This is a genomic window from Delftia sp. K82, from assembly GCF_002193035.1.
GTDB lineage: Bacteria > Pseudomonadota > Gammaproteobacteria > Burkholderiales > Burkholderiaceae_C > Comamonas > Comamonas acidovorans.
In genome coordinates, this window is the sequence record NZ_MYFL01000005.1 from 111,397 (window position 1) to 222,164 (window position 110,768).

103 protein-coding genes, 1 tRNA gene, 2 pseudogenes and 1 riboswitch (2 of these 107 only partly in view) are annotated in these 110,768 nt (G+C 67.4%); of the genes and pseudogenes, 50 read left to right on the forward strand and 56 right to left on the reverse strand.

Annotated elements, in window-relative coordinates:
* The 8 genes in view from trbE to KDK82_RS27395 are tightly spaced (at most 18 nt apart) and all read left to right on the forward strand, a layout consistent with a single transcriptional unit that may run on beyond the window.
* Positions 1-1,499, forward strand: the 3' portion of a protein-coding gene (gene trbE / locus KDK82_RS27360; RefSeq protein ID WP_009517040.1) for a conjugal transfer protein TrbE. Its footprint begins 955 nt before the window's first position; only the last 1,499 of its 2,454 coding nucleotides appear in the window; the start codon falls outside the window, past its left edge; it ends in the stop codon at positions 1,497-1,499.
* Positions 1,496-2,221: a P-type conjugative transfer protein TrbJ gene (trbJ, locus tag KDK82_RS27365; RefSeq protein ID WP_009517041.1), complete on the forward strand. Its 726-nt coding sequence runs from the start codon at positions 1,496-1,498 to the stop codon at positions 2,219-2,221. The genes trbE and trbJ overlap by 4 nt, the downstream gene beginning before the upstream one ends.
* A gap of 12 nt (positions 2,222-2,233) precedes the next feature.
* Positions 2,234-2,533 (forward strand): hypothetical protein, encoded by a 300-nt coding sequence (locus tag KDK82_RS27370; RefSeq protein ID WP_009517042.1) that lies wholly within the window; start codon positions 2,234-2,236, stop codon positions 2,531-2,533.
* Positions 2,530-3,903, forward strand: a complete 1,374-nt coding sequence (gene trbL, locus KDK82_RS27375) for a P-type conjugative transfer protein TrbL (protein ID WP_009517043.1) — start codon at positions 2,530-2,532, stop codon at positions 3,901-3,903. Before KDK82_RS27370 ends, trbL begins: the two co-directional genes overlap by 4 nt.
* Positions 3,904-3,921: 18 nt before the next feature.
* Entirely contained in the window at positions 3,922-4,626 is a 705-nt protein-coding gene (gene trbF, locus KDK82_RS27380; RefSeq protein WP_009517044.1) for a conjugal transfer protein TrbF, read from the forward strand.
* Positions 4,623-5,612 carry a P-type conjugative transfer protein TrbG gene (trbG, locus tag KDK82_RS27385; RefSeq protein ID WP_009517045.1) on the forward strand — a complete coding sequence of 330 codons (990 nt, stop codon included), beginning with the start codon at positions 4,623-4,625 and terminating at the stop codon, positions 5,610-5,612. The genes trbF and trbG overlap by 4 nt, the downstream gene beginning before the upstream one ends.
* Before the next feature lie 2 nt (positions 5,613-5,614).
* Complete coding sequence (locus KDK82_RS27390) at positions 5,615-6,883, forward strand: TrbI/VirB10 family protein (protein WP_009517046.1); 1,269 nt, start codon at positions 5,615-5,617, stop codon at positions 6,881-6,883.
* Positions 6,880-7,125 (forward strand): DUF2274 domain-containing protein, encoded by a 246-nt coding sequence (locus KDK82_RS27395; protein WP_009517047.1) that lies wholly within the window; start codon positions 6,880-6,882, stop codon positions 7,123-7,125. Before KDK82_RS27390 ends, KDK82_RS27395 begins: the two co-directional genes overlap by 4 nt.
* Positions 7,126-7,659: 534 nt before the next feature.
* Here KDK82_RS27395 and nadB read toward each other — a convergent pair.
* From nadB to KDK82_RS27415, 4 genes are all read right to left on the reverse strand, one after another.
* Entirely contained in the window at positions 7,660-9,162 is a 1,503-nt protein-coding gene (nadB, locus tag KDK82_RS27400; RefSeq protein WP_088166733.1) for an L-aspartate oxidase, read from the reverse strand.
* Between the two features lie 10 nt (positions 9,163-9,172).
* Positions 9,173-10,306 carry a quinolinate synthase NadA gene (gene nadA / locus KDK82_RS27405; protein ID WP_043824025.1) on the reverse strand — a complete coding sequence of 378 codons (1,134 nt, stop codon included), beginning with the start codon at positions 10,304-10,306 and terminating at the stop codon, positions 9,173-9,175.
* Positions 10,307-10,449: 143 nt separating this feature from the next.
* Positions 10,450-12,201, reverse strand: coding sequence for a sensor domain-containing diguanylate cyclase (locus KDK82_RS27410; protein ID WP_088166734.1), 1,752 nt, complete (start codon positions 12,199-12,201; stop codon positions 10,450-10,452).
* 15 nt (positions 12,202-12,216) lie between these two features.
* The gene (locus KDK82_RS27415; protein ID WP_088166735.1) at positions 12,217-13,164 is read right to left on the reverse strand and encodes a delta(1)-pyrroline-2-carboxylate reductase family protein; all 948 of its coding nucleotides are present in this window, start codon (positions 13,162-13,164) and stop codon (positions 12,217-12,219) included.
* A 101-nt stretch (positions 13,165-13,265) separates the two neighbouring features.
* Between KDK82_RS27415 and KDK82_RS27420 the strand changes: the two genes are divergently transcribed.
* From KDK82_RS27420 to KDK82_RS27430, 3 genes are all read left to right on the forward strand, one after another.
* Positions 13,266-13,622: a hypothetical protein gene (locus tag KDK82_RS27420; RefSeq protein ID WP_224986416.1), complete on the forward strand. Its 357-nt coding sequence runs from the start codon at positions 13,266-13,268 to the stop codon at positions 13,620-13,622.
* A gap of 108 nt (positions 13,623-13,730) precedes the next feature.
* A complete protein-coding gene (locus KDK82_RS27425; RefSeq protein WP_012204077.1) occupies positions 13,731-14,609 on the forward strand; it encodes a neutral zinc metallopeptidase in 879 nt (292 codons plus the stop codon).
* Between the two features lie 219 nt (positions 14,610-14,828).
* The gene (locus KDK82_RS27430) at positions 14,829-16,334 is read left to right on the forward strand and encodes a DEAD/DEAH box helicase (protein WP_088166736.1); all 1,506 of its coding nucleotides are present in this window, start codon (positions 14,829-14,831) and stop codon (positions 16,332-16,334) included.
* Between the two features lie 85 nt (positions 16,335-16,419).
* Here the strand turns inward: KDK82_RS27430 and KDK82_RS27435 are convergent, their stop codons facing one another.
* Positions 16,420-17,265 carry a symmetrical bis(5'-nucleosyl)-tetraphosphatase gene (locus KDK82_RS27435; RefSeq protein WP_088166737.1) on the reverse strand — a complete coding sequence of 282 codons (846 nt, stop codon included), beginning with the start codon at positions 17,263-17,265 and terminating at the stop codon, positions 16,420-16,422.
* A gap of 24 nt (positions 17,266-17,289) precedes the next feature.
* Between KDK82_RS27435 and KDK82_RS27440 the strand changes: the two genes are divergently transcribed.
* The 3 genes from KDK82_RS27440 to KDK82_RS27450 all read left to right on the forward strand — a co-directional run bounded on the left by KDK82_RS27440 (position 17,290) and on the right by KDK82_RS27450 (position 20,579).
* On the forward strand, positions 17,290-18,603 hold the full coding sequence (locus tag KDK82_RS27440) for a hemolysin family protein (RefSeq protein ID WP_012204080.1): 1,314 nt from the start codon (positions 17,290-17,292) through the stop codon (positions 18,601-18,603).
* Between the two features lie 100 nt (positions 18,604-18,703).
* Positions 18,704-18,994, forward strand: a complete 291-nt coding sequence (locus KDK82_RS27445; RefSeq protein WP_012204081.1) for an H-NS family nucleoid-associated regulatory protein — start codon at positions 18,704-18,706, stop codon at positions 18,992-18,994.
* A gap of 376 nt (positions 18,995-19,370) precedes the next feature.
* Positions 19,371-20,579 (forward strand): FAD-dependent monooxygenase, encoded by a 1,209-nt coding sequence (locus tag KDK82_RS27450; protein ID WP_088166738.1) that lies wholly within the window; start codon positions 19,371-19,373, stop codon positions 20,577-20,579.
* 18 nt (positions 20,580-20,597) lie between these two features.
* On the opposite strand, the gene KDK82_RS27455 is transcribed toward KDK82_RS27450, so the two are convergent.
* Together KDK82_RS27455 and kynA (KDK82_RS27460) are read right to left on the reverse strand one after the other, a co-directional pair.
* Positions 20,598-21,899 carry a nitrate/nitrite transporter gene (locus tag KDK82_RS27455; protein ID WP_088166739.1) on the reverse strand — a complete coding sequence of 434 codons (1,302 nt, stop codon included), beginning with the start codon at positions 21,897-21,899 and terminating at the stop codon, positions 20,598-20,600.
* Between the two features lie 91 nt (positions 21,900-21,990).
* Entirely contained in the window at positions 21,991-22,866 is an 876-nt protein-coding gene (gene kynA / locus KDK82_RS27460; protein ID WP_034391164.1) for a tryptophan 2,3-dioxygenase, read from the reverse strand.
* 163 nt (positions 22,867-23,029) lie between these two features.
* Here kynA (KDK82_RS27460) and KDK82_RS27465 point away from each other — a divergent pair, with 163 nt between their 5' ends.
* A complete protein-coding gene (locus tag KDK82_RS27465; protein WP_088166740.1) occupies positions 23,030-23,938 on the forward strand; it encodes a methylated-DNA--[protein]-cysteine S-methyltransferase in 909 nt (302 codons plus the stop codon).
* Positions 23,935-24,933 (forward strand): DNA-3-methyladenine glycosylase, encoded by a 999-nt coding sequence (locus KDK82_RS27470; RefSeq protein ID WP_088166741.1) that lies wholly within the window; start codon positions 23,935-23,937, stop codon positions 24,931-24,933. The genes KDK82_RS27465 and KDK82_RS27470 overlap by 4 nt, the downstream gene beginning before the upstream one ends.
* Positions 24,934-24,950: 17 nt before the next feature.
* On the opposite strand, the gene kynU is transcribed toward KDK82_RS27470, so the two are convergent.
* The 9 genes and pseudogenes from kynU to KDK82_RS27515 all read right to left on the reverse strand — a co-directional run bounded on the left by kynU (position 24,951) and on the right by KDK82_RS27515 (position 34,138).
* The gene (kynU, locus tag KDK82_RS27475; RefSeq protein ID WP_088166742.1) at positions 24,951-26,255 is read right to left on the reverse strand and encodes a kynureninase; all 1,305 of its coding nucleotides are present in this window, start codon (positions 26,253-26,255) and stop codon (positions 24,951-24,953) included.
* Positions 26,256-26,330: 75 nt separating this feature from the next.
* A complete protein-coding gene (gene kynB / locus KDK82_RS27480) occupies positions 26,331-26,960 on the reverse strand; it encodes an arylformamidase (RefSeq protein WP_088166743.1) in 630 nt (209 codons plus the stop codon).
* A 4-nt stretch (positions 26,961-26,964) separates the two neighbouring features.
* Complete coding sequence (locus tag KDK82_RS27485) at positions 26,965-28,362, reverse strand: amino acid permease (RefSeq protein WP_088166744.1); 1,398 nt, start codon at positions 28,360-28,362, stop codon at positions 26,965-26,967.
* A gap of 141 nt (positions 28,363-28,503) precedes the next feature.
* Positions 28,504-29,289 (reverse strand): AraC family transcriptional regulator, encoded by a 786-nt coding sequence (locus KDK82_RS27490; protein WP_088166745.1) that lies wholly within the window; start codon positions 29,287-29,289, stop codon positions 28,504-28,506.
* Positions 29,290-29,301: 12 nt separating this feature from the next.
* Positions 29,302-29,922: a LysE family translocator gene (locus KDK82_RS27495; RefSeq protein ID WP_088166746.1), complete on the reverse strand. Its 621-nt coding sequence runs from the start codon at positions 29,920-29,922 to the stop codon at positions 29,302-29,304.
* 105 nt (positions 29,923-30,027) lie between these two features.
* Positions 30,028-30,405: a RidA family protein gene (locus KDK82_RS27500; RefSeq protein WP_088166747.1), complete on the reverse strand. Its 378-nt coding sequence runs from the start codon at positions 30,403-30,405 to the stop codon at positions 30,028-30,030.
* Positions 30,406-30,566: 161 nt separating this feature from the next.
* Positions 30,567-31,427, reverse strand: a pseudogene (gene kynA, locus KDK82_RS27505) (tryptophan 2,3-dioxygenase).
* Complete coding sequence (locus tag KDK82_RS27510; RefSeq protein ID WP_179217990.1) at positions 31,424-32,629, reverse strand: amino acid aminotransferase; 1,206 nt, start codon at positions 32,627-32,629, stop codon at positions 31,424-31,426. The pseudogene kynA (KDK82_RS27505) and the gene KDK82_RS27510 overlap by 4 nt, the downstream one beginning before the upstream one ends.
* 75 nt (positions 32,630-32,704) lie before the next feature.
* The gene (locus tag KDK82_RS27515) at positions 32,705-34,138 is read right to left on the reverse strand and encodes an amino acid permease (RefSeq protein ID WP_088166749.1); all 1,434 of its coding nucleotides are present in this window, start codon (positions 34,136-34,138) and stop codon (positions 32,705-32,707) included.
* A 138-nt stretch (positions 34,139-34,276) separates the two neighbouring features.
* On the opposite strand from KDK82_RS27515, the gene KDK82_RS27520 reads away from it, so the two are divergent.
* Positions 34,277-34,747: an Lrp/AsnC family transcriptional regulator gene (locus KDK82_RS27520; RefSeq protein ID WP_012204096.1), complete on the forward strand. Its 471-nt coding sequence runs from the start codon at positions 34,277-34,279 to the stop codon at positions 34,745-34,747.
* Between the two features lie 47 nt (positions 34,748-34,794).
* Here the strand turns inward: KDK82_RS27520 and KDK82_RS27525 are convergent, their stop codons facing one another.
* Positions 34,795-35,115, reverse strand: a complete 321-nt coding sequence (locus KDK82_RS27525; RefSeq protein ID WP_013803664.1) for a YkgJ family cysteine cluster protein — start codon at positions 35,113-35,115, stop codon at positions 34,795-34,797.
* A 199-nt stretch (positions 35,116-35,314) separates the two neighbouring features.
* Between KDK82_RS27525 and KDK82_RS27530 the strand changes: the two genes are divergently transcribed.
* The 3 genes from KDK82_RS27530 to KDK82_RS27540 are packed head-to-tail and all read left to right on the forward strand — an operon-like array spanning position 35,315 to position 37,805.
* The gene (locus KDK82_RS27530; protein WP_012204098.1) at positions 35,315-35,656 is read left to right on the forward strand and encodes a FeoA domain-containing protein; all 342 of its coding nucleotides are present in this window, start codon (positions 35,315-35,317) and stop codon (positions 35,654-35,656) included.
* Positions 35,653-37,596: a ferrous iron transporter B gene (locus tag KDK82_RS27535; protein WP_088166750.1), complete on the forward strand. Its 1,944-nt coding sequence runs from the start codon at positions 35,653-35,655 to the stop codon at positions 37,594-37,596. The genes KDK82_RS27530 and KDK82_RS27535 overlap by 4 nt, the downstream gene beginning before the upstream one ends.
* Before the next feature lie 14 nt (positions 37,597-37,610).
* Complete coding sequence (locus tag KDK82_RS27540) at positions 37,611-37,805, forward strand: hypothetical protein (RefSeq protein ID WP_034391191.1); 195 nt, start codon at positions 37,611-37,613, stop codon at positions 37,803-37,805.
* A gap of 85 nt (positions 37,806-37,890) precedes the next feature.
* On the opposite strand, the gene argF is transcribed toward KDK82_RS27540, so the two are convergent.
* Both argF and KDK82_RS27550 read right to left on the reverse strand, forming a co-directional pair.
* Positions 37,891-38,823, reverse strand: a complete 933-nt coding sequence (gene argF / locus KDK82_RS27545; protein WP_012204101.1) for an ornithine carbamoyltransferase — start codon at positions 38,821-38,823, stop codon at positions 37,891-37,893.
* A gap of 10 nt (positions 38,824-38,833) precedes the next feature.
* A complete protein-coding gene (locus KDK82_RS27550; RefSeq protein WP_088166751.1) occupies positions 38,834-40,030 on the reverse strand; it encodes an aspartate aminotransferase family protein in 1,197 nt (398 codons plus the stop codon).
* A 350-nt stretch (positions 40,031-40,380) separates the two neighbouring features.
* On the opposite strand from KDK82_RS27550, the gene KDK82_RS27555 reads away from it, so the two are divergent.
* Positions 40,381-40,698, forward strand: coding sequence for a DUF3579 domain-containing protein (locus KDK82_RS27555; RefSeq protein ID WP_012204103.1), 318 nt, complete (start codon positions 40,381-40,383; stop codon positions 40,696-40,698).
* A gap of 230 nt (positions 40,699-40,928) precedes the next feature.
* On the opposite strand, the gene rpsT is transcribed toward KDK82_RS27555, so the two are convergent.
* Complete coding sequence (rpsT, locus tag KDK82_RS27560) at positions 40,929-41,225, reverse strand: 30S ribosomal protein S20 (protein WP_034398277.1); 297 nt, start codon at positions 41,223-41,225, stop codon at positions 40,929-40,931.
* A 177-nt stretch (positions 41,226-41,402) separates the two neighbouring features.
* Here rpsT and murJ point away from each other — a divergent pair, with 177 nt between their 5' ends.
* On the forward strand, positions 41,403-42,968 hold the full coding sequence (gene murJ / locus KDK82_RS27565) for a murein biosynthesis integral membrane protein MurJ (protein ID WP_034391199.1): 1,566 nt from the start codon (positions 41,403-41,405) through the stop codon (positions 42,966-42,968).
* Between the two features lie 58 nt (positions 42,969-43,026).
* The gene (locus KDK82_RS27570; RefSeq protein ID WP_013803659.1) at positions 43,027-43,872 is read left to right on the forward strand and encodes a SirB1 family protein; all 846 of its coding nucleotides are present in this window, start codon (positions 43,027-43,029) and stop codon (positions 43,870-43,872) included.
* A gap of 30 nt (positions 43,873-43,902) precedes the next feature.
* Here the strand turns inward: KDK82_RS27570 and KDK82_RS27575 are convergent, their stop codons facing one another.
* Together KDK82_RS27575 and purM are read right to left on the reverse strand one after the other, a co-directional pair.
* Positions 43,903-44,961: an AI-2E family transporter gene (locus tag KDK82_RS27575; protein WP_012204107.1), complete on the reverse strand. Its 1,059-nt coding sequence runs from the start codon at positions 44,959-44,961 to the stop codon at positions 43,903-43,905.
* Between the two features lie 17 nt (positions 44,962-44,978).
* Positions 44,979-46,031: a phosphoribosylformylglycinamidine cyclo-ligase gene (purM, locus tag KDK82_RS27580; protein WP_013803658.1), complete on the reverse strand. Its 1,053-nt coding sequence runs from the start codon at positions 46,029-46,031 to the stop codon at positions 44,979-44,981.
* A 328-nt stretch (positions 46,032-46,359) separates the two neighbouring features.
* Here purM and hda point away from each other — a divergent pair, with 328 nt between their 5' ends.
* The 4 genes from hda to folK all read left to right on the forward strand — a co-directional run bounded on the left by hda (position 46,360) and on the right by folK (position 49,924).
* Entirely contained in the window at positions 46,360-47,058 is a 699-nt protein-coding gene (gene hda, locus KDK82_RS27585) for a DnaA regulatory inactivator Hda (RefSeq protein ID WP_026062235.1), read from the forward strand.
* A gap of 88 nt (positions 47,059-47,146) precedes the next feature.
* Entirely contained in the window at positions 47,147-47,848 is a 702-nt protein-coding gene (locus tag KDK82_RS27590; protein ID WP_013803657.1) for an HAD family phosphatase, read from the forward strand.
* On the forward strand, positions 47,845-49,434 hold the full coding sequence (pcnB, locus tag KDK82_RS27595; protein ID WP_088166752.1) for a polynucleotide adenylyltransferase PcnB: 1,590 nt from the start codon (positions 47,845-47,847) through the stop codon (positions 49,432-49,434). The genes KDK82_RS27590 and pcnB overlap by 4 nt, the downstream gene beginning before the upstream one ends.
* Positions 49,409-49,924 (forward strand): 2-amino-4-hydroxy-6-hydroxymethyldihydropteridine diphosphokinase, encoded by a 516-nt coding sequence (gene folK, locus KDK82_RS27600; RefSeq protein WP_088166753.1) that lies wholly within the window; start codon positions 49,409-49,411, stop codon positions 49,922-49,924. The genes pcnB and folK overlap by 26 nt, the downstream gene beginning before the upstream one ends.
* Positions 49,925-50,008: 84 nt before the next feature.
* Here the strand turns inward: folK and KDK82_RS27605 are convergent, their stop codons facing one another.
* Positions 50,009-50,977, reverse strand: a complete 969-nt coding sequence (locus KDK82_RS27605; protein WP_043781175.1) for a tripartite tricarboxylate transporter substrate binding protein — start codon at positions 50,975-50,977, stop codon at positions 50,009-50,011.
* Positions 50,978-51,068: 91 nt separating this feature from the next.
* On the reverse strand, positions 51,069-52,121 hold the full coding sequence (locus KDK82_RS27610; RefSeq protein WP_012204115.1) for a CDP-6-deoxy-delta-3,4-glucoseen reductase: 1,053 nt from the start codon (positions 52,119-52,121) through the stop codon (positions 51,069-51,071).
* 69 nt (positions 52,122-52,190) lie between these two features.
* On the opposite strand from KDK82_RS27610, the gene KDK82_RS27615 reads away from it, so the two are divergent.
* Complete coding sequence (locus KDK82_RS27615; protein ID WP_179217984.1) at positions 52,191-53,210, forward strand: SDR family oxidoreductase; 1,020 nt, start codon at positions 52,191-52,193, stop codon at positions 53,208-53,210.
* Position 53,211: 1 nt separating this feature from the next.
* On the opposite strand, the gene KDK82_RS27620 is transcribed toward KDK82_RS27615, so the two are convergent.
* Together KDK82_RS27620 and KDK82_RS27625 are read right to left on the reverse strand one after the other, a co-directional pair.
* The gene (locus KDK82_RS27620) at positions 53,212-53,919 is read right to left on the reverse strand and encodes a DUF4124 domain-containing protein (protein ID WP_088166880.1); all 708 of its coding nucleotides are present in this window, start codon (positions 53,917-53,919) and stop codon (positions 53,212-53,214) included.
* 97 nt (positions 53,920-54,016) lie between these two features.
* The gene (locus KDK82_RS27625) at positions 54,017-54,661 is read right to left on the reverse strand and encodes a hypothetical protein (RefSeq protein WP_088166755.1); all 645 of its coding nucleotides are present in this window, start codon (positions 54,659-54,661) and stop codon (positions 54,017-54,019) included.
* 278 nt (positions 54,662-54,939) lie between these two features.
* A riboswitch (FMN riboswitch) is annotated at positions 54,940-55,108 on the forward strand.
* A 109-nt stretch (positions 55,109-55,217) separates the two neighbouring features.
* On the opposite strand from KDK82_RS27625, the gene KDK82_RS27630 reads away from it, so the two are divergent.
* Both KDK82_RS27630 and KDK82_RS27635 read left to right on the forward strand, forming a co-directional pair.
* The gene (locus KDK82_RS27630; RefSeq protein WP_012204119.1) at positions 55,218-55,760 is read left to right on the forward strand and encodes a 6,7-dimethyl-8-ribityllumazine synthase; all 543 of its coding nucleotides are present in this window, start codon (positions 55,218-55,220) and stop codon (positions 55,758-55,760) included.
* A 175-nt stretch (positions 55,761-55,935) separates the two neighbouring features.
* Positions 55,936-57,066 (forward strand): branched-chain amino acid ABC transporter substrate-binding protein, encoded by a 1,131-nt coding sequence (locus KDK82_RS27635; protein ID WP_013803650.1) that lies wholly within the window; start codon positions 55,936-55,938, stop codon positions 57,064-57,066.
* Between the two features lie 68 nt (positions 57,067-57,134).
* Here KDK82_RS27635 and KDK82_RS27640 read toward each other — a convergent pair whose 3' ends face one another.
* On the reverse strand, positions 57,135-58,070 hold the full coding sequence (locus tag KDK82_RS27640) for a LysR family transcriptional regulator (RefSeq protein WP_088166756.1): 936 nt from the start codon (positions 58,068-58,070) through the stop codon (positions 57,135-57,137).
* Between the two features lie 123 nt (positions 58,071-58,193).
* Here KDK82_RS27640 and KDK82_RS27645 point away from each other — a divergent pair, with 123 nt between their 5' ends.
* The 3 genes from KDK82_RS27645 to KDK82_RS27655 all read left to right on the forward strand — a co-directional run bounded on the left by KDK82_RS27645 (position 58,194) and on the right by KDK82_RS27655 (position 60,640).
* Positions 58,194-58,847 (forward strand): NAD(P)-dependent oxidoreductase, encoded by a 654-nt coding sequence (locus KDK82_RS27645; protein WP_012204122.1) that lies wholly within the window; start codon positions 58,194-58,196, stop codon positions 58,845-58,847.
* Between the two features lie 79 nt (positions 58,848-58,926).
* Positions 58,927-59,316: a VOC family protein gene (locus KDK82_RS27650; RefSeq protein ID WP_012204123.1), complete on the forward strand. Its 390-nt coding sequence runs from the start codon at positions 58,927-58,929 to the stop codon at positions 59,314-59,316.
* Between the two features lie 100 nt (positions 59,317-59,416).
* On the forward strand, positions 59,417-60,640 hold the full coding sequence (locus KDK82_RS27655) for a sugar transporter (RefSeq protein ID WP_088166757.1): 1,224 nt from the start codon (positions 59,417-59,419) through the stop codon (positions 60,638-60,640).
* A gap of 6 nt (positions 60,641-60,646) precedes the next feature.
* Here KDK82_RS27655 and KDK82_RS27660 read toward each other — a convergent pair whose 3' ends face one another.
* Both KDK82_RS27660 and KDK82_RS27665 read right to left on the reverse strand, forming a co-directional pair.
* Positions 60,647-61,882 (reverse strand): cyanate transporter, encoded by a 1,236-nt coding sequence (locus KDK82_RS27660; RefSeq protein WP_088166758.1) that lies wholly within the window; start codon positions 61,880-61,882, stop codon positions 60,647-60,649.
* 4 nt (positions 61,883-61,886) lie between these two features.
* Positions 61,887-62,348, reverse strand: coding sequence for a nucleoside deaminase (locus KDK82_RS27665; protein WP_012204126.1), 462 nt, complete (start codon positions 62,346-62,348; stop codon positions 61,887-61,889).
* A gap of 117 nt (positions 62,349-62,465) precedes the next feature.
* Between KDK82_RS27665 and KDK82_RS27670 the strand changes: the two genes are divergently transcribed.
* On the forward strand, positions 62,466-63,344 hold the full coding sequence (locus KDK82_RS27670) for a LysR family transcriptional regulator (protein WP_088166881.1): 879 nt from the start codon (positions 62,466-62,468) through the stop codon (positions 63,342-63,344).
* Positions 63,345-63,391: 47 nt separating this feature from the next.
* Here the strand turns inward: KDK82_RS27670 and KDK82_RS27675 are convergent, their stop codons facing one another.
* From KDK82_RS27675 to KDK82_RS27685, 3 genes are all read right to left on the reverse strand, one after another.
* Positions 63,392-64,366, reverse strand: a complete 975-nt coding sequence (locus KDK82_RS27675; RefSeq protein ID WP_012204128.1) for a tripartite tricarboxylate transporter substrate binding protein BugE — start codon at positions 64,364-64,366, stop codon at positions 63,392-63,394.
* Between the two features lie 137 nt (positions 64,367-64,503).
* A complete protein-coding gene (locus KDK82_RS27680; protein ID WP_013803646.1) occupies positions 64,504-65,751 on the reverse strand; it encodes a CaiB/BaiF CoA-transferase family protein in 1,248 nt (415 codons plus the stop codon).
* A 172-nt stretch (positions 65,752-65,923) separates the two neighbouring features.
* Positions 65,924-67,120, reverse strand: coding sequence for an acyl-CoA dehydrogenase (locus KDK82_RS27685; RefSeq protein WP_013803645.1), 1,197 nt, complete (start codon positions 67,118-67,120; stop codon positions 65,924-65,926).
* Between the two features lie 229 nt (positions 67,121-67,349).
* Between KDK82_RS27685 and KDK82_RS27690 the strand changes: the two genes are divergently transcribed.
* Positions 67,350-68,297 (forward strand): LysR substrate-binding domain-containing protein, encoded by a 948-nt coding sequence (locus tag KDK82_RS27690; RefSeq protein WP_088166759.1) that lies wholly within the window; start codon positions 67,350-67,352, stop codon positions 68,295-68,297.
* A 120-nt stretch (positions 68,298-68,417) separates the two neighbouring features.
* On the opposite strand, the gene KDK82_RS27695 is transcribed toward KDK82_RS27690, so the two are convergent.
* A complete protein-coding gene (locus KDK82_RS27695; protein ID WP_034391232.1) occupies positions 68,418-69,164 on the reverse strand; it encodes an LrgB family protein in 747 nt (248 codons plus the stop codon).
* Positions 69,161-69,538 (reverse strand): CidA/LrgA family protein, encoded by a 378-nt coding sequence (locus tag KDK82_RS27700; RefSeq protein ID WP_016448957.1) that lies wholly within the window; start codon positions 69,536-69,538, stop codon positions 69,161-69,163. The genes KDK82_RS27695 and KDK82_RS27700 overlap by 4 nt, the downstream gene beginning before the upstream one ends.
* 256 nt (positions 69,539-69,794) lie before the next feature.
* Between KDK82_RS27700 and KDK82_RS27705 the strand changes: the two genes are divergently transcribed.
* Positions 69,795-70,016 carry a hypothetical protein gene (locus KDK82_RS27705; protein ID WP_012204134.1) on the forward strand — a complete coding sequence of 74 codons (222 nt, stop codon included), beginning with the start codon at positions 69,795-69,797 and terminating at the stop codon, positions 70,014-70,016.
* A 644-nt stretch (positions 70,017-70,660) separates the two neighbouring features.
* Here the strand turns inward: KDK82_RS27705 and KDK82_RS27710 are convergent.
* A tRNA-Leu gene (locus KDK82_RS27710) sits at positions 70,661-70,745 on the reverse strand.
* A 39-nt stretch (positions 70,746-70,784) separates the two neighbouring features.
* Between KDK82_RS27710 and cysM the strand changes: the two genes are divergently transcribed.
* From cysM to KDK82_RS27725, 3 genes are all read left to right on the forward strand, one after another.
* Positions 70,785-71,690, forward strand: coding sequence for a cysteine synthase CysM (gene cysM, locus KDK82_RS27715; RefSeq protein ID WP_017407070.1), 906 nt, complete (start codon positions 70,785-70,787; stop codon positions 71,688-71,690).
* Between the two features lie 77 nt (positions 71,691-71,767).
* Positions 71,768-72,370, forward strand: coding sequence for an NUDIX domain-containing protein (locus KDK82_RS27720; protein WP_088166760.1), 603 nt, complete (start codon positions 71,768-71,770; stop codon positions 72,368-72,370).
* 26 nt (positions 72,371-72,396) lie between these two features.
* Positions 72,397-72,624 carry a sulfurtransferase TusA family protein gene (locus tag KDK82_RS27725; RefSeq protein WP_012204137.1) on the forward strand — a complete coding sequence of 76 codons (228 nt, stop codon included), beginning with the start codon at positions 72,397-72,399 and terminating at the stop codon, positions 72,622-72,624.
* A gap of 85 nt (positions 72,625-72,709) precedes the next feature.
* On the opposite strand, the gene galU is transcribed toward KDK82_RS27725, so the two are convergent.
* From galU to KDK82_RS27745, 3 genes are all read right to left on the reverse strand, one after another.
* Positions 72,710-73,597, reverse strand: a complete 888-nt coding sequence (gene galU / locus KDK82_RS27730; protein ID WP_012204138.1) for a UTP--glucose-1-phosphate uridylyltransferase GalU — start codon at positions 73,595-73,597, stop codon at positions 72,710-72,712.
* A 223-nt stretch (positions 73,598-73,820) separates the two neighbouring features.
* Positions 73,821-76,733 carry a valine--tRNA ligase gene (locus KDK82_RS27740; protein ID WP_088166761.1) on the reverse strand — a complete coding sequence of 971 codons (2,913 nt, stop codon included), beginning with the start codon at positions 76,731-76,733 and terminating at the stop codon, positions 73,821-73,823.
* Positions 76,734-76,879: 146 nt separating this feature from the next.
* Positions 76,880-77,509 carry a VOC family protein gene (locus KDK82_RS27745; protein ID WP_012204140.1) on the reverse strand — a complete coding sequence of 210 codons (630 nt, stop codon included), beginning with the start codon at positions 77,507-77,509 and terminating at the stop codon, positions 76,880-76,882.
* A gap of 246 nt (positions 77,510-77,755) precedes the next feature.
* On the opposite strand from KDK82_RS27745, the gene KDK82_RS27750 reads away from it, so the two are divergent.
* From KDK82_RS27750 to KDK82_RS27760, 3 genes are read left to right on the forward strand one after another with little or no spacing between them, the layout of a single operon-like run.
* The gene (locus KDK82_RS27750; RefSeq protein ID WP_088166762.1) at positions 77,756-78,649 is read left to right on the forward strand and encodes a cation diffusion facilitator family transporter; all 894 of its coding nucleotides are present in this window, start codon (positions 77,756-77,758) and stop codon (positions 78,647-78,649) included.
* Positions 78,650-78,687: 38 nt separating this feature from the next.
* Positions 78,688-78,936, forward strand: coding sequence for a DUF1272 domain-containing protein (locus KDK82_RS27755; protein ID WP_071957066.1), 249 nt, complete (start codon positions 78,688-78,690; stop codon positions 78,934-78,936).
* Between the two features lie 19 nt (positions 78,937-78,955).
* A complete protein-coding gene (locus tag KDK82_RS27760; RefSeq protein WP_088166763.1) occupies positions 78,956-79,309 on the forward strand; it encodes a hypothetical protein in 354 nt (117 codons plus the stop codon).
* A gap of 15 nt (positions 79,310-79,324) precedes the next feature.
* Here the strand turns inward: KDK82_RS27760 and KDK82_RS27765 are convergent, their stop codons facing one another.
* From KDK82_RS27765 to KDK82_RS27775, 3 genes are read right to left on the reverse strand one after another with little or no spacing between them, the layout of a single operon-like run.
* A complete protein-coding gene (locus tag KDK82_RS27765) occupies positions 79,325-79,732 on the reverse strand; it encodes a DUF2809 domain-containing protein (RefSeq protein WP_088166764.1) in 408 nt (135 codons plus the stop codon).
* Positions 79,733-79,752: 20 nt separating this feature from the next.
* Entirely contained in the window at positions 79,753-80,100 is a 348-nt protein-coding gene (locus KDK82_RS27770) for an antibiotic biosynthesis monooxygenase (RefSeq protein ID WP_088166765.1), read from the reverse strand.
* Positions 80,101-80,134: 34 nt separating this feature from the next.
* Entirely contained in the window at positions 80,135-80,764 is a 630-nt protein-coding gene (locus KDK82_RS27775) for an FMN-binding negative transcriptional regulator (protein ID WP_088166766.1), read from the reverse strand.
* Between the two features lie 100 nt (positions 80,765-80,864).
* On the opposite strand from KDK82_RS27775, the gene KDK82_RS27780 reads away from it, so the two are divergent.
* Complete coding sequence (locus KDK82_RS27780) at positions 80,865-82,385, forward strand: PLP-dependent aminotransferase family protein (RefSeq protein WP_088166882.1); 1,521 nt, start codon at positions 80,865-80,867, stop codon at positions 82,383-82,385.
* Positions 82,386-82,415: 30 nt separating this feature from the next.
* Here KDK82_RS27780 and KDK82_RS27785 read toward each other — a convergent pair whose 3' ends face one another.
* The 9 genes and pseudogenes from KDK82_RS27785 to hemC form a co-directional block, all read right to left on the reverse strand.
* Positions 82,416-86,045, reverse strand: a complete 3,630-nt coding sequence (locus KDK82_RS27785; RefSeq protein ID WP_256974562.1) for a hypothetical protein — start codon at positions 86,043-86,045, stop codon at positions 82,416-82,418.
* Positions 86,046-86,102: 57 nt separating this feature from the next.
* A pseudogene (locus KDK82_RS33495) lies at positions 86,103-86,606 on the reverse strand (midcut-by-XrtH protein); the annotation flags it as partial.
* Positions 86,607-86,918: 312 nt separating this feature from the next.
* On the reverse strand, positions 86,919-87,497 hold the full coding sequence (locus KDK82_RS27790; protein WP_012204149.1) for a YceI family protein: 579 nt from the start codon (positions 87,495-87,497) through the stop codon (positions 86,919-86,921).
* Positions 87,498-87,566: 69 nt separating this feature from the next.
* Positions 87,567-88,139, reverse strand: a complete 573-nt coding sequence (locus KDK82_RS27795; RefSeq protein ID WP_034391259.1) for a YceI family protein — start codon at positions 88,137-88,139, stop codon at positions 87,567-87,569.
* A 92-nt stretch (positions 88,140-88,231) separates the two neighbouring features.
* On the reverse strand, positions 88,232-88,825 hold the full coding sequence (locus tag KDK82_RS27800; protein ID WP_088166768.1) for a cytochrome b: 594 nt from the start codon (positions 88,823-88,825) through the stop codon (positions 88,232-88,234).
* 210 nt (positions 88,826-89,035) lie between these two features.
* On the reverse strand, positions 89,036-90,343 hold the full coding sequence (locus KDK82_RS27805; RefSeq protein ID WP_012204152.1) for a heme biosynthesis HemY N-terminal domain-containing protein: 1,308 nt from the start codon (positions 90,341-90,343) through the stop codon (positions 89,036-89,038).
* A gap of 19 nt (positions 90,344-90,362) precedes the next feature.
* Entirely contained in the window at positions 90,363-91,505 is a 1,143-nt protein-coding gene (locus KDK82_RS27810) for a uroporphyrinogen-III C-methyltransferase (RefSeq protein WP_012204153.1), read from the reverse strand.
* Positions 91,502-92,311 carry a uroporphyrinogen-III synthase gene (locus KDK82_RS27815; RefSeq protein ID WP_088166769.1) on the reverse strand — a complete coding sequence of 270 codons (810 nt, stop codon included), beginning with the start codon at positions 92,309-92,311 and terminating at the stop codon, positions 91,502-91,504. Before KDK82_RS27815 ends, KDK82_RS27810 begins: the two co-directional genes overlap by 4 nt.
* Positions 92,312-92,324: 13 nt before the next feature.
* Positions 92,325-93,263 (reverse strand): hydroxymethylbilane synthase, encoded by a 939-nt coding sequence (hemC, locus tag KDK82_RS27820; RefSeq protein ID WP_013803628.1) that lies wholly within the window; start codon positions 93,261-93,263, stop codon positions 92,325-92,327.
* Positions 93,264-93,375: 112 nt separating this feature from the next.
* Between hemC and ppc the strand changes: the two genes are divergently transcribed.
* Entirely contained in the window at positions 93,376-96,225 is a 2,850-nt protein-coding gene (gene ppc, locus KDK82_RS27825; protein WP_088166770.1) for a phosphoenolpyruvate carboxylase, read from the forward strand.
* 102 nt (positions 96,226-96,327) lie between these two features.
* The gene (locus tag KDK82_RS27830; protein ID WP_088166771.1) at positions 96,328-98,436 is read left to right on the forward strand and encodes a PTS sugar transporter subunit IIC/EAL domain-containing protein; all 2,109 of its coding nucleotides are present in this window, start codon (positions 96,328-96,330) and stop codon (positions 98,434-98,436) included.
* Positions 98,437-98,487: 51 nt separating this feature from the next.
* Here the strand turns inward: KDK82_RS27830 and flhC are convergent, their stop codons facing one another.
* The 5 genes from flhC to KDK82_RS27855 all read right to left on the reverse strand — a co-directional run bounded on the left by flhC (position 98,488) and on the right by KDK82_RS27855 (position 103,073).
* On the reverse strand, positions 98,488-99,030 hold the full coding sequence (gene flhC, locus KDK82_RS27835) for a flagellar transcriptional regulator FlhC (RefSeq protein WP_012204158.1): 543 nt from the start codon (positions 99,028-99,030) through the stop codon (positions 98,488-98,490).
* A 27-nt stretch (positions 99,031-99,057) separates the two neighbouring features.
* The gene (flhD, locus tag KDK82_RS27840) at positions 99,058-99,384 is read right to left on the reverse strand and encodes a flagellar transcriptional regulator FlhD (RefSeq protein ID WP_012204159.1); all 327 of its coding nucleotides are present in this window, start codon (positions 99,382-99,384) and stop codon (positions 99,058-99,060) included.
* Between the two features lie 320 nt (positions 99,385-99,704).
* On the reverse strand, positions 99,705-100,610 hold the full coding sequence (locus KDK82_RS27845) for a sulfurtransferase (RefSeq protein ID WP_088166772.1): 906 nt from the start codon (positions 100,608-100,610) through the stop codon (positions 99,705-99,707).
* A 94-nt stretch (positions 100,611-100,704) separates the two neighbouring features.
* Positions 100,705-101,610, reverse strand: coding sequence for a DMT family transporter (locus KDK82_RS27850; protein WP_063326876.1), 906 nt, complete (start codon positions 101,608-101,610; stop codon positions 100,705-100,707).
* Between the two features lie 323 nt (positions 101,611-101,933).
* Positions 101,934-103,073: an aromatic ring-hydroxylating dioxygenase subunit alpha gene (locus KDK82_RS27855; RefSeq protein WP_012204162.1), complete on the reverse strand. Its 1,140-nt coding sequence runs from the start codon at positions 103,071-103,073 to the stop codon at positions 101,934-101,936.
* A 340-nt stretch (positions 103,074-103,413) separates the two neighbouring features.
* Here KDK82_RS27855 and xseB point away from each other — a divergent pair, with 340 nt between their 5' ends.
* From xseB to KDK82_RS27880, 5 genes are all read left to right on the forward strand, one after another.
* A complete protein-coding gene (xseB, locus tag KDK82_RS27860; RefSeq protein ID WP_012204163.1) occupies positions 103,414-103,650 on the forward strand; it encodes an exodeoxyribonuclease VII small subunit in 237 nt (78 codons plus the stop codon).
* An 8-nt stretch (positions 103,651-103,658) separates the two neighbouring features.
* Positions 103,659-104,609 carry a polyprenyl synthetase family protein gene (locus KDK82_RS27865; RefSeq protein ID WP_088166883.1) on the forward strand — a complete coding sequence of 317 codons (951 nt, stop codon included), beginning with the start codon at positions 103,659-103,661 and terminating at the stop codon, positions 104,607-104,609.
* A gap of 39 nt (positions 104,610-104,648) precedes the next feature.
* Positions 104,649-106,529 (forward strand): 1-deoxy-D-xylulose-5-phosphate synthase, encoded by a 1,881-nt coding sequence (gene dxs / locus KDK82_RS27870; protein ID WP_043783320.1) that lies wholly within the window; start codon positions 104,649-104,651, stop codon positions 106,527-106,529.
* Between the two features lie 248 nt (positions 106,530-106,777).
* Positions 106,778-107,860 (forward strand): TRAP transporter substrate-binding protein, encoded by a 1,083-nt coding sequence (locus KDK82_RS27875; RefSeq protein WP_012204166.1) that lies wholly within the window; start codon positions 106,778-106,780, stop codon positions 107,858-107,860.
* A gap of 204 nt (positions 107,861-108,064) precedes the next feature.
* Positions 108,065-109,144, forward strand: coding sequence for a TRAP transporter substrate-binding protein (locus KDK82_RS27880; protein WP_034391287.1), 1,080 nt, complete (start codon positions 108,065-108,067; stop codon positions 109,142-109,144).
* Between the two features lie 146 nt (positions 109,145-109,290).
* Here KDK82_RS27880 and KDK82_RS27885 read toward each other — a convergent pair whose 3' ends face one another.
* On the reverse strand, positions 109,291-110,768 hold the 3' portion of the coding sequence (locus KDK82_RS27885; RefSeq protein ID WP_088166773.1) for a TRAP transporter large permease subunit. 352 nt of this gene lie beyond the right edge of the window; only the last 1,478 of its 1,830 coding nucleotides appear in the window; its start codon lies off the right edge, out of view; it ends in the stop codon at positions 109,291-109,293.

Here is a 110,768-nt window from a genome sequence, read left to right on the forward strand (position 1 = left end):
TGCAGGAACTGGGCAGCGATCAAGTCGCCTTCGGCTATCTCACCGCCACGGTGACGGTGCTCGATGCCGACCCGGCCGTAGCCGACGAGAAGCTGCGCATGGTGGAGCGGGTCATCCAAGGGCGCGGCTTCGTCACCATCCCGGAAACGCTCAACGCCGTGGATGCGTGGCTGTCATCCATTCCAGGCAACGCTTACGCCAACGTGCGCCAGCCCATCGTCTCGACGCTGAACCTGGCGCACATGATGCCGGTGTCGGCGGTATGGGCCGGGCCGGAGAAGAACGACCACCTCGATGGCCCGCCGCTGATCGTCACGCGCACCGATGGCGCGACGCCGTTCCGGCTGGTGACGCACATCGGCGACGTGGGCCACACGCTGGTCGCGGGGCCGACTGGCATGGGCAAGTCGGTCTTGCTCGCCACGTTGGCGATGCAATTTCGCCGCTATCGCGGCTCGCGCATCTTCGCCTTCGACATGGGCCGCTCCATGCGGGCCACCATCCTCGGCCTGGGCGGCGAACACTACGACCTGGGCACGGATGGCGAAATCGCCTTCCAGCCACTGGCACGTATCGACCGCGAGGGCTACCGCACCTGGGCCGCCGAATGGATCGAAGGCCGCTTGCTGCACGAAGGGGTGCCGGTCGGCCCTGACGAGAAGGCCGCCATCTGGTCGGCGCTGGGAAGCCTTGCCGGTGCGCCGATGGGGCAGCGCACGATGACCGGGCTTTCCGTCCTCTTGCAGTCCAACGCGCTGCGCCAGGCGCTCGCGCCGTATGTGCTCGGCGGCGCGCACGGCAAGCTACTGGATGCCGACCATGACCGTCTCGGCATGGCCGACGTGCAGTGCTTCGAGATGGAGGAGCTGATGCACAGCAAGGCCGCCGTCATGGCCGTGCTGCATTACCTCTTTGCGCGTTTCGACGAACGCTTCGACGGTGCGCCCACGCTGCTAATCCTCGACGAAGCGTGGCTGTTCCTCGACGACCCGGTGTTTGCCGCGCGTATCCGCCAGTGGCTCAAGACGCTTCGCAAGAAGAACGTCAGCGTCATCTTCGCCACGCAGAGCCTCGCCGACATCAAGGATTCGAGCATCGCGCCCGCGATCATCGAGAGCTGCGCGAGTCGGATTTTCTTGCCCAACCCGCAGGCCACCGAGCCGCAGATTCGCACGATCTACGAAGGCTTCGGCCTCAACAGGCGGCAGATCGAAATCGTCGCCACCGCACAGCCCAAGCGCGACTACTACTACCAATCCCGCCTCGGCAACCGCCTGTTCGACCTCGACCTGGGGCCGGCGGCGCTGGCGTTTGCGGGCGCATCTACGCCACAAGACCAGCGCGACATAGACCGCGTGCTGCTGGACGCCGGCGTGCCCGGCTTCGCGGGCGCGTGGCTGCGCCATCGCGGCCTTGATTGGGCGGCCGATCTGTTGCCCTCGTTCCCCGGCCTCGCGCCGGGTTCCCTTGCTGACCAACCCCTGGAGAACCTGCCATGAAGAAGCGTCTTATTGCCGCCGCCATCGCGGCCATGCTTTGCACCGCCACCGCCCATGCGCAATGGGTCGTGGTCGATCCCACGAACCTCGTGCAGAACACGCTGACCGCGATCCGCACGCTGGAGCAGATCAACAACCAGATCCAGCAGCTCCAGAACGAAGCGCAGATGCTGATGAACCAGGCGCGCAACCTGGCCAGCCTGCCGTCCAGCGTGGTCGGCCAGTTGCGCGCCAATCTGGCGACCACGCAGCGGCTGATCGACCAGGCGCGCGGCCTGGCCTACGACGTGACCAATCTGGATCGGGAGTTTCAGCGCCTGTACCCCGAGCAGTACGCCGCCACGGTGAGCGGCGACCAGATGTACCGCGACACGCAGGAGCGGTGGAAGAACACGCTCAACGGCTTGCAGACCACGATGCAGATGCAGGCCCAGGTGTCGCAGAACCTGGGCGAAGACGAAAGCGCGCTGGCCGACCTCGTGGGCAAGAGCCAGTCGGCCCAAGGTGCGCTGCAAGCGATGCAAGCCATGAACCAGTTGCTGGCCTTGCAGGCCAAGCAATCCATCCAGTCGCAGCGGCTCCAGATCACGCAGGATCGCGCTGCCGCGCTGGAACTGGCGCGGCAGGCGGCAGCCACGGAGCGCGGACGCGAGGTGACGCGCCGCTTCCTGGGGAGTGGCACGCCGTACACGCCGCAATCCGTCGATTTCTACAACCACTGACGAGGTGCGGCCATGAAGTACGCGCCTGTCGTGTTCGCTCTCGCGTTCCTGCTGTCCGGCTGCTTTCAGCCGCTGTCGGTGGCTTCACTGGCCACCGATCCATCCCGGTTGCACACGCTGCGCGCGCAGTGCCGCGCGGGCGCGCACGAAGGCGCGTTTTGCGCGCAGGTGGCCCAGGCCGACCTGCGGCGCTTTCTCTCCGGCCAGGCCGGGCCGGGCGAGTACCAGACGCTGGCCGACCTGCCGCCGATTCCGCCCAGCTTCGATGAACCCGCCGATGCCAAAGAACCTGGGCAGGAGGACTCGCCATGAATGACGTGACGGTGATTGACCGCTTCCTCGATACCTTCTCGCGCTACATCGACTCGGGCTTCGGGCTGCTGCATGGCGAGGTGGCGTTTCTGACCGCCACGCTGATCATCATCGACATGACGATCGCCGGGCTGTTCTGGGCGATGGGCCATGCGGTCGGCCAGGGCGAAGACGTGTTCGCCAAGCTGATCCGCAAGGTGCTCTATGTCGGTGCCTTCGCCTACATCATCGGCAACTTCAACACGCTGGCCGGCATCCTGTTTCGCTCCTTCGCCGGGCTCGGCCTGACGGCCAGCGGCTCGACCTTGAGCATGGAGAACTTCCTGCACCCTGGGCGGCTGGCCAAGGTCGGCATCGACGCCGGGGCGCCGATCCTTGAGCAGATCGGCAATATGGCGGGCTTCCCCGAGGTGTTCGTGAACATCACGCCGATCGTCGTGATGTTCCTCGCGTGGCTGATCGTCATCCTGTGCTTCTTCGTGCTGGCGATCCAGCTTTTCATCACGCTGATCGAGTTCAAGCTGACCACGCTCGCGGGCTTCGTGCTCGTGCCGTTCGCACTCTGGAACAAGACCGCGTTCCTCGCCGAAAAGGTACTGGGCAACGTGGTGTCGTCCGGCATCAAGGTGTTGGTGCTCGCGGTCATCGTGGGCATCGGCTCGGGGCTGTTCGCCGAGTTTCAGGTACATCCCGCCGAGCCATCCATCGACCACTCCTTGGTCGTGATGCTGGCCTCGCTGACCCTGCTGGCCTTGGGCATCTTCGGGCCAGGCATTGCAACTGGGCTGGTGTCTGGCGGGCCGCAGCTTGGCGCTGGTGCGATGGCCGGTGCTGCGCTGGGCGCTGCGGGCGCTGCCGTTGCCGTCGGCGCCGCAGCCACGGGCGTTGGCGGCGCGGTAGCCGCTGGAGCGCGCATGGCGCCCGCAGCCGCAAGGCTGGCCGGCAGCGGCGCGCGGGCTGCTGCTGGAGCCGCCAGCAGCGCGCGGTCGGCGTTCCAGGCCGGTTCTGCTTCGGCAGGCGGTGGCCTCAAGGGTGCCGCTGCGGGCTTCGGCAATGTCGCCAAGACAGGCGCTCAGGCAGCCGGGCAGAAGGTGGCCGATGGCGCGCGTTCGATGAAGGAACGTACCGCCGCAGCTTTCCGCCAGGAAGGCACGACTTCGGCGGGAGGCGGTACAGCCGCCGCATCGGGCGGCCCAGCGTCTGGTGGTGATACGCCCTCCACCGCGCCGCAAGAGCAACCCGCCTGGGCCAAACGCCTGCATCGCCGCCAGCAACTCACCCATGCCGCAACCACCGCCGCCCACGCGCTGCGCGGGGGCGACGGCGGCAGCTCCAGCCAGGGGCCGAGTCTGCGCGATTCCGATTCCTGATCTTCAAGGAGAACAACCATGCGATTCAAACGACCGCAGGTGCGCTACGCCGATACGCCGCAGCCTGCGACCCCTTACCAGTCCGCCGCGCAGGTGTGGGACGAACGTATCGGTTCGTCCCGCGTGCAGGCCAGGAGCTGGCGCCTGATGGCTTTTGGCTGCCTGACGCTGGCGGTGCTGATGGCCGGCGGCCTCGTGTGGCGTTCCGCGCAGTCCATCGTGACGCCCTACGTGGTGGAGGTGGACAACGCGGGCCAGGTGCGCGCCGTGGGCGAGGCCGCCACGCCGTACAAGCCCAGCGATGCCCAGGTGGCCTACCACCTGGGCCGCTTCATTGGCCTGGTGCGCTCGCTGTCCATCGACCCCATCGTGGTGCGGCAGAACTGGCTGGACGCCTACGACTACACCACCGACAAAGGCGCCGTGGTGCTCAACGAGTACGCCCGCGTGAACGATCCGTTCGCGCGCATCGGCAAGGAGTCGGTGACGGTGCAGATCACCAGCGTGACCCGCGCGAGCGATGCCTCGTTCAACGTGCGCTGGACGGAACAACGCTTCGTCAATGGCGCTCCTGCCGGCACCGAACGCTGGAACGCGGTGATTTCCATCGTGCAGCAGACCCCGCGCACCGAACAGCGCCTGCGCAAGAACCCCCTAGGCATCTACGTCAACGGCCTGTCGTGGAGCCGCGAACTGGATTCTTCCGAAGGAGCAAAACCATGAATGATCTTTTCCGTAAATCAGTTTTGCCGGTGATCCTGCTTGCCCTGGCGGGCTGCGCCACGCAGGGCAAGCCGCCGCCGACCATCTCGCTCGATGAGCCGGTGCAGGCGCAGAAGCTGCCGGAGCCGCCCGCACCTGTGGAGGCGGTCGCCGTGCCCGAGGTGCTGCCAATGCCGGCGCAATTGAAGCCGGCGCCCGAGGGCGAAGAAGCCAAGCCGGTGCCGGAGCCGGCCGACGAGAAGGTGCGCGTCTCACGGGCCAATACCGAGGCGCGAGTCGCGCCCACGCGCGAGGGCTACGTCAATGCGATTCAGGTCTGGCCCTTCACGGATGGCGCGCTGTATCAGGTCTATGCGGCCGTGGGCCGCGTGACCGTGATCGCGCTCCAGCCGGGCGAGGAGCTGGTGACGGTGGCCGCTGGCGACACGGTGCGCTGGATCGTCGGGGACACATCGAGCGGCAGCGGCGAAGCGCTGCGCGTCAACGTGATGGTCAAACCGATCCGCTCGGGCCTCAAGACCAATCTGGTCATCACCACCAGCCGCAGGACGTACCTGATGGAGCTGACTTCGACCGAAAAGACATGGATGGCGTCGGTGTCCTGGGAGTATCCGAAGGACAAGATGCTGGCCTTGCAGCGTCAGGCACAGGCGGCCAGCGCCGTCGCGCCGGTCGATACCGGGCTCTCGCTGGAGAAGATCCGTTTCCGCTACACGGTCAGCGGCAGCAATCCGCCGTGGAAGCCGCTGCGCGCCTTCGACGACGGGGAGAAGGTCTATATCCAGTTCCCGCCCGGCATCGCCCAGGGCGAGTTGCCGCCGCTGTTCGTCATTGGCGCACAGGGCGATGGGCAACTGGTGAACTACCGCTTTCGGCCGCCGTACTACATCGTGGATCGCCTGTTCGGCGCGGCCGAACTGCGCCTGGGAGGCGACAAGGGCGACGTGGTGCGCATCGAACGCACGGACGGCACGCGGAGGAACTGACCATGAGCCAGGACGACACTCCCGACCTCGCCACGCCACAGGCGGGCAAGGTAGCGCCCGAGGCAGTGGCGCTGCGCGCACAGCCGCGCCCGGTCACGCGCCTGAACCGGCGCACGCTGGCCATCCTCGTCGGCGGCCTGTCGGTCGCCGTGCTCGGGGCCACGATCTGGTCATTGCAGCCGCACCGGCGCGACGCGGGCGAACAGACCGAGCTTTACAACGTCGATCGCGTATCGAAGTCCGAGGGGCTGGATGGCCTGCCTTCCGACTACTCGAAGCTGCGGAAGGTGCCCGAGTTGGGGCCGCCGCTGCCGGGCGATCTCGGCCCGGCCATCGTGAACTCGCAGCAGCCGGCCATGGCCGCTTACACGGCCCCCGGCCATGATCCGAATGACGCCTTGCGCAAGGAAGCGGAGGCCGCTGCGGCTTCGTCGGTGTTCTTCCGCTCGGGCGGCCAAGGCCAGGCGGCCGCCACGGTGGCGCAGGCGGCGCCGGGTGCGAGCGGTGCCAGCACACTCGCGGCTTTCGACCCGCTCGCTGCCGGGCCTGCCTCGACGGCGGCCCAGCCTGCCGACCCGACCGCCGTGCAGAACCGGCAAGAGCAGAAAGAGGCGTTCCTGAAAGCCGGTTCTACGGAAACCCGCAATTCCGGCAATTTGGCGCTGCCGGCGTCGCCGTATCAGGTGATGGCCGGTACGGTGATCGCAGGCGCGCTGGTGACGGGCATCAAGTCCGATCTTCCGGGCGATGTGATCGCCACCGTCACGGAGCCGGTCTATGACACGGCCACGGGCAAGTTCCTGCTGATCCCGCAGGGATCGCGCATCCTCGGCAGATACAACAGCCAGGTCAGCTACGGGCAGAGCCGCGTGCAGGTGGTGTGGAACCGCGTCATCCTGCCGGACACGTCCTCGCTGACACTCGACAATCTCGTGGGCACCGACCCGGCCGGCTACGCGGGCCTGGAAGACGACGTGGACTGGCACTGGAAGCGCATCTTTGCCGGTGCGGTGCTGACGACGCTGCTGGGCGTCGGCGCCGAGCTGGCCGCGCCGGAGAACCGGCAGGACGGCAACCGCATCGTGATCGCCGGGCGCGACAGCGCGCAGGACAGCATCAATCAGGTCGGGCAGGAGATCACCCGGCGCAACATGAACATCCAGCCGACGCTGACGGCACGGCCGGGCTTGCCGGTTCGGGTGATCGTGGCGCGCGACCTCGTGTTGCGTCCTTACCAACCCATGTTCTATCAGCTTGAAGGTGCGCGATGAGTACCGCCCGAAAACTCCGCCTCGGCCCGTTGCCGTCCAGCGGTAGCACGAAGCTGACGTTCACCTGCCCGGCCAGCCTGAAAGCCGACCTCGACCGTTACGCCGCGCTGCACGCACAGGCGTATGGCGAGGCGGTCGATGCGGTGACGCTGATCCCGCACATGCTGGAGGCGTTCATGGCGGGGGATCGGGGATTCAGGAAGGGAAGTGGGAACAAGGCCGCACCGCCGAAGCCGGGTTGACGATGCGGGCGCATCCACCATCCGCTCACGATGAAAGCGCAGCCTCGGGCTGCGCTTCCGTTTTTGGGAATGGATTGCGACCAGCCGGGGCATAGATGGCTATGCGATCTTGCCCGCTGCGGCGCCCCTGCGTTTGCCACCGCGAAGCACCCATGTGGCACCTAGCTAGAAATGCAGCAAGAGCGCGCCGCAGCCTGAATCTAGGCTAACCTATTGCCCCATAAGCCCTTTCGCACCGCTGCATGTCTGCAAGAAAGACTTGACAGCGGACATTTTTCATCGCCGGGCCGCCCCAAGATGAAAAGCAGCCCCCTCGGGGGGCAGCGGACCTTACGCAGCAAGGGTAGCGTGGGGGCCATTTTTCATCGCCGGGCCGCCCCAAGATGAAAAGCAGCCCCCTCGGGGGGCAGCGGACCTTGCGCAGCAAGGGGAGCGTGGGGGCCATTTTTCATCGCCGGGCCGCCCCAAGATGAAAAGCAGCCTCCTCGGGGGGCAGCGGACCTTGCGCAGCAAGGGGAGCGTGGGGGCCATTTTTCATTCCACCAGCGCCAGGGCGGCGCCGATGCGCGAATGCGCACCGCAGCTCTCGCGCCGCGCAGCGGCAGCCGTGGCCATGAGCCAGCAGACATCGAGCTGATTGCGCAGCGCATGGCCTGCGGCAGGTGCCAGCCTTTCACGCCAAGCCGCAATGCGCTGCACGGCCTGCGCCAGGCCCTGGTCGCTGCGCTGTATGCCCACGCAGTCCTGCATGAGCTGGCGCAACTCCTGCGCGACGGCTGCCGTGTCCTGCTCCTGTGCGCCGGCCTGCAGGGTTTCGGTCGGTCGGGCCGGCGCCGGGGCGGCAGCCGGCTGCTGCGCGATGGCCCGGGCGGCGGCGCGCCCCATCACCACGCATTCGAGCAGCGAATTGCTGGCCAGCCGGTTGGCGCCGTGCAGGCCGGTGCGCGCCACCTCGCCAATGGCGCGCAGGCCATCGACATCCGTGCGCCCGTCGATGCCGGCCAGCACGCCGCCGCAGGCGTAGTGGGCGCAGGGGGCGACAGGAATCGGCTGCGTGGCAATGTCGATGCCATGGCTGGCGCACAGAGCCATCACACCGGGGAAATGCGACTGCAGCCAGGCACGTGGCCGGTGGGTGATGTCCAGGTGCACGAAGGCCAGGCCATGGCGGTCCATCTCGTGCCGGATGGCCCGGGCCACGATGTCGCGCGGCGCCAGTTCGGCCCGCTCGTCATGGGCAGGCATGAAGCGCGTGCCGTCCGGCAGGCGCAGCAGGGCGCCTTCGCCGCGCAATGCCTCGGAGACCAGGCCGGCCGCGCGGCCGCCCACCTGCAGGGCCGTGGGATGGAACTGCATGAACTCCAGGTCGCCCACGCGGCAGCCTGCGCGCCAGGCCATGGCCACGCCGTCGCCCGTGGCGGTGGCCGGGTTGGTGGTGGCGGGATAGACCTGCCCCAGCCCGCCCGTGGCCAGCACGGTATGCGCGGCATGCCAGCGCTGCTGGCGGCCATCGGGCAGGCGCACCAGCGCGCCTGTGCAGTGCGCAGGCTGTCCTTCGGTCAGCAGGTCCAGCGCGCTGGTGTGCTCATGCAAATCGATGTTCGCGCGCTCCCGGCAGGCGCGCAGCAGGGCGGCGTGCACCGCCTGTCCGGTGCAGTCGGCGGCATGCACGATGCGGCGGCGGCCGTGGCCGCCCTCGCGCGTGAGGTGCAGGCCACCGCTGTCGTCACGCGTGAAAGGCACGCCGTGGGCCACCAGCCAATCGATGGCGTCGGGCGCCTGCTCAAGGATGGCGCGCACGGCCTGTGCATCGCACTGGCCTGCGCCCGCGACCAGGGTGTCTGCCACGTGTTCATCGATGCTGTCTTGTGCATCCAGCACGGCGGCAATGCCGCCCTGGGCCCAGGCGCTGGCGCATTCCTCGGCCGCGCCCTTGCTGAGCAGGGCCACGCGCAGATGCGGCGGAAGTGACAGGGCGGCGGCCATGCCGGCCAGGCCAGCGCCGATGATGAGTACGTCCATGGAGGGCTGGGTCATGGCGTGCTCCTCAGGCGGGACCGAAATGCTGGAAGAGCGCCGCATCGCGTGCGAGGTCTCCGCTGGCGCGCACGGGCTGGCGATGGCCTGCGGCAAAGGCCAGCATGCGTTCGATGGGGCGGCGCGCGGCCTGGGCGATGGCGGGGTCCACCTCGATGGCGCACAGGCCTTGCTCCAGCGCCAGTTCCACGCCCTGCAGGCTGTTCATCGCCATCCAGGGGCACATGGCGCAGCTCTTGCAGGTGGCGCCCTGGCCGGCCGTGGGCGCCGGCAGGAAGGTCTTGCCCGGGTAGCGCATGCGCATGTCGTGCAGGATGCCCTGGTCGGTGGCGACGATGAAGGTGTCTGTGGGCAGCCGGCCTGCCGCGTTGATGAGCTGAGTGGTGGAGCCCACCACATCGGCCTGGGCTGCCACGGCGGCCGGCGACTCGGGGTGAACGAGGATGGCGGCCTGCGGGTGCTCCAGTGCCATGGCGGCCAGTTCGTCGGCCTTGAACTCGTCATGGACCAGGCAGGAGCCATGCCACAGCAGCATGTCGGCGCCGGTCTGGCGCTGGATGTGGGCGCCCAGGTGGCGGTCGGGAGCCCAGAGGATTTTCTCGCCGCAGGCGTGCAGGTGGGCCACGATGTCCTGTCCCACCGACGATGTGACCACCCAGTCGGCGCGCGCCTTCACCGCCGCACTGGTGTTGGCGTAGACCACGACCGTGCGGTCCGGGTGGGCGTCGCAAAAGGCGCTGAACTCGTCTGCCGGGCAGCCCAGGTCCAGCGAGCAGCTGGCGTCGTCGTCGGGCATGAGCACCCGCTTTTCCGGGCTGAGGATCTTGGCGGTCTCTCCCATGAAGCGCACGCCGGCCACGACCAGGGTGCTGGCCTGGTGCTGGGCGCCGAAGCGCGCCATCTCCAGCGAATCGCCCACGCAGCCGCCGGTCTCGCGCGCCAGGTCCTGCAGTTCGCCGTCCACGTAGTAATGGGCCACGAGCACGGCATCGCGCTCGTGCAGCAGGGCGCGTATGCGCTCGGCGGTCCGAAGGCGCTGGGCGCGGTCAAGTTCGGGAGGAATGCGGGCCCAGGCCTCGCCGATGCCGCACTGGCCGGCGAGGGAGAAATGGGGCTTGTCGTACTGCACGGATTTGAGCTGCATGGTGGCCGTCCGGGACTGTGGAAAGGGCTGGTAATGGCTGCGAATAATATGCTCAATTTGAGTATTAGTGTGATGTTTTTTGCTGCACAGGTGTTTTGCGGCAGTCAGGAAATCGAGGGCGGGAAAAGCGGCGCGGGGCCGTCTCAGCGCTGCAGCTGCACGTTGTTGCGGCCCGCGCCCTTGGCTTCGTACAGCGCCTCATCGCCACGGCGCAGCATGGCGGCGGCCGTGTCCGTGACGCTGCGCAGCGTGGCCACGCCCACGCTGGCGGTGACGGGCTCGCCATGCGCCATGGGCGTGGCGGCCAGCAGTTCGCGCAGTTGCTCGGCAATGACCACGGCGGCATCGGCCGTGGTGTCGGGCAGCAGTGCCAGGAATTCCTCGCCCCCCATGCGGGCCAGCACGTCGGACTCGCGCAGCCGCATGCGGAAGGCGCGCGCCAGGGTGCGCAGCACGGCGTCGCCCATGTCATGGCCGTGCTGGTCGTTGATGCGCTTGAAGTAGTCCACGTCGATGACGAGCACGCTCAAGGGGCGGCCGCTGCGGCGCGCCAGCGCCATGGCAAAGTCCAGCTGGAAGTCGAAGCCCCGGCGGTTGAGCAGGCCCGTGAGCGGGTCGCTGCGCGCCTGGTGCTCCAGTTCGGCATTGGCCTGCTGCAGCTGCAGCGTGCGCTCGCGCACCTGGCGCTCCATGGCCTCGTTGGCCGAGCGCAACTGGGCAATGCTGCCGCGCAGCGCCTGCGAAAGGCGATGCACTTCGCGGCTGCTGTGCAGCTGCGGGATGTCGGAGGCCGCACCGCTGCCGTCGATGCCATTGGCGGCACGGGCCAGGCGCTTGAGATCCTGGCTCAGCCTGCGCGCCACCAGCCAGGCGATGACGGCGGCCACCAGCGCGGCTGCCAGGCCGCCGGCCAGCACCTGGTGCATGGCCTGGCGCGCGGGCGCATAGGCGCTGTCATGCGGCTGCCGGGCCACGATGTGCCAGCCCATGGCCGTTGCCCGGTTGTGGGCCTGCAGCGGCACGGTGGCCGTCAGAAAGCTCTGCGGGCTGTCCTGCCAGCGCGCCACCTGTACGGGCTGCAGCGTGGCATCGGCCGTATCGGCAGACACGGTATGGGCCACCGGCAGGCGCTGGTCCAGGGCCAGCAACGGCTCAAGGCTGTCGCCCGGCGCGTGGATGAGCCGTCCACGCCGGTCGAAGATGAACAGGCCGATCTGCCGGTCGGCGCTGTCGGCCTGCTGCAGGGTCTGCATGGTTTCGCGCACCCATTCCCAACTGCTGTGCATGCACAGCACGCCCTGGGTGAGATCGCCCACGCGAATGGGCGCCGCGAAGTCCATGAACCGGCGCGGCGCGCCGTCGGCCGCAGGCGGCAGCAAGGCGGACATCACAGGCGAGGAGGCGCGCACATCGCCCACATGGACGCGCTGCAGGCCCGGCTCGAACCAGGGCCGGTCGCTGACATCGAGGCCCACCAGCACCTGGTCGGTCGCGCTGCGCACCGTGCCCTCGGCGTCGGCCACGCCGATCCAGAGGCTGGTGGGCGTCAGTGAACGGGCGCGGTTGAGCAGTGCGCCCACGCCCGGGGCCTCCAGCCCCTGGATCCAGAGCTCCGGCGAGGCGGCCAGCACTTCCACGGTATGGGCGCGGCTGAACAGGCCATCGGACAGCTGCCGCGCGGCGTTGGAGGCCATGGCATGCAACGAGGCGCTGACCTCGCGCTCCATGCGCCAGCGCAGCAGCTCGCCGAATGCCAGCGACATCAGCACCGTCACGCCCACCAGCAGCGAGCCGAAGACCAGTGCCAGTTGCGTGCGCAGGCCCAGGCGCTGCCAGCGACTGGGCGCGGTGCTGGAAGCCGGGGCGGGGGAATCCGGGGGGAAAAGCTCGTTCAACGCAGAAATCCGCTTTCAACTGTTCTGGAGTGCGGCCCGGCGCATGGCCAGGCGGGTGGCTGCAAGATCCCAGCCACCCCAGCCGCAGCATTTGAACAGCACGGGCGAATCCGAGCGCGGCCATTGCTCGCGCACCACCTGCTCCAGCGTGGGCAGGGCGGCGACATCGATGCCGGCCTGCAGCAGGTCACCGGCCTCATGCAGCGCATCCCCGGTATCGACCACCACGCGGCCCGACTGCAGCAAGCCCTGGCACAGGCCGGGCGCCAGCTCCACCATCTGCGGCGTGAAGGCGCCCACGGCCGAGATGAAGGCATCGCTGCGCGGCGCCTCGCGCAGCACCACGGCCCGGGCGGGCGTGCATGTCACGATCAGCGGGCAGTGGCGCGCCGCCGCCTCCACATCCTGCACGGCGGTGGCCTGCAGTCCCATGGCCCGGGCCTGGTTGACCAGCGCCTGGGCGCTCTGCGCGCTGCGCGATGCCACCTGAACCTCGCGCACGCCCAGGCCTGCGGCAAAGGCCTGCAAATGGGCCAGGCCCTGCACGCCGGCGCCCACGATCAGCAACGGACCCTGCGGATTCGGCGCCAGCCTTTGCGCGGCCAGCAGCGATACGGCGGCCGTGCGCCGCGCCGTGACCGTGGGGCCGTCCAGGATCAGGCGGCGCTCGCCCGTGGCCACGTCGAAGACCACCACATCCCCCTGGATGGTGGCGCGCGGCGTGCCGGCGTTGCCGGGGGTGAAGCTGATCAGCTTGGTCATGGCCACCTGGCCGTCGGTGGCGGGCATGCAAAACAGGCTGCCACCGGCCGGCAGGGGCATCACGATGCGCGCCGGCACCTGCGCTGCCTGGGGCTGAAGCAGCAGGGCGGCGATCTCTTCGGCCAGTTCGTTCCAGGGCAACAGCCCGGCCGTGGCCTGGGCGTCAAGGGCGGTGGAGGAGGGCATGCTGGAATGGCTCATGGCCGCGACTGTACACAGTAGGCTTGGATCGACCAATTCGTGATGTGTCCAGTGCTGCGCACAGGCCCGTGAGGGCCTGCGCAGGCACTACGATGTCGCCTATGTCACAAAAGCCTTCTTATCCGCGCGAAGAGCCCCGCTGGGACGGTTCGGCGCGGCCCGAAGCTCCGCGCAAGGAATCGGCCCCGCGCTATGAGCAGCAGCGGCGCGGACCCGCGCCCGAGCCGTGGCAGCGCGAGCAGCCGCCCAGCGAGCAGGCTCCCGCGCCCCGCCGGCCCGGCGAGCCTGCACGCGAGCGGCGCAGGCGCGGCGGATGGGGGCTGGGCCTGGCGGTCGTCATCGGCCTGGGCATCGTCGCCGCGCTGCTGGCCGCCATGGTGCTGGTGGCCCGCGAGCAGGTCCTGCGCAGCCAGGCGCCACCCGCCACCGCCCCCATGGCAGTGCAGCCCGTGCGCTGATACACGCCGTATCATTGCCGCAGCTGCGGTCGCTGCAGTCCCGCAGGTTCCGACGTAATATCGCCGCCCGATGCTGCAGGCTGCAGCACAGATCCAGGAGTGAACACCATGAGATGGGATGGCAACCGCGAGTCGGACAATGTGGAAGACCGCCGTGACGAGGGTGGCGGTGGAGGCGGCCCCGTCTTCGGCGGACGCAGCATAGGCATTGGCACCATCGTCATCGCCCTGGTCGGCGGCTGGGTGCTGGGCATCAACCCGCTGACCATCCTGGGTGCGCTCAGCGGCGGCTCGCCGGTGCAGGTGCAGCAGCCTCAGGGACCGGCCCACAAGCCGCCGGCTGATGACAAGCTCGCCCGCTTTGTCTCCACCGTGCTGGCCGATACCGAAGATGTCTGGCGCGATGTGTTCCGCCAGGGCGGCGCCCAATATACCGATCCCAAGCTCGTGCTGTTCCGTGGCGCAACGCCTACGGCCTGCGGCACGGGGCAGTCGGCCATGGGGCCCTTCTACTGCCCTGCCGACCAGAAGGTGTATATCGATCTGGGCTTCTACGAAACGCTCAAGAACCAGCTGGGCGCGCCCGGCGATTTCGCCCAGGCCTATGTGATTGCCCACGAGGTGGGCCACCACGTGCAGAACCTGCTGGGCATCAGCGCCCAGGTGGACCGCGCCCGTGGCCGCGTCAGCAAGGTGGAGTACAACCATCTGTCGGTCAAGCTGGAACTGCAGGCCGATTGCCTGGCCGGCGTCTGGGCGAACCGCGCGCAAAGCGCCCGCCAGATCCTGGAGCAGGGCGATGTGGAGTCGGCCATGAATGCGGCATCCAAGATCGGCGACGACGCCCTGCAGCGCGCAGGCGGCGGCGCCGTGGTGCCGGACAGCTTCACGCATGGCACCAGCGCCCAGCGCCAGCGCTGGTTCAGCACCGGCCTGCGTACCGGCAGCGTCAAGTCCTGCGACACTTTTTCGGCCGCCTCCCTCTGAGAAGTACCCCCACGCTCGCCTTACTGTTCAAGGTTCGCCGGCCCCTCCGAGGGGCCGCTTTTTCATCTGGAGGCTGCCCGGCGACGAAAAAATGCCCGCATTGCGGGCACTCATACCGGGTTTTTGCGGGTTGCGCTCACACAACGCCATGCTTGTCCAGGTGCCAATTGGCGTTATTGCAACGCACAAATCGCGCTAGGTGCGACAATAGCGCTCTCAATGACAAGCTCTTTCTCCAATCTCCAGCTGGCTGAGTCCCTGGCGCGCGCAGTGGCCGACATGGGCTACGAGTCCATGACGCCCATCCAGGCACAGGCCATTCCGGTCGTTCTGACCGGCAAGGATGTCATGGGCGCCGCCCAGACCGGCACAGGCAAGACGGCGGCGTTCTCGCTGCCGTTGCTGCAGCGGCTGATGCGCCACGAAAATACCTCCGCTTCGCCTGCACGCCACCCCGTGCGGGCGTTGGTGCTTTTGCCCACACGCGAACTGGCGGACCAGGTGGCCCAGCAGATCGCCCAGTATGCGAAGTACACCAAGCTGCGCAGCACCGTGGTGTTCGGCGGCATGGACATGAAGCCGCAGACGCTGGAGCTCAAGAAGGGCGTCGAGGTGCTGGTGGCCACGCCGGGTCGTCTGCTTGACCACATCGAAGCCAAGAACGCCGTGCTCAACCAGGTCGAGTACGTGGTGCTGGACGAGGCGGACCGCATGCTGGACATCGGCTTTTTGCCCGATCTGCAGCGCATCCTGTCCCACCTGCCCAAGACGCGCACCACCTTGCTGTTCAGCGCCACCTTCTCGCCCGAGATCAAGCGCCTGGCCAGCAGCTACCTGCAGGACCCCGTCACCATCGAAGTGGCCCGCCCCAACGAGACGGCGTCCACGGTGGAGCAGCGCTTCTACAGCGTCAGCGACGACGACAAGCGCTATGCGCTGCGCTCCCTGCTCAAGCAGCGCGACATCCGCCAGGCCTTCGTCTTCTCCAACAGCAAGCTGGGCTGTGCGCGCCTGACGCGTGCCCTGGAGCGTGATGGCCTGCGCGCAACGGCGCTGCACGGCGACAAGAGCCAGGACGAGCGCCTGAAGGCGCTTGAAGCCTTCAAGCGCGGCGAGGTGGATCTGCTGGTGTGTACCGATGTCGCGGCCCGTGGCCTGGACATCAAGGACGTGCCGGCCGTCTTCAACTACGACGTGCCCTTCAACGCCGAAGACTATGTGCACCGCATCGGCCGCACGGGCCGCGCAGGCGCCTCCGGCGTTGCCGTGACCCTGGTGACCAACCACGATGCGCGCCTGGTGGGCGAGATCGAGAAGCTCATCAAGAAGAAGATCAACGTCGAGGCCTGCCCCATGGAAGATTTCCGTGGCAGCGCACCGCGTGGTCACCGTTTTGACGAGCTGCCGCGCCAAAGCAGCGGCGGCTACGGTCGTGAACGGGATCGCGGCGCCGAGCGTGGCGATCGCGGCGGTGATGCGTCGCGGGGCAGTTCCGGTTTTGGCCATCGCGGCTCGCGCATGGCCCAGCGCCCGGCGCACTCGGACCCGTTCTTCGACAAGCCCTACGAGGCATCCGCCAGCGTCGATGCGAGCTGGGACAGTCAGGGTGCTGCCGCGCCCAAGGCGGGCAGCGGCATCAAGCCCAAGCGCAAGCTGGCCGCGCTGTTCAAGGCGCCTGTCGCGCCGGTCCCGCCTGTGGCACCCGTCGCCACTTCCGAGGTCTGAGCGCCGCGCAAGCCGCCTGCCTCACGAAAAACGCCTGCCTTGCAGGCGTTTTTTCATGGGCGCTCGCTCACGGGCGGCGTCCAGGTCAGCCCGGAGCCTGCGCCTGCGGGCAGTCCACCTGGATCAGTTCCCGGTCCGCCAGGTGATCGCCGAAACGCATCATGCTCAGGCAGCCGCCCCAGACGCAGCCGGTGTCCAGCGCCACCAGGTCGGGCCGGTTGATGTGGCCCAGCGTCGACCAGTGGCCAAACGCAATCGTTGCGCTCGCCGTGGCGCGGCCCGGCACATCGAACCAGGGCATGAGGCCGGGCGCCGCCTGCTCGGCCGACTCGGTGCTGTCGAAATCCATGACCCCCTGTGCGGTGCAAAAGCGCAGCCGGGTCAAGGCGTTGACGATGACCCGCAGGCGCTCCCAACCCTGCAGGTCGGGTGACCAGCGATCGGGCTGGTTGCCGTACATGGCCTGCAAGAAATCGGGCAACTGCTTGCTGCGCAGTACCGCATGCACCTCGCCCGCCAGCGCCATCACTTCCTGGCTGCTCCACTGCGGCAGCACGCCGGCATGGACCATCAGCAGTTCCTCGCCATGCGCCATGCGGTGGCTGCGCGCTAGCGGCTGGTGGCGCAGCCAGTCCAGCAGCTGATCGCGATCGGGCGCATCCAGCACCCGGGCCAGCGTGTCGCGCCGGCTGCTGCGTCGCACGCCCTGGGCGGCGGCCAGCAGGTGCAGGTCATGGTTGCCCAGCAGGGCGCGCATGGAGTCGCCGGCGGCCATGCAGGTGCGCAGCACCTTGTCCGATTCCGGGCCGCGGTTCACAAGGTCGCCCAGGATGTACAAGGTATCGCGGCTGGCGGAGAAGTCCACGCGGTGCAGCAGGCGCTCAAAGGCGTCGTGGCATCCCTGGATATCGCCGATACAGTAAAGTGCCATGGTCTTCTTTCTGATATACGAACCATGGATTTTCTGCTGATCGCGTTGCTTACGCTGCTCAATGGGGTGTTTGCAATGTCCGAATTGGCACTGGCCTCCAGCCGCAAGGCTCGGTTGGTGGCACTGGCTGAAACAGGCGACAAGGGTGCGGTGGCAGCACTGGCCTTGCTCGAAAACCCCACGCAATTTCTTTCTTCGGTGCAGGTGGGCATCACCTCCATCGGCCTGCTCAACGGCATTTTGGGCGAGGCGGCCTTCAGTGACGGGCTGGCCGCATGGCTGCTGGGCCTGGGAATTCCGGAACGCGCGGCCAGCATTTCTGCCACGGCGCTCGTCGTGACCGTGATCACCTTCGTCACCATCGTCTTCGGCGAGCTGGTGCCAAAGCGCATAGGCCAGCTTTATCCCGAAACCGTGGCCACGGTGGTTTCCCGGCCCATGACCTGGGTGGCGTCGGCTGCAAAGCCCTTTGTGCGGCTGCTGGCCTTTTCCACGCGCGCCATGCTGACTCTGCTGCGCATCAATGAATCCGCAGCGCGCGCCGTGACCGAAGAGGAAATCGTGGCAAGCCTCGCCGAAGGGCGGGATGCCGGCGTGATCGAGGCCAACGAGCACCAGATGGTGCAAAACGTCTTTCACCTCGATGACCGCTCACTGACGTCGATCATGGTCCCGCGCGGCGACGTGCAATGGCTGGATGCCGACATGACCGTCACCGAGGCATTGCAGGCCTCGGCCGACGACCACTCGAAGGGCGGGCATTCCTGGTACCCGGTGTGCCGCAATTCGCTGGATGACGTGGTCGGCATCATCAGCGTGGCGCGCCTGCTGGCATTGGGCTCGGATGCCGCCGGCACCACGCTGTACGAACATGTGCTGCCGGCTTCTTTCCTGCCCGAGACGCTCAGCGCCATGGAGCTGCTGGAGCAATTGCGTGCCCGATCCGGGCGCATGGTGTTTGTGGTGGATGAATATGGCGTGGTGCAGGGCATCATGACGCCCCGGGATTTGCTCGAGGCGATTACCGGCGAGTTACAGCCTGTGACCGAGGCAGAAGCCTGGGCCATGCAGCGCGAGGATGGCTCCTGGCTATTGGACGGTCTGATGCCCATATCGGAGCTGAAGGCGCGCCTCGATATTCGTGATCTTCCCGATGAACACCGCGGCCGATACAACACCGTGGCGGGCCTTCTCATGGCAGAAAGCGGTCATTTGCCCATTCTGGGGGAACGGGTCAGCTGTGCGGGCTGGATCTTCGAGGTCATCGATCTCGATGGCAAACGCATTGACAAGGTGCTGGCCATATCGGATTTATCCGAGAACTACTCTTCGCAATAGGCAGCAGCGATATTGTGGGTTTTGCTTACATGCGTCTTGCGCCATGGGCTGATTATGTTTTTATAATGAAAGCTCTTAAACTACTTTCAAGGCGCATACCATGAGCTCTTACAAGGAACTGCTGAAGCAGCGACAGGAACTGGAGCAACAGATCCAGGAAGCACGCAAGCGCGAGCTTGCCGACGCCGTGGGACAGGTTCGCAACTTGATTGCCGAATATGGTCTGACTGCCGATGACGTGTTTCCTGCAGCTCGTGGTCGTACCGCTGGCACAACCGGCGCCAAAGTGGCTCCCAAGTACCGCGATCCCGCAACCGGCCAAACCTGGACCGGACGCGGCAAGCCGCCAAAGTGGATTCAGAATCAGGACCGTGAGAAGTTTGTCATCTGATTTTCCCGTCGCGCATGAAAGAGCCCGCCCAGTGCGGGCTTTTTTCATTGTCACGGCCATTTGTCAAAAGATTGACTCAGTTGAGAATCTCTATCATCTGAGGCGTAAAGTGTGGATCCGTGTATGGACATTTCCAGAGCGGCGATGCAAAGGCCGTTTTTGGCCGCGCCGCACAGGTGATGGTGGGGCGATGTCCTTTATGGCAGTTTGGTGCGTGGCGGGATGCCCGTTTTTGGGATCTTGATGCGCCTCAATGCCTGGGGGATGCGCGCATGTTTCAGAAGATTCCGAGCATTCTTTGATTTTCTTCAGCGGTGTCCGACTTGAATAATCAGGCCCCGGCCGCCATGGGTGGCGGCAGGGGCACAATACGCACATGAACAAGCAGGTGTTGATTGCCGGCGGCGGCATTGGTGGCCTGGCCGCCGCCATCGGTGCGTCGCGGGCGGGTTGGGAAGTGCGTCTTTTCGAGCAGGCGCCCGCGCTCAGTGAAGTGGGCGCCGGAATCCAGATCGGTCCGAATGTCGTGCGGCGGCTTCAGGCCTGGGGCCTGCAAAAACCGCTGCAGCAGGTGGTGGCATTGCCGGGCAGCCTGCGCGTGCGCAGCGCAGTCACCGGGCAGGAATTGGCGCATATGCCCTTGGGCAGCGAGTCCGTGCAACGCTATGGCGCGGCCTACGCCACCATCCACCGGGCCGATCTGCAGCAATTGCTGCGGGAAGCCGCTCAGACTTATCCGGGCATGCACCTGAACCTGGGCCAGCCCATCGAGAGCTTTTCCGAGACCGACGGCGTGGTCACCGTGCGAACCCGGGCCGGCAAGCTGATCGAAGGAGATGCCCTGGTCGCCGCCGATGGCGTGCGCAGCGTTCTGCGCCAGCAGTTGCTGGGCGACGGCCCGCCGCGTGTCACCGGGCACCTGGCCTACCGCGCCCTGGTGCACCAGGCCCAGTTGCCCAAGCGCCTGCGGGCCACCGATGTCACGGCCTGGCTGGGCTCGCGCATGCATGCCATCCAGTACCCCGTGCGCCGGGGCGAGCTGCAGAACCTGGTGATCATCATCCAGGGCCCGGCGCCCGAGGATCTGGCGAACTGGGACCATGCGGGCAATCTCGACGATCTGGTGCGGGTGCTGCAGGGCAGTTGCCCCCAGCTGCTGGACCTGGTCCAGCATGTGCCACCGGCCGGTGGCGACTGGCGGCTGTGGCCGGTGGGGGACCGTCCGCCCGTGCAATCGGCCGCGCAGATGGCGCGCGGCGTGGTGGCCTTGTTGGGCGATGCGGCCCATCCCATGCGCCCCTACCTGGCCCAGGGCGCCGGCATGGCGATTGAAGATGCAGCGGAGCTGCAGCGCGCCCTGTCCATGCATGACCTGGATGTGAACATGCGCCTGCGCCGCTATGCGCTCAACCGCTGGCAGCGCAATGCGCGCGTGCAGGCACGCTCGCAGCGCAACGGCCGCATCTTCCATGCCACGGGTCCCGTGCGCTGGGGGCGTGACCTGTCGCTGCGCCTGCTGGGCTCCAGGTTGATGGATCTGCCCTGGCTGTACCGTGGCGATGGCTCGGCCGCCAACGCCTTGTAGAGACAGAGACTCCGGCCGCTAGGCGGCCGGGGCCTGGCGCAGCAGCGGCGAGGAGGGCAGGAAACGGAACGCGGTTGACGCGCCCACCAGCGTGGCTGCAATCGAGATCATCACCGCCTTGTAGGGCTCCACGCCCCAGGCTTCGGCCCAGGCGGCGACCCAGCCCGTGAACCATTGCACCAGGGCCACGCCCAGGAACATGGCCATGGTGAACAGCGACAGCGCGCGGCCGGTCATCTCGGGCGGGTAGGAAGCGCGCACGTCGGCGTACTGCAGCACCGAATAGCCCGACAGCAGGCCCATGGCGAAGATCAGCGCCACATTGGTCCAGCCATGGTGCAAAAAGGCCATGAGCATGAACAGGCTGCCCATGAGCAGCGAGTAATTGGTGAGCCAGCGCCGGCGCCGTCCTGGGCCGGGGTCCATGCGCCCGAAAATCGCGGGGCTGAACAGCGAGATCATCGATACGACCAGCGCCACATTGCCGCTTTCCACCAGCGAAAAGCCATAGCGATGGATGAGCAGCGGCCCCAGCCACAGGCCGCGCAGCGCCAGAAACGATGCATAGCAGGCCATGGCCAGCAGGACGATGCCCAGCGTGTGCGGCAGCGTGAACAGCTCGGCCATGCGGCGTGCCGCCACGCCCCAGCTTTCCCGTGCGGCGGTCTGTGCTCCGCTGCGGGCGGGCTCGTGCACGCGCCACCAGATCAGCAGCCACGACAGGGCCGACATCACGGCCAGCAGCGCAAAGCCCGAGCGCCAGCCGAAATGCTGGACCAGCCAGGCCAGTGGCGTGCCTGTGAACAGCAGCCCCAGTCCACCGACACCCATGCCCACGCCCGACAGAAAGGCAAAGCGGTCCATGGGAAAGTGGCGCGAGATGAACATGGTGCAGGCCAGAAAGGCGGGCGAGCAGCCCACGCCGATCAGCAACTGGCCCACCATCAGCCAGCCGTAGTTGGGTGCGGCGGCGGACAGTGCCGACCCCGCAATCGCCAGCGGAAACGACAGCAGCACCGTGCGCCGCAGGCCGTAGAGGTCCATGCCGATGCCCATCAGCAACTGGGCCACGCCGAAGGACAGGCCGAACAGGCCGGCGAAGGCGCCCAGCGACTGGGCCGTGAGCCCGAAATCCTGCTGCAGGCCCGTGGCCATGACCGAGGTGGTGGTGCGAAAGGCCTGGCTCAGCGCAAAGGCCGAGAGCAGGGACAGCAGCATGGCCCAAAGCAGTTGGCTGCGCGGCGGCGGTGCTGCGGGGGAGGTCTGCGAAGCCTCTGTGTGTGTGTTGTTGTGTGGGGGCTGTTGTGGCGCTGCGGACACGGTATTTCTCCTGGCGCCGCAGCTTACCCGTTTGCGCGCCTGCGCGCTGTCGCCACCGCAGCGGTCTGCCGTCGGTGGCGCCCGCCAGTCCTTACAGCTCGGTGCGCAGCGCCCAGATTTCGGGGAACAGCACCACGTCCAGCATCTTGCGCAGATAGCTGACGCCGCCGGTCCCACCCGTGCCGCGCTTGAAGCCGATGACGCGCTCCACCGTGGTCAGGTGGCGGAAGCGCCACAGGCGGAAGGCGTCCTCGATGTCGGCCAGCTTTTCGCCGAGCTGATACAGGTCCCAGTGCTTGTGGGGATCGCGGTAGACGGTGATCCAGGCCTGCTTGACGCCCTCGCTGGCCTCGTAGGGCTGGGTCCAGTCGCGCTCCAGCCGGTCGGCGGGCACGTCGATGCCCTCGCGCGCCAGCAGCTGCAGGGACACGTCGTAGAGCGAGGGCGAGCGCCATGCCGCCTCCACCTGGGCCAGCAGGTCGGGCCGGTGGGCATGGGGCTGGAGCATGGCGGCGTTCTTGTTGCCCAGCGAGAACTCGATGCAGCGGTACTGGTAGCTTTGGAAGCCGCTGGAGTTGGCCAGGTAGGGGCGCATGGCCGTGTACTCGGGCGGGGTCATGGTGGACAGCACGGTCCAGGCGCTGACCAGTTGCTCCATGATGCGGCTCACGCGGGCCAGCATCTTGAAGGCGTCGGCACGCGTGCCGCCTGCGATGGCGGCCGTGGCGGCTCGGACCTCATGCAGCATCAGCTTCATCCACAGCTCGCTGGTCTGGTGCTGGATGATGAACAGCATCTCGTCATGCGCGGGCGACAGCGGATGCTGTGCCGTGAGGATCTGGTCCAGGTGCAGGTAGTCGCCATAGCTCATGGACTGGCTGAAGTCCAACTGGGCGCGCTCCTCTTTGACGATGGATTCGGTGCGGCCGGGGCTGTTCATGGGGCAGCCGGAGTGTTCGGTGGTCATGTGGGAGTCTCGCAAGTCTCGACGCGGAAAATGCAGGGCGCAGCGTAACCGAATCCCGCGCTGAAATCCTGCGGGTTGCAAGAAGCGGGATGCGCGGGTGCTCCGGGCTGCGTAGAGTAGGGCATCCGATGACCCAGAAAGACATGCCGTGTCCAACCAAGCCATGAATCAAGCCAGCGATGCCACTGCCAACCCCACGGCCCTGGTGGCCCGATGCTGCCGCTGGCTGGAGACCGAGGAGCCCCCGCCCGCCCTGGGCCAGCTGGCCGAACGCTCGGGCCTGAGCCCCTGGCAACTGCACCGATTGTTCAAGCAGGCCACGGGCCTCACGCCCAAGGCCTATGCCAAGGCCCATCGCGCGCATGCCCTGCGCGCGGCGCTGCAGCCGGGCCAGAGCGACTCGGTGACCGATGCGGCCTACTCCAGCGGCTATGCGGCCAGCAGCAGTTTCTACCGCGACGCAGGCGCCATGCTGGGCATGGCACCCGGCGACTACCGGCGCGGCGGCATGCGCCAGACCATCCGCTTTGCCGTGGCCGAATGCACGCTGGGCAGCATCCTCGTGGCCAGCACCGAGCGCGGCGTGTGCTGCGTGCTGCTGGGCGACGACGCCGAGGCCCTGGTGCAGGACCTGCAAAAGCGCTTTCCGCTGGCCGAGCTGGTGGGCGGCGATGCGGGCTTCGAGCACACCGTGGCCCAGGTCGTGGCCCTGGTCGAGCAGCCGCGCCGCGGCCTGGCGCTGCCGCTGGACGTGCAGGGCACGGTCTTCCAGCAGCGCGTGTGGCAGGCGCTGTGCGCCATTCCGGCCGGCCAGACCCTGAGCTATTCGGAACTGGCCCTGCGCTTGGGCATGCCCACGGGCGCCCGCGCCGTGGCCAGCGCCGTCGCTGCCAACCCGATTGCGGTGGCCGTGCCCTGCCACCGCGTGGTGCGCAACGACGGCAGCATCTCCGGCTACCGCTGGGGCGTGGAGCGCAAGCGCGCCCTGCTGCTGCGCGAGGCGCGCCAGGCGCAGGAGGCGGCTGGCAAGGACGCTTGGCACGCACCGCTGCGCCAAGCAGGAAGCGCATGAGCGGGCAAGGGCGAGGGCGTGGCACCGGCCAGATCCATCAGGCGCAGCAGCAACTGACGCTGCCGGCCGGCTACCGCATGAACGAGTTCTGGGGCTTTCACCGGCGCGATGCCCAGCGCCTGTCCGAATGCGATCTGCAGGATGGCGACACCATCCGCATGCACAAGGGCCTGATGTGGAAAGGCCGTCCCACGCTGCTGACCCTGGAGCTGACGCAGCAGTGCGAAGAGGCGGCCGTGGTGCAGGCCCGATGGCGCCTGCCCGCCGATGCAGGCGCCATCACCGGCATGGACGATGTGTTGGCCGCCATGCTGCGGCGCATGTTCGGACTGTCCCAGGATGTGGGCGAATTCGAGCGCTGTTTTGGCCGCCATGCGCGGCTGGGGCCGCTGCTGGCGCGCCAGCGTGGCCTGCATGTGCCGGCGGCCTGCACGCCCTGGGAGGCGCTGAGCTGGGCCGTCACCGGGCAGCAGATCAGCGTGGCGGCAGCCGTGTCGCTGCGCCGCCGCCTGATCGCCGCAGCCGGCCAGCCGGTGGCGCTGCACGATGGCCATGCCGACGCGCCGCAGCAGCTGTGGTGCATGCCGGAGGCCGCCCAGCTGGCACAGCTCGGTGAGGAGGATTTGCGCGCAGCCGGCTTTTCGCGGAGCAAGACGCACACGCTGCGCCTGCTGGCGCAGGCCATGCAGTCGGGTGAATTGCCGCTGGACGACTGGGCGGCCCTGCCTGAACTGCCGGTGGCCGAGATCCGCGAGCGGCTGCTGGCCCTCAAGGGCATAGGCCCGTGGACCGTGAACTACATGCTGCTGCGCGGCTATGGCCACCTGGACGGCCCGCTGCACGGCGATGTGGCCGTGCGCCGGGCCCTGGCCCTGCTGCTGAAGACGGACGCCATGGACGCGGTGCAGACCGAGTTGTGGCTGCGGGACTTCGCACCCTGGCGCGCCCTGGTCGCGGCCCATCTCTGGGCCTCGCTGTCGTCCACGGCGTTCTGAGCGCCGGGCTCCAGGCTTCAGGTCACCGCATTGACGCGGTTGAACTCCGGCTTGCGCCATTCGCCCGATTCCAGCACCTGTCGCAGGTGCTCCACGGAATGCCAGACATCTTCGAATCCCACGTACAGCGGCGTGAAGCCGAAGCGCAGGATGTCCTTGTGCAGGCCCGTGCCGTCGCCCTTGCGGAAGTCGCCGATCACGCCGCGCGCGATCAGCGCCTGCACGATGGCATAGGCGCCGCTGTCCTTGCCGTCCACGCCCAGCCCTTCCTCGCGCGTGAGGCAGACCTGGGAGCCGCGCCGGCCGTGCTCGCGCGGCGTGGCCAGGCCCAGGCCGTGGCCCTGGCAGCGTTCCTCGACCAGGGCGATGAACAGGTCGGTCAGCGCCAGCGACTTGTTGCGCAGCGCGTCCATGCCGCCCAGCGGCTCCACGGCCGTGAACACATCCAGGCCGCACTGCAGCACGCTCAGGCTGACCATGGGCTGGGTGCCGCACAGGTAGCGCTGTATGCCCTGGGCCGGGTGGTAGTCCGGCACGAACTTGAAAGGCTCGGCATGGCCGAACCAGCCCGACAGCGGCTGCCAGAAGCGGTTGATCAGGCGCGGGTTGGCCCAGACAAAGGCCGGCGCGCCCGGGCCGCCGTTGAGGTACTTGTAGCTGCAGCCAATGGCGAAGTCAGCATTCGCGCCCTTGAGATCGACAGGCACGGCACCCGCGCTGTGGCACAGGTCCCAGACGCAGAGAATGCCCTTGCCCTGCGCGGCAACCGTCACGGCAGCCATGTCGTGCATGGCGCCCGTGCGGTAGTTCACATGGGTGAGCATGCAGATGGCCACCTCGTCGGTCAGCGCGCCGGCAATTTCCTCGGGTTCGAGCAGCACCAGCTCCAGGCCGTATTCCTGGCAGACCGACTGGGCGATATAGAGGTCGGTGGGGAAGTTGCTGCGCTCGCTGATCAGGCGCTTGCGCTGCGGCGCGTCCTCGCGCGCGATGCGGGCCGCCGCTGTCAGCACCTTGTAGAGGTTGATGGAGGCCGTGTCGGTGAATACCAGCTCACCCGCGCCCACGCCCAGCCAGGGGGCGAACTGGTCGCCCAGGCGCTGGGGCAGGCTGATCCATCCGGCATCGTTCCACGAGCGGATCAGGCCCTGCGCCCATTCCTGCTGCACCACCTCGGCCACGCGCGCGGCGGCGGCGCGGGGGCTGGCGCCCAGCGAATTGCCGTCAAGGTAGATCACGCCTTCGGGCAGCGTGAATTGGTCGCGCAGGGCGCGCAGCGGGTCTTGCGCATCGAGGGTGAGGCAGTCTTGCAGGCTCGTCACGGGGTCTCCTTGGGTATCGAAAAGGCGAAAAGGCGAAAAGCGCGGGCAGGGCCGGCGCCGCAATGCGGGCAGGGATCAGGCCAGGGCGCGCAGCACGGCGCGCACGGGCGAGGCATCGGCCTCGACCAGCTTGAGCGGCAGGGCGATGAGCTCGTAGTCGCCCTCGGGCACCTCGTCGAGCACCAGGTTCTCCAGCACGCGCAGGCCGCGCCGGCGGATCACCTGGTGGCTGTCCAGGCTCTTGCTGCTGGCCGGATCGATGCTGGCCGTGTCAATGCCGATGAGCTTCACGCCCAGGTCGGCCAGCCGCTCGACCGTGGCCGGTGCATAGGCTGCCAGTTCCTGGTCCCAGGTGGTGGGCGCGCGCTTGTAGGTGCGCACCAGCACGCGTGCCGGAAGATGCTCCACGGCGTGGGCGATGTGCTCCCATTCGACCAGCGGCCCCTTGCCGATGGCGTGGATCACGCGGCAGGGGCCGAGGAAGGCGTCGAGATCCACGTTGCCGATGGATGCCCCGTCGGCGTCATAGTGCAGCGGTGCATCGGCATGCGCTCCCACATGGGGCGACAGCGTGATGGCGCTGACATTGACCGGGCAGCCCGGCCCGATGGTGGCGCACCATTGCTGGCTGTAGGCCGTGTCGCCGGGAAAGACGGGGCTGGCGGCCTGCACGGCCGGGGAGATGTCCCAGAGTCTGCGAGTCATGGTTTCACTCCTTCGGGGCGGTTCGGGCGGCCTGTGCGCGCGGCCGGTACCACAGCGCGTACACCAGGGCCAGCAGGCCCAGGAAGGGCAGGCCCGTGAGCAGCGTCATGTGGAAGACCTCGGTGAAATAGGTGGTGACGATCACGCCCAGCATCAGCGCGGCGCCGGCCAGCGTGAACAGCGGAAAGCCCCACATGCGGAACTGCAGGCGCTGGCCCGGATGCTCGCGCGACCAGCGCGCGCGGAAGAACAGATGGGTCACGAAGATCATGAACCAGGTGAACATGGCGCCGAACATGGACACGGACATCATCCACAGCAGCGAGCCCTCGGGCTTCCACAGGTTCACGGCCACGGCCACGGCAATGCCCAGGCAGGAGATGGCAATCGCCGCCACGGGCACGCCCCGGCTGTTCAGCCGTCCGAACACCGAGGGCGCATAGCCGCCGCGCGACAGGCTGAACATCATGCGCGAGGTCACATACAGCTGGCTGTTCATGGCCGACAGCGCGGCCACCAGCACCACGAAGTTGATGATGCTGGCAGCGCCCGGGATGCCGATGATCTCCATCACCTTCACGAAGGGGCTCTTGTCCGTGCCGGCCTGCTGCCAGGGCACGATGGCCAGCATCAGCGCGATCGTGGCCAGGTAGAAGATCACCAGGCGCGCCATGGTGGTGCGAAAGGCCCGGGTGATGGCGCGCTTGGGGTCCTCGGCCTCGCCGGCCGCGACGGCCACGGCCTCCAGGCTCAGGTAGCTGAAGATGGCGATGATCACGGCCACCCAGGTGCCCCACAGGCCCTTGGGGAAGAAGCCGCCATCGGCCGTGTAGTTGAAAAAGCCGATGCCCTGGGGCTGCGAGCCGAACACCACCCAGGCGCCGATCAGGATGAAGGCCACGATGGCGATGATCTTGACCATGGAAAAGCCGTACTCCACCTGGCCGAAGGCCTTGACGCTGCTGGCGTTGACGGCCACCAGCGCGCCCGAGAACACCAGCACCCAGATCCAGCGCGGCACGTCCGGGAACCAGTAGCCCATGTAGATGCCGATGGCCGTCACCTCCATGCCCACGGCCAGCACCACGGCGGCCCAGTAGGCATAGCGGACCATGAAGCCGGCCATCGGGCTGATGTAGTGCTCGGCATAGGCGCCGAACGAGCCCGAGGTCGGGTGGGCCACCGTCATCTCGGCCAGGCAGCCCATGAGCAGCAGCGAGATCAGCGCGCCGATGGCATAGCTGACCAGCACGCTGGGCCCGGCGAAGCCGATGGCGAAGGCGCTGCCCATGAACAGGCCGGTGCCGATGGCGCCGCCAATGGCGATCATCACCATCTGGGCGGCGGACAGCTGCTGGCGCAGGCCGGTTTCTCGTTGCTGAATGTCTTGGAAGGCGGCCATGGTGCGCGGCAGGTGGGGGCTGAAAGCGGAAGGCGTAAGTATCTGCGCTTTCACCGCCGGCCCCGGGCTGGCCGCTGCAAAACCATGGGAGGGTCCGGCCCAGATGCGGCCGGCTCAGGTGCGGCCGGCCCAGGTACCGGCCTAGGCGCCGCGTGCGTAGCAGCCCGGTGTCAGCGCATGGTGTGCCTTGAAGGCGCGCTGCAGGTGGGCCTGGTCGGCAAAGCCCATGGCATAGGCGGCCTCGGAAAGCGCTGCGCCCGTGGCCAGCAGGCGGCGCGCGCCGTTGATGCGCAGGTTCAGGCGGTAGCTGCCAGGCGTCATGCCCGTGGCCGCCTTGAAGCGGCGGATGAAGCGCGTGGCGCTCATGCCGCATTCCTGGGCCAGGGACTGCACGGTCAGGCCCGCATCGGGTCCTGCATGCAGGCGTTGCAGTGCAGGCGCCAGGGCGGCCGCATCGCCCGGGAGGGGGGCGGCTGCGGGCTGGGCGCAATGGTCCAGCAAGCGCTCCAGGCCCAGGGCCAGGCGGTCGGCGGCCGCCGTGCCATCGACGGGGCGGCACAGACCATCCACCAGGCGGGCGATGTCCGCATCCGTGAGCGTGCGCCGGGGAAAGCGCAGCGCGGCCACGCCCAGCCGCGCGTGCAGCCAGTCGGCATCGACAAACAGCATGCGGTAGGACCACGGCGCGCCGGGGTCGGGATTGCAGGCATGCCAGGCGCCGGGCTCGATCAGCACCACGCCGCCCGCCTCCACAGGCTGCGGGCCGTGGGCATGGTGGAACACGGTGCGGCCCGCGTCCACGATGCCTATCGAATACTCGGCATGCATGTGCAGCCGAAAGCAATGCGGCGAGCGCGCGCTGTCGCGCAGCTCGGCCCAGGGGGCGGCCGGATGGCGGTGGAATCGGTGGGGAGAGGTTGAAGTCATGGCGGCCAGCCATCATGCCAGCATGGCCGCCACGCTGGCGACCAGCAGCAGGGCCAGCAGGCGGTGGAACAGTCGCTGGCGGCGTTCGGTGCGCAGCCAGCCCGAAAGCAGCTGCCCCAGCAGCGCCCAGCTGCCGACCCCCACCAGGCAGGCCAGCAGCGAAATGGCGCAAAACTGCAGCAGCGCCCACGGGGCATTCGCGTGGGGCAGCACGAACAGGCCCACGCCGGCCAGCGCCACCAGCCAGGCCTTGGGGTTGAGCGTCTGCACGGCCGTGCCCTGCAACAGCGCTTGCAGCAGGGCCTGCAGCGGGCGCTGCGATCCGGCCTGCTGCTGCGCACCGGCTTGGCCCACAGGCGCGTTGGCCAGCCGCCAGGCCAGCCACAGCAGATAGGCAGCGCCCAGCCACTGTGCGGCCGTGGACAGTTGCGGCAGCGTCTGCAGCAGCCACTGTGCGCCCTGGCCCATGACCCAGACCACGGCCGCATAGCTGGCGCTGGCGCCCAGCACATAGGCGGCAGAGACCAGGCGCGAGCGCGCTGCGCCGTGGCGCAGGGCCAGCACATTGACGGGGCCGGGCGTGATGGCGCCGACGAGGGTGAAGACGCCCATGGCGAGCAGCGAGGAGGACATGAGATTTCGCGCGGACGCAGGACTGCACAAGGCCCGCAGTCTCCCCCCGCACGCCGCCCCTGTATTGAACGCAATTGCGGGGCGCCGGCATGTCCGTCACATCCTCTAGGGGAGCATGGCGTAGGCCACGATCTCCAGCTTCATGCCCGGCACCACCAGCGCCGAAATCCCCATGCTGGAGCGGTTGGGGTAGGGCGCCTCGAAGAGCTCGCGGTACACGGCGTCGATGGCCGGCATGTCGGCCACGTCGGTCATGTAGATCAGCACCTGGGTCACATGCGCCAGCGTGCCGCCTGCGGCCTGCAGCGCGTTGCGCAGGTTGGTGAAGGTCAGGCGCGCCTGCTGTTCGATGGGGCCGGTGTCGATGCTGCCGTCGGGCCGCACGGGGCCGTGGGCCGTGAACAGCATCTGGCCGCTGGCCTTGACGGCCCAGGAGAAGGGCTGCTTGAGCGGCGGCAGTCCCACGTCGATGATTTGCTTCATGGATTTCCTTGTGTTTTGACTACATGCGAAGGCATGGTGTTCTTGCGTCGGAAACTTGGCGCGGCCCATCGGCGGACGCCGAGCAAGGGCCGTCCCGCAGCGATGGTGTCGTCCCGCGCCCGCGCAGCGAGAGCGGGGGAAGCGGCAAAGCCGCTCAGGGGTCACAGTTTCGTTCTCACGGACCAGATTTCGGGGAACAGCACCACGTCCAGCATCTTGCGCAGGTAGCTAACGCCGCCGGTGCCGCCCGTGCCGCGCTTGAAGCCGATGACGCGCTCCACCGTGGTCACATGGCGAAAGCGCCACAGGCGGAAGGCGTCCTCGATGTCGGCGAGCTTTTCGCCGAGCTGGTACAGGTCCCAGTGCGACTGCGGGTCGCGGTAGACCTGGGCCCAGGCGGCCTCGACCTCGGGGCTGGCCGTGTAGGGCAGGGTTCAGTCGCGCTCCAGGTGCCCGGCAGGAATGGCCAGCCCCTGGCGTGCCAGCAGGCGCAGGGCCTCGTCATAGAGCGAGGGCGCTCGCCATGCGGCCTCCACCCGCGCCAGCAGGTCCGGGCGGTGGGCATGGGGCTGGAGCATGGCGGCATTCTTGTTGCCCAGCGCGAACTCGATGCAGCGGTACTGGTAGCTCTGGAAGCCGCTGGAGCTGGCGAGATACGGGCGCATGGCCGTGTACTCGGTAGGCGTCATGGTGGCCAGCACGGACCAGGCGCCCACCAACTGCTCCATGATGCGGCTCACGCGGGCCAGCATCTTGAAGGCATCGGCATGGCGGTCGGCCGCCACGGCGGCCGTGGCCGCGCCCAGCTCGTGCAGCATCAGCTTCATCCACAGCTCGCTGGTCTGGTGCTGGATGATGAACAGCAACTCGTCATGCGTGGGCGACAGCAGTTGCTGTGCGCCCAGGATGGCGTCCAGTTGCAGATAGTCGCCATAGCTCATGGACTGGCTGAAATCCAGCTGTGCCCTTTCCTCGGCGACGATGCGCTCGGTCAGGCCGCCATGGACGGGGCAGCCGCTCATTGCGGTGCCTCCAGCACCGTGGCAATGGCGTCGGCCACGTACTGCACGTTGGCGCCGGACAGGCCCGACATGCACATGCGGCCCGAGCGGATCAGGTACACGCCGTGCTCGTCGCGCAGGCGGTGGACCTGGGGCTCGCTGATGCCGGTGTAGCTGAACATGCCGCGCTGGGTCAGCAGGAAGCCGAAGTCGCGCCGCTCGCCAAAGCGTTCATGCAGCGCGCCGTGCAGCTGGGCGCGCATGTCCTTGATGCGGCCGCGCATCTGCGCCAGCTCCTGCGCCCATTGGGCGCTCAGCTCGGGCGACGCCAGCACCTGCTGCACCAGGCGCGCGCCACGGGTGGGGGGCGAGGAATAGTTGCTGCGCACTGTGGCCTTGAGCTGGCCCAGCACATTGCCGGCCGTGGCCGCGTCGCTGCAGACCACGCTGAGGCCGCCCACGCGTTCGCCATACAGCGAGAAATTCTTGGAAAACGAGTTGGCCACAAAGGCCTGGGCGCCCGCATCGGCCAGCGCGCGCACGGACCAGGCGTCTTCATCGAGCCCATCGCCAAAGCCCTGGTAGGCCATGTCCACGAAGGGGATCAGGCCGCGCTCCACGATCACCGGGATGAGTTGCTGCCACTGCTCGCGCGACAGGTCCACGCCCGTGGGGTTGTGGCAGCTGGCATGCAGCAGCACCACGCTGCCCGAGGACAGTTCGCGCAGGGTCTGCAGCATGGCGTCGAAGCGCAGGCTGCCCGTGGCCGCGTCGTAGTAGGGGTAGCTGTGGGTGCGCAGGCCCGCGCCCTGGAAGATGGCCAGATGGTTGTCCCAGGTGGGATCGCTGAGCCAGACCTCGGCGTCGGGGAAATAGTGCTTGATGAAGTCCGCGCCCAGCTTGAGCGCGCCCGAGCCGCCCAGGGTCTGCACGGTGGCGATGCGCTGCGCGCGCACGGCCTGGTGCTCAGCGCCGAACACCAGGTTCTGCACCAACTGGCGGTAGGGGGCTATGCCTTCGATGGGCAGGTAGCCGCTGGGGCTTTGCTTGCGGGCCAGGGCATCGCCAGCCTGTCGCACGGAGTCCAGCACGGGCAGGCGGCCGGCCTCGTCGAAATACAGGCCGATGCTCAGGCTGACCTTGTCGGTGCGCGGGTCCTGCTGAAAGGCTTCCATCAGCGACAGGATGGGATCTCCGGGGTAGGGCGGGACGTGGCTGAACATCGAGGCGCGGGCGGTATCGAGGGGGGCAAGAGTCGTCATGTTTCTAAGGGAGGGAGAAAAACGGGAGGCCGGATGTCACCGGGCGGGAACCTGGGCTTGCGCTTGGGCTTGGGCTGAGGTTTGGGTCTGAGGGGCGGGCTGGCCGGCCGGCTTGCGGTACCAGATGGCGTAGATGGCGCCCAGCAGCAGCAGGAAGGGCAGGCCGGTGAGCACGGTCAGGCGGAACACGTCGGTGAACAGCGTGGACACCAGGGCGGCCAGCATCAGAGCCGCGCCCAGCAGCGTCAGCACCGGGAAGCCCCACATGCGAAAGGCCAGCGGCTTGTTGCCCTGGCGCACCCAGTGGATGCGGAAGAACAGGTGGGTCACGAAAATCATGAACCACGTGAACATGGCTCCGAACATGGCCACGGCCATCATCAGCATGAAGGACTGCTCGGGGTTGACGATGTTGAACAGCGTGGCCACGGCAATGCCCAGGCAGGACAGCAGCAGCGCCGGCAGCGGCACGCCGCGCGAGTTCACGCGGCCCAGCACGGCGGGCGCATGGCCGGCGCGCGAGAGGCTGAACATCATGCGGGTGGTGATGTACAGCTGGCTGTTCATGGCCGACAGGGCCGCCACCAGCACCACGAAATTGACCACGCTGGCCGCACCGGGCAGGCCGATGATCTCCATCACCTTGACGAAGGGGCTGCCGTCCTTGCCGGCGGCCGACCACGGCACGATGGCCAGCATCAGCGCGATCGTGGCCAGGTAGAACACCACCAGGCGCACCATGGTGGAGCGAAAGGCGCTGGTGACGGCGCGCTGCGGGTCCTTGGCCTCGCCGGCGGCCACGGCGATCATCTCGATGCTCAGGTAGCTGAAGATGGCGATGATCACGCCCACCCAGGTGCCCCACAGGCCGTTGGGGAAGAAGCCGCCGTTGTTGACGTAGTTGGCAAAGCCCACGCCGGCCGGCCGGGTGCCGAACACCACCCAGGCGCCGACCACGATGAAGGCCACGATGGCGATGATCTTGATCATGGAGAAGCTGTACTCCACGGCACCGAAGGCCTTGACGCTCATCATGTTCACGCCGATCAGCGCGCCCGAGAAGATCACCACCCAGGCCCAGCGCGGCACCTCGGGGAACCAGTAGCCCATGTACAGGCCCACGGCCGTCACCTCGGTGCCCACGGCCAGCACCACGCAGGCCCAGTAGGCATAGCGCACCACGAAGCCGGCCCAGGGGGCGATGTAGTGCTCGGCATAGGCGCCGAACGAGCCCGAGGTCGGGTGGGCCACCGTCATCTCGGCCAGGCAGCCCATGAGCAGCAGCGAGATCACCGCGCCGATGGCATAGCTGATCAGCACGCTGGGCCCGGCGAAGCCGATGGCAAAGCCGCTGCCCAGGAACAGGCCGGTGCCGACGGCACCGCCGATGGCGATCATGGTCATCTGTCCGGCGGACAGCTGCTGTTGGAGTCCGGCTTCGCGCTGGACGATGTCTTCGAAGGCTGGCATGGGTTGTTGTCTCCGTTGCTGTGGGGGGCTTCGGAGGCGGATGCTAGTTACGGCCTTCGCAGGGCGTTTAGTAGTTATCCCTAAATGCGCTTGATCTTGGATAAGTTATTCTGTGAAACATGAATTCATAGGTGGTTTATGTCAATCGAGATCGACAGAACGGACCGGCTGCTGATCCGCGCCTTGCAGGACAACGCGCGGCTGACCTCGGGCGAATTGGCGCAACGCGTGCACTTGTCGCAATCGCCGTCGTGGCGGCGCATCAAGCGGCTGGAGGATGAGGGCGTGATCACCGGCTACCACGCCGCGCTGAGCCGGCGCGCCATCGGCTTTGGCGTGCTGGCCTTCGTGATGGTGGGCATAGACCATCAGAACGAGGAGTCATCGCGCCACTTCCAGGAAGCGGTCTGCGCCATCCCCGAGGTCGTGATGTTCCACGGCATCTCGGGGCCGGAGGACTTCCTGCTGGTCGTCGTGGCGCGCGATCTCGATGCCTATTCGGACCTGCTGCTCACCCGCCTGCACCGGCTGCCCGGCGTGCGTCAGGTGCACACGCATTTCTCGCTGCAGGAGTTCAAGGGGCAGTTGGCGGGGCTGCCCGTGGAATAACGGCTGGTGGTGGCGGCTGTTGGCGACCGGCTGCGCCTGGCTGGTTGCTACAGCAGGCCGCTGTCCAGCGCCTGCATGCCATGGCGCACGCGCACGCGGTTGCAGGCATCGCTGCCGGCCGCAAATTCGCGGCAAGGAGAGGGCCGCCACTCGTAGATGCCGCAATGGGCCTTCTCGCCCACCTTGCCCACCAGCGCTGCGCAGCGCGGGCGCGACCAGTCCGTGCCGCGCATGCGGCAGGTGTGGTCGGTGACTTCCTCGATCAGCCCGGCCGGCACGCGGCCGCCATGCTCCTGCGACTCATGCACGGAAAAGTCCACGCGAAACGAAGCGCAGCAGGCGCCGCAGCTCAGGCAGGGATGGGTCATGGCGTGGGCAAGCAGGTGCAGGTGCGGATCGTGGGAGCGCGATTGTCGCGCGCACGCGTGCGGGGCGCCTGGAACCGGCCAAAAACCATGACGGCCATTTGGCAAGACCCTGCCTCTTACTCCGATACCATGCGCGGGCTTCCCACGGGGATTCGATCAAAATCAAAATGAGAATAAAAATCAGTTGATACAACACGCCATGCATTCGATGAACCCCGGGACGGACGCCACGGCTCCGTCCGCGCTGTCCGCGCCTCCCCATTCCCCCAGCCCGGCCACCGCTGCGGCCATCACCCTGGATGCGCTGCCGCGCCAGGTTCCGGCGCGCGTGGTCGAACTCCATGCGGCGCGCGACACGGCCGAGCAGGAACTGCTGCTGCGCCTCATGGAAATCGGTTTCCTGCCGGGCGAGCCCGTTCGCATCCTGGCCGCAGGCTTTCCGGGCGACGACCCGCTGGCCGTGCGTGTGGGCCAGGCTACGTTCGCGCTGCGCCGCCATGAGGCGGCCCTGGTGCGCGTGGCGCCGGAGGCGGTGGCATGAGCGCGTCGTCCTCTCCCAAACTCATCCAGCCGCTGCAGCCTGCCCAGGGTGGCGGCGGCAGCGGTGATTCCGCATTGCGCCTGGCCTTGCTGGGCAACCCCAACTGCGGCAAGACAGCCTTGTTCAACCTGCTGACCGGCGCACGCCAGAAGGTGGCCAACTACGCGGGCGTGACCGTGGAGCGCAAGGAAGGCTGGCTGAGCACGGCCAGCGGCCGGCGTGTGCGCGTGCTGGACCTGCCGGGCACCTACAGCCTGCACGCCCACAGCGAGGATGAACGCATCACGCGCGACATCGTCTCGGGCCGCCACGCGCGCGAGGCGCCGCCCGAACTGCTGGTCTGCGTCACCGACGCCACCCATCTGCGCCTGAACCTGCGCCTGGTGCTGGAAGCCCAGCGCCTGGGCCTGCCCATGCTGCTGGTGCTGAACATGAGCGACATGGCCAGGCGCCAGGGCATCGATATCGACCGCGAGGCGCTGTCACGCGCCCTGGGCATGCCCGTGCTGTCCACCGTGGGCGTGCGCCAGGACGGCGCGCGCGAACTGCTGCAATGGCTGGACGGCCCCGAAGCCCGCGCCCTGGCAGCGCCGCAGCTGCAGGCCCCGGCCCGCCCGGGCGATGCGCGCGAGCAGGTGCTGGCCCTGCACCAGCAGGTGGCCCGCATCATGGCCGACTGCGTCAAGGAACCCGTGGTGGACACCCGGCGCGACGACCGCATCGACTCCGTGGTGCTGCACCCGCTGTGGGGCATGCTGCTGCTGGCAGCCACGCTGTTCCTGATGTTCCAGGCCGTGTTCAGCTGGGCACAGCCGCTGATGGACGGCATCGAAGGCGGCGTCTCGGCCGTCTCGGCCCTGGTCAACGAGCACATGCCCGAAGGCGCGCTGCGCAGCCTGCTGGCCGATGGCGTGATCGCGGGCACCGGCGCCGTGCTGGTCTTCCTGCCGCAGATCCTGATCCTGTTCCTGTTCATCCTTGCACTCGAGGATTCGGGCTACCTGCCGCGTGCCGCCTTCATGCTGGACCGCATCATGGGCAAGGTCGGCCTGTCGGGCCGCTCCTTCATTCCGCTGCTGTCCAGCTTCGCCTGCGCCGTGCCCGGCATCATGGCCACGCGCTCCATCACCAGCTGGCGCGACCGCCTGGTGACCATCATGATCGCGCCGCTGATGACCTGCTCGGCGCGCCTGCCGGTCTATGCGCTGCTGATCAGCGCCTTCATTCCCGAGCGCACCGTGGGCGGCATCTTCAACCTGCAGGGCCTGGTGCTGTTCGCGCTGTACGTGGCCGGCATCGTCAGCGCCATGGCCGTGGCCGGCGTGGCCAAGTTGGCCGGCCGCAGCGCCGGACCCACGCCGCTGCTGATGGAGCTGCCCTCCTACCGCTGGCCCAGCCCGCGCAGCCTGGCCCTGGGCCTGTACGAGCGCGCCATGATCTTCCTGCGCCGCGTCGGCGGCATCATCCTGACCGTCAGCATCGTGCTGTGGTTCCTGGCCAGCTACCCGGCGCCGCCCGATGGCTTCACCGAGGCGGCCATCCGCTACAGCTTTGCGGGCCGCATCGGCGGCTGGCTGGAGGTGGTGCTGGCGCCGATCGGCTTCAACTGGCAGATCGCCATCGCCCTGGTGCCGGGCATGGCCGCACGCGAGGTGGCCGTCAGCGCCATGGGCACGGTCTATGCCCTGTCTGCCGCCAGCGACGAGGCCATGGCCGAGCAACTGGGCCCGCTGATCGCCCACACCTGGTCTATGGCCACGGCGCTGTCGCTGCTGGCCTGGTTCGTGTTCGCGCCCCAGTGCATCTCCACGCTGGCCGCCGTGCGGCGCGAGACCAACGGCTGGCGCTATCCGCTGCTGATGACCGGCTATCTGTTCGCGCTGGCCTACCTTGCCAGCTTCATCACCTACCGCGTGGCCATCGCATTGGGCGCGGGCTGAAAGGAACAAGCACCATGTGGCAGAACATCATCGTAGGGCTGATCGTGGCCCTGGCCGGCATGTCTCTGGTCTGGCGCTATCTGCCCGCGCGCTGGCGCCAGAAGGCCGGGCAGATGCATCCGGCACTGGCGCCCAAGGATGGGGGCGGCTGTGGCGGCTGCAGTGCATGCGGCGGGGACAGTTGCGCACCGGACAAGCGGGGACCGTAAGGCCACAGCCCGAACTTCCGCCGGGAAAAAAGAATGCCTGCAGGCGCAAAGCTTGCAGGCATTCTTTTTTGAGCGGACTGCGTTATCAGTTCGGCTGGCGGCCCAGCAGCAGGTACTCCATCAGAGCTTTCTGCACATGCATCCGGTTCTCCGCCTCATCCCAGACCACGGACTGCGGCCCGTCGATGACCTCGGCCTCCACTTCCTCGCCGCGGTGGGCTGGCAGGCAGTGCATGAACAGGGCATCGCCACGTGCGGCGGCCATCATTTCGGCGTCCACGCACCAGTCGGCAAAGGCCTTCTTGCGGGCTTCGTTCTCGGCCTCGTAGCCCATGCTGGTCCACACGTCGGTGGTCACCAGGTCGGCGCCCTTGCAGGCGTCCAGCGGGTCCTTGAAGACCTTGTAGCAGCCCTCGCGCGGGGTCTTGCCGCCAAAGGCCAGCTTCTCGTCCACCTCGTAGCCGCCCGGCGTGCTGACGTGGACGGTGAAGCCCAGCAGGTCGGCCGCCTGCAGCCAGGTGTTGGCCATGTTGTTGCCGTCGCCGACCCAGGCGACGGTCTTGCCCTGGATCGAGCCGCGGTGCTCGATGAAGGTGAAGATGTCGGCCAGGATCTGGCAGGGGTGGAACTCGTTGGTCAGGCCGTTGATGACGGGAACGCGCGAGTATTCGGCAAAGCGCACGATCTTGTCCTGGCCATAGGTGCGGATCATCACCAGGTCGGTCATGCGGCTGATGACGCGTGCGCTGTCCTCGATGGGCTCGGCGCGGCCCAGCTGGCTGTCGCCCGTGGTCAGGTGGACCACCGAGCCGCCGAGCTGGTACATGCCCGCCTCGAAGCTCACGCGGGTGCGCGTGCTGGCCTTCTCGAAGATCATGGCCAGCGTGCGGTCGCTGAGCGTGTGGTGCTTTTCGTAGCCCTTGAACTTCTTCTTGATCAGGGCCGCGCGTTCGAGCACATAGGCGTACTCGTCGGCCGTGAAGTCGGAAAACTGCAGATAGTGCTTGATGGCAGTCATAGGCAGGTACTCATTCGGACAGGAATTGCACGATCAGGGGCTTGAGCTTGGCGACCACTTCGTCGGCTTCGGCCTCGGTCATGATCAGCGGCGGCACCAGGCGCACCACGGTGTCGGCGGTCACGCTGAACAGCAGGCCGGCTTCGGCGCCACGGCCCAGCAGGGCGCCGCAGGGCTTGTTCAGCTCGATGCCGATGATCAGGCCCTGGCCGCGCACATCGACCACGCCCTTGACCTCGGCCAGTTCCTTTTGCAGCGTGGCCTTCAGGTGGTCGCCCACCTTGGTGGTGTGGGCCAGCAGGCCGTCCTCTTCCATGATGCGGATGGTTTCGATGCCCGCACGCATGGCCAGCGGATTGCCGCCGAAGGTGGAGCCGTGGTTGCCCGGCTGCAGCACGGTGGCCGCCTTGCCATGGGCCACGACGGCGCCGATGGGCACGCCCGAGCCCAGGCCCTTGGCCAGGGTCATCACGTCGGGGATGATGCCGGCCCACTGGTGGGCGAACCACTTGCCCGTGCGGCCCATGCCGGCCTGGACTTCGTCGAACATCATCAGCCAGCCGTTGGCATCGCACAGTGCGCGCACCTGCTGCATGTACTCGATGCGCATGGGGTGCAGGCCGCCTTCACCCTGGATGGGCTCCATCATCACGGCAACCACGTCGGGGTTGCCGGCCGTGGCCTGCTGGAGCGCCTCGTAGTCGTTCACCGGCACGCGCAGGAAACCGTCGAGCAGGGGGCCGAAGCCGTCGCGCACCTTGGGGTTGCCCGTTGCCGTCATGGTGGCGATGGAGCGGCCGTGGAAGGCATGCTCGTAGACCACGATCACCGGCTTGGCGATGCCCTTGTCCACGCCGTACTTGCGCGCGATCTTGATGGCGGCCTCGTTGGCCTCCAGGCCCGTGCTGCAGAAGAAGACATTGGTCATCTTCGAGCGCTCGGTCAGCAGCTTGGCCAGCGTTTCCTGGCCGGGCACGTGGTAGTAGTTGGAGGTGTGGATGAGCTTGGCCACCTGGTCCTGCAGCGCAGGCACCAGCTTGGGGTGGTTGTGGCCCAGCGTGTTCACTGCAATGCCGCCCAGCGCATCGAGGTACTGCTTGCCGTTGACGTCCCACACGCGGCAGCCCTGGCCTCGCTCCAGAGCGATCGGTACGCGGCCATAGGTGTTCATCACGTGGGGCGAGGCAGCCTCAATGAAAGCGGTCATTGCAAAAATCTCCTGAGCTGGAAAGTAAACGGCATCCGGGCGTTGCCGCCGCAGATGCCTGAAAAACAGCGAAGCCCGATTCTAGGGGCCGCGCGATGGCCTACCGTTGCGGTTTGCGCATCACAGCCATGCAATGAGCCTACGCCACACTTGGGTAGTGCGCTGCAACAAGGCCTCAGCTCTTATATAAGAGATAAAATGCCGGCTTGGCCTGCTGGCAGCGATCCTGCCTGTGGGCTCTGACTTTTTTGAAGGACTTGCGCAAACAGGACGTGGCAGGGCGCCGTGCCCCTTGGCAGGTCGCCTGTGTTGTTCCTTGTTGCGCAAGTCGTATTTTGGCGTGCATCCTGATGGTCTCTCCCTCCAGCAAAGAACTGTTCATCCAGGGCATCACCCACGAAGGCAAGACTTTCCGGCCCAGCGACTGGGCTGAGCGGCTGGCAGGCGTCATGAGCCAGTTTCGCCCCGGTGGTGCCCAGCGCGGCAGCCACCTGAGCTACTCGCCCTGGTGTGTTCCCACAACGCTCAATGGCGTCAAGTGCGTGGTTGTGCACCGCGACCTGCGCGACTACGAGCCCATGGCCTGGGATTTCTGCCTGAACTTCGCCAAGGACAACAACCTGCAGGTTGCCGAGGCCTGCCTGATACCGGACGAGCCGGCCCGCTGAGGCCGGCTTCTTTTTTTGCGGGTCGTTCCCGTCCGATGTGAAGCGCGCCTGGGGTGCGTTTTTTTTTCGCCTGTGCTCCGGAGGGTGGGGCTTTTTTGGTGAATCCTGCGGATGCAGGAGCATCGTTCAGGCACAAAAAAACCGCCCGAAGGCGGTTTTCTCGTTCGCTGACAGCGCACCCGTTACAAACGGCAGATGGCCGGAGCCATCCGTGCGGTTGCCTAATTGGATTAGGCGGCGGCCAGGGCCTTGACCTTGGCGGACAGGCGGCTCTTGTCGCGAGCGGCCTTGTTCTTGTGGAAGATGCCCTTGTCGGCGATCGTGTCCAGAACGGATTGGGCTGCGGCAAACAGTTCGGTTGCCTTGGCCTTGTCGCCAGTCAGAACGGCCTTTTCGACCTTCTTGACGGCGGTGCGGTACTTGGAGCGCAGCGAGGTGTTGGCTGCGTTGAGCTTGGTGTCCTGACGGACGCGCTTGCGGCCGGAGGCGAGACGGGGGTTCTTCTTTGCGGGCTTGGATGCCATGATATGTATTCCTAGTGTCTGAGGATGTTGTCGGCGAAGCGCGGGATTATAGCACGCAGCCCGGACACGGCCTTGAGGGCCCAGGCCGCACGGGCCGGCCTGTTGCAACGGAGTGCAAGAGCGGCCAGGCCCGCCTGGAGCGCCGGCCGGCGGGGCATGCCAGCGCATACACTCCCCACGGTGTCACTGTTCAAAGCCGCCTCCACCGTTTCCCTGCTGACGCTGGCCTCCCGTATCACCGGGCTGGTGCGCGATCTGCTCATGGCCTCCATGTTCGGAGCCAATGCGCTGACCGATGCGTTCAATGTCGCCTTCAGGATTCCCAATCTCTTTCGGCGGCTGTTCGCCGAGGGGGCCTTCAGCCAGGCCTTCGTGCCGGTGCTGGCCGCCAGCAAGGCCAAGGAGGGGGACGAGGCCACGCGCACGCTGATCTCGCACGTGGCCACGCTGCTGTTCTGGGTGCTGCTGGTGACCTGCGTGCTGGGCGTGGTGGGCGCGCCGCTGCTGGTCTGGCTGCTGGCCAGCGGCCTGCGCCAGTCGCCCGAGGGCTATGACGCCGCCGTGCTGATGACACGCTGGATGTTCCCCTACATCGGCTTCATGTCGCTGGTGGCGCTGTCTGCCGGCGTGCTCAATACCTGGCGGCGCTTTGCCGTCTCGGCCGCCACGCCGGTGCTGCTGAACCTGGCCATGATCGCCGCCGCCTTCTGGGGCGCGCCCTGGCTGCAGGCGCGCGGCATCGAGCCCATCTATGCCATGGCCGGTGGCGTGATGCTGGGCGGCGTGCTGCAGCTGGCAGTGCAACTGCCTGCGCTGGCGCGCCTGGGCCTGCTGCCGCGCATCGGCTTTTCGCCAGCTGCGCTGCGCGAAGCCTGGGCCGAGGCCGGCGTGCGCCGCATCCTCAAGCTGATGGCGCCGGCCCTGCTGGGTGTGGGCGTGGCCCAGGTCTCGCTGATGATCAACACCCAGATCGCCTCCTATCTGCAACCGGGCAGCGTGACCTGGCTGTTCTATGCCGACCGGCTCATGGAGTTTCCGACGGCGCTGCTGGGCGTGGCGCTGGGCGTGGTGCTCACCCCCCAGCTGGCCGCTGCCAAGGCGGCCGACGACTCGGAGCGCTACTCGGCCATGCTGGACTGGGGGCTGCGCCTGGTGGTGCTGCTGTCCGTGCCGTGCGCCGTGGGCCTGCTCACTTTTGCCGAGCCGCTGGTGGCCACGCTGTTCCACCGTGGTGCGCTGCAGGACAGCGACGTGGGCCAGATCGCTCTGGCGCTGGTCGGCTACGGCGCAGGCCTGGTGGGCCTGGTGGCCATCAAGGTGCTGGCGCCGGGCTACTACGCCAGCCAAGACATCCGCACGCCCGTCAAGATCGCCATCGTGGTGCTGGTCATCACCCAACTGCTCAACCTGGTCCTGGTGCCCTTCATGGCCCATACCGGCCTGGCGTTGTCCATCGGCCTGGCGGCCCTGGTCAATGCGGGCTGGCTGCTTTGGGGTCTGCTGCGCCGGGGCGTCTACCGTCCCAAGCCGGGCTGGGGCCGGCTGGGCTTGCAGGTGGTCGCGGCCAGCAGCCTGCTGGCCGTGCTGCTGACCTGGGGCAGCCAGCATTTCGACTGGATCGCGCTGCGCGCCAACGGCTGGCAGCGTGTGGGCCTGCTCGCCGCGCTGATGGCTGCCTCGGTGCTGCTGTACTTCGGTGCGCTGTGGGCGGCGGGGCTCAAGCTGCGCGCACTGCTGCGGCGCTGAGAGGCATCGCCCAAACCCGCATAATTGCAGGCTTGGGCGCTGCAATATACAAAGCATCATGAGCTGGAGTTACGAAGACACGCCAACGGCCCTGCAATACTTTGCAGCGCTGGTGCAAAGCGATGACCACCTGCCGTTGATGGAGGCGGCAATCAGCATCGCTCAGGATGCCGTGCCCGATCTCGACCTGCAGGCGGCCAGCGCCGAGCTGGACCGGCTGCAGGTGCGCCTGCTCCAGCGCCTGGCCGGCGAAACCGATTCCCTGCAGCGCCTGCGCGTGCTCAACCAGTTCTTCTATGGCGAGCTGGGCTTTGGCGGCAATCTCAACGATTACTACGACCCGTCCAACAGCTACATCCACCATGTGCTGCAGACGCGGCGTGGCATTCCCATCAGTGTGGCGCTGATCTGGCTGGAGCTGGCTGCGGCCATCGATCTGCCGGCACAGGGCGTGAGCTTTCCCGGGCATTTCCTGGTCAAGCTGCGCCTGCCCCAGGGGCAGGTGGTGATGGACCCGCTGAGCGGTGAATCCTTCTCGGCCAACAGCCTGGCCGAGCGGCTGGAGCCCTTCTGGCAGAACGCCGGCCTGTCCGCCGAGGAGGCGGCTCCGCTGGGCATGTACCTGCAGGGCGCATCGCCGCGCGACATTCTGGAGCGCATGCTGCGCAATCTGCAGGAGATCCACCATGCGCGGCGCGACTGGCCGCTGCTGGTGGCCGTGCTCAACCGGCTGGCCGTGCTGCGGCCCGACATGCCGGAGATCTTCCGGGACCGGGGGCTGGCCTATGCGCAGTGGGGAGTGACCGAGCGTGCGCTCGAAGACCTGGAGCGCTTCCTGCATTCCCAGCAGGGCGCGCAGGCCGTGGCCGTGCGCGAGGTGATCCGGCGGCTCAGGGGGCTGTAGCGGCGGCAGCCCCCAGGGTCGGAGCGCTGCTCAGACCAGCCGGACGGCTTCCAGCTCTTTCTTGAGATAGGCGTAGAACAGCGGCGCCGCCACCAGGCCTGCGGGGCCGAACACCGACTCGGCCACGAACATCACGGCCAGCAGCTCCCACACGCCCATGTGCGTGCGCTGGCCCACCACCTTGGCGTTGATCACGTACTCGGCCTTGTGGATCAGGATCAGAAAGCCCAGGCAGGCCGCGGCGGCCACCGGGGAGACCGACAGCCCCACGATGGTGATCACCGCATTGCACAGCAGGTTGCCCACGATGGGCACCAGGCCCGCGATGAAGGTCAGCGTGATCAGGGCTGGCGTGTAGGGCAGGGTCAGGTTCCAGTGCGGCAGCACGCCCAGCAGGAAGATGGCCGTCAGGAATGTGTTGAAGGCCGCAATCCAGAACTGCGCCGCCACGATCTGGCGGAAGGCCAGCCCCATGAGCCGGATGCGTTCGCGCAGCGCAGCCACCAGGGGCGGGCGGCGCGTGGTGATGGGGCGCACGGCGGCCAGCGCGCCGATGATCAGGCCCACGTAGGCATACAGCAGGCCGGTAAGCCAGGCGCGGCCCGCATGGGCCAGGGCGCCGGCCTTGGCCGCCAGGTAGCTGGCCAGCAGGTGCTGGATTTCCTGCGCGCCGTCCGGCAACTGGTCGGCCATGTCGGCGGGCAGCTTGTCACGCAGCTCCAGCACCGTGTGGGCCAGATAGTCGAGCAGCTCGCGGTACTGCTGCGGCGCGTCGGTGATGTAGGTGCGTGTATGCGAGAGCGCGCCGCTCAGCAGGGCCAGCGGCGCAAGAATGACGATGGTGGCTGCCACCAATTGGGTCCAGCGCGGCAGCGAGCCGCGTCGGGCCTTGGGCTGGGCCCGTGCCAGCAGCCCGGCAAGGGCGCGCGTGACCAGAAAGCCCACGCAGACACAAAGCATGCCCGGCAACAGGCCCTGCCACATGATCAGCAGCAGGGCGCCTGCCATCAGCACATAGCTGGAAAGCGTCACGCCGCGCGTGGGCGCGGGCTGCGGGGAGATGATGGGCGAGGGCAGGTGCTGGGTCATGCGCTGCGGGCCCGTGGTCAGCGGACCTCGACAGGCTCGCCCTCGCCGCGTGCGGCGATGCGTCCGATGGTGTAGACCGTCTCGCCCAGCTGCTTGAGCGTGGCGGCCGTGGCTTGGGCAGCTTCGGCGGGCACGACAACGACCATGCCGATGCCGTTGTTGAAGGTGCGGTTCATTTCCACGGCGTCGATGCCCGCCGTCTTCTGCAGCCAGGCGAACAGCTCGGTCTGGGGCCAGCTGCCGGCATCCAGGTGGGCGGCCAGGCCTTCGGGCAGCACGCGGGGGATGTTCTCCAGCAGGCCGCCGCCGGTGATGTGGGCCAGCGCCTTGATGGGGTGCTGCTCCAGTGCGGCCAGCACGTTCTTCACGTACAGGCGCGTGGGTTCCATGATGGCCTGCTTGAACGGCTTGCCGTCCAGCGATTCGGGCAGGCTGCCCTGGGCTTCGGCGCGCTCGATGCACTTGCGCACCAGGGAGAAGCCATTGGAGTGCACGCCGGCCGAGGCTAGGCCCAGCACCACGTCGCCTGCGGCCACGCTCTGGCCCGTGAGGATCTTGGACTTTTCGACGGCGCCCACGGCAAAGCCCGCCAGGTCGTATTCACCGGCCGGGTACATGCCGGGCATTTCGGCGGTTTCGCCGCCGATCAGTGCGCAGCCCGACAGCTCGCAGCCGCGTGCAATGCCGCCGACCACGGCAGCGGCCGTGTCCACGTCCAGCTTGCCGCAGGCGAAATAGTCGAGGAAGAACAGAGGCTCGGCGCCCTGGACCAGCACGTCGTTGACGCTCATGGCCACCAGGTCGATGCCCACGGTGTCGTGCATGTTCCACTCGAAGGCCAGCTTGAGCTTGGTGCCCACGCCATCGGTGCCCGAGACCAGCACGGGTTCCTTGTAGCGCTTGGGCACCTCGAACAGCGCACCGAAGCCTCCGATGCCGGCCATCACGCCTTCGCGCATGGTCTTCTTGGCCAGCGGCTTGATGCGCTCGACCAGCGCATCGCCAGCGACGATGTCGACGCCGGCGTCTTTGTAGGAAATCGGGGTAGAGGAGGGGGCAGAAGAGCTCATGGATGGGTACGGTGCGGTAGGCCCGATGCCGGGCTGGAACCCCGGGATTCTACGGCGCCGGCCGCCGGCAGGCGCGCGCGCCAGTGGGCTTCGAGGGGGCTTTCGTTGCACATGCGGGCCGGCTGCCGCCGTGTCGGGCGCCGCGCAGACTAAAATCCCTCGTCCGCCCGGGAGCTCCCGGGCGTTGTCCGCCTTGCCGCAGCGCTGCGCTGCGCCGAGGCGGGCCTGTCTTTGCTCTCAACCCAATGCCGTTGCCGATTCCTCTGCCTGCTTTTGCCGCATGGACCCGCCTGGACACAGGAAAGGGGGCGCTGCGCGTATGTCGCAGATGAAGCAGCTGGCTCTGGATATCAGCATGGCGTCGAGTCCGACGCTGTCGCGCTTTTTCGTCGGTCCCAATGCCGCAGTGATCGATCATCTGCGCCACTGGGTGGGCGACGGCCGCATGCAGACCGCCCGCACGCCGGTGCCCACCTATCTTTGGGGCGAGTCGGGCTCGGGCAAGACCCACCTGCTCAAGGCCGTGCGCGAGGCGCTGCGCGAGCAGGGCGCCATGGTGGGCTGGATGGATGCATCCACCCTGTTCCCGCCGCCGTTCGACGAGCGCTGGGCGGCGGTGCTGATGGACGACGTGGACATCTACACTCCGCTGCAGCAGGCGCGGGCCTTCAACTGGTTCGTGAATGCGACGAGCCCGGCCACGGGCTCGCCGCGCTGGGTGCTGGGAGCCGGCCCCCTGCCGCCGGCCGACCTCAAGCTGCGCGAGGATCTGCGCACGCGGCTGGGCTGGGGCCATGTGTTCCAGCTGCAACTGCTCGATGAAACCGCGCGCCGCGCGGTGCTGCGCCAGGAGGCCGATGCCCGTGGCGTTTTTCTGGGCGACGATGTGATGGACTACATGCTCAAGCGCTTCTCACGCGACCTGGGCAGCCTGATGCAGCTGCTCGACATGCTCGACGGCTTTGCGCTTCGCAACAAGCGCGCCATCACCATCCCGTTGCTCAAGACGATGCTGGAAACCGAATGAGCCCACATTCTCGTGTGGGCAGGGACTGCGGGAGCCGGCGGAGCCTGCGTTGCAAGGGCAGCGCGGGACCCATTTTTTTAGGATATGCATGACCTCTGATCAGAAGCAACTCCGGCCCCGGCTGGCGTTGTTCGACCTGGACCATACGCTGCTGCCGCTCGATTCGGACTACGAGTGGGGCGAGTTCACGACGCGCATCGGCTGGACCGATCCGGCCGAGTTCGGCCGCCGCAACGCCGAGTTCTTCGCGCACTACCAGGCCGGCACGCTCGACGTGCACGACTATGTGCGCTTTGCCACCGAGGCCTTCTGCGGCCGTGGCGCGCAACAGGCCGACGAGGCGCATGAGCGCTTCATGCGCGAGGTGATCACCCCCGCGATCCGTCCCCAGGCACTGGAGCTGCTGCGCACGCACCAGCAGGCGGGCGACCAGATCATCATCGTCACGGCCACCAACGAGTTCGTGACGCGCCCCATTGCCGCCGCACTGGGCGTGCAGGAGCTGATTGCCGTGGAACTGGAGCGCGACGCCCAGGGCTGGTTCACGGGCGAGATCCGTGGAACGCCCAGCATGCGCGACGGCAAGGTCCAGCGCATGCAGCAGTGGCTGGATGCGCGTGGCCTGGACTGGGGCGGCGTGGAGAGCTTCTTCTACAGCGACTCCTGGAACGACGTGCCCCTGCTCGAACGCGTGGACCACCCCGTGGCCACCAACCCCGACGCACGGCTGCGCGCCCTGGCCCAGGAACGTGGCTGGCGCATTCTGGACCTGTTTGGCGAAGCACCATGATCAAGAACATCATCGACAAGCTGCTGGGCAAGACCTCGGCTGCCCCCCGCGCCCGCAAGTCCCCCTTCGGCAAGCGCCAGGAAGTGCCCGTGCAGGTGCACGGCATCGATCCCAACCTGGTGGACCGGCGTGCCATCGACGTGGTCGAGACGCTGCAGGACGCCGGCTACGAGGCCTACATCGTCGGCGGCGCCGTGCGCGACCTGCTGCTGGGCCTGCGCCCCAAGGACTTCGACGTGGCCACCAATGCCACGCCCGAGCAGGTCAAGGGCCTGTTCCGCCGCGCCTTCATCATCGGCAAGCGCTTTCGCATCGTGCACGTGGTCTATGGCCGCGGGCGCGAGAACGAGGTCATCGAAGTCTCCACCTTCCGCGCCTTCCTGGACAACAGCGCGGCCGAGGCCGTGAGCGGCAACGAGCGCACCAGCAAGGCCCAGCTCGCCGGCATGCACCATGCGGTGGACGCCAGCGGCCGCGTGCTGCGCGACAACGTCTGGGGCCCGCAGGACCAGGACGCCACGCGCCGCGACTTCACCATCAACGCCATGTACTACGACCCGCGCACGCAGATCGTGGTGGACTATCACAAGGGCATCGACGACGCCAAGAAGCGCATGCTGCGCATGATCGGCGACCCGGCCACGCGCTACCGCGAAGACCCGGTGCGCATCATCCGCGCCGTGCGCTTCGCGGCCAAGCTGGCGGGCAAGGGCTTCAAGATCGAGCCCAAGACCGCCAAGCCGCTGGTGGAGTGCGAGCCGCTGCTGGCCGATGTGCCGCAAAGCCGCCTGTTCGATGAAATGCTCAAGCTGCTGCAGACCGGCCACGCGCTGGCCTCGGTGGAGCAGTTGCGCGGCCTGGGCCTGGCGCGCGGCATCTACTCGCTGCTGGATGTGGTGGTCGAGCGCGCGGAGCAGCCCTTTGTGCGCGCCGCGCTGACCGACACCGACCGCCGTGTCGAGGAAGGCAAGCCCGTGGCGCCCAGCTTCCTGCTGGCCTGCGTGCTGTGGCATGACGTCAAGACCGGCTGGGAGCGCCGCCTGAACCAGCGCCAGCACCCCTTCCCCGCGCTGCAGGAATCCATCGACGAAGTGTTCGACCAGCGCATTGGCGATGTCTCGGGCCGCGGCAAGCTGGCCGCCGACATGCGCGAGATCTGGGTCATGCAGCCGCGCTTTGACAAGCGCACGGGCGCCACGCCGTTCAGCCTGGTGGCCCAGCCGCGCTTTCGCGCGGGCTTCGACTTCATGCGCCTGCGCGCCGACATCGGCGAGGTCGATGAAAGCCTGGCCAGCTGGTGGCAGGAGTTCCAGAACGCCGACGACGCGCGCCGCGACGACCTGATCGCCCAGGCCCGCGACGAGCAGCGCGCCCGCCAGCGCAGCGCCGAGCCCAAGGTGCACCGCGTGGCCAAGGCCCGCCCCGCGCGTGAGGACGCCGGCGCTGGCGAAGCGCAGCAGGCCGACGCACCTGCCGCCGCCTTGCCCCAGGTGGAGGGTGAGGAAGGGGCAGCGCCCAAGAAGCGCCGCCGCCGTCGCCGCAAGCCACAGGGCGGTGGTGATGGCGCCGTGGGCGGGGATGACTGAGCCGGGGCACTGGGTCGCCATTGGCCTGGGCGCCAATCTGGGCGACCGGGGCCAGGCGCTGGCCCAGGCGCTGCAGGCCATTGGCGGCCTGCCGGGCACGCGCCTTGTGGCCGTGTCCTCCCTCTACAGCACGGCGCCCGTCGACTCCAGCGGCCCGGACTACCTGAACGCCGTGGCCGCCGTGCACACCACGCTGCAGCCGCTGGCGCTACTCGATGCGCTGCAGGCCATCGAACTGGCGGCCGGCCGTGAGCGCCCCTACCGCAACGCGCCGCGCACACTGGACCTGGATATCGAACTGTGGGACGACGAGCGCATCGCGCTGCCGCGCCTGAGCGTGCCGCACCCGCGCATGCACGAGCGCGCCTTCGTGCTGGTGCCGCTGGCCGAGATCGCGCCTGAGCGCGTCACGCCAGGGCAATTGCAGGCCGTGGCGGGGCAGGGCATCCGCCTGGCGCACAAGCCTGGCTGGCATCTCAGACAAGCCTGAATCCCGACAGTGGCCTGAATGAAAAAGCCGCAGCGCCCTGAGGGCGGCTGCGGCTTTTTGCCAGCCGGGACGCGGTGGATCGGCTCAGTCCACCTTCGCTCCGGAGGCCTTGACGATGGGCTGGTACTTGGCACGCTCGGCGGCCATGAACCTGTCGAATTCGGCGGGTGTGGAGGACACGGGCTCGGCCATCAGGGTCTCGAAGCGGGTCTTGGTCTCGGGCGCGGCCAGTGCATCGCCAAAGGCCTTGCTCAGCTTGTCCAGCACGGGCTTGGGCGTGCCGGCCGGGGCCACCAGGCCCCACCAGGTGTCGATGGAAAAGCCGGGGAATGTCTTGGACAGTGCGGGCACGCCGGGCAGCAGCGTGGTGGGGTTCAGCGTGGTCACGGCCAGCGCCTTGAGCTTGCCCGAGCGGATGTTGGGTGCAGCGGCGGCCAGGTTGTCGATGTTGAAGTCCACCTCGCCCGACAGCAGGGCCAGCTGGGCCGGGTTGGCGCCGCGATAGGGCACGTGAAGGGCGAAGATGCCGGCCTTTTGCTTGAGCATTTCGCCGGCCAGGTGGCCCGCGCTGCCGTTGCCGCCGCTGCCGTAGTTGAGCTTGCCGGGGTTGGCCTTGGCGTAGGCGATCAGGTCGGCCACGCTGTGGATCTTGAGCTGCTCGGCACGGGCCGCGTTCATCACCAGCACATTGGGCACGCGCACCATCTGGGTGATGCCGGCGAAGTCCTTGCCCGCGTCATAGGGCATCTTGGCGTACAGCCAGGGATTGACGGCATGGGTGGCCGTGGCGGCCAGGCCGATGGTCATGCCGTCCGGCGTGGCGCGGGCAATGGCGTCGGCGCCGATGTTGCCGCCGGCGCCTGCCTTGTTGTCGATGATCACCACTCCCAGGGAATCACGCACCCGCTCGGCCAGCGCGCGCGAGGTGATGTCCAGCGGACCGCCGGGCGCATAGGGCACGATCAGGCGGATGGGCTCTTGCGCCAGGGCAAGCGGGGAGGCCAGGGCAGCAGCGGCCGCCATGACCGAGAGAAGGCTGTTTCTACGGTTCATAGGGGCGCTATTGTGCAAAAAAATTGCGACACCTGGCTGTGCGCAGGTATGCAGAGCAGTTTTTCTGCGTATTGATTGATCTGCCCTGGCTTCAGGCTGCCTTGTCGGCTTCCGTGGTGAATGCGTCGGCGTAGAACTCTTCGTCGGGCAGGCCACGCTGGTGCACATAGGCCTGGTGCGCGGAATCGACCACGATGGGCGCGCCGCAGGCATAGACCTGGTGGCCCGAGAGGTCGGCAAAGTCGTCCAGCACGGCCTGGTGCACGAAGCCCGTGCGGCCGGTCCAGGCGTCTTCGGGCAGGGCATCCGAGACCACGGGCACGTAGCACAGCTGCGGCATGGCTTCGGCCTGTTCGCGCACCCAGGCATCCATGTAGAGGTCTTCGGGGCGGCGGCCGCCCCAATACAGGGTGACGGAGCGGTGGATGTCCTTGTGGCGGATGTGCTCCAGCAGCGCCTTGATGGGCGCGAAGCCCGTGCCCGAGGCCAGCAGGATGACGGGCTTGTCGCTGTCCTCGCGCAGGAAGAAGCTGCCGAACGGGCCTTCCACGCGCAGGATTTCCTTTTCCTTCATGGCGCCGAACACATGGTCGGTGAACTTGCCGCCCGGCATGTGGCGGATGTGCAGCTCCAGCCCCGGCGCCGTGTCCTGCACGTGGGGGGCCGTGGCCATGGAGTAGGCGCGGCGGGCGCCGTCGCGCAGGATGAACTCCACGTACTGGCCTGCGTGGTAGCGGAACTTGTCTGCGGCGGGCAGTTGCAGGCGCACCTGCATCACGTCGTGCGACTTCTTCTCCAGCGTGGCCACGCGCACGGGCATTTTCTTGATGGGAAAGGCGCTGGCATCGGTGACCTGGCGGGACTCCAGCACCACCGAGGTGGCTGGCCTGGCGCAGCAGGTGAGCACATAGCCGTCGGCCTCTTCCTGGGCGGTCAGCGCCTTGTCGGCATGCGGGCCATGGGTGACATCGCCACTGAGCTTCTTGCACTTGCAGGAACCGCAGGCACCGTCCTTGCAGCCATAGGGCAGGCCCACGCCGGAGCGGATGGCTGCGGCCAGGATGGTCTCGCTGCCCTGCGTGGCGAAGGCGCGGCCGCTGGGCTGTACGGTGATTTCGTGGGAAGCGTTGGCTATCTCGGTCATGTTCTCGGTATCCTCGGGGGCGCTGGCGGGCGCGTGGAGCGCGCCGGCGATCTTCTTTCCCGGACGGACATGCCGCTGCCGCGACCGGCGGCGCGCGGCTGGCCGCCCTCGCAACAGGCCAGGATTTTGCCCTCAAACCAAAACCCATTGGGCGCGCTGCCGGCGCGCTTTCGACGCGAACGCGTGCTCATCGTCGGCTGCGGCGACGTGGGGCTGCGCGTGGCTGGTGCATTGGCGGGCGCGCCCGGCGCACGCTCCGGCGTCGCACGACGGGGCCCGCGCGTGCTGGCCCTGACGCGTGGTGCCGAGCGCCTGCAGGATCTGCGCGGGCGCGGCATCACGCCGCTGCTGGGCGATCTGGACGCACCAGCCACGCTGCGCCGTCTGGCCGGCCTGGCCACGCGCGTCGTCCACCTGGCGCCGCCACCCAATCCGCCCACTGGCGAAGAGGGCTGGTGGCTGGACCCGCGCACCACGGCCCTGCTGCGCGTGCTGCGCCGTCGCGGCCGGCCGGCGAGCCTGGTCTATGGCTCGACCTCCGGTGTCTACGGCAACTGCGAGGGCGCCTGGATCGACGAAAGCCGCCCGCCTGCACCGGCCACGGCGCGTGCCCAGCGCCGCGTGAACGCCGAGCGTGCCGTGCGCTTTGCCGGGCGCGGCGGGCTGCGCGCCAGCATTTTGCGCATCCCGGGCATCTATGCGCCGGACCGGGAAAACGGCACGCCGCGCGGGCGCCTGCTGCGCGGCACGCCCCTGCTGTGCGCGGCAGAGGATGTCTACACCAACCACATCCATGCCGACGACCTGGCCCGCGCCTGCGTGCGGGCACTGTGGCGCGGCCGGCCGCAGCGCATCTACCACGCCAGCGACGATACGCAGCTGCGCATGGGGGACTATTTCGACTTTGCGGCCGATCTCTACGGCCTGCCGCGCCCCGCACGCATCACGCGCGAGCAGGCACAGCGCGAGCTGCCGGCCAGCCTGCTGAGCTTCATGGGGGAGTCTCGCCGCCTGCGCAACCAGCGCCTGAAGGCCGAGCTGGGCCTGCGCCTGCGCTACCCCACCGTGGAGCAGGGCCTGCGCGCGTGAATCAGCGCGGATGGATGCCGCCGTTGGTGTCGTAGCAACGGAATACGTTGCAGTGCGAGATGGGTGCCGAAGGCGGCAGCGGCTGCGGCGGCACGGGGCGCCCGACGATCCACGGCCGGTTGATGGCATTGGGCTGCAATGCGCGCGATTGCTGCAGCTGCTCATAGGCCTTGGGGCCCAGGCAGGCCATTTCCATTTGCTGCTGGGCGGCCTGGCTGCGCGGGCCCCAGGTGGCGGGATCGGGATTGGACTCGGCCAGGATGGTGTCCAGACGGCGGCGCGCCTGCTGGCAGGCAGGGGAGTCGCCGCTGTCGCGCTGGGCCGAGTTCTCGCGCTCGCGCCGGCTGCGCGCCTCGCGCTCCTGCTGCTGGGCGCGCGCGCGGCGCTCGGCCTCTTCGCGGGTCAGTTGCTGGTTCTTGCGCTCTATGGCGGCGGCAGACTGCGCGCGCTCGCGTTCCAGCTCTTCGGGGCTGGGGGCTTCCTGCACCTGCACGCGGTTTTCGCCGTCCTTGCAACTGCTGTTGGTGTAGGTGACGCGGCCGGTCTTGGCGTCCGTGCAGCGGATGACCTGGGCCGAGGCCGGGCCTGCGGTGAGCGCCACCACCAGCGTTACAAGCATCGGTACAAGCGCCGCCAGCGCCCAACGCACGGCCGCCGATGAACGGCGACCGTGCGCCGGGGGCTGGCAAAGGTCTTGGATGCGGTGCATGGCGGTTTCCTTTCCCATCACAAGCGGCACAGGGATATGGTGCATTGCCGATTATGGTGCGGAGCGCAGGGGGCTGGACATGCCGCTGGTCAGCCGTTCAACGCCAGTGGCGCGGATCCTGCGTGGGGTAGGGGTTGCCGCCGCCCTGGCTTTCGCGCTGCATGCGCTCGATGGCGCGTTGCTGCTGCTCGCGGTCACGCTGCTGCTGTTCCCGGTCGCGTTGCTGGCGTTCACGATCGCGTTGCTGCTGGCCCTGGTCGCGCTCGCGGTCCCGCTGCTGGCGCTCGGCTTCGCGGCGCTGCTGCTCCTGCATGCGTTCGCGCAACTGGCGGTCGCGGTCCTGTGCCTGGCGGTCACGGTCCCGGTCGCGCTCGCGCATTTCACGCTCGCGCTCCTGGCGGTCGCGCCAGGCGTCGCGGTTGCGCTCCTGCTGAATGCGCTCGCGCTCGTACTGCAGGCGATCGCGCTCACGCTGCAGTCGCTGGCGCTCGTACCAGCCGTTGTCGGGATAGGCGGGCTGCGTGGGATAGGAGGGGTAGATGACGCCGCCGCCAGAGGGGTAGCTGGGGTAGGTCGGATAGCTGGGGTAGCCAGAGCCCATGTCCGAGTAGCCATCGGGCGGCACGGCGCAGGCGGAGACCAGGGCGGCGAGGCCAAGGCCGGCCAGCAGGCGCAGCATGCGCAGGGGGCGCAGGTCACGCTGCTGGTGTGACTGCGCGGTGGGGGCGTTGGAACGGGGCATGGTATGGGGTCCGGGCAAAGGCGTGTTTCCTGTCTGGATCTCTTCCTATGACGTTTGACAGGCCGTATTGGTTGACCTGGGTCGTCCTTGCAAGGCAACAAGGGCGACAGCGGAGCTTCTATTTTGATAGCAATTCGCCCATATTCTGTAGGTGTCGCCAGATGAATTGCGCAGGCGTGGTGCGCAAGGGCGCCTGCCGCCCCGATCGCGGCAATGGCTTGCGGGCGCGGCTAGAATGGCCTCTGTCTTTGGCGGTGCGCAGTCCGTGCGCCGCAAAGCAGCGTTCTCAGGGCGGGGCGAAATTCCCCACCGGCGGTATCTGGATCTGTCTTTCGGCATGTGTCCAGGAGCCCGCGAGCGCCCGGCAAGCCGCAAGGCCGGCCGGGGTCAGCAGATCTGGTGAGATGCCAGAGCCGACGGTCACAGTCCGGATGAAAGAGATCGCGCAGCACCTGCATGGCAGGCGCCATGCCCATGGTTTTCCCATGGGCTGCGCCGCGCCATGCGGCGCCATGGCGCGCGCCCTGATTCATTTGTCTCATCTTGAAAGAGCACCATGAATCAGACTCCTGTCTCCTTGAATTTCTCCGCACACGGCACGGCCTCGGGCACGCCGTGGAGGGCCGTCGCGGGCCGCAGCCGCGTGGCCGTCATCTGCGCGAGCTGGCATACCGATGTCGTGCACCAGGCGCGCGACTCCATGGCGGCCGAGCTGCAGGCCCAGGGCGTGGCCGCGCAGAACATCAGCCACTTCAATGTGCCCGGCGCCTTCGAGATCCCGCTGCTGGCCAAGAAGCTGGCCGACACTGGCCGCTTCGACGCCATCATCGCCTGCGCTCTGGTGGTCAATGGCGGCATCTACCGCCATGAGTTCGTGTCCTCGGCCGTGATCGACGGGCTGATGCGCGTGCAGCTCGACACCGAGGTGCCCGTGTTCTCCGCCGTGCTCACGCCGCGCGACTTCCACGAGCACGGCGACCATGTGGAGTTCTTCCGCGCCCACTTCGTGAAGAAGGGCGTGGAGGTGGCCCATGCCTGCCTGGCGGCCCTGGACCAGCTGGCCCAGGTGCAGGCGCTGGGCCAGGCCCGCGCGGCCTGAGTTGCAAGGGTCGCCTGCGTCGCCGGTTGCGGCGCACCACCCAGCACAGCTTTGGGTGGGGACGGATGCTCGTAAACACTGAGTTGGTGCCGAGTGTCGCGGCACCGTCACGCGGCATTGCCAAGCCGCGATGACGGGAATAACGTGACGGCCTGTTTCAACTGAGGAGTGCGCGATGAAGATGTCCCGGAAGTTGTGTATTGCGGCCGTCGTGGCCGGCATGGGTGGCGTGGCCATGGCCCAGGAGCAGGTGATCCGCATCGGCCACATCGGCCCGGTGTCCGGTCCCCAGGCCAATTTCGGCAAGGACAACGAAAACGGCGTGCGCATGGCCATCGACGAGCTCAATGCCAAGGGCATGGAGATCGCCGGCAAGAAGGTCAAGTTCCAGCTGGTGGCCGAGGACGATGTGGCCGATCCCAAGCAGGGCACGGCCGCCTCGCAGAAGCTGTGCGACGACAAGGTCGCCGGCGCCGTGGCCTTCCTCAACTCGGGCGTGGCCATTCCCTCGTCCAAGGTCTTCCAGGACTGCGGGATTCCCATGATCACGGGCGCGGCCACCAACCCCGACCTGACCAAGCCCGGCTGGAACACCACCTACCGCGTGATCGCCAATGACAACGCGCTGGGCGCGGCACTGGCCAAGTACGCGGCGCAGACGCTCAAGCTCAAGACCGTGGCCATCATCGATGACCGCACGGCCTACGGCCAGGGCCTGGCCAATGTGTTCAAGAAGGATGCGGAAAAGCTGGGCGTGAAGGTCGTGGCCTCGGAGTTCACGAACGACAAGGCCACGGACTTCATGGCCATCCTGACCTCGATCAAGGCCAAGAAGCCCGATGGCATCTTCTACGGCGGCATGTACGGCCAGGCCGGCCCCATGCTGCGCCAGATGGCCCAGCTGGGCCTGAACGATGCCAAGTACTTCGGCGGCGACGGCCTGTGCGTGCCCGAGCTGGCCAAGGTGGCAGCCGGTGCCAAGCCGCTGGACAACGTGATCTGCGCCGATGGCGGCGCCTCGCTGGCCAAGATGCCCGGCGGCACGGAGTGGAAAAAGCGCTACGACGCCAAGTACCCCGGACAGTTCCAGGTCTACAGCCCGTACTTCTACGACGCCACCATGATGCTGGCCGACGCCATGAAGCGCGCCAACTCCTGGGACCCCAAGGTCTACATCCCCTTCCTGCAAAAGGCCGACTACTCGGGCGTGACCTCGAAGATCGCCTTCGAGAAGAACGGCGAGATGAAGAACCCCTCGTACACGCTGAGCGTGTTCAAGAACGGCCAGAAGACAGCCCTCGACTGAGCGAGCGTCCTTCCTTCGTTTTCATGCCCGCCCCGTGCGGGCTTTTTTTCGTGCGCTGTCCATGATCCTCAGGCCGGGGCCGGCGCATCGACCACGCCCGGCAACCGGGCCAGATAGGCCTGCAAGGCAGCGATGGCCTGGCGCACCTTGGCGGGCTGGGCCTGGCGCTGCGGGGTGACGGCCCAGATGTCGAGGCCGCCGAAGTCCCAGTCGGGCAGCAGGCGCACCAGGCGGCCTTCGGCCACAGTGTCGGCCACGTCCATGCTGCCCAGCAGGGCCAGTCCCAGGCCCGCCTCGCACATCTGCTGGATGGACAGCTGGTTGTTGCTGGCCACATGCGGCAGCACCTGCAGGCTGTAGGTCTCGCCCGTGTCAGGGTGGCGCGCCTCGGCACGCAGGGCCTGGCCCTGGCCCTCGCGCGCCAGGCCCAGCCAGCGCATGCTGGCCAGTGGTGCCGGGTGGCGCCAGGCCGCGCCGCCCCCCTGGGCCTGTAACCATGCGGGCGAGGCGCACAGCCAATTGCGCATGGCGCCCAGGCGCCGGGCGGCCCAGCCGGAATCGGCCAGCCGGCCGAAGCGCAAGGCCAGGTCGATGCGGCTTTGTATGAGGTCGATGGGCGCGTCGTCCACATCCAGGTGCAGGCGCAGTGCGGGATGCCGGGCCAGCCAGTGGCCCAGGGCCGGCGCGATGTGGCGGGCAAAGCCCACGGTGGCTGACAGGCGCAGCTCGCCGCCGGGCTCGTCGCGCGCGGCCGCCAGCTCGGCCCGCGCCTGGCTGGCGGCCTGGGCCATGGCGGCGCACTGCTGGTAGTAGCGCTCGCCCGTGTCGGTCAGCGCGATCTGCCGGGTGGAGCGGTGCAGCAGGGTGACGCCGCCATCGCGTTCGAGCTGGCGCACCTGCTGGCTCACGGCCGAGGGGCTCATGCCCAGGGCACGCGCGGCGGCGCTCATGGAGCCGTGCTGCACCACGGCGGCGAAAACGGCCATGCGTTTGTAGTCATCCATGGGTTGTATTGTGAAGCTGCACTTCAAGGTCTTGGTAAAAATTGCCGTCTACCGCATGCATTGTGAACGGCGTAATCTCAATGCCATCGTGAACAGGCGCCCTGGCGCCATAAAGGACCGAAGATGAAAGTGGCATTGATTGGCGCAACCGGCTTTGTGGGTTCGGCGGTATTGAAGGAGCTGCTGCAGCGCGGCCATGAGGTCGTGGCCCTGGTGCGCGACCCCGCCAAGCTGGCGGCCCAGCCGCGGCTGCAGGCCGTGCAGGCCGATGTACTGGACGCCGCCGCCGTGCAGCGCGCCGTGGCGGGCGCGGACGCCGTGGTCAGCGCCTACAACGCGGGCTGGGGCAATCCCGACATCTATGAGGACTTCATGCGCGGCTCGCGCGCCATCGTGGCGGGCACCAAGGCGGCCGGCATCAAGCGCTACCTGGTGGTCGGCGGCGCGGGCAGCCTCTACATCGCACCCGGCAAGCAACTGGTGGACACGCCCGAGTTCCCGGCCGCCATCAAGCCCGGCGCCTCGGCTGCCCGCGATGCCCTCAACGATCTGCAAAAGGAGCAGGGCCTGGACTGGACGATGCTGAGCCCGCCCATTGCCCTGCACCTGGGCGACCATGGCGAACGCACAGGCCAATACCGCACGGGCAAGGATGAGCCGCTGATGCAGGCCGATGGCCAGCCCGGCACGATTTCGGCGGCGGACCTGGCCGTGGCCCTGGTCGACGCGCTGGACAAGGGCCTGCACCTGCGCCAGCGTTTCACCGTCGCTTACTGAACACCTGCGCCAGTCCACTGGTGCCGCAGCGGTCTCCATGGCATGCTGGTGTCCGTCATGAACAGGCAGGAGCACAGCCATGATCGACCACACGGGAATCCTCGTATCGGACTTCGAGCGCAGCAAGGATTTCTATGCACGCGCCCTGGCGCCGCTGGGCTATGAAATCCTCATGGAGCTTTCTGCCGAAGTCACGGGCCATACGGACACTGCGGGCTTCGGCGAGCCGCCCAAGCCCGATTTCTGGATCAGCGGGGGCACGCCCAACCAGCCGCCCATCCATGTGGCCTTCCGCGTGGACAACCGCCACATGGTCGATGACTTCCATGCTGCGGCCCTGGCGGCAGGCGGGCGCTGCAACGGCGAGCCCGGCCTGCGACCGCACTACCACGACGACTATTACGCGGCCTTCGTGCTCGACCCCGACGGCCACAACATCGAGGCCGTCTGCCACCTGCCTCCAGCCTGAGTCCCCCTGGCGGCACTGGGGCCTGCGCGGCAGCTGACATCAGGCGGTCGCATGGCGCAGCACAATATTGCGCTGCAACAAAAAAGGCCCCACGTTCCCCATGCCCCCTTCCGTTTCCGCTGCGGCCGGCTCCGTTTCCGCGTCATCCACACCCACGGCCGCCCAGGCCTGGCTCAGCGTGATCGCACTGGCGCTGGGCGCCTTCGTCTTCAATACCACCGAGTTCGTGCCGGTGGGCCTGCTCAGCAGCATTGGCGCGAGCTTTGGCATGCCCACCGAGCAGGTCGGGCTGATGCTGACCATCTATGCCTGGATCGTGGCCCTGGCCTCGCTGCCCTTCATGCTGCTCACGCGCAATGTGGAGCGGCGCAAGCTGCTGATGGGCGTGTTCGCGCTGTTCGTGGCCAGCCATGTGCTGTCGGGCGTGGCCTGGAGCTTTGCCTCGCTCATGGTCAGCCGCATCGGCATTGCGCTGTCGCACGCGGTGTTCTGGTCCATCACCGCCTCGCTGGCCGTGCGCGTGGCGCCGCCCGGCAGGAAGGCCGTGGCGCTGAGCCTGCTGGCCACCGGCACCTCCATGGCCATGGTGCTGGGCATTCCGCTGGGCCGCATCGTGGGCGAATGGCTGGGCTGGCGCACGACGTTCCTGGCCGTGGGCGGGGTGGCCGCCATCGTCATGGTGGCCCTGGCCCGGCTGCTGCCGCGCCTGCCCAGCGAGAACGCGGGCAACCTGGCCAGCGTGCCCATGCTGCTGCGCCGCCCGGCGCTGCTGTCCATCTACATCCTGCTGGTGGTCGTGATCACCGGGCAGTTCACGGCCTACAGCTATATCGAGCCCTTCGTGCAGGACATCGCGGGCTTCGAGGGCAAGGTGACCACGGCCGTGCTGCTGCTGTACGGCGGCATGGGCATCGTGGGCAGCGTGATGTTCAGCTGGTGGGGCCTGCGCCATCCGCGCGGCTTTCTGTTGGCCGCCATTGGCGTGCTGTCGGCCAGTCTGCTGATGCTGGTGCCGGCCTCGGGCCATGAGGCATCGCTCTACTTGATGAGCTCGGTCTGGGGTGTCGCCATGATCTGCTTCGCCCTGGCCATGCAGTCCCAGGTGCTCAAGCTGGCGGCCGACGCCACCGACGTGGGCATGTCCATGTTCTCGGGCATCTTCAACATCGGCATTGGCGGCGGTGCGCTGCTGGGCAGTCAGGTCAGCATGCATGCGGGCATGCAGAACATCGGCTGGATCGGCGGCGGCCTGGTGGCGCTGGGCCTGGCCTGGTGCATCTGGGCCTTCGTGCGCTGGTCGGCCGGCTTCCAGGCCGCGCACTGAAGCGGGTCAGTCGCCGGGTGCCCGCATGGCCTGGGCGTAGCGTTGCGGCGCCAGGCGTGACACCAGCACGCAGACCACGAGCACGGCGGCCATCTGGGCCAGCCAGCCGGCGCCGAATCCGCCCGTGAACTGGTGCAGCCGGGCGATCACATAGGGCGCCAGCGCCGCAATCAGAAAGCCGCCGCCCTGCATCAGTGCGTTGAGCGCACCGGCCTGCGTGGGGTGGGGAAGATGGTCCAGCGCCACCACCATCATCAAGGCGAAGCACCCACCCAGGCCGATGCCGAGGATGACGATGTTGAGCAGCGGCGCCGCATCAGGCCACCAGGCCAGCGCGGCCAGGCCGATGATCTGGCACAGCAGCGTGAACCCCAGCCATGGCCGGCGGTCGGCATGGCGCGCGGCCAGCACGGGCAGGCCCAGCGCGGCGCTGGCCTGGGCCACCGACAGCAGGGCGACCAGGCCGCCGCTTTGCGCGGGGCTCCAGCCGTGCGTCTGGTAGAAGGGCGCAAGCCAGGCCACCATGGCCGCATAGCCGCCATTGATGAGGCCGAAGCAGGCCATCAGCAGCCAGGTGCGCGGGCGCTGGCGCAGCCAGCCGGTGTCTTGCGAGGCATGGGCTGCCATGGGCGCCGGGCCTGGCAACGCGCGCAGCGCATGCCGCGCCAGCGCCAATGCCAGCAGGGCGGGCGCAGTCCAGAGCGCCAGTGCAAAGCGCCAGTCCAGCCCCCATTGCACGGCCAGCGGCGAAATCTGGGCTCCGAGCGCCCCGCCGCCCATGAGCGCGGCCGAGTACAACCCCATCATCTGGGCCATGCGTGCGGGCGACTGGCGCTTGATCAGGCCCGGCAGCACGCCTTGCACCAGGGCCACGCCAGCGCCGCACAGCGCGGCCGTGGCCAGCAGGGTGGCAGCACTGGAGCCCGCCACGCGCAGCGCGCAGCCCAGCGCAATCACCGCCAAGGACCCGACCACGGCGCGGCGCGGACCCAGGCGCCGCAGCGCGGCCGGGGCCAGCCAGGCGCCCACGCCCATCAACGCCATGGGCAGCAGCGTCAGCCAGGACAGCGTGGACAGATCCATGCCCGTGGCGGACTGTATCTGCGGGCCCAGCGGGCCGATGGCCGTGAGAAACGGGCGCAGGTTCAGCGTGACCAGGACCACGGTGGCCAGCCACAGCGCCGTTGGAATGGCGTGCGCTGCGGCAGGCGCCTCGGTGCGTGCAGGCGCAATGGACGACATGGCTTCAGGCCCAGGGGGCGTTGCCATACAGCTGGGCCGCCGTGATGCCCGTGTCCAGCCGCGTCAGGGGCAGCGGTGGCGGCTGCAGCGGCATGCGCAGCCGCTGGTAGGCGCCTTCGCTGGACAGGCCGTAGGGCTGGGCATCCGCGTTGTCGAAGGCGAAGAAGACCTGCTCGGCCCCGGCCATCACCAGCGCCGCCAGGCACATGGGGCAGGGGTGGCCGCTGGCGTAGATGGTGCAGCCAGCCAGGCTGGGGTTGGCCTGGGCGCGCGTGCCTGCGCGCAGCGCCTGCATTTCGGCATGGGCACTGGGGTCATGGCTTTGCACGATCTCGTTGACGCCCGTGGACAGGATCTGCCCCTCGCGAGCGAGCAGGGCGCCGAAGGGCCGGCCGCCCCGCAGGCGGTTGTCGTGCGCCAGCTGCACGGCATGGCGCAGCAGGCGGATGTGTTCTTGTTCTTGCATGGGGATGGCTGGGCAATCGGGAGCTGAGGCCGCAGTCTAGGACGGGGGCCATCAATTGGAAAATTAAATGATCAAATGCTGGGCAGTGACAAAGCCACTGAAACCCGCCCAAGCCCCATGCAACCCTCTTCCATAGATCCCACCCTGTTGCGCAGCTTCTGCGCCGTGGCCGAAACCGGCAGCTTCACGCGCGCGGCGCAGGGCGTGCACCTGACCCAGTCCACGGTCAGCCAGCAGATCCGCAGGCTGGAGGAGCAAATGGGCTGCACGCTGCTGGACCGCAGCGGGCGCCATGTGGAATGCACGCTGGAAGGAGAGCGCCTGCTGGCCTATGCGCAGCGCATCCTTGCCCTCATGGACGAGGCCGTGGAGCAGTTGGCTGGCGCCACCGAGGCCGTGCTGCGCATCGGCGTACCAGAGGACTTTGCCGGCCATGCCTTGATGCCCGCCTTGGGCGCGCTGGCGCGCAGCCAGCCGCAGTTGCGCCTGGAGCTGACCAGTGGGTTGTCGCAGGCGATATGGCAGCAACTGCAGGCCCGCGAGCTGGACCTGGCCATCGTCAAGCAGCGCAGCGGCAGCACGCCCGGCATGGCGCGCTGGCCCGAACCGCTGGCCTGGATAGACAGTGCGCGGCATCCCTGCCACGGGATGGATCCCTTGCCCCTGGTGGTATTTCCGCAGGGCGGCCTGTACCGCAGCGAGATGACGCATGCGCTGGATGCCGCCGGCCGGCGCTGGCGCCTGGCCTATGTGAGCGCCAGCCTGGTGAGCCTGGAAGCCGCCGTGGAGCAGGGCTTGGGCATCAGCCTGCTGCCGCGCAGGCTGGTCAGGCCCGGCCACCGCCTGCTCGACGGCATGGCCGGCTTCGTCTCCGTGCCTGATGTGGAGGTGGCACTGCATGTGCGCGCCCAGTTGTCGGCGCCGGGCCGGCGTCTGGCCGAGCGCCTGTGCGAGGTGTGCGAGGCGTTGCTGTCGCCTGCCGCTGGCGAAGCCTGAAAAAAATCCCCGCCGTGGCGGGGATGGTCGGTGGGTGACGCGCAGGCTCAATCCATCGTCAGGTTCTGCTTTTGCACCACGTCCTTGTAGACCGCCAGTTCGGCCTTGATCTCTTCAAAGAAATGCTCGGGCGTGTCGGCCACGATCAGCGAGCCGGTTTCCTCGATGCGCTTCTTGATGGCGGGGTCCTGCAGCACCTTGCGCGTGGCGGCGTTGACCTTGTCCACGATGTCGCGCGGCAGGTTCTTGGGGCCGACGATGCCGTAGTAGGCCATGCGGTTGACGGGGGCCAGGCCCACTTCCTTGAAGGTGGGCACATCGGGCAGGGCGGCAAGGCGCTGGGGCGCGGCCACCACGATGGGCACCAGGCGCTTTTCCTTGACGAAGCCCAGGGCCGAGGGCAGGTTGTCGAAGATCAGCGGAACCTGGCCGGCCACGGCGTCGTTCAGCGCGGGGCCGCTGCCACGGTAGGGCACGTGGGTGATGTCGGTGCCCGTGGACAGCTTGAACATCTCCATCATCAGATGGGTGATGCTGCCGTTGCCGGGCGAGGCGTAGGAGTACTTGCCGGGGTTCTTCTTCACCTCGGCCAGGAACTCCTGGTAGTTCTTGCCCGCGAACTTGGGGTTGGCCGCAATGATGTTGGGCGTGGCCGCGATGTTCACGATGGGCGTGAAGTCGGTCAGCACGTTGTACGGGATCTTGGGGTTGATCGCCGGGTTGGTGGCCGTGGTGGACACGGTGGCGATGCCCAGGCTGTAGCCATCGGGCTGGGAGCGCGCCGTCTCGGCCGCGCCGATGCTGCCGCCGCCGCCGCCCTTGTTCTCGACCACCACGGGCTGGCCCAGGGCACGGCCCAGCGGCTCGGCGACGATGCGCGCGATCAGGTCGGTGGTGCCGCCGGCCGCGAAGGGCACGAGCAGCTTGATGGGCTTGGTGGGGTAGCCCTGGGCATGGGCTGCGCCCGAAAGCGCGAGGGCGCCGAGGATGCCGGCGAGCGCGATGCGGGAGGTGTGAGTCATGGTGTTGTCTCCTTGAATGGATGTTGTGGACGTTTGTTGTGAGGCACCGACGGGTGGGAGGGCGTGATTCTTTAGGACATTCGTATGGCGGTGCTTGGGCTGAGAAATGTGGAGGCGGTGCTGCGCGGCGCTGGCGATCAGACCACGCCGCGCGAGCGCAGCGCCTGGATGGCCATGGGCGCAATGCCCAGCTCGCCCAGCACTTCATCGGTGTGCTGGCCCAGGGATGGCGGTGCGCTGCGCAGCACGGGCGGGGTATCGCTCAGCCGCATGGGGCTGGCCACGCCGGCGATGCGCGAGATGCCGTCGCCGGCCTCGCGCGGCAGCTCGACGCGTATGCCGCGTGCGCGCACCTGCGGGTCGTCGAAGGCCTGGGCAATGGTGTTGATGGGGCCGCAGGGCACGGCCTTGTCTTCCAGCAGCGCAATCCATTCGGCCGTGCCGCGTGTCTTCATGAGGGGCACCATCCGCTCCAGCAGCGCCTGGCGATTGCGCACGCGCGCGGTGTTGGTGGCAAAGCGCTCGTCCTGCGCCCAGCCGGCTTCGCCGACGGCGGCGCAAAAGCGCGCGAACTGCCCGTCATTGCCAATGGCCAGCAGCACGTTGCCGTTGGCCGTGGCGAAGTCCTGGTAGGGCGCCAGGCTGGGGTGGATGTTGCCGGCGCGGCCCGGCGATTCGCCCGTGGCCAGAAAGCCGGCGGCCTGGTTGGCCAGCACGGCCATGCCCACGTCGAGCAGGGCCATGTCGATGTGCTGGCCCCGGCCCGAGGCCTGGCGTGCATGCAGCGCAGCCAGGATGGCATTGCTGGCATACAGGCCCGTGAACACGTCGATCACGGCCACGCCCACCTTGAGCGGGCCGCCTCCGGGCGCCTCGTCGGCATGGCCGGTGATGCTCATCAGCCCGCACATGGCCTGCACCATGAGGTCGTAGCCCGCGCGCTCGGCATACGGGCCGGTCTGGCCGAAACCCGTGACCGAGCAATAGATCAGGCGCGGGTTGAGCGCCTTGAGGCTTTCGTAGTCCAGCCCGTACTGCGCCAGGCCACCAACCTTGAAGTTCTCCACCAGCACATCGGCCCCGGCCGCCATCTGGCGAATCAGCTGCTGCCCATCGGGGGTGGACATGTCGATGGTGACCGAGCGCTTGTTCCGGTTGCAGGCCGTGAAATAGCTGGCCTCCTGCGTGGCCTGCCCATCGTCGCGCGGCAGGAACGGAGGACCCCAGTGGCGCGTGTCATCGCCGGCCACGGGCCGCTCGACCTTGATCACATCGGCACCCAGGTCGGCCAGCGTCTGCGTGCACCAGGGCCCGGCCAGCACGCGGGAAAGATCAAGCACCTTGATGCCAGCCAATGCGGCCGGCGCGGAGGATGTGGAGGACATGGAAAGACAGAAGTGCGGTCGTGCCGTCGTCGGCTGACCCTTGGTCATGCATCACCCGCTTCGCATGAAACGGGCGCGGCCCAAAGCGAGGGTGTCGTCCCCCTCCCTCGCGCAGCGAGTAGAGAGGCGCCGTGCAACGAGGGGGAAGCCGCGCAGCGGCTCAGGGGGAGCTTCAGTTCGAGAACGCTGCGATGCCGGTCTGAGCCCGGCCCAGGATCAGCGCATGCACATCGTGCGTGCCCTCGTAGGTGTTGACCACTTCCAGGTTGACCAGGTGGCGGGCCACGCCGAACTCGTCGCTGATGCCGTTGCCGCCCATCATGTCGCGCGCCATGCGGGCAATGTCCAGCGACTTGCCGCAGTTGTTGCGCTTGATCAGCGAGGTGATCTCGATCACGTTCTGGTGCTCGTCCTTCATGCGGCCCACGCGCAGCGCGGCCTGCAGGCCCAGGGTGATCTCGGTCTGCATGTCGGCCAGCTTCTTCTGGATCAGCTGGTTGGCAGCCAGGGGGCGGCCGAACTGCTTGCGGTCCAGCGTGTACTGGCGCGCCGTGTGCCAGCAGAACTCGGCTGCGCCCAGGGCGCCCCAGGCAATGCCGAAACGTGCGCTGTTCAGGCAGGTGAAGGGACCCTTGAGGCCGCGCACCTCAGGGAAGGCGTTTTCCTCGGGAACGAAGACGTCGTCCATCACGATCTCGCCCGTGATGGAGGCGCGCAGGCCCACCTTGCCGTGGATGGCCGGGGCCGACAGGCCCTTCATGCCCTTGTCCAGGATGAAGCCGCGGATCTCGCCCACATGGCCGTCCTCGGTCACTTCCTTGGCCCAGACCACGAACACGTCGGCCACGGGGCTGTTGGTGATCCACATCTTGTTGCCCTTGAGGCGGTAGCCGCCGTCCACCTTGTAGGCGCGGCTGGACATGCTGCCGGGGTCGGAGCCGTGGTCGGGTTCGGTCAGGCCGAAGCAGCCGATGAACTCGCCGCTGGCCAGCTTGGGCAGGTACCTGTTCTTCTGGTCTTCGGTGCCGAATTCATTGATGGGCACCATCACCAGCGAGCTTTGCACGCTGGCCATGGAGCGGTAGCCCGAGTCCACGCGCTCGATCTCGCGCGCCACCAGGCCGTAGCTGACGTAGTTCAGGCCCGCGCCGCCGTACTGCGTGGGGATGGTGGGGCCCAGCAGGCCCAGCTCGCCCATCTCGCGGAAGATGCTCACGTCGGACTTTTCGTGGCGGAACATCTCCAGCACGCGGGGGGCCAGCTTCTCCTGGCAGTAGGCATGGGCCGCGTCGCGGATCATGCGCTCGTCTTCGCTCAGTTGCTGGTCGAGCTGGAAGGGGTCATCCCATTGGAAGCTGTTGCGGGCCATGGCGTGGTTTCTCCAAAAAACAAAGAGGTCAAGGGCGGGGCGCTGCCATATGCCAAAGCCGGGCAGGCTGTGGCCATGGAGCGTTGTTGCGACGCATCTTAGAAGCGGGCCTGCGCGTGGCGCAAACGATGTTTGTTCATCCATGAATGCGTAAAACGCATGTATGAATGGGTTGTTGCGGGTTATTCCCTATGATGTGAGGCTCTGAAGTGCATTGAATTCATGAGATATGCGTAGAGCCCTGCCATCCACCCAAGCCCTTGCCTGCTTCGAGTCGGCCGCCCGCCACATCAGCTACACGCGTGCGGCGCAGGAGCTGTCGCTCACGCAAAGCGCGGTATCGCGCCAGATCATTGCGCTGGAGGAGTTCCTGGGCGTGCAGCTGTTCCGGCGCACGCGCCACGGCGTGCTGCTGACGGAGGCGGGCACGCAGTACGCCCAGCAGGTCTCGCGCTGGCTGCACGGCCTGGAGCGCGACACGCTGGACATCATGGCCCACCAGGGCGAAGGCGGCCCGCTCAACCTGGCGGCCGTGCCCACCTTCGCCACGCGCTGGCTGCTGCCGCGCCTGCCGCAGCTGGCGCGTGAGCATCCCGAGGTCACGGTGCATATCGACGTGCAGACGCGGCCCTTCCTGTTTGCCGATACCGTGTTCGACGCCGCGCTCTATGCAGGCACGCCCGAGCAGGTGGCGCGCTGGCCCGGTGTGCAGGCGCAATGGCTGATGGACGAAGAGGTGGTGCCCGTGTGCAGCCCGCAACTGCTGGCCACGGCCCAGGCACGCGAGCCGGGCCGCGCCTGGCTGCCCGTGGGGGCGGACATCGTGGCCCGGATGCCGCTGCTGCAGCAAAGCACGCGGCCCTACGGCTGGCAGCAGTGGTTCGATGCCATGGGCGTGGCCGCGCCGCGCGCGCTGGACGGCATGCGGCTGGAGCTGTTCTCCATGCTGGCCGTGGCGGCCAGCCAGGGCCTGGGCGTGGCGCTGATGCCGCCCATGCTGATCGAGCAGGAACTGGCGCGCGGCGACCTCATCGTTGCCTGCCCGCAGCCGCTGCGCGGCAACCGTGCCTACTACCTGGTCACGCCGGCCCTGGCTCCCGATGCGCAGCCCGCGCCCGCCCTGCGCGTGTTCTCTTCATGGCTGCAGCAGCGCGCCAGGGAGCACCGGCCTGCCTGAAAATTAAGCAGGCTTTGGATTGTTCAACGATGACAGTCACTTAACCGACTTATCCTTGCTGCTGGCGGCGCTTGTCCACAGGCTTGTGGGGGTGTCTCTGGGGAAAACCCGCAATCGCGCTCAAAACCAGGGCAGCACGGCCAGGCACAGCGGCATGACCACGGCCGTGGCCACGCCGTTCAGGCCCATGGCCAGAGCCGAGAAGGCGCCCATGGTCGGATTCACCTGCAGCGCGCGTGCCGTGCCAATGGCGTGGGCTGTAAGTCCCAGGGCAAAGCCCTGCACGGCCGGGTCATCGCTGCGCACCAGGCGGATCAGCAGCGGCGCCATCATCGTGCCCGCAATGCCGGTGATGGCCACGGCCACTGCCGCCAGCGAGGCCGGCCCGCCAAAGCGCTCGGCCATGGGCAGGGCGATGGGAATGGTGGCCGACTTGGGCGCCAGCGCCACCAGCGTCTGCACCGTGGCACCCAGGCTCCAGCCGATCAGCAGTGCCGACAGCAACGCCACCACGCAGCCCACGGCCAGCGCCACGCTGATGGGCAGCCACAGCGCGCGGATGCGCTCGCGCTGGGCGTACAGCGGAATTGCCAGCGCGACGGTGGCCGGGCCGATCAGCAGCCCCAGCAGCGAGACGCCGCTGCGGTAGCTGGCATAGGAGGTGCCCGTGGCCAGCAGCACGCCCACGATGACGACCACGGCCGTGAACACGGGAATCAGAAGCGGATGGTTGCCGCTTCTGCGGTACAGCGCCATGGCCGCCAGGTAGACGGCCATGGTCAGCACCAGCCAGGGCAGATGGGCGGTGGAGGCATTGCCGGACAGCGACTGCCAGGCGCTTTGCCAGTGGGTGGTGAGCGCGCTCATGCCTTGTCTCCCTGGCTGGCAGCCGCTTCGCGGGCGCGCTGGCGCTCCAGGCACCAGCGGAAGGTGAAGGCCGTGGCCAGGAAGGTAATGGCCGCACCCGCCACGCAGGCGATCACAAAGGGCTGCCATTCGCGCGACAGCCGGTCGAACTCCAGCATCACGCCTGCAATGACGGGAATGAACAGCAGCATCATGTTCTGCAGCAGCACGCCGGCTGCCTTCTCCAGCGACTCGGGCAGGCGGCCGTGCAGCAGCAGCGCCGCCAGCAGCAGCAGCGTGCCCACGAGCGCGCCCGGAAGCGGCAGCCCCGTGAGCTGGACGATGGCCTCCCCCAGCAACTGGAAGGCGAACAAGGCGGTGATGGCGTACAGCATGAAAACCTGAATTCCTGGGTCAGATGGGTGAGGGAGCGGCCAATGGGGCGGGTGCGGCAAGAATGTGGATCGCCCGATGTCAGGCCGGGGCCTGGCCCTGGCGCCTGTGGGACGCCGCCGCAAAGCGTGCAATCATCGCCCACAACTCGAAAAAAGGTGCGGCCACCGATTGCGCGGCTCCCGGGCCAAGGCTATGTTTGCATCCGTGCCCCCTGGAGTCCTGGGGCATGAGACTTTGAATAGCGAAGGAGTAGCGATGGCCGAAACCACATATCACGCACCCGTGTACGAGCCGACGGTGGATGAACTCGAAGTGCTCAAGAAGCTGGAGATGGGCGAGCCCGTGTCGCTGGAAAGCGCGGCGCGCGAGCATCTGTCCAAGAGGCTGCGCGAGCGTGGACTGGTCGAAGTGGACAGCAGCCATCAATGGCACATCACGGCGGCAGGGCGCGCGCAGATCCGCCGCACGGATGCCTGAGGCGAGGTGTGTCAGGCGCCTTCCGAATCGAGGGTTTTCCCTTGGATCTGGAGGTTGCCTGATTTGCAGGCAGCTTAGCCTGCGGCCAGTGAATGCAAGCACTTGGACGCCTCGTTCACTTGCTGTTCACTGATTATCCACAGGGTTGTTCAATGGATCTGTGGAGAAAGGAAGCCACCTCAGGGTGGCTTTTTTCATGGGCTTTTGCAGGCCCGAGCCGTGGGCGCACCGGGCTGGTGCCCGCGCTGGGCAAGGGCTGCATGACGGTGGTGCAAGTGGCAGTTTTCAGAGGGAAGGTGCTGAATTTGATGCAGGGCTGCAGCCCTGCCTGCGGGCTGGGATGGTGCTGCTTCAAGGAGGCTTCAGCATGGGCCAAGGTCCAGGCCTGGCAGGCCTTGAGAGGCGGTTGATGCCAAAGTTGTACACAGGTTGGGCCCTGTGCGGCGAAAAGCGCGCAGGCGTCATCCCGCCCAAGGCATGAGGACGCAGGATCGGTGCAGGCTGGAGGGCCTTGAAATGCAGTGCAGCCGTTGAACACGGCTGGATGCAAAGGGGCTTGAGGTTTGTGCGGACGCTGTGAAGACAGCGGCCGGAAAAGAAATAGCCGAAAAAGCAGGGGACTGCTTTTTCGGCTACGTAATCTCTGGTGCCCGGGGCCGGAATCGAACCGGCACGCCTTGCGGCGGGGGATTTTGAGTCCCCTGCGTCTACCAATTTCACCACCCGGGCTACTTAGCGCAGGGGCGAATTATGGCACAGTGTGAGGCTATGAAAATTTATCCGACCATCGAAGACGCCATCGGCCGCACGCCCCTGGTGGCATTGCAGCGCATCGGTGCGCAGTCTCGCCAGGAACGTGGCAACGTGGTGCTGGGCAAGCTGGAAGGCAACAACCCGGCCGGTTCGGTCAAGGACAGGCCGGCCCTGTCGATGATCCGCCGCGCCGAAGAGCGCGGCGACATCAAGCCCGGCGACACGCTGATCGAGGCCACCTCGGGCAATACCGGCATTGCGCTGGCCATGGCCGCCACGATCAAGGGCTACCGGATGGTGCTGATCATGCCCGAGGACCTGTCCATCGAGCGTGCCCAGACGATGAAGGCCTATGGCGCCGAGCTGATCCTCACGCCCAAGAGCGGCGGCATGGAATACGCGCGCGACCTGGCCGACCAGATGGTGGCCCAGGGCAAGGGCGTGGTGCTCGACCAGTTCGGCAACCCCGACAACCCGCGCATCCACTACGAGACCACAGGTCCCGAGCTGTGGGAGCAGACCGGCGGCGAGATCACGCATTTCGTGAGCGCCATGGGCACCACGGGCACGATCACCGGCGTGGCGAAGTTCCTCAAGGAAAAGAACCCGGCCATCCGCATCGTGGGCGCCCAGCCGGCCGAAGGATCGCGCATCCCCGGCATCCGCAAGTGGCCCGAGGAGTACATGCCCAAGATCTATGACGCCTCGCTGATCGACGAGACCGTGCTCGTCGGGCAAGACGATGCCGAGGACATGGCGCGCCGCCTGGCGCGCGAGGAAGGCATCTTTGCCGGCATCTCTGCGGCGGGCGCCTGCTGGGTGGCCCAGCAGATTGCCGAGCGCGAGAACAACGCCACCATCGTCTTCGTGGTCTGCGACCGCGGCGACCGCTATCTGTCCACGGGCGTCTTCCCCGCCTGACACAGCGACAGGCCCGCCACCCGGCGGGCCTTCCTGTTTGCATAGAGCCAGGACAGCAAAAAACCAGGAACAGCCCCATGCACTATGAAACCCGCTATTGCACGCACTGCGCAACGCCCCTGCAGTGGGTGATCCAGGCCGAGGACGGCGGCGATGTATCGCGCCTGCGCTGCCCCGAGTGCGGCTGGACGCACTGGAACAATCCCACGCCCGTGCTGGCCGCCATCGTGGAGCTGGACGGCAAGGTGCTGCTGGCGCGCAATGCGGCCTGGCCCGAGAAGGTCTTCGGCCTGATCACGGGCTTCATGGAAGCCGGCGAGTCGCCCGAGGAGGGCGTGGCACGCGAGGTGGCGGAGGAAACCGGCCTGCAGGCCGAGTCGCTGGAGCTGATCAGCGTGCACGAGTTCCTGCGCATGAACCAGGTGATCATCGCCTTCCATGTGCGCGCTAGCGGCCAGGTGCGGCTGTCGCCCGAGCTGCTCGAGTACCGCCTGCTGGAGCCCGAGAAAGTCCAGGCCTGGCCTTCGGGCACCGGCATGGCGCTGGCCAAGTGGCTGCGCAGCCGGGGGCATGATCCTGTGATCCGTGACTTCTGGAAGCGTGCCGAGCAGGCCCAGGAGGCTGAAGCGAGTCGCTCCGATGAAGACACTGCTGCCGGCCTCAGCCGCGATGCCGCCTAGAATCCCAGGCTCAAGAGGTGCATCCGATGGAAATTCACAAGGAAATCGACACGCGCGGGCTCAACTGCCCGCTGCCCATTCTCAAGGCCAAGAAGGCGCTGGCCGAACTGGACAGCGGCCAGCTGCTCAAGGTGGTGGCCACCGACACGGGCTCGCTGCGCGACTTCCAGGCCTTTGCCAAGCAGACCGGCAATGAACTGGTGGAGCAGCAGACCGTGGGTGCGGAGTTCATCCATATCCTGCGCCGGCGCTGAGCGGCTGCACGCGGTTCGCTCCAAAGAAAAAGGCCTGCTTTCGCAGGCCTTTTGCATGGGGCAGGGGCGGCTCTGAGGCCCGGCCTCAGATGCTCAGGCCCTGCAGATATTCGCGGAAGCTCGCGCCCACATCCTCGTGCTGCAGCGCCAGTTCCACCGTGGCCTGCAAAAAGCCTTCCTTGCTGCCGCAGTCGTAGCGCTTGCCCTGGTACTGGAAGGCGTAGACGGCTTCATGGGCCATCAGGCGTTCAATGGCGTCCGTCAGCTGGATCTCGCCGCCCACGCCCTTGGGCTGGTTGCGGATCTCCTCGAAGATGGCCGGTGTCAGCACGTAGCGGCCAGCCACGCCCATGCGCGAGGGGGCCTTCTCGGGCGCAGGCTTTTCCACGATCTTCTCGATGCGCATCAGCGAACCGCCGGCCGGCTCGCCAGCCACGATGCCATAGCGCTTGGTCTGCTCCAGCGGCACTTCCTGCACGGCCAGCAGGGAGCGGCCCTGCTTGTGGAAGGCCGATGTCATCTGCGCCATCACGCCGGGGCCGCCGGGCTCGCCCACCATCAGGTCGTCGGCCAGCAGCACGGCAAAGGGCTCGTTGCCCACCAGCGGCTCGGCGCACAGCACGGCATGGCCCAGGCCCAGCGAGCGCGGCTGGCGCACGAACAGGCAGTTCATGTCGGCGGGGCTGATGCTGCGCACCAGCTCCAGCATGGCCTGCTTGCCGGCGTTCTCCAGCTCGTTTTCCAGCTCGTAGGCGGTGTCGAAATGGTCCTCGATGGCGCGCTTGCTGCGGCCGGTGACGAAGATCATGTCGCGGATGCCGGCCTCGTAGGCCTCTTCCACGGCGTACTGGATCAGCGGCTTGTCCACCACGGGCAGCATCTCCTTGGGAGAGGCCTTGGTGGCGGGCAGAAAGCGCGTGCCGAGCCCGGCAACGGGAAACACGGCTTTGCGGACACGGGTCTGATTACTCATGAAAATCTTGGGATTCAGGTGATGGAAAAAGCGTGCGGCTTTGCGTCTTCTTCGCTAAGTGTCTCAGCTTTCATTGTGCGACTTGATGCCCTCGGACGATGAAACTGGCGCAGCCCAAGATCAGGGACACCGAGGAAGGGCCGCCCCGCGCCGAGGGTGTCGTCCCCCTCCCGCGAAGCGAGAGAGGGGGAAGCGGCACAGCCGCTCAGGGGGAGATTCCATGTCAACCCAGGCGGGCGAGTTGTTCCTGGATGCGGATCAGCGTGGCGCCGAAATCGGCCACGCGCTTCTTTTCCTGGTCGATGACGGCCGGGGGCGCCTTGGCCACGAAGGCCTCGTTGCCCAGCTTGGCATTGGCCTTGGTGATCTCGCCTTCCAGGCGTGCGGCTTCCTTGGACAGGCGGGCCTTTTCGGCGGCCACGTCGATCTCCACGAACAGCGCCAGGCGCGCCTCGCCCACCACGCAGACCGGCGCGGCCTGGGCGGCCTCGGCCCAGGCGGCTTCGTCGTCGAACACCTTGACCTCGCTGAGCTTGGCCAGGTTTTGCAGCACGGCGGCATTGGTGCGCAGGAACTGTGCCTCGTCGGCCGAGCTGGCCACGGCCAGCAGCGGCAGGCGCTGTGCGGGCGACACGCCCATCTCGCCGCGCAGCGTGCGGCAGGCGTCGATCATCTGCTTGATGCGGCCCACGTAGGCGATGGCGGCCTCGTCGATCTTCTCGGGCTGGGCCTCGGGGTAGCGGGCCACGGCCACGGACTCGCCGGGCAGGCCGGCGACCGGGGCGACCTTCTGCCACAGGGCTTCGGTCACGAACGGGATGATGGGGTGGGCCAGGCGCAGGATGGCCTCCAGCGTGCGGATCAGCGTGCGGCGCGTGGCGCGCTGCTGGGCCTCGTTGCCGGTCTGGATCTGCACCTTGGCGATTTCCAGGTACCAGTCGCAGAACTCGTTCCAGACGAAGTCATACAGCGCGTTGGCCACGTTGTCCAGGCGGAATTCGGCAAAGCCCTTGGCCACTTCGGCCTCGACCTTCTGCAGCTGCGAGGCGATCCAGCGGTCGGGCTGGCTGAACTGCATGTAGCCCGCGAACTCGCCGCCGGCCTGGCATTGCTCCTTGGTGTGGGGCAGCAGGCCGCAGTCATGGCCTTCGCAGTTCATCAGCACGAAGCGGCTGGCATTCCACAGCTTGTTGCAGAAGTTGCGGTAGCCCTCGCAGCGCTTGCTGTCGAAGTTGATGGAGCGGCCCAGCGAGGCCAGGGCCGCGAAGGTGAAGCGCAGCGCGTCGGCACCGTAGGCGGGAATGCCCTCGGGGAATTCCTTTTGCGTGTTCTTGCGTACCTGGGGCGCGGTCTCGGGGCGGCGCAGGCCCTGCGTGCGCTTGTTCAGCAGGGTGTCCAGGTCAATGCCGTCGATCAGGTCCACGGGGTCGAGCACGTTGCCCTCGGACTTGCTCATCTTCTTGCCCTGGGCGTCACGCACCAGGCCATGCATGTAGACATGGCGGAAGGGCACGCGGCCCGTGAAGTGCGTGGTCATCATGATCATCCGGGCGACCCAGAAGAAGATGATGTCGTAGCCCGTGACCAGCACCGAGCTGGGCAGGTAGAGGTTGTAGTCATCGTCGGCCGCCTCGGTCTGGTTCGGCCAGCCCATGGTGGAGAACGGCACCAGGGCCGAGGAGTACCAGGTGTCCAGCACGTCCTCGTCGCGGGTGAGCGTCTTGCCGGGGGCCTGGGCGCGGGCTTCTTCCTCGGTGCGGGCCACGTAGACCTTGCCGTCCTCGTCGTACCAGGCGGGAATCTGGTGGCCCCACCACAGCTGGCGCGAGATGCACCAGTCCTGGATGTTGTTCATCCACTGGTTGTAGGTGTTGACCCAGTTCTCGGGCACGAACTGCACCTGGCCGCTGGAGACGGCATCGATGGCCTTCTGCGCGATGGACTTGCCCGTGGCATCGCCTTCGCCGACCTTGTTCATGGCCACGAACCACTGGTCGGTCAGCATGGGCTCGATCACCTGGCCCGTGCGCGTGCAGATGGGCACCATGAGCTTGTGCTTCTTGGTCTCGACCAGCAGGCCGGCCGCGTCCAGGTCGGCCACGATGGCCTTGCGCGCCACGAAGCGGTCCATGCCGCGGTACTTCTCGGGCGCCTCGTCGTTGATGGTGGCCGTCAGCGTCAGCACGCAGATCATCGGCAGGCCGTGGCGCTGGCCCACGGCGTAGTCGTTGTTGTCATGCGCAGGCGTGACCTTGACCACGCCCGTGCCGAACTCGCGGTCCACGTAGTCGTCGGCAATGATGGGGATCTCGCGGCCCACCAGGGGCAGGATCACGGTCTTGCCGATCAGCGTCTGATAGCGCTCGTCCTCGGGATGCACCATCAGGGCTGCGTCGCCCAGCATGGTTTCCGGGCGCGTGGTGGCCACCACGAGCTGGCCCGAGCCGTCGGCCAGCGGGTAGGCGATGTGCCACAGCGAGCCGTCCTTTTCCTCGTTCTCGACCTCGAGGTCGGAGACGGCGGACATCAGCTTGGGGTCCCAGTTCACCAGGCGCTTGCCGCGGTAGATCAGGCCCTGCTGGTACAGGCGCACGAAGGTCTCGTTGACGATGGACGACAGCTTGTCGTCCATGGTGAAGTACTCGCGGCTCCAGTCCACGCTGTCGCCCATGCGGCGCATCTGGCCGGTGATGGTGTTGCCGCTCTGGTTCTTCCACTCCCAGACCTTGCTCACGAAGTTCTTGCGCGCCTCGGGAGGCGTCGCGCCCATGTCGTGGCGGCTGGCGATGCCCTGTTCCTGCAGCTGGCGCTCCACCACGATCTGGGTGGCGATGCCCGCGTGGTCGGTGCCGGGCACCCAGACCGTGTTGTGGCCCTTCATGCGGTGGTAGCGCGTGAGGCTGTCCATGATGGTCTGGTTGAACGCATGGCCCATGTGCAGCGTGCCCGTCACATTGGGTGGCGGCAGCTGGACGGAGAACGATGGCTGGGATGCATCTGCCTGGCCCGTGCCGCGCACGCCGGCTGCGCCGTAGCCGCGCTTTTCCCATTCAGGGCCCCATTGGGCCTCGATGGCGGCGGGTTCAAACGATTTGGACAGGCTGTCGAGGCCTGGCTGGGCAATGGTGTCGCTCATGGCTTGCTTGCGGGGAATTGTGCGAATGGCGTTTGGCAAATGAAAACGGCATCCGTTGAAGGGATGCCGTCTGCATATGCGAAATGGATGACGGTTTGACGGGGATTCTACCGACCCCGTCCGCCTGCCTGTTCGCCGGGTTTTATTCAGGCCGCTGCGTCGGGGACGAACTCGGGCCGGTCGTTGCTCTGGGGCTTGAGCGGCTGGGCGGCCTTGCCTTCGGCGCGTTCCTTGCGCCATTGCTCCTTGCGTGCCGTCCACTCGTTCAGGCGGGCGTGGGCGGTGGTGCTTTCGCGCGCCATCTGCACTTCGTCGGCCAGCTGGGCCGACAGCTCCAGGCGGATGCCGTTGGGATCGAAGAAATAGATGCTCTTGAAGATGTGGTGGTCGGTCACGCCCAGCACCTCGATGCCGTGCGCCACCAAGCGGGCCTTGGTGTTCTCCAGTTCCTCGACGGTGTCCACGCGGAAGGCGATGTGGTTGATCCACAGCGGCGTGTTGGGCGAGGGCAGGGCCTTTTCGTCATCGCCGATGTCGAAGAAGGCGATGAACGACCCATCCTTCAGGCGAAAGAAGAAGTGCGTGTAGGGGCAGTACTCGCCCGTGCTGGGCACGTAGTCGCTCTGGATGATGTGATAGAGCGGCAGGCCCAGGATGTCCTCGTAGAAGTGGCGGGTCTCCTCGGCATCGCGGGCCTTGTAGGCGTAGTGGTGCAGCTGCTGCACGGCGGCGGGCGGTGGCAGCGTGGACAGGTCAGGACGGGCGCTTGTGTTCATCGAATGTCTCCTTGGTGGATGTTTTGATTCTACTATTCGTAATCAATTTACCTAAATGAAATGTTGCGATGGATGCAGGGATATGCGCGCTACGGTGTTTGGTTCACCTGCGGTGCCGAGTTGCCGGCAGCACTTGACCTTCAAGTAACTTCACGCTTTCTCATGGAGGTCCGTGCCCCTGCCTGCCATGGACGCCATCGGTGCAGCGGCCCTCTGTTCACAACCGTTTTCAAGTCAAGGAATCTCATGAGCGACAGCCATCAGCACGGCGACGTGCGTGCCCTGCCGGAATCCCGCCTCTGGTTTGCCTTCGGATTGACCGGCACCTTCATGGTGGTGGAAATCATCGGCGGCATGGTCACGGGCAGCCTGGCCCTGATCTCCGACGCCATGCACATGCTGACCGATGCGATGGCGCTGCTGCTGGCACTGGTGGCCATACGCGCCGGCCGCAAGGCAGCCGACCTGCTGCGCACCTACGGCTATGCGCGCTTCGAGATCCTGGCCGCCGCCGTCAACGCGCTGGTGCTGCTGGGCGTGGCCTTCTACATCCTGTATGAGGCCTACCGCCGGCTGTCGGCGCCTGCAGAAATCCAGTCCCTGGGCATGATGGCGGTGGCGGCCGTGGGGCTGGTGATCAACCTGCTCTCGATGCGCCTGCTGTCGGGTGGCAAGGATGAGAGCCTGAACGTGAAGGGCGCGTACCTGGAGGTATGGGCGGACATGCTGGGCTCGGTCGGCGTGCTCGCCGGTGCCGCGCTGATCTGGCTGACGGGCTGGCGGTGGATCGACTCGGCGGTGGCCGTGGGCATCGGCTTCATGGTGTTTCCGCGGACCTGGACCCTGCTGCGCGAGTGCATCAACATCCTGCTGGAAGGCGTGCCCTCGGGGATGAGCCTGCAGGCGGTGCGCGAGACGATTTCGGGCACGGCGGGCGTGGCAGCGATCCACGATGTCCACCTGTGGGCGGTCACGCAGAGCAAGCCCATGCTGACCGGCCATGTGGTGCTGCTGCCCGGCGCGGACGGCGAGCAGGTGCGCCGCGATATCGAAGACAGGCTGCAGGCCGGCTTCGACCTGCACCATACGACGCTGCAGATGGAGAGCGAGGACCGCTCCCCTGCAGAGCACATCCACTAGGATGCCCAGTCTTCATGGACCACACCCGGAGTGCACCGATGCTTGAGCTTCGACCCAACTGCGAATGCTGCGACAAGGACCTGCCGCCAGAGTCTGCCGAGGCTCGCATCTGCACCTTCGAGTGCACGTTCTGTGCCGGCTGTGCGGATCATGTGCTGCACGGCGCCTGCCCCAACTGCGGTGGCGAGCTGGTGGCCAGGCCGCGCCGGCCGGCGGACAGGCTGGAGCGGTATCCGGCCTCTACGAAGCGGGTGCTCAAGGCCGGCGGCTGCGCTGTACGGGCCTGATCCGGCGCGGAGCCATCGATTGCAGTACCAGTACCACGATGGACTGCTGGAGCAGGTGCGCCTGGATGTGGCGGCCCGGAGCGTGGAACTGTGCTTCTTTCTCTATGCCGTGTTCGACAGGCCGCAGGCCAGGGTAGCCATCCGCCTTGAACGGATCGTCAACTTTCCTGCCGTGCAGGCGTACTTTGCCGACGTCCAGCGCGACGCAGCCGCAGAGATGGATGACTGCCTGGACCGCTGCGAAGTGCTGCAGCGGGATACGAAGAGGCCTTCGTCAGCAATGGCGCAGCATCTGTTCTTGCAGCTGTCCCACTATGGGCGGCTGAAAATCCACTGCGAATCCGTTGTCGAGGAGTTTGTTCCAGAGCCGTAGCGGACCGCTGCGGGTTTATGCCGTGAAGACGGGACGCCTGCGGCCACGGAACGCAGCCTCCACTACCAGCACGGCTGCAAAACCCATCACATAGGCCAGCACATCCCACCAGTCGGCCGTGCTGCCCAGCACGATGCGCAAAGCGCGGTTGGGAATGTGCAACTGGAAGGTCGATGCCAGGAACTGGCCCAGCTCCACCAGCAGGCCCACGCACAGTGCGGCCGATGCCAGCGGCAGCACGCGCGCGGCGATCACGGTCTTGAACACGGCATAGACCCAGGCCACGGCCATCACGTCGCCGAAGAAGCTGCGCAACCAGCCCCAGCGTGCGCCGACGGTGGCCAGCAGCACGAGCAAGACAAACAGGGCCACCGCCCACGCCAGGGAAACAGGATCAAAACGCCATCGCATGGCCGCCATCATCGGGCCAAAAGCGGGTCCGGTCAGCGAGCCGGGTGCGCAGTGCCTTGCGCAGCGGTGGCCAGCGGGTGCGCTATGCCGCCGTCGCCGTAGCTGCCCACCACCTGGGCGATCACCACCTGGTAGCCCTTGAGCCAGCGCGCCTGCTGCTGCTTGGCTTCGAGGTGCGCAGGGTGGCGCATCAGTTGCTGCAGCGCCTCCCAGGTCTGCCAGTAGTAGACGTTGGATACCAGGCCTGTGGCGGGGTTCTCCCAGGCCTCTTCGCCCAGGTAGCCGGGGATGGCGCGGGCGATCTCGGCGATCCGGCCGTCAAGGGCATGGAACTGCGCGTCGTATTCGCCCGGCGCGAAGGTGAAGGTGGATGTGTACATCGGTGGTTGGCAATCTGTGTGAGGGCGGCTGGCGCTAGAGGCGCGGCGCCGCATCCATGGCACCGGCCAGCGGCTCCTGTCCGCGCTCGCGCAGCGCGCCGATGGCGCCTTCCAGGTCGCGGGCCTGCCGGTTCTGGCTGAGCTTGGCCTTGCCCTCCAGGCGGGTGATGCGGATCTGCAGGCCGACGATGGCCTGCAGCATGCCGTCGATGAATTCACGCGGCGAGTCGGACATCTTCCAGGGCTGGGCCTGCGATGCCTCATGGACCCGCGTGAGCCGCCCGACCAGGCCGCGCACGAATTTCTCGTCGTCATGGATGCTTATTTGCCCGTGCACATGCACGGCCTCGTAGTTCCAGGTGGGCACCAGGCGGTGCGTCTCGTGCTTGCTTGGATACCAGCTGGGCGAGATATAGCCTTCGGCACCACGGAAGACGACCAGCACCTCGGCGCCGTCGCGGCACTGCTGCCAGATGGGATTGGCGCGGGCCACATGGGCGCTCAGCGTGCCCATCTCCCCTGGGTCCGCATCCAGCAGGAACGGCAGATGGTTGGCGTCCAGCACGCCGTTGGCCTGGGTGACGAGCGTGCCCAGGGGGTGGCTGCGGATCAGGCCGTGCAGGCTGTCGGAATCGGTGAGGGAGAAATGGGCGGGCGTGTACATGGAGCTTGGTGCAACGGTGGACCGGCATCGGGGGAAACAGGACTATCCACCATCCCTGGCACAATGAAAAATCCAGTTTCGTGATTTTTTGGAAGACCAGTTGAAGTCCCATTTCGCCGCCGATACCGGGGCTGCGCCCAGCGCCCGCCGCATCCACGAATGGCTGAAATCACAGGTGGCCGACGGCAGCCTGGCCGTGGGCGCACGCCTGCCCTCCACCCGCGCCCTGGCGCTGGACCTGGGCGTGTCGCGCACCACCGTCACGGCCGCCTACGAGCAGCTTGCGGCCGAAGGCTATCTGGAGACTGCTCCAGGCAGCAGGGCGCGCGTGGCGGCTGGCGCGGCGCAGCGCAGCCGTGCGCGCAGCATGCCGGCAGCGGCCCTGCAGCATGGCCGTCCCCGGCTGTCTTCCTATGGGCAGCGGGTGGATGCGCTGGCGTCAGCCCTGCCACCGGCAGCAGGCGATGGTGGGCCGGCCCCGATCGACTTTCTCTACGGCGCCCTGGCCTTTGACGACTTTCCCACGCTGGCCTGGCGGCGCGCCTACAACCGCGCCATCGTGCAGCGCCAGTCTTCCCTGTCCTACGACGCGCCCGAAGGCGAGCTGGCGCTGCGCATGGCGCTGCAAGGCTATCTGCGCCGGGCGCGGGGGCTTGCCTGTTCGGCCGATCAGATCGTGGTGGTGCAGGGTTCGCAGCAGGCCATCGACCTGTGCGCGCGCGTGCTGGTCGATCCGGGCGAGACCGTGCTGATGGAAGAGCCCTGCTACCTGATGGCGCGCCGCGTGTTCGAGGCCCAGGGCGCATGCCTGCAGGAAATGGCCGTCGATGAACAGGGCCTGGATACCTCGGCGCTGGCCGGGCGCCAGGCGCGGCTGGCCTATGTCACGCCCTCGCACCAGTTTCCGCTGGGCGGCGTGCTGCCCATAGGCCGCAGGCAGCAACTGCTGGCCTGGGCGCGCGCCACGGGTGCCTGGATTCTGGAGGACGACTACGACGGCGAATTCCGCTACGGGCTGCGCCCCATCGACGCCCTGCAGTCCATTGACGAGGTGGGCTGCGTCATCCATGTCGGCACTTTCTCCAAGGCCTTGTCGCCGCAGATGCGCATGGGCTACCTGGTGCTGCCGCCGTCCCTGGTGCCCGTGTTCCGGGAAGCCCGGCGGCTGGCCGACCGGCATGCACCGCGCCTGGACCAGCTGGTGCTGGCCGCGCTGATCGACGACGGCAGCTACGAGCGCCATGTGCGCGCTGCCCGCCGTCGCAACGAAGGCCGGCGGGCGGCATTGCTGCAGGCGCTGGAGCGGCACCTGCCGGGCGCGGTGCAGGTCGAAGGCTCGGCCTCCGGCCTGCATGTGGTGGCCTGGGTGCCTGCCGTGCATCAGCGCGATGAGATTGCCCTGGTGCGGCTGGCGCGAGAGCGTGGCGTGGGCGTTCGCCCCATCTCGCCGCTCTATGCGGCCGGTGATGCCCATCGCCGCCAGTCCTGCGCCGGGCTGGTCCTGGGTTATTCGAGCCTGCAGCCGCAGGCCATCGAGCAAGGGGTGCGCAGGCTGGCAGGTGTTGTGCGGGATGGACAGAAAAAAGGCGGGGCCTTCGAGGCCCCGCCTTGCCGACGCTGAGGTTTCCGGGTGTTGCCGCAGCGCCTGCAATCAGGTGGCGCTGCAGAGAATGAGCGTGGAACTCACGCTGCCAGCGGGCTTCCCGCCTGTGCCCGCATAGCCGTTGGGCAGCGTCGTCGAGCCATTCAGCGTGAAGGCGACGCTGATGGACAGCGTGGTTCTGAACGCGATCGTGGCCCCTGCCGGCAGTGCCGAGGTCAGGGTGACCTGGCGGGAGGTTGCGGAAAGTACCGACACGCTGGCTGTGCCTCCCGTCACACTGAACACACCGATGTTGGCAACTCCCGAACCGGTGATGGTCACCGTGGTGCCGACGGGAAGCGGCGCAGAGCCTGCCGTGAGGGTGAAGCCGGGGCCAAGGACGCCAAGCACACCACAGCTGCCATCGAGGTGGTAGGCGCCAATGTCGATGGAACCCGAGACCGTGATCGACAAGGCTGCGGTGTCGGTGTTGCTGCCCTGGATGGTGACATTGGTCGGCCCCTCGTCCGCACCTGCGGTGAAGGTCACCGTGCAGGTCCCCCCGGCCGGCAGCGACAGCCCGCAGGTGTTGCCGGAAACGGACAGCCCACTGCCGCCGGGGATGGTGGCGCCGATGCCGGTGGCGGCATTCGATCCCGTGTTGGTGATGGTCACGGAGCCTGTGCCGCCAGAAGCAATCGTCAGAGTTGGTGCAGAGATCCCCAGCGTGGTCGTGGTGCTGGGCGCCGTCACGGTGAACTGCACGGACGTTGCCGGGGTATTGCTGCCAGCGAAGCTGATGGCCGTCGGACCTTCCGGCGTGGCTCCAGTCAGCGTGATCGTGCAATTGGCCCCCGCTGCCAGCGATGAACCACAGGTGTTGGCCGACACCGTGATGCCGCTGCCTGCCGGAATCGTGGCCTGAACGTCGAGCGCAGGGGCCCCACCGTTGTTGGTGATGGTCACCCAGCCCGTTGCCCCTGTGTTGAACGACACGGGCGTGGTGGACATACCCAGCGTGGTCGGCGTGACGGGCGCCGTCACCGTGACCGGCACGGTCGTGGCCAGCGTATTGCTGCCGCCGAAGCTGATGGCCGTGGGGCCTTCGGCGGCGGCCGCAGTCAGGGTGATGCCGCAGCTGGCCAAAGAGGCGAGTGCGGCACCGCACGTGTTCGACTGCACGGTGATTCCGCTACCGGCCGGCGCCGTGGCGGTCACGTTGAAGGCCGCAGAAGCGCCGGTGTTGCTGATAAGGACCGTTGTCGAACCGCCCGCAGCGAACGACAGCGGAGCGCCGGGTATCGAGAGCGTGGCGGTGGGAACGGGCACCGTCACCGTGACCTGCACGGTCGTGGTGGGCGTGTTGCTGCCGCCAAAGCTGACCGCGGTCGGGCCTTCTGCGGCCGCAGCCGTCAGCGTGATCGTGCAGTCGGCCCCGGGGGGCAGGGAGATAGGGCAGGTGCTGGACGCCACCGTGATGCCGCTGCCGACCGGAATGGTGGCTTGCACGTTGAACGCCGGTGCGGACCCGTTGTTGGTGATGGTCACCGTGCCCGCTCCGCTGGTGCCAAACGACACGGGTGCGGCGGGAATGTCCAGCGTGGTCGGCGTGACGGGGGCCGTCACCGTGACCTGCACCGTCGTCGCCGGTGTGTTGGTGCCGCCGAAGCTGATGGCGGTCGGACCTTCGGCCGCAGTGGCCGTCAGCGTGATCGTGCAGCTGGCAGCGGGGGCCAGGATGGCGGGGCAGGTGGTGTTGGACACCGCGATGCCGCTGCCGGCCGGAATGGTGGCCTGCACATTGAACGCGGGTGCAGTTCCGTTGTTGACGATGGTGATCGCGCCTGCGCCGCTGGTGCCGAACGACAGGGGGGTCGTGGGAATGTTCAGCGTGGTGGGTGCGACGGGGGCTGTCACCGTGATCGGCACGGTCGTGGCCGGCGTGTTGCTGCCGCCGAAGCTGATGGCGGTCGGACCTTCGGCCGCAGCGGCCGTCAGCGTGATCGTGCAGCTGGCAGCGGGGGCCAGGATGGCGGCGCAGGTGGAGTTGGACACCGTGATGCCGCTGCCGGCCGGAATGTTGGCCTGTACGTTGAACGCGGGTGCGCTTCCACCGTTGTTGATGGTCACCGAGCCTGCACCGCCAGTGCCGAAGGAGACGGGGGTGGTGGGAATGTTCAGCGTAGTCGGCGTGACGGGGACAGTCACTGTCACAGGCACGGCCGTGGCCGGCGTGTTGCTGCCGCCAACGCTGATGTTCGTGGGGCCTTCCGGTCCTGCCGCCGTCAGTGTGATGGTGCAGCTTGCGCCCACCGGCAGTGACGCCGGGCAGGTGGAGGAGGCCACCATGATGCCGCTGCCGACCGGAATGATGGCCCGCAGGTTGAACGCGGGCGCCGTTCCGTTGTTGGTGATGGTCACCGAGCCTGCGCCGTAGGCGCCGAACAGCACGGGTGCAGGGGGAACGGTAGGCGCGGTTGGCGCGACGGGTGCGGTGACCGTGACCTGTGCGGTAGCGGCGGGCGCATTGCTGCCGCCGAAGCCGATGTTGGTCGGGCCCTCGGCCGAAGGGGCAGTCAACGTGATCGTGCAATTGGCCGAGGGAGCCAAGATGGCGGCGCAGGTGGTGTTGGACACCGTGATGCCACTGCCCGCCGGAATGCTGGCCTGCACATTGAACGCAGGTGCGCTGCCGCTGTTGGTGATGGTCACCGAGCCAGCACCGTTCGCTCCGAAGGACAGGGACGCCGAGGGAATGGTCAGCGTGGCGGGCAGGACGGCAGTCGTCACCGTGACGGGCACGGACGTGGAAGCCGTGTTGCTGCCGCCGAAGCCGATGGGGGTCGGGCCTTCCGCCGAGGGGGCTGTCAGCGTGATCGTGCAGCTGGCCGAGGGAGCCAGGATGGCGGAGCAGGTGGTGTTGGACACCGTGATGCCACTGCCCCCTGGAATGCCGGCCTGCACATTGAGCGCAGGTGCGCTGCCGCTGTTGGTGATGGTCACCGAGCCGGCGCCGCCCGCTCCGAAGGACACGGACGTCGCAGGAATGTTCAGCGTGGTGGGCGTGCCGGTTGCCGACACCGTGACCGGCACGGAAGTGGACGCCGTATTGCTGCCGCCGAAGCCGATGGCGGTCGGACCTTCCGCCGAGGGCGCGGTCAACGTGATCGTGCAGTTGGCAGAGGGTGCCAGGGCGGCAGGGCAGGTGGTGTTGGACACCGTGATGCCACTGCCCGCAGGAATGCTGGCCTGCACATTGAGCGCATTTGCGCCGCCGCTGTTGGTGATGGTCGCCGATCCCGTGCTGCCCGCCGCAAACGACAGCGGCGTGGCGGGAATGCTCAGCGTGGTTGTGGGGGCCGGGCCACCTGTCACGGTGACCGGGGTGGTGGTGGCTGCGGCGTTGCTGCTGGCAATGCTGACCGTGGTCGGGCCTTCCGCCGCGGGTGCCGTCAGGGTGATGGCGCAGCTGGAGCCCGCAGGCAGCGTTGCCGCGCAGCTGTTGGAGGAGATGGTGATGCCGCTGCCTGCGGGAATGGTGGCCTGCACATTGAGCGCTGCCGAGCCGCCGCTGTTGCTGACGTTCACCGTGCCGGTGCTGCCTGCGGCAAATGACAGGCCGGCGCCGGGAACGCTGAGCGTGGTGGGGCTGGCGCCGGCCGTGGCCTGGGCTGCCTCGGCGCGGCAAATGGTTTCCACATTCACCCGGCATGTGCCATTGGGCGCAATGGTGTTGCCCACGGCGCAAAGAGGCGGGGGCGATGCGGGCGGTGCCCCTGGCGGCATGAGATGGGTGAAGCCCGAGGGAAAACACTGATTCAAATTCGGTGGCTGAATGGCGGTGATTTTGAGTGCCACACCGGAATCATTGGTGAAATCTTCTGCAGAAAATCCATTGATATTGCCGCCATTGACAATTTGCGCAACGAGCAATGGCCGTGTCTCACCCGCCGGGTTGGTAAAGCTGCCCGTCAATTGGGCACGCAGATCGGGGCTGTGCCACAGCGTGGCGCACACGATGGCGCTGGTGCACAGCGCCATGAAGAGCGCCCGGTGCTGCCGGTTGCGCAGCACCAGCCAGGCGGCCATGGCCAGCCCTATGGCAAGGGCCAACAGACTCCAAGGGTTGTCCACCGGAATCGCGGTTGCCGCGACGGCGGCAGCCGGAGCGACCGTGATGCTTTGGGCATTGGCGGCCATTGGGAATGAATGGGCGGCAATGGCGGCGACAACGGCGGGGGCAATGGAGATCTGCTTCATGGGTGAATGCCAGGGAGTGATCGGAAAATGAAATTTAAAGTAAGTTTTTTGGAGTATGTCTATTTGTATCTATCGATATCGAGGAATCGTTATGCTGCGGCTTCTCAATGACCGTGAAATCGCTATCAATTTGATGCATTTGCAAAGGCCGCCAATGTGCTCGCTGTGCCTCTGTGGAGCAGGTGCGAATGGAGAGCATTGGCAAGGTCTTTTCCGGGAATTCAGAAAAGGCAAAAAAAAAGCCCGTGACCGGCTTGCGGATCACGGGCTTTGGGCGGCAGCGCCCTGAAAGGCACTGCGGCGAATGCGGTTTTACTGCTGCTTGACCGCTTCGATGGACATCACCAGGCGCACTTGCTTGGGGAAGCCATAGTCCACGCCGTAGTTCACACCGAAGGCGGTGCGGTCGATCACGGCTTCGAAGTCGCCGCCGCAGGTCTCACGCTTTTGCAGCATGGCGTTGGGGTAGCAGGTGAACTTGTTGGCCTTGATGGTCACGGGCTGGGTCTTGTCCAGGATGGTCAGGTGGCCGGTGACTTCCTTGAGCTTGTCGCCGTCGAAGACGAACTTGTCGGAGACGAACTTGGCCTGGGGGAACTTGGCCACGTTGAAGATGTCGGCGCTCTTGAGGTGCTTGTCGAAGGCGGCGGTGCCCGAGCTCAGCGATTCCATTTCCAGCACGACTTCGACCTTGCCGGCCTTGGCGTCACGGTCGAATTCCACGGTGCCGCTCTTCTTGTCGAAGCGCACGCGGTTGGTCGAGGCGCCGTTGTGGTCGATCTCGAACGTGGCGAAGGTGTGCGTCGGGTCGATGGCGTAGGTTGCGGGAGCAGCCTGGACAGCGGTGGCAAACAGGCCGGCAATGGCCAGGGCAAACACGGAAGTGCGCATGAAAGAACTCCTAGGTTGGGGTTGCACGAAACGGGAAAGAAAATGGCCGATCTTGGGCAGGGACGCGGCTTACAGCTTGCCCACGCCGGTCAGTGCCAGCTTGAACTGCACCTGCACCTCGTCGGCCACCATGGAGGTATCGCCCCACTCGCCTTCGCCGATCTTGAATTGCAGGCGCTTGAGCGGCAGCGTGCCGGTGGCCGTGGTCGTGGTGCCGGACTGGGCCAGTTGCACGGGAATGCTCACGTTCTGGACCTGGCCCTTGATGCTGAGCTTGCCGTCCACCTGGTACTTGCCGCCGCCCAGCGCCTTGACGGCGGTGGAGTCGAACACGGCCTGCGGGAATTTGGCGACGTTGAACCAGTCCGCCTTGGGCAGTTCGGCGTCGGTTTCCTTGGCGCCCATGGTGGCGCTGCCGGTGTCCACGGTGAAGCGGATCTTGCTGGTGTCGGGCTTGGCCGTGTCGAACTGGACCTGGGCATCAAACTTCTTGAAGTGGCCCTGCAGGGGCACGCCCATCTGCTTGGCCGTGAAGTTCACGGCGCTCTGGGCGGGGACGAGCTTTTGCTCGGCCAGTGCCGCTTGGGAAGCCAGGGCCGCAGCGGCCAGGGCGATGGTGGTCAGCGTGGAGGAAAAGCGCATGGCGAAACTCCTAGGGGTCGGGAAAATCCGGTCAGGGGGTGGCTGGGGCCGGATGGACACCGACCCTGGCTGGCGAGAGGTTGGCGAAAGGTTTAGGCGCGGCCCGGCAGCATGCGGGAGATCAGGCCGTCGCGGTCGATGAACTGGTGCTTGAGGGCGGCGCCCACATGCATGGCAATCAGCACGACCAGGGCCCAGGCCGCCCAGCCGTGCAGGGGCTTGAGGGTTTCCGCCAGTTCGGGGCTGGCGCTCACGAAGTCAGGCAGGGGCAGCATGCCGAGGAAGACGATGGGAAAGCCGGCCGCCGAGCTGTAGGCCCAGCCCAGCAGGGGCACGGCGAAGAACAGCAGGTACATGGCGTGGTGGGTGCCGTTGTGGGCCCAGTGCTGCCATTGCGGCATGGCTCGGGCCACGGCGGGCGGCAGCTCGGGCGGGCGGTGGGTGACGCGCCAGAGCAGGCGCAGCAGGCTCAGCGACAAAAGCGTGACGCCCAGCCACTTGTGCCAGTTGTACAGCTTCAGGCGCGAAGGGGAGAACGGCAGGCCGGTCATGTACCAGCCCAGGCCCAGGGCGGCGATCAGGCCCAGGGCCAGCACCCAGTGGGCGGCCATGGCCACGCCGGTATAGCGCGTGGCTTTGGAGGAGGATTTTGCTGGCGCGTTGGCGCGGGCTGAGGACTCTGTCATGGATGGCGGCAGGCTTTGGAACCGTTCAGGGCCCCTGTGAAGGGGCCCTGGATGGCAAAAAGGGTGCGGTGCGCTCTGCGAGAACTTCGTGCACTGCGGACAACGTGCAGTGTAGGAAGCGGCAAATCCAAAAGAGTTCAGCGGTATTGACGGCTCAATTCAAAAAAGATGAAGGCCGCAGCACCCGTGGTACCCCCGGGCTGCAGGAGTTCAGGGCCGGGCGGGATCGGCGGGCAGCATGACCACGGCCTGCGCCGCTTGCTTCCAGGCGGCGGCGGCGGCGTCGGCATCGCCCCGGTGCTCGGCCATCAGGGCCAGGCGCTGCCAGGCACGGGTGCGCAGTGCGCTTTCCTGCAGATGGGGCGCAGCGCGCAGCAGCAGTTGCTGGGCCTTGCCCCAGAGCTGGCGCTGCACGCAGGCCATGCCGGCCAGGTATTGCAGGCGGGGTTCGCGCGGATGGCTGTTGGTGGCCGCCTCGATGCGTGCCAGCCAGGTACCGTCCAGGCCGTCCAGGCAGGGCTCCAGCACCTGGACCAGGCGCGGCAGATGCGATTCGCTGCGCGGGCCGGCATGGGACAGCAGGCGTTCCCACACGGGCAGCAGCCAGGCACGGGCCTGCGCGGCCTCGCCGCCCAGGGCCATGAGGCGCGATGCGGCCGGCAGCGCGATCTCGGGCATGGCACGTTCCTCACCGTCCAGCGACAGCCAGAAGTGCTGCAGCTGCGTGGTGTCGCGTGCCTCGTTGATGCTCTCCAGCACCAGGCCGCGCACCACGCTGGCGGCGGCCGCTGGCGAGAAGGCGCGGTGCTTGGCCAGCAGGCGCGCCGTGTCCAGTGCCGTCGATGTCTGGCCTGCCAGGCGCGAGGCCTTCAGGCGGATGCGCAGCGCGATCGTGCGGCGTGCCGCGCCCTGCGGCAGTTCGGCCAGGCGGCGCAGCGCATCAGCTGCGTCGCGGTCGTCCAGGGCCCAGCGCGCGGCGCGCATCTGGGCGCCTTCGCGCATTTCCTGCTCCTGGGCATTGCCCTGGGCCGGTGCATTGGCCAGGACTTCGCGCCAGTGGTGGTCGCGCTGCGGGCTGTCCTGCAGGGCGTGGGAGGCATCGGCGGCCACCATGTGGGCGGCCGCACGCAGCCGCGTGCCGTGTGGCACGGCGGCATGGGCCTCGGCCAGGGACTCCTCCATCGCCAGGGCGGCCAGTGCCGACTTGCGTGCGCGCAGGAAGCGGCCGGCCTGCTGGTGCGACAGGGCTTCCAGCAGGCTGTGGTGCATGGCGCGCTCTTTTTGCTGGCTGCGCCAGCGCCGCGCCTGGTGCGGCATCTGCAGCAGCGCGGCCAGGGCGCGCAGCGCGGCATACAGCAGCACGAAGGCCAGCACGATGATGGCAATGGCCAGGTTCAGGGACAGGTCCAGCCGGTAGGGCGCCCAGAACAGGGTCACCGTGCCCTGGTTGGAGCCCGCGAACAAGGCGGCCGCAACGGCCATGCCGAACAAACCGATCAACCACAGTGCAGCGCGCATTCGTCTGTCTCCCGGCTGCTCAGCGGCCTGCGGCGGCCGTTGCCAGCGCCGCCAGGGTTTCCTGCAGCGCAGGCTGTTCGGTGGTGCGCAGATTGGCCTGGATCTGCTGCAGCTGGGCCTGCACGATCTGGGTGCGGCGCGCGGCAGGATCGAAGTATTTGTTCACGGCCATGCCCGAGGCGGCCAGGTCGGCACGCGCCGCATCCCACTGGCGCGACAGCAGGGCCAGGCGCGAGTTCAGCAGCTTGAGCTTGAGGTTCTCGCGCAGGAAATAGGCCTGCTCGGGCGCCAGCAAGATGGCGTCCGGGTGGTCGATGCGGCTGACGCGCAGCAGGTCCTGGGCCTCTTCGCGCACGGCCGTCCAGCCGCGCTCACCCCAGGACTGCCACCAGCTCCACTCGGTGGGGCTGCCCTCGATGGGGGCGGGCTCGGGCTGGCGGGCCGCCTGGCCGGCCACGCCGCGATGGCGGCTGGCGCGCGGCTGGGCCACGGCGTTGAGCAGGGGCATCTCGTCGACCAGGCGCACCAGGTCCTCGATGCGGGTGAGCAGGCCGGCCGTGTCGGTCACGCTCATGCGGGCCAGCCGCTCCAGGTCGCGGTCCAGCGCGCGCATCACGGGAGCCAGACGGGGCTGTGCGGCGCGCTCTATGCGCTGGCGGGCGTTCTTGAGCGTGGCCACCAGCGGCTGCAGGCTGCCGGACAGCTCGGCCTGCTGCTGGGCCAGGCGGATGGAGGAATCTATGTCCACCACCAGGTTCTCGTCACGCGAGCGCGACATGCTTTGCAGGAGTTCGTCGAGCTGCGTGCGCTGCAGCGACAGCTCGGCAATGCGCGCTTCCATGACCGAGGTGCGCGCCGCGCTGTCGCGGGCCAGGTCCTGGGCGTCGCGCGCCAGGGTGCGGGCTTCGACCGACTGGGAGCCGGACTGCGCGGACTGGCGGGCCAATTGTTCCTGGATATTGCCCAGGCGCTGCCAGAGCATGCCGCAGGCAATGAGCGCCGCCACGGCCACGGCGCCCACGCCCAGGACCAGGGCAGAGGAGCCGCTGCGCAGGTCTGCAGCGGGGCTGCTTTGGGCGGAGCCGGCAGCGAATGCTGCGGCGGAGGCTGGTGGCGTCAGGTCCTGCGGGGTGGGGCGGTCTTGCGCTGCGTCGGAACTCATGGCGTCGATTCTATCGACGCAACCACGTCCTCCAGAGCCGGCCGACATTGCTTGACATATCCGAATCCCAGTTGTTTGGCCTGGGCGGCGATTCGCTCGTGCGTAGCAAGCGCTCGCGCCTTTTGCCACGATTGGCCCGGCAGGAGCTGTTGCAGGTTGGCAACGGATTCGGCGCTGCTGAGCAGCCAGAGCGAGCCATCTTCGGCCGCCAGGCGTGCCAGTGCCGTCTGGGCTGCATCCCAGGCAGGCAGTTCGCGCTGGTAGACGGCCAGCATTTCGACCTGGGCACCGGCCTCGCGCAGTCGGGCGGCCAGCCAATCGCGGCCGGCGCCTGCCGTGGCCGGCACGGTCTTGGGCGCTCCTGCCTGGCTGTCGCCGCGCACGATGAGCACGCGGTCGCCCGCATGGATCTGGTCATGCACGCGCTGCCATAGCGTTTCGGATTCGAACTGGGCGGCGTCCGGTGGCGGGCCGTCGATCTGTGCTGGCGCAATGCCCAGGGCCAGCAGCGCCTGGGCCGTGCCGGGGCCGGGCGTCCAGGCGCGGGTGGAGGCCGGAAGCTGTGCGGGGTCGGTGCCGAAGAAATGCTGGACGGCATTGCCGCTGACGAACATCACGGCGCGGTAGCCCCGGCCTTCGCGCAGCGCGTTGCGGGCGGCCTGCAAGGCCTGTTGCGTGGCCGCATCGCGGCAGGGGCCTATGGCCATCAGCGCCAGCGGCTGGGCCGGCAGGCCACGGGCCTGCAGCGCATCCACCCACGCGGCTGCGTCATGGGCCGGGCGGGTGACGAGTATGCGCGGTGGCATGTGGGCGTGCCGTCTAGAGCTTGGGGGCCGGTTGGGCGCCCGCCGCCTGCAGCAGCGCAGCCACGTGCTGGCCCAGCGCGTCGGCGCTGGCGAAGTCGGTGACGGTGGCGTCGGCGTGCACCTGCACCAGCGGCAGCCGGCCTTCCGGGTCTCCCCAGGCTGCGTCCAGGCGCAGTTGCTGGCCGTCGAATGTGCCGTGCGCCGCCAGCGGCATGGAGCAGCTGCCGCCCATGCAGCGGCTGACGGCGCGCTCGGCGGTCACGGTCAGCCAGGTGGTCTGGTGGGCCAGCGGGGCCAGCGCGTCGATCAGGTCCTGGCGGTCGGCGCGCACCTCGATGCCCAGCGCGCCCTGGCCTGCGGCCGGCAGCATGCCGGTGGGCTCGAACCTGGCGCGGATGCGGTCGGCCAGGCCCAGGCGCATCAGGCCTGCGGCGGCCAGCACGATGGCGTCGTAGTGGCCTTCGTCCAGCTTGCGCAGGCGGGTGTTCACGTTGCCGCGCAGCGGCTCTATCTTCAGGTCGGGGCGCAGGGCCTGCAGCAGTGCCTGGCGGCGCAGGCTCGATGTGCCGACGACGGCGCCCTGCGGCAGCTCGGCCAGCGTGGCGTAGCGATTGGAGACAAAAGCGTCGCGCGGGTCTTCGCGCTCCATCACGCAGGCCAGCACAAAGCCTTCGGGCAGCTCCATGGGCACGTCCTTGAGCGAGTGCACGGCGATGTGGGCGCGTCCTTCTTCCAGCGCCACTTCCAGCTCCTTGACGAACAGGCCCTTGCCGCCCACCTTGGACAGCGTGCGGTCCAGGATCTGGTCGCCCTTGGTGGTCATACCCAGCAATTCCACTTCATGCCCCCGGGCGCGCAGCAGCGCCTGGACATGCTCGGCCTGCCACAGTGCCAGCTGGCTCTCGCGCGTGGCGATCACGATGGAGTGGGGGAGAAGTGGTTTGGTGTTCATCAGGTGCCTCGGGGGGAGCGCGGGATGCTAGCATGCTGCGCCGCAGTAAACCCGGCACCAGGACCGAAGCCCAAGCAAACCGATACGCTGACCGATTCCAGGAGATTCGTTGATGGCCACCGCCCCCCGCAAGAGCAATGCGCGAGATGACAGGCGTGATGACAAGCCTGTCCGCAAGACGGACAAGGACCTGCCGCTGATCGAGGACATACGCCTGCTGGGGCGCATTCTGGGCGATGTGATCCGCGAGCAGGAAGGCGTGGCGGCCTTCGAGCTGATCGAGCAGGTGCGCCAGCTGTCGGTGACCTTCCGCCGCGATGCCGACGAGACCGCCGACCGCGCGCTCAAGCGTCTGCTCAAGGGCCTGACGACGGACCAGACGGTGAGCGTGATCCGCGCCTTCACCTATTTCAGCCATCTGGCCAACCTGGCCGAGGACCGCCACCACATCCGCCGCCGCGCCGTGCACGAGCGCGCGGGCAATACGCAGGAGGGCAGCATCGAAGTGGCGCTGGCGCGGCTGCGCTGGGCCGGCATCTCGGCCGGCACCGTGGCGCAGACGCTGGCCAAGAGCTATGTGGCACCGGTGCTCACGGCCCACCCCACGGAAGTGCAGCGCCAGAGCATTCTGGTGGCCGAGCGCGACATCTCCCAACTGCTGGCCGCGCGCGAGGACATCGTGGCCCGCGCCCAGCTGTACAACAGCGCCAAGGACGCGCTCACCCCGCGCGAGCTGGAACGCAACGAGGCCCAGCTGCGCGCCCGCGTCAGCCAGCTGTGGCAGACACGCCTGCTGCGCTACTCCAAGCTCACCGTGGCCGACGAGATCGAAAACGCGCTGTCCTACTACGAAGCCACCTTCCTGCGCGAGATCCCCAAGCTCTACGCGCAACTGGAGCAGGAGCTGGGCAACACCCTGCCCGTGCACAGCTTCCTGCGCATGGGCCACTGGATCGGCGGCGACCGTGACGGCAACCCCAATGTGACGGCCCAGAGCCTGGAGCTGGCGCTGTCGCGCCAGGCCGACGTGGCGCTGCGCCACTATCTTCGCGAGGTGCACTACCTGGGCGGCGAGCTGTCGCTGTCCCAGCGCCTGACCGATGTGTCCACCGAGATGCAGGCCCTGGCAGAGCGCTCGCCCGACACCAACGAGCACCGCTCCGACGAGCCCTACCGCCGCGCGCTCACCGGCATCTACGCGCGCCTGGCCGCCACGCTCAAGGGGCTGACCGGCGGCGAGGCTGCGCGCCATGCCGTGGCGCCGCAGAACGCCTATGCCTCGTCCGAGGAGTTCCTGGCCGACCTGCGCGTCATCGATGATTCCCTGAGCCGCAACCACGGCGAGGTGCTGGCGCCCCAGCGCCTGCGCCCGCTGATGCGCGCCGTGCAGGTCTTCGGTTTCCACCTGGCCACGGTGGACCTGCGCCAAAGCTCGGACAAGCATGAGGAAGTGGTGGCCGAGCTGCTGGCTGCCGCGCGCCTGGAGCCCGACTACTCGGGCCTGCAGGAAGACGCCAAGTGCGCCTTGCTGGTGCGCCTGCTGGAAGAGGCGCGGCCGCTGCGCGTGGTGGGCGCCGACTATTCCGAGCATGCGCGCGGCGAACTGGCCATCTTCGAGACCGCGCGCCGCCTGCGCGCGGCCCTGGGCGCCGAGGCCATACGCCACTGCATCATCAGCCACACCGAATCGGTCAGCGACCTGCTGGAAGTGCTGCTGCTGCAAAAGGAGGCCGGGCTGCTGCGCGGCACGCTGGACGACGGCGCCATCTGCGATGTGATCGTCGTGCCGCTGTTCGAGACCATTGGCGACCTGCGCAGCGCCTCGCCCATCATGCGCCGCTACTTCCAGCTGCCCGGCGTGGCGGCCATGGTGCAGCGCAGCGGCGGCGAGCAGGACATCATGCTGGGCTACAGCGACAGCAACAAGGACGGCGGCATCTTCACCAGCAACTGGGAGCTGTACCGCGCCGAGATCTCGCTGGTCGAGCTGTTCGACGAGCTGGCCGACAGCCATGGCATCAGCCTGCGCATGTTCCATGGCCGCGGCGGCACCGTGGGCCGGGGCGGCGGCCCCAGCTACCAGGCCATCCTGGCCCAGCCTCCGGGCACGGTGCGTGGCCAGATCCGGCTGACCGAGCAGGGCGAGGTGATCGCCTCCAAGTACGCCAACCCCGAGATCGGCCGGCGCAACCTGGAGACCCTGGTGGCCGCCACGCTGGAGGCCACGCTGCTGCAGCCGACCAAGCCGGCCACACGCGCCTTCCTGGATGCGGCGGCCTTCCTGTCCGACGCCAGCATGGGCGCCTACCGCGCCCTGGTGTACGAGACCCCCGGCTTCACCAGCTACTTCTTCAGCAGCACGCCCATCCGCGAGATTGCCGAGCTGAACATCGGCTCGCGCCCGGCCTCGCGCAAGCCCTCGCAGAAGATCGAGGACCTGCGCGCCATTCCCTGGGGCTTCAGCTGGGGCCAGTGCCGGCTCACGCTGCCGGGCTGGTACGGCTTTGGCGCCGCGGTCAAGGCCTTCATCGACCAGCCGGGCAAGGATGGCAAGGCCCAGCTGGCCCTGCTGCAGAAGATGTACCGCCAGTGGCCGTTCTTCCGTACCCTGCTGTCCAACATGGACATGGTGCTGGCCAAGAGCGACCTGAACCTGGCCTCGCGCTATGCCGACCTGGTGCCGGACGCGCGCCTGCGCCGGCGCATCTTCAGCGCCATCGAGGCCGAGTGGCACAGCACCGTCGATGCGCTGGCGCGCATCACGGGCGACAAGCAGCGCCTGGCCCACAACGAAGCGCTGGCGCGCTCCATACGCCATCGCTTCCCCTACATCGATCCGCTGCACCATCTGCAGGTGGAGCTGGTGCGCCGCTGGCGCGCAGGCCAGACCGATGAGCGCATCAAGACCGGCATCCACCTGTCCATCAACGGCATCGCGGCCGGGGTGCGCAACACGGGCTGATCCTGCTCTCTGGAGGCCGCAACAGCCCTTTGCGGCCGGCGTTGTACGATGTGCTCCGGACAGGAGCGCCTGACTTCTGCCGGGAAGAAAAGGGTGGGAGCCATGGGCAACAAGACGTCACGGGCCGGCTTTCCGGACGTGCAACTGTTCCTGACACAGCGCCTGGCCAGGCTGGCCGGCGCCAACTCCATGCGGGCCATACGCGAGGGCCTGCTCTGGCTGGTTCCCTGTCTGCTGGTCTCGGCCCTGTTCCTCATCCTGTCGGCGCTGGCGCAGATGTCCGGCCAGCCCGAACCCGTGGTGCGGGTGCTTGCAGGCCTGCACGCGGAGATCGGCAGCATCCTGCCGCTGCTGGTGGCCGCGTCCATCGGCTACATGCTCTCCATACGCCACCGGCTGCCGCGCCTGCCGGTGACCTTTCTGTGCTTCGCGCATGTGCAGATGGCCATTTATCTGCTGAGCGAGCATCCGCGCGCAGCGGCTACCCTGGTGCTGTTCATCTCCATCGCCTCCCCCCTGATCACCGTGCCCCTGATGGCGCGCCTGAGCCGGCTGCGCTGGACGCGCATCGCGCGCACCGGCTTCGTGAGCGAGAACGTGCGCGAGGTCATGAACCTCGTCGTTCCCGGCGCCCTTGTCGCCGTGCTGCTCGTGCTGCTGCTGCTGGGCCTGCAACAGGTGCTGCCGGATCTCACGCGGGCCGAACTGCCGCTGGCCATCGCGGGCCCAGAGACCCCCTACCGCAGCGGGCTGACGCTGGCACTGCTCAATTCCGTGCTCTGGTTTTTCGGCGTCCAGGGGTACTACGCCATGCAGCCCTTCTTCCAGGTGCTGGACCAGGCGGTGGTGGCCAATGCCGCCGCGATGGCGCAGGGGCTGCAGGCGCCCTGGGCGCTCAGCGGCGGGCTGATGGGCTCCTTCGTCTTCATTGGCGGCTCCGGCGCAACGCTGTCGCTGGCGCTGGCCGTGCTGCTGTTTTGCCGGGGGCGGGGCCTGCGCGTGCTGGCGCTGGCGGCGCTGCCCATCTCCTTGCTCAACGTCAACGAGATCCTGCTGTTCGGGCTGCCGATCATCCTGAACCTGCGCCTGCTCGTGCCGTTTCTCGCGGTACCCGCCATCAACCTGGTCGTGGCCGTCACGGTGGTGCAGGCCGGCTGGGTGGCACCGGCCTCCATGGTGCTGCCGCTGACTGCGCCCGTGGTCTTCAATGCCTATGTGAGCACGGGCGGGGACATGGCGGCCGTGGTGCTGCAACTGGCATTGACGGCCCTGGGAGCGCTGATCTATGCGCCCTACGTGCGGGCCATCGACCGGCTGGGCCAGGACGACGGTGCCATCGTGCTGCACGCGCTGGACACCACGTTCTCGCGCCTGCCCGAAGAGGCCGGGCTGATCGTGCGCGATCCGCTGGTGCAGGCGCACCAGGCGCAGGCCCGGCGCGAGACCATGCTGGCGCATATCCGTCGCATCAGCGAGTACGAGTTCCACCTGGAATTCCAGCCCCAGGTCTCGCACCGCAGCGGCCTGTGCCTGGGCTGCGAGGCCCTGCTGCGCGCGCGGGACGCGCAGGGCCGCTTGCAGCAGCCCGGCAGTTTCCTGCGCTGGCTGGCCGATGCGGGGCTGATGCGCGAGGTGGACCTGTGGGTGGCGGGCGCTGCCGTGCGCCAGAGCCGGCACTGGCGTCAGGAGGGCTTTGCCATGCCGATCAGCATCAATGTGTCGGGTGCCACGTTGACCTCGCCCGAGTACTGCTCGCGCCTGATGCTGCTGCTGGCCCAGGCCAGGGGGCAGGTCGGCGTGGAGATCACGGAGGAAGAAATGGTGGGCGACGTGGAGGCGATCCGCCGCGCCATAGGGCAGATCCATGCGCTGGGCGCCAAGGTGTCCATCGATGACTTCGGCACCGGCTTCTCGTCCATGAGCTACCTGCACCAGTTCGATGTGGATGCCATCAAGATCGACCGCAGCTTCGTCGTGGCCAGCGGCCATGCCAAGGGCGAGCTGGTGCTGGACGGCCTGCTGCGCTTTTGCGAGGCGCTGCAGCTGAACGTGGTGGCCGAGGGCGTGGAGACCGAGGCGCAGTTGCAGGCCCTGGGCTTCGAGGGCGATCTGCTGGTGCAGGGCTGGTACTTCAGCCGCGCCCTGCCGGGCGAGAAACTGCCGCAGTTCGCCAGGGACTGCGCCGCCAGGGCAGGCGGCGGGACGGTCTAGATTCCTGGATTCCTGTGGCGGCATCGCGGGTGCGATGCGCAGTGCAGATCATCAGTGCAGCATCAGCGAGCCGGCGCTCTTGCTCTTGCCGGCGCGTGCGGGCGGATTGCACAGGCCGCACTGGTAGTGGCGCTCGTTCTCGTAGGGCTCGGTCACGAACTGGCCCTTGCACACCGTGCACTGGGTGCGGGTCAGCATCTGCGCGTCGACGAACTTCACCAGGCGCCATGCGCGGGTGAAGGACAGCAGCGCTTCCAGCTCGGCGGCCTGGATCTGCTCGGTATAGAGACGGTAGGCCTTGGTCAATTGTTCAACGGCATCCAGCTCGGCGCCCTTGGACAGGTATTCGTAGATATTCAGGAACAGCGAACTGTGGATGTTCTCCTGCCAGGTCAGGAACCAGTCGGTCGAGAACGGCAGCTGGCCCTTGGAAGGCGACTTGCCGGCGATCTCCTTGTACAGGCGGATCAGGCGCTCGTAGGACAGCGTGGTCTCGGATTCGAGCACCTGCATGCGTGCACCCATCTCGATGAGCATGGCGGCGCGCTCGATCTGCTTGGACTCGTTCAGGACACTTTTGGCGGGGGTGGACATGGCGGGCTCCAGAGTTCTTCAGGCGGATCAGAGGACTTCGGAGACGCGGCTGGCCATCAGGATGTTGGCGTGCAGCGTGTTGGTCGCACCGTTGCCGATCTTGTTGCTGCTGTGGTTGGTCAGCAAGCTCCAGACCATTTCGTCGTCCACCCGGAAGCTGGCGAGCAAGGTGTTGCGCGAGGCCAGCTTCAGCACCTGGGCTGCCGACAGTGCGGCCAGCAGGTCGCACGATTCTTCGTTCAGTCCCAGGCGGAACACCGCTTCGGCCTTGTCCTGGCGGATCAGGGTCTGGGCCAGCATCAGGTAAGTGAGGTTGGCTTCGCGGATTTCGGCAAGCAGCTGTTCATTGTTCATAGGACCATCCTTTGCATCTCGGCAGCCGCAACGCCCGGGTAGAAACAAGATGTTCAACCTGTTGCGATCTGTTGAGATGGATTGTGGAGGAGGGCCCTTCGCCGTTGAAGTCGGGGCAGGTCTGCGCCGGATGTCTGGTTGTGAGACGGCGTTTGTAAGATTTACCTTACACCTGTAGCAAGGTTTGGATGACTCGATTTCGCTCGGGCCCCGCCGTCTGGAGGCTCGGGAGCAGGCCGCTGCAGTGGTGTTGTTGCATGTCGGCCTTTTGACACAGTGCTGTCATTGTGCAGCCTCCCCAAGGGGAGGCATAAGCCGAATTAGCCGCGCTCCACCGGCCTCTTCGGGTCACTGCACCACTCGCTCCAGCTGCCCGCGAACAGCCTTGCAGGCGGCAGCCCCGCAATGCGCATCGCCAGCAGGTTGGGCAGCGCGCTCACGCCGCTGCCGCACTGGTGCACCACGCTGGCCGGATCGCGGCCTGCCAGCAGCTGGTCGAACTCCGCGCGCAGCAGGGCGGCAGGCTTGAAGCGGCCATCGGCGGCGATGTTCTCGGTGAAGGGCCGGTTGAGCGCGCCTGGGATGTGGCCGGCCACAGGGTCCAGCGGCTCGACCTCCCCGCGGTAGCGGGCCGGGGCGCGTGCATCGACCACGGTCTGGCCTGCGCTGCCCAGTGCATCGAGCACCTGCTGCGCCGTTGCCAGTTGCTGCAGCGGCTCGCGCAGCTCGAAGTTGGACTGGAAGCGCGCGCTTTCCTCGCCCGATGCCACGGGCTGGCCTGCGGCCTGCCAGGCCTGGAGACCTCCATCGAGCACGGCCACATCGCCATGGCCGGCCCATTGCAGCATCCACCACAGGCGCCCGCAGTGGTTGGCACCATTGCGGTCATAGACCACGGCCTGCATGTCGTTGGAAAAACCGATGCTGGACAGCCACACGGCAAAGCGTTCGCGGTTGGGCAGCGGATGGCGGCCGCCCGAGGCGGCCTGCTCGCTGGCCGCCACGCTGCCATGAGCGCCGGGCACGCCATGCTTGGCACTGAGGTCATGGTCCAGGTCGGCGAAGACGGCGCCTGGAATATGCGCCTGCAGGTACTGGGCCTTGCCGGCCGCAGGCTGGGTCAGGTCGAAGCTGCAGTCGAAGACCATCAGCGGACGGCCGCTGGCCTGCAGCGCGGCCAGCTCCTGGACGGAGATCAGGGTCTGGTAGGAGGTGTTGGAAGTCATGGATGCGGAACTCCGAAGGCCTGTGCAGGCGGTGGTGCGCCTGCGGCAAAAAGATCCGATCCATTATGCGACGGCCCCATGCGGGCCGGCGGCGTCAGCCGCGCGAACGCAGGGCCGTGGCCAGGGCGCCGCTGGCCACGATCAGGCCAATGCCGGCCCAGCCGATCAGCGGCACGCTTTCGCCGAACATCGCCAGGCTCAGCAGGGCCGCGAAGACGATGCCCGAATACTGCAGGTTGGCCACGACCAGGGTGTTGCGGCTGTTGCTGGCCGAGGCGTAGGCCGCCGTCATGCAGACCTGGGCCACGGCGGCCAGCACGCCCACGGGCAGCAGCCACAGCGCGCGCCAGCCTGGCCAGACGGACACGCCCGTGAAGCACATGGCCAGGGCGCCGGCCACGGCCGAGCCCAGTGCGAAGTAGAAGACCACGCGCGCCTCGGGCTCGCCCATGCGCGACAGCGTGGCCACCTGCATATAGGCCATGGCGGCGAACACCCCGCCGATCAGGCCGCCCGCGCTGGCCACGAATTCCTGCGGCGCCGCGCTGGGGCGCAGCACCAGGATCACGCCCACGAAGCCCAGGGCCACGGTGGCGACCAGGCTCCAGGGAAACGGCGGCAGCGCGCGCAGCGCATGCGATTCGGGCTGGCGGCGCAGCTGGTGGCGCAGCAGCAGGCCCTGGCCGATCAGAAAGACCGCCATCCAGATGCTGCTCATGGAGTTGAACGTGGCCGCCGTGGCCAGCGGCAGATGGCCGATGGAGTAGAACCAGGCGCCCATGGAAGTCACGCCCACAAAGCTGCGCCAGGCATGCTCGCGCGGGTAGCGAGTGGCCAGCGAGATGCCCTGGTGGCGCGCCAGCCACCACAGCGCCACCATGCTGACCAGCCCGCGGTAGAAGACGATTTCCGCCGCATTGAAATCCTGGGAGGCGAACTTCACACACACACTCATGACCGCAAAAACGAATGCGGCCGCCACCATCCACAGGGCTTGCATATAAATGACCGGATAGAGCCGCACAAGGACCGCGGCGCTGGACGAGAAAAGGGTTGGGTTTTGTTTTTGGCGCATGCCGCCTGGCTGCGTACGGCCCAGGGCCGTGGCAGGGACACGCGCAAGGAACTGTATTGCATAAGCCAAGACATTGGACTTGCCTCGGGATGCATTGCCGCCGCCAGCCCTGCCCATTGGGCACATCAGGGCGCTTGCATTCAGAGGAGCTGGGCAGCGGGCCTGCCGCTCAATGCAGACGGCCCAATGCCAGCGGCCCAATGCAGACGGCCCGCACGAATGCGGGCCGTCGGGAGAGCCGGAGCAGATCAGCGTGCGGGGACTGCGTCACCCATCACGCCGCGATACCACTCATGGAAGTGCTGCATGCCGTCTTCCATGGGGCTCTGGTAGGGGCCGACCTCGTTGTCGCCGCGCTCGTACAGTGCCCTGCGGCCGGCGTCCATGCGCTCGCCGATCTCGTCGTCCTCGATGCAGGTCTCCATGTAGGCGGCCTTTTGCGCCTGCACGAATTCGGGCTCGAAGGCCGCGATCTCTTCGGGGTAGTAGAACTCGACCACGTTCAGCGTCCGGTCCACCGCCAGCGGGTGCAGGGTCGAGACCGTGAGCACGTGCGGATACCACTCCACCATGATGTGCGGGTAGTAGGTCAGCCAGATCGCGCCGCGTTCGGGCAGCTCGCCGTTGCGGTAGGCCAGCAGCACGTCGTGCCACTTCCTGTAGGTGTCCGAGCCGGGCTGGGCAAAGCCGGGCGCCACGCCCACGGTCTGCACCGAGTACTCCTTGGCAAACTCCCACTGCAGGTCGTCGCAGGTCACGAAGTTGCCCAGGCCCGGGTGGAAGGGGCCGACGTGGTAGTCCTCGAGGTAGACCTCGATGAAGGTCTTCCAGTTGTAGTTGCACTCGTGCATCTCGACATGGTCGAGCACGAAGCCCTCGAAGCTCAGCTGCTCGCGCAGCTTCATGCCGGCCAGGTCGGACTCGATGTCGCGGCCGTTGTCCTCGAACAGCAGACCGTTCCACTCGCGCAGCCGGTAGTTGTTCAGGTTCAGGCAGGGATCGTGGCTGAAGTGCGGTGCGCCCAGCAGCTCGCCGCTGGTGCTGTAGGTCCAGCGGTGCAGCGGGCAGACGATGTTGCCCCCCGCATGGCCCTTGCCTTCGGTCATCAGATTGCCCCGGCCCTTGAGCATCACGGCCTGGCGGTGGCGGCAGACGTTGGAGATCAACTCCACCTGCCCCCTGGCATTGCGCACCAGAGCGCGGCCTTCCTTTTCCTGGGGCAGGGCGTAGTAGTCGCCTATCTCGGGAACGGCCAGTTGGTGGCCCACGTAGCGCGGGCCGCGTTGAAAGATGGTCTCCAACTCGCGCTGGAACAACGCAGGGTCGAAGTAACTGGAAACTGGTAGTTGGCTTGCGGCCTGCTGCAGTTGAAGACTTAAATCAGACATGGGTGACCTGACCTAAAGACTCCCCACAGGGAGGGTGCGCGTGCGCACGGGATTGGAAAAAGCAAAACCGGCCGTTCCTGGACATGGAGGCAGGCTTCACGACGTGAAAAGAAGCGGCGCCCGAGGCGCTGTCTCTTGTCGATGAGCCCGACCGTATGCCCAGGCAAGGGGCCGGTTTGACGGGGAATGGGATTATAGCCCGTGGGGTTATTTCCGGATGCCCGGTACGTGTATTGCAAGCGGCCGATGGCGCCTGTCAAGGGCTGTCCGGTTATTGGCGGCGCGGTCGCGGAGGGGCGCCTAGAATCGTCGGTTCCCCACAACGCACCGCCATCGCACCATGCCCAAGGCTGCTCCCAAGGCTCTTGCCGAGCCCACCAGTTACGAATCCGCGCTGCAGGAGCTGGAGCAGCTCATCGCGCAGATTGAGTCGGGCCAGCTGCCTCTGGAGCAGATGCTGACAGGCTACCAGCGCGCGGCGCAGCTGCTCGGCTATTGCCGCGGCCAGCTCGACGCGGTGCAGGAACAGGTCAAGGTGCTTGACGAGGGGACGCTGGCCCCGTGGAGCCAGGATTGAAGATTGCCATGAGTGCCGTGATGACTTGCGCTTCCGATGTTTCCCAGCCGGCCGGCCTCGGCGCGCTGGATTTCCCCTGCTGGATGACCGATCGCCTGGCGCGCACCGAAAGCGCGCTGTCGCAATGGGTGGGCGTGGATGCGCCTGCGGGCCTGGGCGAGGCCATGCGCTACGCCGTGCTCGATGGCGGCAAGCGCCTGCGCCCGCTGCTGGTCTGGGCCGCCGCCGAGGCCGTCGATGGCCTGCAGCCCGCCGCCGTGCGTGCCGGCTGCGCGGTGGAGCTGATCCATGCCTATTCGCTGGTGCACGACGACATGCCTTGCATGGACAACGACGTGCTGCGCCGTGGCAAGCCCACGGTGCATGTGCAGTTCGGCGAAGCCTCGGCCCTGCTGGCTGGCGATGCGCTGCAGGCGCTGGCCTTCGAGCTGCTCGTTCCCGAGCCCGATCAGGCCGGCAGCATGCCGGACGCCCTGCAGGCGCGGCTGTGCCGGCTGCTGGGCCGTGCCGCAGGCGCGCAGGGCATGGCCGGTGGCCAGGCCATCGACCTGGCCAGCGTGGGCCTGCAACTGAGCGAGGCCCAACTGCGCGAGATGCACCGCCTCAAGACCGGCGCCCTGCTGCATGCCAGCGTGCTCATGGGAGCAGCCTGCAATGAGGGCGTGGATGCCCAGGCCTGGCAGGCGCTGTCCGACTACGGGCAGGCGCTGGGCGTGGCCTTCCAGGTGGTGGATGACATCCTCGACGTGGTGGCCGACTCGGCCACCCTGGGCAAGACGGCCGGCAAGGACGCGGCCAACGACAAGCCGACCTACGTCTCGCTGCTGGGCCTGGACCAGGCCCGCGCCCATGCCGACGAGCTGTGCGCCCTGGCGCACGCGGCGCTGGCGCGCAGCGGCCTGCCGGACACGCGGGCCCTGGCGGCACTGGCCGACATGGTCGTGAGCCGCACTCACTGACAATACGGACCGCGGCCTTGCCGCTCCAAGATACCTAGCATGACCACGAACACCTACTCCCTGCTGCAGACCATCGACGATCCCTCGGATCTGAGGCGTCTGTCGCGTGCCGAACTCAAGACCCTGGCCCAGCAACTGCGTGCCTATGTGCTCGACAGCGTCTCCAAGACCGGCGGGCATCTGAGTTCCAACCTGGGGACGGTGGAGCTGACGGTGGCGCTGCATGCGGTGTTCGACACGCCCTACGACCGCGTGGTCTGGGACGTGGGCCACCAGACCTATCCGCACAAGATCCTCACGGGCCGGCGCGAGCGCATGGCCTCGCTGCGCCAGTTCGGCGGCCTGTCGGGCTTTCCGCAGCGCGCCGAGAGCCCGTACGACACCTTCGGCACGGCGCACTCCTCGACCAGCATCTCGGCCGCCCTGGGCATGGCCCTGGCTGCCAAGCAAAAGGGCGAGGACCGCCGCGCCATCGCCGTCATCGGCGACGGCGCCATGACGGCCGGCATGGCCTTCGAGGCGCTGAACAACGCCGGCGTGACCGATGCCAACCTGCTGGTCATCCTCAACGACAACGACATGAGCATCAGCCCGCCCGTGGGCGCGCTCAACCGCTACCTGGCCCAGCTCATGAGCGGGCAGTTCTACGCCAAGGCGCGCGACATGGGCAAGAGCGTGCTCAAGCAGGTGCCTCCGCTGCTGGAGCTGGCCAAGCGGCTGGAGCAGCAGGCCAAGGGCATGGTCGTGCCGGCCACGCTGTTCGAGAACTTCGGCTTCAACTACATCGGCCCCATCGACGGGCATGACCTCGATTCGCTGATCCCCACGCTGGAGAACATCAAGAGCCTCAAGGGCCCGCAGTTCCTGCATGTGGTCACCAAGAAGGGCCAGGGCTACAAGCTGGCCGAGGCCGATCCCGTGGCCTACCACGGCCCCGGCAAGTTCGATCCCAGCGTGGGCCTGGTCAAGCCGGCCACGCCTCCGAAGCAGACCTTCACCCAGGTCTTCGGCCATTGGCTGTGCGACATGGCGGACAAGGACCAGCGCCTGGTGGGCATCACCCCCGCCATGCGCGAGGGCTCGGGCATGGTGGAGTTCCACAAGCGCTTTCCGGGCCGCTACTACGACGTGGGCATTGCCGAGCAGCATGCGGTCACCTTCGCGGCCGGCATGGCCTGCGAGGGCCTCAAGCCCGTGGTCGCCATCTATTCGACCTTCCTGCAGCGCGGCTACGACCAGTTGATCCACGACGTGGCGCTGCAAAAGCTGCCCGTGGTCTTTGCGCTGGACCGCGCAGGCCTGGTCGGCGCCGATGGTGCCACGCACGCAGGTGCGTATGACATCGCCTTCGTGCGCTGCATTCCGCACATGAGCATGGCCTGCCCGGCCGACGAGCGCGAATGCCGCCAGCTGCTCACCACCGCCTACGAGCAGGACCATCCCGTGGCCGTGCGCTACCCGCGTGGCGCGGGCGTGGGTGTGGCGCCGCTGGAGAGCCTGGAGGGCCTGCCCTTCGGCAAGGGCGAGGTGCGCCGCGAGTCTGCCAAGAAGCAGGTCGCCATCCTGGCCTTCGGCACCCTGCTGTACCCGGCCCTGGCTGCGGCCGAGGCGCTGGACGCCACCGTGGTCAACATGCGCTGGGCCAAGCCGCTGGACGAGGAACTGCTGCGCCAGGTGGCCTCCACGCACGAGCTCATCGTCACCGTGGAAGAGGGCTGCATCATGGGCGGCGCAGGCAGCGCCGTGGCCGAGTCGCTGCAGGCCGCGGGCATCACGCGCCAGCTGCTGCAGCTGGGCCTGCCCGACGAGTTCATCGAGCACGGCGATCCCGCCAAGCTGCTGGCCCTGCAGGGACTGGATGCAGCGGGCATCGAGGCCTCGGTGCGCGCCCATCTGGCACCCGAGCGCGCGGTAGCCTGAGCGGCGCCGGGCAGCCGGCCAGCCGAGCAGAACTACGCGGGGGAAAACCCCGTCCGCGCTTGCTTTGCGGCGTTTTTAGAATCGATACCACCTGATACAGTGTGAATGCACGTGCGAACGTGCGTTTTTTTTGCCGCCGGGTCGCCCCAAGGCAAAAAGCGGCCCCCTCGGGGTGGCCGCGGACCTTGCGCAGCAAGGGGGCGCGGGGGCTTTTTCTGACTGACACAACACATCGCGGAGAGACATTCATGGACCGTCGTTCGATCATCAAACATGCGGGAATCGCTGGCGTGCTGGCTGTGGGAGCCGCACCCGCAGTCCATGCCCAGGAGGCGATCCGCTGGCGTCTGGCTGCGAGCTTTCCCAAGTCGCTGGACACCATCTTCGGCTCGGCCGAAATGTTCTCCAAGACGCTCAAGGCGATGTCGGGCGGCAAGTTCGAAGTCTCGGTGCATGCGGCCGGTGAGCTGATGCCCGCCTTCGGCGTGGTCGACGGCATCCAGAACGGCACCATCGAGATGGCGCTGACGGCGCCCTATTACTTCACCGGCAAGGACTACATCTTCGCCTTCGGCTGCGCCGTGCCCTTCGGCCTGACCGCCCGCCAGATGGATGCCTGGATGGAGCACGGCGGCGGCCGCAAGCTCATGGACGAGTTCTATGCCCAGTACAACATCAAGAGCCAGAGCGCCGGCAACACGGGCACCCAGATGGGCGGCTGGTTCCGCAAGGAAATCAAGTCGGTGGCCGATCTCAAGGGCCTGAAGATGCGCCTGGGCGGCGGCCTGTTCGGCGACGCCATGCTCAAGCTTGGCGTGGTCGCCCAGAACATGCCCGTGGGCGAGGTTTACCAGGCGCTTGAAAAGGGCACGCTGGATGCCGTGGAATTCGTGGGCCCCTACGACGACCAGAAGCTGGGCTTCAACAAGGTTGCTCCCTACTACTACTACCCCGGCTGGTGGGAAGGCGGCGCCGAGCTGGAGTTCTTCATCAACACCAAGGCGTATGCGGCCCTGTCGCCCGAGTACAAGGCCATGGTCGATGCAGCCTGCAACGTGGCGGCACGCGACATGACGGCCAAGTACGATGCCAACAACCCCGTGGCACTCAAGAAGCTGGTGGCCGACAAGACCCAGCTCAAGGCCTTCCCCAAGGACTTCATGGATGCCGGCTACAAGGCCGTCATGGAGATCATGGCCGAGCATGACGCCAAGTCGCCCATGTTCAAGAAGATCAACCAGAGCCTGCGCACCTTCCAGCGCGACCAGCTGCTGTGGGAGCGCTTCTCGGAGTTCCGCTACAACAGCTACATGACCACGGCCAAGCTGTAAGGCCAGGTCTCCCCAGCCAGCAGCACGCACAAGGACGGTCCATGCCTTCCAAGTTGCAGGCCAAGCCCGCGTCCCCTCTGTTGAATGCAGCAGGGGACAGCGGGCTTTTTTTGTTGTTCCGAGGATGTATGTGGGCCGGGCTGCCAAGAGCAGTCCGGCCTTTTTTGAATGCTCTCAAGCAGAGCGAACCAGGAGGAGACAGTGATGGACAGAAGAAAAGCACTCAAGCACGCCGGTCTGGCCGGTGTGTTGACTGCCGCAGCGGCACCGGCCGTTCACGCGCAGGCGGCAATACGCTGGCGCCTGGCGTCGAGCTTCCCGCGCTCGCTGGACACCATCTACGGCTCGGCCGAGGTGTTCTCCAAGGCGATCAAGGAGATGTCGGGCGGCAAGTTCGAGGTCTCGGTCCATGCGGCCGGCGAGCTGATGCCTGCCTTCGGCGTGGTCGATGGCGTGCAGAACGGCACGGTGGAGATCGCGCACACGGCGCCTTACTACTTCTTTGGCAAGAATGAGGCCTTTGCCATTGGCGGCGCCATTCCGTTCGGCATGAACTCGCGCCAGCTCACGGCGTGGATCGTTGACGGCAACGGTGGCAAGCTGATGCGCGAGTTCTATGCCGAATACGGCATCGTCAACTTCCTGGGCGGCAACACGGGCGCACAGATGGGGGGCTGGTTCCGCAAGGAGGTCAAGACACCGGAGGACATCAAGGGCCTGAAGTTCCGCATCGGCGGCTTCGCGGGCCGGATCATCGAGCGCATGGGCGGCGTGCCCCAGAACATCCCGGGCGGCGAAATCTACCAGGCGCTGGAAAAGGGCACCATCGATGCGGCCGAATGGATCGGCCCCTATGACGACCTCAAGCTGGGCTTCAACAAGGTCGCTCCTTTCTACTACTACCCCGGCTGGTGGGAAGGCAGCCTGAACCTCGAGTTCTACGTGAACCAGAAGGCGCTGGCCGCGCTGACGCCCGAGCAGCGCGCCATGGTGCAGGCCGCCTCGCACGAGGCCCATGTGGTCACCCAGGCCCGCTACGACGCGCGCAATCCCGGCGCGCTCAAGCAACTGGTGGCCAGCAAGGCCAAGGTGCTGGCCTTCCCGCAGACCGTGCTCGATGCTTCCTACAAGACCACCATGGCGGTCTATGCGGAGCTGGCCGAGAAAAATCCTGCGTGGAAGAAGATCTACGGCGACTACCGCAACTTCCAGCGCGACGAGGTGCTGTGGTTCCGCTTTGCCGAGGCGCGCTACGACGCCTTCATGTCGGCGCAAAAGCTGTGAAGTCGCGGCGCCCTCGGGCGTCATGCGGGAAAGCCGGGCACTGCCCGGCTTTTTTCATGGGCGCAGGGGACCGGCGCACGCCGGGGCCCGAACGAAAAAAGGCCCCGCGGTTGCGGGGCCTTTGCTGTCCTTGAGGGAGCTTGCGATCAGCTGCCGGACTTGCTCTCGCCCGGCGTGGCCGGTTGCTCGCGCTGCAACTGGTCCTGCAGCGCCTTGAGTGCATCGTCCTCGCTGCCCGGGGCCGAAGGCTCGCCAGGCGTTGCTCCGGGGGCAGGCGACTGGTTCGCGCCGTCGCCGTTGAACATGGGGTCGTTGAAGTCGATGGCCTCGGGCATGGATGCCTCCATCTCCTGGCGCACCTTGTCCAGGTCGTACTCCACCTTCTTGTCCAGCCCGCTGGAGACGATGCCGGGGAAGATGATGATCAGGGCCACCATGAACAGCTGCAGCGCCACGAAGGGAATGGCACCTGCATAGATCTGCATGGTGGTCACGGGCTCGGTCATCTTCTTGGTGACCTTGTCCACGTAGGCCTTGGCGGGGGCCACGCTGCGCAGGAAGAACAGCGCGAAGCCGAAGGGCGGGTGCATGAACGAGGTCTGCATGTTCACGGCCAGCAGCACGCCGAACCAGACCAGGTCGATGCCCAGCTTGTCGGCCACGGGGGCCAGCAGCGGCACGACGATGAAGGACAGCTCGAAGAAGTCCAGGAAGAAGGCCAGCACGAAGATCATGATGTTGACCACGATCAGGAAGCCGATCTCGCCGCCGGGCAGGGACACCAGCAGTTCCTCCACCCACTTGGGGCCGTCCACGCCCTGGAAGGTCAGGCCGAACATGGTCGCGCCGATCAGGATGAACATCACGAAGCACGACAGCTTGGTGGTGGACATCAGCGCCTGCTTGAGCAGGTCCATGTTCAGGCGGCCGCGAGCGAAGGCCATGATGGCCGCGCCCAGCGCGCCCATGGCGCCGCCTTCGGTGGGGGTTGCAACGCCCAGGAAGATGGTGCCCAGCACCAGGAAGATCAGCAGCAGCGGCGGGATCAGCACGAAGGTCACGCGCTCGGCCATGCGGCTGAGCAGGTGCAGGCCCGTGAGCTTGTTGAACATGGCGGCGATGAAGGCCAGGGCCACGCCGAAGCACATGGACACCACGATGGTCTCGTCCAGAGCGACCTTCTCCACCACCTCGCCGGACCACCAGGTGTGCAGCTGGGGCATGTACTGTCCCACCACGATGGAGGCGGCCACGCACAGCAGCGTCAGCACCAGGGTGGAAGGCAGGCCGGAATTGCCATTGGGCTCGCGCAGCGTGCGCGCCTCGGGCGGCAGGGCGGGCACCATGGCGGGCTTGAAGATGGCCAGCACGACGATGAACAGCGCATAGCAGCCCGTCAGCATCAGGCCCGGCAGGAAGGCGCCCTTGTACATGTCGCCCACGCTGCGGCCCAGCTGGTCGGCCAGCACGATCAGCACCAGGGATGGCGGAATGATCTGCGCCAGCGTGCCGGAGGCCGCGATCACGCCCGAGGCCACCCGGCGGTCATAGCCGTAGCGCATCATGATGGGCAGGGAGATCAGGCCCATGGAGATCACCGATGCCGCGACCACGCCCGTGGTCG

Bases quoted from the DNA above. Each gene is read 5' to 3' on its own strand.
- KDK82_RS27420 (WP_224986416.1), top strand. From the start codon at position 13,266: ATGTCACAAAAGCCTTCTTATCCGCGCGAAGAGCCCCGCTGGGACGGT.
- KDK82_RS27520 (WP_012204096.1), top strand. From the start codon at position 34,277: ATGTCAATCGAGATCGACAGAACGGACCGGCTGCTGATCCGCGCCTTG.
- trbF (WP_009517044.1), top strand. From the start codon at position 3,922: ATGCGATTCAAACGACCGCAGGTGCGCTACGCCGATACGCCGCAGCCT.
- KDK82_RS27425 (WP_012204077.1), top strand. From the start codon at position 13,731: ATGAGATGGGATGGCAACCGCGAGTCGGACAATGTGGAAGACCGCCGT.
- KDK82_RS27725 (WP_012204137.1), top strand. From the start codon at position 72,397: ATGGAAATTCACAAGGAAATCGACACGCGCGGGCTCAACTGCCCGCTG.
- KDK82_RS27610 (WP_012204115.1), bottom strand. From the start codon at position 52,121: ATGACCGAGATAGCCAACGCTTCCCACGAAATCACCGTACAGCCCAGC.
- KDK82_RS27430 (WP_088166736.1), top strand. From the start codon at position 14,829: ATGACAAGCTCTTTCTCCAATCTCCAGCTGGCTGAGTCCCTGGCGCGC.
- KDK82_RS27700 (WP_016448957.1), bottom strand. From the start codon at position 69,538: ATGCTGTACGCCATCACCGCCTTGTTCGCCTTCCAGTTGCTGGGGGAG.
- KDK82_RS27765 (WP_088166764.1), bottom strand. From the start codon at position 79,732: ATGATGGCGGCCATGCGATGGCGTTTTGATCCTGTTTCCCTGGCGTGG.
- KDK82_RS27525 (WP_013803664.1), bottom strand. From the start codon at position 35,115: ATGACCCATCCCTGCCTGAGCTGCGGCGCCTGCTGCGCTTCGTTTCGC.
- KDK82_RS27775 (WP_088166766.1), bottom strand. From the start codon at position 80,764: ATGTACACGCCCGCCCATTTCTCCCTCACCGATTCCGACAGCCTGCAC.
- KDK82_RS27690 (WP_088166759.1), top strand. From the start codon at position 67,350: ATGCGTAGAGCCCTGCCATCCACCCAAGCCCTTGCCTGCTTCGAGTCG.
- KDK82_RS27680 (WP_013803646.1), bottom strand. From the start codon at position 65,751: ATGTCCTCCACATCCTCCGCGCCGGCCGCATTGGCTGGCATCAAGGTG.
- KDK82_RS27875 (WP_012204166.1), top strand. From the start codon at position 106,778: ATGGACCGTCGTTCGATCATCAAACATGCGGGAATCGCTGGCGTGCTG.
- KDK82_RS27750 (WP_088166762.1), top strand. From the start codon at position 77,756: ATGAGCGACAGCCATCAGCACGGCGACGTGCGTGCCCTGCCGGAATCC.
- KDK82_RS27490 (WP_088166745.1), bottom strand. From the start codon at position 29,289: ATGACTTCAACCTCTCCCCACCGATTCCACCGCCATCCGGCCGCCCCC.
- KDK82_RS27645 (WP_012204122.1), top strand. From the start codon at position 58,194: ATGAAAGTGGCATTGATTGGCGCAACCGGCTTTGTGGGTTCGGCGGTA.
- KDK82_RS27415 (WP_088166735.1), bottom strand. From the start codon at position 13,164: ATGAGCCATTCCAGCATGCCCTCCTCCACCGCCCTTGACGCCCAGGCC.
- KDK82_RS27685 (WP_013803645.1), bottom strand. From the start codon at position 67,120: ATGGCCCGCAACAGCTTCCAATGGGATGACCCCTTCCAGCTCGACCAG.
- KDK82_RS27755 (WP_071957066.1), top strand. From the start codon at position 78,688: ATGCTTGAGCTTCGACCCAACTGCGAATGCTGCGACAAGGACCTGCCG.
- KDK82_RS27805 (WP_012204152.1), bottom strand. From the start codon at position 90,343: ATGCGCGCTGCACTGTGGTTGATCGGTTTGTTCGGCATGGCCGTTGCG.
- hemC (WP_013803628.1), bottom strand. From the start codon at position 93,263: ATGAACACCAAACCACTTCTCCCCCACTCCATCGTGATCGCCACGCGC.
- flhC (WP_012204158.1), bottom strand. From the start codon at position 99,030: ATGTCCACCCCCGCCAAAAGTGTCCTGAACGAGTCCAAGCAGATCGAG.
- KDK82_RS27500 (WP_088166747.1), bottom strand. From the start codon at position 30,405: ATGAAGCAAATCATCGACGTGGGACTGCCGCCGCTCAAGCAGCCCTTC.
- KDK82_RS27880 (WP_034391287.1), top strand. From the start codon at position 108,065: ATGGACAGAAGAAAAGCACTCAAGCACGCCGGTCTGGCCGGTGTGTTG.
- KDK82_RS27535 (WP_088166750.1), top strand. From the start codon at position 35,653: ATGAGCGCGTCGTCCTCTCCCAAACTCATCCAGCCGCTGCAGCCTGCC.
- trbG (WP_009517045.1), top strand. From the start codon at position 4,623: ATGAATGATCTTTTCCGTAAATCAGTTTTGCCGGTGATCCTGCTTGCC.
- kynB (WP_088166743.1), bottom strand. From the start codon at position 26,960: ATGACTCGCAGACTCTGGGACATCTCCCCGGCCGTGCAGGCCGCCAGC.
- KDK82_RS27390 (WP_009517046.1), top strand. From the start codon at position 5,615: ATGAGCCAGGACGACACTCCCGACCTCGCCACGCCACAGGCGGGCAAG.
- KDK82_RS27635 (WP_013803650.1), top strand. From the start codon at position 55,936: ATGAAGATGTCCCGGAAGTTGTGTATTGCGGCCGTCGTGGCCGGCATG.
- KDK82_RS27530 (WP_012204098.1), top strand. From the start codon at position 35,315: ATGCATTCGATGAACCCCGGGACGGACGCCACGGCTCCGTCCGCGCTG.
- KDK82_RS27655 (WP_088166757.1), top strand. From the start codon at position 59,417: ATGCCCCCTTCCGTTTCCGCTGCGGCCGGCTCCGTTTCCGCGTCATCC.
- KDK82_RS27650 (WP_012204123.1), top strand. From the start codon at position 58,927: ATGATCGACCACACGGGAATCCTCGTATCGGACTTCGAGCGCAGCAAG.
- KDK82_RS27800 (WP_088166768.1), bottom strand. From the start codon at position 88,825: ATGACAGAGTCCTCAGCCCGCGCCAACGCGCCAGCAAAATCCTCCTCC.
- KDK82_RS27660 (WP_088166758.1), bottom strand. From the start codon at position 61,882: ATGTCGTCCATTGCGCCTGCACGCACCGAGGCGCCTGCCGCAGCGCAC.
- cysM (WP_017407070.1), top strand. From the start codon at position 70,785: ATGAAAATTTATCCGACCATCGAAGACGCCATCGGCCGCACGCCCCTG.
- KDK82_RS27450 (WP_088166738.1), top strand. From the start codon at position 19,371: ATGAACAAGCAGGTGTTGATTGCCGGCGGCGGCATTGGTGGCCTGGCC.
- KDK82_RS27720 (WP_088166760.1), top strand. From the start codon at position 71,768: ATGCACTATGAAACCCGCTATTGCACGCACTGCGCAACGCCCCTGCAG.
- KDK82_RS27540 (WP_034391191.1), top strand. From the start codon at position 37,611: ATGTGGCAGAACATCATCGTAGGGCTGATCGTGGCCCTGGCCGGCATG.
- trbJ (WP_009517041.1), top strand. From the start codon at position 1,496: ATGAAGAAGCGTCTTATTGCCGCCGCCATCGCGGCCATGCTTTGCACC.
- nadA (WP_043824025.1), bottom strand. From the start codon at position 10,306: ATGCAGCTCAAATCCGTGCAGTACGACAAGCCCCATTTCTCCCTCGCC.
- argF (WP_012204101.1), bottom strand. From the start codon at position 38,823: ATGACTGCCATCAAGCACTATCTGCAGTTTTCCGACTTCACGGCCGAC.
- KDK82_RS27440 (WP_012204080.1), top strand. From the start codon at position 17,290: ATGGATTTTCTGCTGATCGCGTTGCTTACGCTGCTCAATGGGGTGTTT.
- KDK82_RS27370 (WP_009517042.1), top strand. From the start codon at position 2,234: ATGAAGTACGCGCCTGTCGTGTTCGCTCTCGCGTTCCTGCTGTCCGGC.
- KDK82_RS27555 (WP_012204103.1), top strand. From the start codon at position 40,381: ATGGTCTCTCCCTCCAGCAAAGAACTGTTCATCCAGGGCATCACCCAC.
- KDK82_RS27815 (WP_088166769.1), bottom strand. From the start codon at position 92,311: ATGCCACCGCGCATACTCGTCACCCGCCCGGCCCATGACGCAGCCGCG.
- KDK82_RS27790 (WP_012204149.1), bottom strand. From the start codon at position 87,497: ATGCGCACTTCCGTGTTTGCCCTGGCCATTGCCGGCCTGTTTGCCACC.
- KDK82_RS27850 (WP_063326876.1), bottom strand. From the start codon at position 101,610: ATGCAAGCCCTGTGGATGGTGGCGGCCGCATTCGTTTTTGCGGTCATG.
- KDK82_RS27485 (WP_088166744.1), bottom strand. From the start codon at position 28,362: ATGGCCGCCTTCCAAGACATTCAGCAACGAGAAACCGGCCTGCGCCAG.
- KDK82_RS27830 (WP_088166771.1), top strand. From the start codon at position 96,328: ATGGGCAACAAGACGTCACGGGCCGGCTTTCCGGACGTGCAACTGTTC.
- KDK82_RS27695 (WP_034391232.1), bottom strand. From the start codon at position 69,164: ATGAGCGCGCTCACCACCCACTGGCAAAGCGCCTGGCAGTCGCTGTCC.
- KDK82_RS27620 (WP_088166880.1), bottom strand. From the start codon at position 53,919: ATGCACCGCATCCAAGACCTTTGCCAGCCCCCGGCGCACGGTCGCCGT.
- KDK82_RS27855 (WP_012204162.1), bottom strand. From the start codon at position 103,073: ATGTCTGATTTAAGTCTTCAACTGCAGCAGGCCGCAAGCCAACTACCA.
- KDK82_RS27395 (WP_009517047.1), top strand. From the start codon at position 6,880: ATGAGTACCGCCCGAAAACTCCGCCTCGGCCCGTTGCCGTCCAGCGGT.
- hda (WP_026062235.1), top strand. From the start codon at position 46,360: ATGAAGCAGCTGGCTCTGGATATCAGCATGGCGTCGAGTCCGACGCTG.
- KDK82_RS27745 (WP_012204140.1), bottom strand. From the start codon at position 77,509: ATGAACACAAGCGCCCGTCCTGACCTGTCCACGCTGCCACCGCCCGCC.
- purM (WP_013803658.1), bottom strand. From the start codon at position 46,031: ATGAGCTCTTCTGCCCCCTCCTCTACCCCGATTTCCTACAAAGACGCC.
- KDK82_RS27770 (WP_088166765.1), bottom strand. From the start codon at position 80,100: ATGTACACATCCACCTTCACCTTCGCGCCGGGCGAATACGACGCGCAG.
- KDK82_RS27615 (WP_179217984.1), top strand. From the start codon at position 52,191: ATGCCGCTGCCGCGACCGGCGGCGCGCGGCTGGCCGCCCTCGCAACAG.
- KDK82_RS27670 (WP_088166881.1), top strand. From the start codon at position 62,466: ATGCAACCCTCTTCCATAGATCCCACCCTGTTGCGCAGCTTCTGCGCC.
- KDK82_RS27810 (WP_012204153.1), bottom strand. From the start codon at position 91,505: ATGAGTTCCGACGCAGCGCAAGACCGCCCCACCCCGCAGGACCTGACG.
- flhD (WP_012204159.1), bottom strand. From the start codon at position 99,384: ATGAACAATGAACAGCTGCTTGCCGAAATCCGCGAAGCCAACCTCACT.
- kynA (WP_034391164.1), bottom strand. From the start codon at position 22,866: ATGACCACCGAACACTCCGGCTGCCCCATGAACAGCCCCGGCCGCACC.
- dxs (WP_043783320.1), top strand. From the start codon at position 104,649: ATGACCACGAACACCTACTCCCTGCTGCAGACCATCGACGATCCCTCG.
- KDK82_RS27495 (WP_088166746.1), bottom strand. From the start codon at position 29,922: ATGTCCTCCTCGCTGCTCGCCATGGGCGTCTTCACCCTCGTCGGCGCC.
- KDK82_RS27510 (WP_179217990.1), bottom strand. From the start codon at position 32,629: ATGTTCAGCCACGTCCCGCCCTACCCCGGAGATCCCATCCTGTCGCTG.
- KDK82_RS27845 (WP_088166772.1), bottom strand. From the start codon at position 100,610: ATGACTTCCAACACCTCCTACCAGACCCTGATCTCCGTCCAGGAGCTG.
- KDK82_RS27570 (WP_013803659.1), top strand. From the start codon at position 43,027: ATGAGCTGGAGTTACGAAGACACGCCAACGGCCCTGCAATACTTTGCA.
- KDK82_RS27740 (WP_088166761.1), bottom strand. From the start codon at position 76,733: ATGAGCGACACCATTGCCCAGCCAGGCCTCGACAGCCTGTCCAAATCG.
- xseB (WP_012204163.1), top strand. From the start codon at position 103,414: ATGCCCAAGGCTGCTCCCAAGGCTCTTGCCGAGCCCACCAGTTACGAA.
- KDK82_RS27625 (WP_088166755.1), bottom strand. From the start codon at position 54,661: ATGCCCCGTTCCAACGCCCCCACCGCGCAGTCACACCAGCAGCGTGAC.
- nadB (WP_088166733.1), bottom strand. From the start codon at position 9,162: ATGACCCAGCCCTCCATGGACGTACTCATCATCGGCGCTGGCCTGGCC.
- KDK82_RS27705 (WP_012204134.1), top strand. From the start codon at position 69,795: ATGGCCGAAACCACATATCACGCACCCGTGTACGAGCCGACGGTGGAT.
- KDK82_RS27590 (WP_013803657.1), top strand. From the start codon at position 47,147: ATGACCTCTGATCAGAAGCAACTCCGGCCCCGGCTGGCGTTGTTCGAC.
- KDK82_RS27640 (WP_088166756.1), bottom strand. From the start codon at position 58,070: ATGGATGACTACAAACGCATGGCCGTTTTCGCCGCCGTGGTGCAGCAC.
- KDK82_RS27865 (WP_088166883.1), top strand. From the start codon at position 103,659: ATGAGTGCCGTGATGACTTGCGCTTCCGATGTTTCCCAGCCGGCCGGC.
- KDK82_RS27470 (WP_088166741.1), top strand. From the start codon at position 23,935: ATGAGCGGGCAAGGGCGAGGGCGTGGCACCGGCCAGATCCATCAGGCG.
- KDK82_RS27675 (WP_012204128.1), bottom strand. From the start codon at position 64,366: ATGACTCACACCTCCCGCATCGCGCTCGCCGGCATCCTCGGCGCCCTC.
- KDK82_RS27665 (WP_012204126.1), bottom strand. From the start codon at position 62,348: ATGCAAGAACAAGAACACATCCGCCTGCTGCGCCATGCCGTGCAGCTG.
- KDK82_RS27435 (WP_088166737.1), bottom strand. From the start codon at position 17,265: ATGGCACTTTACTGTATCGGCGATATCCAGGGATGCCACGACGCCTTT.
- folK (WP_088166753.1), top strand. From the start codon at position 49,409: ATGGCGCCGTGGGCGGGGATGACTGAGCCGGGGCACTGGGTCGCCATT.
- KDK82_RS27515 (WP_088166749.1), bottom strand. From the start codon at position 34,138: ATGCCAGCCTTCGAAGACATCGTCCAGCGCGAAGCCGGACTCCAACAG.
- ppc (WP_088166770.1), top strand. From the start codon at position 93,376: ATGGCCACCGCCCCCCGCAAGAGCAATGCGCGAGATGACAGGCGTGAT.
- KDK82_RS27630 (WP_012204119.1), top strand. From the start codon at position 55,218: ATGAATCAGACTCCTGTCTCCTTGAATTTCTCCGCACACGGCACGGCC.
- KDK82_RS27465 (WP_088166740.1), top strand. From the start codon at position 23,030: ATGAATCAAGCCAGCGATGCCACTGCCAACCCCACGGCCCTGGTGGCC.
- pcnB (WP_088166752.1), top strand. From the start codon at position 47,845: ATGATCAAGAACATCATCGACAAGCTGCTGGGCAAGACCTCGGCTGCC.
- KDK82_RS27575 (WP_012204107.1), bottom strand. From the start codon at position 44,961: ATGACCCAGCACCTGCCCTCGCCCATCATCTCCCCGCAGCCCGCGCCC.
- KDK82_RS27795 (WP_034391259.1), bottom strand. From the start codon at position 88,139: ATGCGCTTTTCCTCCACGCTGACCACCATCGCCCTGGCCGCTGCGGCC.
- KDK82_RS27550 (WP_088166751.1), bottom strand. From the start codon at position 40,030: ATGACCGCTTTCATTGAGGCTGCCTCGCCCCACGTGATGAACACCTAT.
- trbL (WP_009517043.1), top strand. From the start codon at position 2,530: ATGAATGACGTGACGGTGATTGACCGCTTCCTCGATACCTTCTCGCGC.
- galU (WP_012204138.1), bottom strand. From the start codon at position 73,597: ATGAGTAATCAGACCCGTGTCCGCAAAGCCGTGTTTCCCGTTGCCGGG.
- KDK82_RS27605 (WP_043781175.1), bottom strand. From the start codon at position 50,977: ATGAACCGTAGAAACAGCCTTCTCTCGGTCATGGCGGCCGCTGCTGCC.
- KDK82_RS27445 (WP_012204081.1), top strand. From the start codon at position 18,704: ATGAGCTCTTACAAGGAACTGCTGAAGCAGCGACAGGAACTGGAGCAA.